Annotated in this window: 105 protein-coding genes (1 of these 105 cut by a window edge); 53 read left to right on the top strand and 52 right to left on the bottom strand. The window is 66.4% G+C overall.

The window, feature by feature from the left end; all coding sequences use genetic code 11:
* Positions 1-1,175: the final stretch of a TIR domain-containing protein gene (locus tag AU192_RS17460; RefSeq protein WP_064398401.1), read on the top strand. It extends 1,627 nt beyond the left edge of the window; the window shows 1,175 of its 2,802 coding nt (coding positions 1,628-2,802); its start codon lies beyond the left edge, outside the window; it ends in the stop codon at positions 1,173-1,175.
* Between the two features lie 55 nt (positions 1,176-1,230).
* Here the strand turns inward: AU192_RS17460 and nrdE are convergent, their stop codons facing one another.
* The 4 genes from nrdE to AU192_RS17440 form a co-directional block, all read right to left on the bottom strand.
* Positions 1,231-3,348 carry a class 1b ribonucleoside-diphosphate reductase subunit alpha gene (nrdE, locus tag AU192_RS17455; protein ID WP_174523481.1) on the bottom strand — a complete coding sequence of 706 codons (2,118 nt, stop codon included), beginning with the start codon at positions 3,346-3,348 and terminating at the stop codon, positions 1,231-1,233.
* A 17-nt stretch (positions 3,349-3,365) separates the two neighbouring features.
* Positions 3,366-3,809, bottom strand: a complete 444-nt coding sequence (nrdI, locus tag AU192_RS17450; RefSeq protein WP_064398397.1) for a class Ib ribonucleoside-diphosphate reductase assembly flavoprotein NrdI — start codon at positions 3,807-3,809, stop codon at positions 3,366-3,368.
* Positions 3,810-3,859: 50 nt separating this feature from the next.
* Positions 3,860-4,108, bottom strand: a complete 249-nt coding sequence (locus AU192_RS17445) for a redoxin NrdH (protein WP_064348903.1) — start codon at positions 4,106-4,108, stop codon at positions 3,860-3,862.
* 495 nt (positions 4,109-4,603) lie between these two features.
* Positions 4,604-5,167, bottom strand: a complete 564-nt coding sequence (locus tag AU192_RS17440) for an NAD(P)H-dependent oxidoreductase (RefSeq protein WP_064398395.1) — start codon at positions 5,165-5,167, stop codon at positions 4,604-4,606.
* Positions 5,168-5,257: 90 nt separating this feature from the next.
* On the opposite strand from AU192_RS17440, the gene AU192_RS17435 reads away from it, so the two are divergent.
* The 3 genes from AU192_RS17435 to AU192_RS17425 are packed head-to-tail and all read left to right on the top strand — an operon-like array spanning position 5,258 to position 8,157.
* Positions 5,258-5,866, top strand: coding sequence for a TetR/AcrR family transcriptional regulator (locus tag AU192_RS17435; RefSeq protein ID WP_064398393.1), 609 nt, complete (start codon positions 5,258-5,260; stop codon positions 5,864-5,866).
* 28 nt (positions 5,867-5,894) lie between these two features.
* Positions 5,895-6,965, top strand: coding sequence for a DNA polymerase IV (locus tag AU192_RS17430; RefSeq protein WP_064398822.1), 1,071 nt, complete (start codon positions 5,895-5,897; stop codon positions 6,963-6,965).
* Position 6,966: 1 nt separating this feature from the next.
* Entirely contained in the window at positions 6,967-8,157 is a 1,191-nt protein-coding gene (locus AU192_RS17425) for an AAA family ATPase (protein WP_064398391.1), read from the top strand.
* On the opposite strand, the gene AU192_RS17420 is transcribed toward AU192_RS17425, so the two are convergent.
* Both AU192_RS17420 and AU192_RS17415 read right to left on the bottom strand, forming a co-directional pair.
* Positions 8,154-9,014: an SDR family oxidoreductase gene (locus AU192_RS17420; protein ID WP_064398389.1), complete on the bottom strand. Its 861-nt coding sequence runs from the start codon at positions 9,012-9,014 to the stop codon at positions 8,154-8,156. The genes AU192_RS17425 and AU192_RS17420 overlap by 4 nt on opposite strands.
* 26 nt (positions 9,015-9,040) lie before the next feature.
* Positions 9,041-9,676 (bottom strand): TetR/AcrR family transcriptional regulator, encoded by a 636-nt coding sequence (locus tag AU192_RS17415; protein ID WP_064398386.1) that lies wholly within the window; start codon positions 9,674-9,676, stop codon positions 9,041-9,043.
* Positions 9,677-9,794: 118 nt separating this feature from the next.
* Between AU192_RS17415 and AU192_RS17410 the strand changes: the two genes are divergently transcribed.
* Positions 9,795-11,279: a cytochrome P450 gene (locus AU192_RS17410; RefSeq protein ID WP_064398383.1), complete on the top strand. Its 1,485-nt coding sequence runs from the start codon at positions 9,795-9,797 to the stop codon at positions 11,277-11,279.
* Between the two features lie 92 nt (positions 11,280-11,371).
* Here the strand turns inward: AU192_RS17410 and AU192_RS17405 are convergent, their stop codons facing one another.
* Positions 11,372-11,863: a hypothetical protein gene (locus AU192_RS17405; RefSeq protein ID WP_064398382.1), complete on the bottom strand. Its 492-nt coding sequence runs from the start codon at positions 11,861-11,863 to the stop codon at positions 11,372-11,374.
* A 289-nt stretch (positions 11,864-12,152) separates the two neighbouring features.
* On the opposite strand from AU192_RS17405, the gene AU192_RS17400 reads away from it, so the two are divergent.
* Positions 12,153-12,818: a PAS and ANTAR domain-containing protein gene (locus AU192_RS17400; RefSeq protein WP_064398379.1), complete on the top strand. Its 666-nt coding sequence runs from the start codon at positions 12,153-12,155 to the stop codon at positions 12,816-12,818.
* Positions 12,819-12,895: 77 nt separating this feature from the next.
* Complete coding sequence (locus tag AU192_RS17395; RefSeq protein WP_064398377.1) at positions 12,896-13,645, top strand: sulfite exporter TauE/SafE family protein; 750 nt, start codon at positions 12,896-12,898, stop codon at positions 13,643-13,645.
* Here AU192_RS17395 and AU192_RS17390 read toward each other — a convergent pair.
* Positions 13,642-14,706 (bottom strand): phosphotransferase family protein, encoded by a 1,065-nt coding sequence (locus AU192_RS17390; protein ID WP_064398374.1) that lies wholly within the window; start codon positions 14,704-14,706, stop codon positions 13,642-13,644. The two genes, AU192_RS17395 and AU192_RS17390, sit on opposite strands and share 4 nt — an antisense overlap.
* 117 nt (positions 14,707-14,823) lie before the next feature.
* Positions 14,824-15,591 carry an SDR family NAD(P)-dependent oxidoreductase gene (locus AU192_RS17385; RefSeq protein WP_064398373.1) on the bottom strand — a complete coding sequence of 256 codons (768 nt, stop codon included), beginning with the start codon at positions 15,589-15,591 and terminating at the stop codon, positions 14,824-14,826.
* A 103-nt stretch (positions 15,592-15,694) separates the two neighbouring features.
* Here AU192_RS17385 and AU192_RS17380 point away from each other — a divergent pair, with 103 nt between their 5' ends.
* The 4 genes from AU192_RS17380 (at position 15,695) to AU192_RS25155 (ending at position 21,451) form a co-directional block, all read left to right on the top strand.
* On the top strand, positions 15,695-17,236 hold the full coding sequence (locus AU192_RS17380) for a molybdopterin-dependent oxidoreductase (RefSeq protein WP_064398371.1): 1,542 nt from the start codon (positions 15,695-15,697) through the stop codon (positions 17,234-17,236).
* Between the two features lie 149 nt (positions 17,237-17,385).
* Positions 17,386-18,960, top strand: a complete 1,575-nt coding sequence (locus AU192_RS17375; RefSeq protein ID WP_064398369.1) for an ATP-dependent DNA ligase — start codon at positions 17,386-17,388, stop codon at positions 18,958-18,960.
* Positions 18,961-19,010: 50 nt separating this feature from the next.
* Positions 19,011-21,305 (top strand): carbon starvation CstA family protein, encoded by a 2,295-nt coding sequence (locus AU192_RS17370; RefSeq protein WP_064398367.1) that lies wholly within the window; start codon positions 19,011-19,013, stop codon positions 21,303-21,305.
* Entirely contained in the window at positions 21,248-21,451 is a 204-nt protein-coding gene (locus AU192_RS25155) for a YbdD/YjiX family protein (RefSeq protein WP_082693702.1), read from the top strand. Before AU192_RS17370 ends, AU192_RS25155 begins: the two co-directional genes overlap by 58 nt.
* Before the next feature lie 21 nt (positions 21,452-21,472).
* Here the strand turns inward: AU192_RS25155 and AU192_RS17365 are convergent, their stop codons facing one another.
* From AU192_RS17365 to AU192_RS17355, 3 genes are all read right to left on the bottom strand, one after another.
* On the bottom strand, positions 21,473-22,054 hold the full coding sequence (locus AU192_RS17365; RefSeq protein ID WP_064398366.1) for a carboxymuconolactone decarboxylase family protein: 582 nt from the start codon (positions 22,052-22,054) through the stop codon (positions 21,473-21,475).
* Between the two features lie 116 nt (positions 22,055-22,170).
* Positions 22,171-23,394, bottom strand: coding sequence for a cytochrome P450 (locus AU192_RS17360; RefSeq protein ID WP_064398363.1), 1,224 nt, complete (start codon positions 23,392-23,394; stop codon positions 22,171-22,173).
* 36 nt (positions 23,395-23,430) lie between these two features.
* On the bottom strand, positions 23,431-24,459 hold the full coding sequence (locus tag AU192_RS17355) for an LLM class F420-dependent oxidoreductase (protein ID WP_064398362.1): 1,029 nt from the start codon (positions 24,457-24,459) through the stop codon (positions 23,431-23,433).
* Positions 24,460-24,545: 86 nt separating this feature from the next.
* Here AU192_RS17355 and AU192_RS17350 point away from each other — a divergent pair, with 86 nt between their 5' ends.
* Positions 24,546-26,042 carry an acyl-CoA carboxylase subunit beta gene (locus tag AU192_RS17350; protein WP_064398359.1) on the top strand — a complete coding sequence of 499 codons (1,497 nt, stop codon included), beginning with the start codon at positions 24,546-24,548 and terminating at the stop codon, positions 26,040-26,042.
* Between the two features lie 172 nt (positions 26,043-26,214).
* Here the strand turns inward: AU192_RS17350 and AU192_RS17345 are convergent, their stop codons facing one another.
* Genes AU192_RS17345 through AU192_RS17325 form a run of 5 tightly spaced genes read right to left on the bottom strand, consistent with a single transcriptional unit; the run spans position 26,215 to position 31,469 of the window.
* Complete coding sequence (locus AU192_RS17345; protein WP_064398358.1) at positions 26,215-27,261, bottom strand: TIGR03857 family LLM class F420-dependent oxidoreductase; 1,047 nt, start codon at positions 27,259-27,261, stop codon at positions 26,215-26,217.
* A gap of 38 nt (positions 27,262-27,299) precedes the next feature.
* Positions 27,300-27,677 carry a nuclear transport factor 2 family protein gene (locus AU192_RS17340; protein WP_064398356.1) on the bottom strand — a complete coding sequence of 126 codons (378 nt, stop codon included), beginning with the start codon at positions 27,675-27,677 and terminating at the stop codon, positions 27,300-27,302.
* The gene (locus AU192_RS17335) at positions 27,674-28,741 is read right to left on the bottom strand and encodes a phosphotransferase (RefSeq protein ID WP_064398820.1); all 1,068 of its coding nucleotides are present in this window, start codon (positions 28,739-28,741) and stop codon (positions 27,674-27,676) included. Before AU192_RS17335 ends, AU192_RS17340 begins: the two co-directional genes overlap by 4 nt.
* Positions 28,741-29,847: a hypothetical protein gene (locus AU192_RS17330; RefSeq protein WP_064398354.1), complete on the bottom strand. Its 1,107-nt coding sequence runs from the start codon at positions 29,845-29,847 to the stop codon at positions 28,741-28,743. The genes AU192_RS17335 and AU192_RS17330 overlap by 1 nt, the downstream gene beginning before the upstream one ends.
* Positions 29,844-31,469: a flavin-containing monooxygenase gene (locus AU192_RS17325; RefSeq protein ID WP_064398352.1), complete on the bottom strand. Its 1,626-nt coding sequence runs from the start codon at positions 31,467-31,469 to the stop codon at positions 29,844-29,846. Before AU192_RS17325 ends, AU192_RS17330 begins: the two co-directional genes overlap by 4 nt.
* Before the next feature lie 159 nt (positions 31,470-31,628).
* Here AU192_RS17325 and AU192_RS17320 point away from each other — a divergent pair, with 159 nt between their 5' ends.
* The 3 genes from AU192_RS17320 to AU192_RS17310 are packed head-to-tail and all read left to right on the top strand — an operon-like array spanning position 31,629 to position 34,938.
* On the top strand, positions 31,629-32,627 hold the full coding sequence (locus AU192_RS17320; protein WP_064398349.1) for an aromatic ring-hydroxylating oxygenase subunit alpha: 999 nt from the start codon (positions 31,629-31,631) through the stop codon (positions 32,625-32,627).
* A 19-nt stretch (positions 32,628-32,646) separates the two neighbouring features.
* A complete protein-coding gene (locus AU192_RS17315) occupies positions 32,647-33,261 on the top strand; it encodes a PaaI family thioesterase (RefSeq protein WP_064398347.1) in 615 nt (204 codons plus the stop codon).
* A gap of 21 nt (positions 33,262-33,282) precedes the next feature.
* Complete coding sequence (locus AU192_RS17310) at positions 33,283-34,938, top strand: acyl-CoA synthetase (protein ID WP_064398345.1); 1,656 nt, start codon at positions 33,283-33,285, stop codon at positions 34,936-34,938.
* On the opposite strand, the gene AU192_RS17305 is transcribed toward AU192_RS17310, so the two are convergent.
* Entirely contained in the window at positions 34,922-36,415 is a 1,494-nt protein-coding gene (locus AU192_RS17305) for a coniferyl aldehyde dehydrogenase (RefSeq protein ID WP_082695045.1), read from the bottom strand. The genes AU192_RS17310 and AU192_RS17305 overlap by 17 nt on opposite strands.
* Before the next feature lie 116 nt (positions 36,416-36,531).
* Here AU192_RS17305 and AU192_RS17300 point away from each other — a divergent pair, with 116 nt between their 5' ends.
* From AU192_RS17300 to AU192_RS17290, 3 genes are all read left to right on the top strand, one after another.
* The gene (locus AU192_RS17300) at positions 36,532-37,338 is read left to right on the top strand and encodes a coniferyl-alcohol dehydrogenase (RefSeq protein ID WP_064398815.1); all 807 of its coding nucleotides are present in this window, start codon (positions 36,532-36,534) and stop codon (positions 37,336-37,338) included.
* A gap of 67 nt (positions 37,339-37,405) precedes the next feature.
* On the top strand, positions 37,406-38,614 hold the full coding sequence (locus AU192_RS17295) for a cytochrome P450 (protein WP_064398343.1): 1,209 nt from the start codon (positions 37,406-37,408) through the stop codon (positions 38,612-38,614).
* 3 nt (positions 38,615-38,617) lie between these two features.
* Positions 38,618-39,259, top strand: a complete 642-nt coding sequence (locus AU192_RS17290) for a TetR/AcrR family transcriptional regulator (RefSeq protein ID WP_064398342.1) — start codon at positions 38,618-38,620, stop codon at positions 39,257-39,259.
* Here the strand turns inward: AU192_RS17290 and AU192_RS17285 are convergent.
* Positions 39,243-40,721 (bottom strand): aldehyde dehydrogenase family protein, encoded by a 1,479-nt coding sequence (locus tag AU192_RS17285; protein ID WP_235630336.1) that lies wholly within the window; start codon positions 40,719-40,721, stop codon positions 39,243-39,245. The genes AU192_RS17290 and AU192_RS17285 overlap by 17 nt on opposite strands.
* Positions 40,722-40,913: 192 nt before the next feature.
* Between AU192_RS17285 and AU192_RS17280 the strand changes: the two genes are divergently transcribed.
* Complete coding sequence (locus tag AU192_RS17280) at positions 40,914-42,128, top strand: CaiB/BaiF CoA transferase family protein (protein ID WP_064398338.1); 1,215 nt, start codon at positions 40,914-40,916, stop codon at positions 42,126-42,128.
* A gap of 137 nt (positions 42,129-42,265) precedes the next feature.
* On the opposite strand, the gene AU192_RS17275 is transcribed toward AU192_RS17280, so the two are convergent.
* Positions 42,266-44,452, bottom strand: a complete 2,187-nt coding sequence (locus tag AU192_RS17275; protein WP_082695044.1) for a molybdopterin-containing oxidoreductase family protein — start codon at positions 44,450-44,452, stop codon at positions 42,266-42,268.
* 66 nt (positions 44,453-44,518) lie between these two features.
* On the opposite strand from AU192_RS17275, the gene AU192_RS17270 reads away from it, so the two are divergent.
* The 3 genes from AU192_RS17270 (at position 44,519) to AU192_RS17260 (ending at position 47,862) form a co-directional block, all read left to right on the top strand.
* Positions 44,519-45,664 carry a thiolase family protein gene (locus AU192_RS17270; RefSeq protein ID WP_064398335.1) on the top strand — a complete coding sequence of 382 codons (1,146 nt, stop codon included), beginning with the start codon at positions 44,519-44,521 and terminating at the stop codon, positions 45,662-45,664.
* Between the two features lie 2 nt (positions 45,665-45,666).
* Entirely contained in the window at positions 45,667-46,896 is a 1,230-nt protein-coding gene (locus tag AU192_RS17265; RefSeq protein WP_064398334.1) for an amidohydrolase family protein, read from the top strand.
* 141 nt (positions 46,897-47,037) lie between these two features.
* A complete protein-coding gene (locus tag AU192_RS17260) occupies positions 47,038-47,862 on the top strand; it encodes an alpha/beta fold hydrolase (protein WP_064398332.1) in 825 nt (274 codons plus the stop codon).
* 11 nt (positions 47,863-47,873) lie between these two features.
* On the opposite strand, the gene AU192_RS17255 is transcribed toward AU192_RS17260, so the two are convergent.
* The 10 genes from AU192_RS17255 to AU192_RS17210 form a co-directional block, all read right to left on the bottom strand.
* Positions 47,874-48,362, bottom strand: a complete 489-nt coding sequence (locus AU192_RS17255) for a nuclear transport factor 2 family protein (protein WP_064398330.1) — start codon at positions 48,360-48,362, stop codon at positions 47,874-47,876.
* Positions 48,363-48,369: 7 nt separating this feature from the next.
* Positions 48,370-49,404 carry an NAD-dependent epimerase/dehydratase family protein gene (locus AU192_RS17250; protein ID WP_064398329.1) on the bottom strand — a complete coding sequence of 345 codons (1,035 nt, stop codon included), beginning with the start codon at positions 49,402-49,404 and terminating at the stop codon, positions 48,370-48,372.
* An 82-nt stretch (positions 49,405-49,486) separates the two neighbouring features.
* The gene (locus AU192_RS17245) at positions 49,487-50,680 is read right to left on the bottom strand and encodes an acyl-CoA dehydrogenase family protein (RefSeq protein WP_064398326.1); all 1,194 of its coding nucleotides are present in this window, start codon (positions 50,678-50,680) and stop codon (positions 49,487-49,489) included.
* Entirely contained in the window at positions 50,680-51,726 is a 1,047-nt protein-coding gene (locus tag AU192_RS17240) for an acyl-CoA dehydrogenase family protein (RefSeq protein ID WP_064398323.1), read from the bottom strand. The genes AU192_RS17245 and AU192_RS17240 overlap by 1 nt, the downstream gene beginning before the upstream one ends.
* Positions 51,726-52,562 (bottom strand): amidohydrolase family protein, encoded by an 837-nt coding sequence (locus AU192_RS17235; RefSeq protein WP_064398321.1) that lies wholly within the window; start codon positions 52,560-52,562, stop codon positions 51,726-51,728. The genes AU192_RS17240 and AU192_RS17235 overlap by 1 nt, the downstream gene beginning before the upstream one ends.
* Complete coding sequence (locus AU192_RS17230) at positions 52,559-54,172, bottom strand: acyl-CoA synthetase (protein ID WP_064398319.1); 1,614 nt, start codon at positions 54,170-54,172, stop codon at positions 52,559-52,561. The genes AU192_RS17235 and AU192_RS17230 overlap by 4 nt, the downstream gene beginning before the upstream one ends.
* A 103-nt stretch (positions 54,173-54,275) precedes the next feature.
* On the bottom strand, positions 54,276-55,466 hold the full coding sequence (locus tag AU192_RS17225; RefSeq protein WP_064398810.1) for an amidohydrolase family protein: 1,191 nt from the start codon (positions 55,464-55,466) through the stop codon (positions 54,276-54,278).
* A 23-nt stretch (positions 55,467-55,489) separates the two neighbouring features.
* The gene (locus AU192_RS17220; protein WP_064398317.1) at positions 55,490-56,356 is read right to left on the bottom strand and encodes an enoyl-CoA hydratase; all 867 of its coding nucleotides are present in this window, start codon (positions 56,354-56,356) and stop codon (positions 55,490-55,492) included.
* An 85-nt stretch (positions 56,357-56,441) separates the two neighbouring features.
* Complete coding sequence (locus AU192_RS17215) at positions 56,442-57,449, bottom strand: dihydrodipicolinate synthase family protein (RefSeq protein ID WP_064398315.1); 1,008 nt, start codon at positions 57,447-57,449, stop codon at positions 56,442-56,444.
* Positions 57,450-57,491: 42 nt separating this feature from the next.
* The gene (locus AU192_RS17210) at positions 57,492-58,289 is read right to left on the bottom strand and encodes an SDR family NAD(P)-dependent oxidoreductase (protein WP_064398313.1); all 798 of its coding nucleotides are present in this window, start codon (positions 58,287-58,289) and stop codon (positions 57,492-57,494) included.
* A 230-nt stretch (positions 58,290-58,519) separates the two neighbouring features.
* Between AU192_RS17210 and AU192_RS17205 the strand changes: the two genes are divergently transcribed.
* A complete protein-coding gene (locus tag AU192_RS17205) occupies positions 58,520-59,257 on the top strand; it encodes a TetR/AcrR family transcriptional regulator (protein ID WP_064398311.1) in 738 nt (245 codons plus the stop codon).
* A 55-nt stretch (positions 59,258-59,312) separates the two neighbouring features.
* Here AU192_RS17205 and AU192_RS17200 read toward each other — a convergent pair whose 3' ends face one another.
* The 4 genes from AU192_RS17200 to AU192_RS17185 form a co-directional block, all read right to left on the bottom strand.
* Complete coding sequence (locus AU192_RS17200; RefSeq protein WP_064398309.1) at positions 59,313-60,488, bottom strand: thiolase family protein; 1,176 nt, start codon at positions 60,486-60,488, stop codon at positions 59,313-59,315.
* A gap of 64 nt (positions 60,489-60,552) precedes the next feature.
* A complete protein-coding gene (locus AU192_RS17195; RefSeq protein WP_064398306.1) occupies positions 60,553-61,425 on the bottom strand; it encodes an enoyl-CoA hydratase/isomerase family protein in 873 nt (290 codons plus the stop codon).
* 9 nt (positions 61,426-61,434) lie between these two features.
* Positions 61,435-62,208: a FadR/GntR family transcriptional regulator gene (locus AU192_RS17190; protein ID WP_064398305.1), complete on the bottom strand. Its 774-nt coding sequence runs from the start codon at positions 62,206-62,208 to the stop codon at positions 61,435-61,437.
* Entirely contained in the window at positions 62,205-62,855 is a 651-nt protein-coding gene (locus tag AU192_RS17185; RefSeq protein ID WP_064398302.1) for a hotdog family protein, read from the bottom strand. The genes AU192_RS17190 and AU192_RS17185 overlap by 4 nt, the downstream gene beginning before the upstream one ends.
* 110 nt (positions 62,856-62,965) lie before the next feature.
* Here AU192_RS17185 and AU192_RS17180 point away from each other — a divergent pair, with 110 nt between their 5' ends.
* Genes AU192_RS17180 through AU192_RS17155 form a run of 6 tightly spaced genes read left to right on the top strand, consistent with a single transcriptional unit; the run spans position 62,966 to position 69,842 of the window.
* The gene (locus tag AU192_RS17180; protein ID WP_064398300.1) at positions 62,966-63,772 is read left to right on the top strand and encodes an enoyl-CoA hydratase/isomerase family protein; all 807 of its coding nucleotides are present in this window, start codon (positions 62,966-62,968) and stop codon (positions 63,770-63,772) included.
* Between the two features lie 14 nt (positions 63,773-63,786).
* Positions 63,787-64,596 (top strand): enoyl-CoA hydratase/isomerase family protein, encoded by an 810-nt coding sequence (locus AU192_RS17175; protein WP_064398297.1) that lies wholly within the window; start codon positions 63,787-63,789, stop codon positions 64,594-64,596.
* Position 64,597: 1 nt separating this feature from the next.
* Complete coding sequence (locus AU192_RS17170; protein ID WP_064398295.1) at positions 64,598-65,389, top strand: enoyl-CoA hydratase/isomerase family protein; 792 nt, start codon at positions 64,598-64,600, stop codon at positions 65,387-65,389.
* The gene (locus tag AU192_RS17165) at positions 65,389-66,855 is read left to right on the top strand and encodes a class I adenylate-forming enzyme family protein (protein ID WP_064398293.1); all 1,467 of its coding nucleotides are present in this window, start codon (positions 65,389-65,391) and stop codon (positions 66,853-66,855) included. Before AU192_RS17170 ends, AU192_RS17165 begins: the two co-directional genes overlap by 1 nt.
* The gene (locus AU192_RS17160) at positions 66,848-68,359 is read left to right on the top strand and encodes a class I adenylate-forming enzyme family protein (protein WP_064398290.1); all 1,512 of its coding nucleotides are present in this window, start codon (positions 66,848-66,850) and stop codon (positions 68,357-68,359) included. Before AU192_RS17165 ends, AU192_RS17160 begins: the two co-directional genes overlap by 8 nt.
* Positions 68,352-69,842, top strand: coding sequence for a class I adenylate-forming enzyme family protein (locus AU192_RS17155; RefSeq protein ID WP_064398288.1), 1,491 nt, complete (start codon positions 68,352-68,354; stop codon positions 69,840-69,842). Before AU192_RS17160 ends, AU192_RS17155 begins: the two co-directional genes overlap by 8 nt.
* On the opposite strand, the gene AU192_RS17150 is transcribed toward AU192_RS17155, so the two are convergent.
* From AU192_RS17150 to fabG, 4 genes are read right to left on the bottom strand one after another with little or no spacing between them, the layout of a single operon-like run.
* Positions 69,835-70,503, bottom strand: a complete 669-nt coding sequence (locus AU192_RS17150) for a GntR family transcriptional regulator (protein WP_064398808.1) — start codon at positions 70,501-70,503, stop codon at positions 69,835-69,837. The genes AU192_RS17155 and AU192_RS17150 overlap by 8 nt on opposite strands.
* Positions 70,504-70,505: 2 nt before the next feature.
* Entirely contained in the window at positions 70,506-71,699 is a 1,194-nt protein-coding gene (locus AU192_RS17145) for an acyl-CoA dehydrogenase family protein (RefSeq protein ID WP_064398286.1), read from the bottom strand.
* On the bottom strand, positions 71,696-72,916 hold the full coding sequence (locus tag AU192_RS17140; RefSeq protein WP_064398284.1) for an acetyl-CoA C-acetyltransferase: 1,221 nt from the start codon (positions 72,914-72,916) through the stop codon (positions 71,696-71,698). Before AU192_RS17140 ends, AU192_RS17145 begins: the two co-directional genes overlap by 4 nt.
* On the bottom strand, positions 72,913-73,653 hold the full coding sequence (gene fabG / locus AU192_RS17135) for a 3-oxoacyl-ACP reductase FabG (protein ID WP_064398806.1): 741 nt from the start codon (positions 73,651-73,653) through the stop codon (positions 72,913-72,915). Before fabG ends, AU192_RS17140 begins: the two co-directional genes overlap by 4 nt.
* 167 nt (positions 73,654-73,820) lie before the next feature.
* Here fabG and AU192_RS17130 point away from each other — a divergent pair, with 167 nt between their 5' ends.
* Positions 73,821-74,993 carry an acyl-CoA dehydrogenase family protein gene (locus AU192_RS17130; RefSeq protein ID WP_064398282.1) on the top strand — a complete coding sequence of 391 codons (1,173 nt, stop codon included), beginning with the start codon at positions 73,821-73,823 and terminating at the stop codon, positions 74,991-74,993.
* A complete protein-coding gene (locus tag AU192_RS17125) occupies positions 74,990-75,808 on the top strand; it encodes a mycofactocin-coupled SDR family oxidoreductase (protein WP_064398280.1) in 819 nt (272 codons plus the stop codon). The genes AU192_RS17130 and AU192_RS17125 overlap by 4 nt, the downstream gene beginning before the upstream one ends.
* Before the next feature lies 1 nt (position 75,809).
* On the opposite strand, the gene AU192_RS17120 is transcribed toward AU192_RS17125, so the two are convergent.
* Together AU192_RS17120 and purU are read right to left on the bottom strand one after the other, a co-directional pair.
* Positions 75,810-76,262: a MaoC family dehydratase gene (locus AU192_RS17120; RefSeq protein WP_064398279.1), complete on the bottom strand. Its 453-nt coding sequence runs from the start codon at positions 76,260-76,262 to the stop codon at positions 75,810-75,812.
* Between the two features lie 32 nt (positions 76,263-76,294).
* Positions 76,295-77,200: a formyltetrahydrofolate deformylase gene (purU, locus tag AU192_RS17115; RefSeq protein WP_233151394.1), complete on the bottom strand. Its 906-nt coding sequence runs from the start codon at positions 77,198-77,200 to the stop codon at positions 76,295-76,297.
* Positions 77,201-77,492: 292 nt separating this feature from the next.
* On the opposite strand from purU, the gene AU192_RS17110 reads away from it, so the two are divergent.
* From AU192_RS17110 to AU192_RS17100, 3 genes are read left to right on the top strand one after another with little or no spacing between them, the layout of a single operon-like run.
* On the top strand, positions 77,493-78,242 hold the full coding sequence (locus AU192_RS17110) for a hypothetical protein (protein WP_064398275.1): 750 nt from the start codon (positions 77,493-77,495) through the stop codon (positions 78,240-78,242).
* Positions 78,239-80,374: an Rv1355c family protein gene (locus tag AU192_RS17105; RefSeq protein ID WP_064398273.1), complete on the top strand. Its 2,136-nt coding sequence runs from the start codon at positions 78,239-78,241 to the stop codon at positions 80,372-80,374. Before AU192_RS17110 ends, AU192_RS17105 begins: the two co-directional genes overlap by 4 nt.
* A gap of 47 nt (positions 80,375-80,421) precedes the next feature.
* A complete protein-coding gene (locus tag AU192_RS17100; RefSeq protein WP_064398804.1) occupies positions 80,422-82,221 on the top strand; it encodes a putative bifunctional diguanylate cyclase/phosphodiesterase in 1,800 nt (599 codons plus the stop codon).
* On the opposite strand, the gene AU192_RS17095 is transcribed toward AU192_RS17100, so the two are convergent.
* Positions 82,168-83,049 carry a hypothetical protein gene (locus tag AU192_RS17095; protein ID WP_064398272.1) on the bottom strand — a complete coding sequence of 294 codons (882 nt, stop codon included), beginning with the start codon at positions 83,047-83,049 and terminating at the stop codon, positions 82,168-82,170. The genes AU192_RS17100 and AU192_RS17095 overlap by 54 nt on opposite strands.
* A 590-nt stretch (positions 83,050-83,639) precedes the next feature.
* Here AU192_RS17095 and AU192_RS17090 point away from each other — a divergent pair.
* Together AU192_RS17090 and AU192_RS17085 are read left to right on the top strand one after the other, a co-directional pair.
* A complete protein-coding gene (locus AU192_RS17090) occupies positions 83,640-84,263 on the top strand; it encodes a TetR/AcrR family transcriptional regulator (RefSeq protein WP_231984637.1) in 624 nt (207 codons plus the stop codon).
* A complete protein-coding gene (locus AU192_RS17085) occupies positions 84,260-84,982 on the top strand; it encodes a ScbR family autoregulator-binding transcription factor (RefSeq protein WP_341271756.1) in 723 nt (240 codons plus the stop codon). Before AU192_RS17090 ends, AU192_RS17085 begins: the two co-directional genes overlap by 4 nt.
* Here AU192_RS17085 and AU192_RS17080 read toward each other — a convergent pair.
* Positions 84,979-85,380 (bottom strand): PAS domain S-box protein, encoded by a 402-nt coding sequence (locus tag AU192_RS17080; RefSeq protein WP_064398269.1) that lies wholly within the window; start codon positions 85,378-85,380, stop codon positions 84,979-84,981. The genes AU192_RS17085 and AU192_RS17080 overlap by 4 nt on opposite strands.
* 133 nt (positions 85,381-85,513) lie before the next feature.
* On the opposite strand from AU192_RS17080, the gene AU192_RS17075 reads away from it, so the two are divergent.
* The 3 genes from AU192_RS17075 (at position 85,514) to AU192_RS17065 (ending at position 88,861) form a co-directional block, all read left to right on the top strand.
* Entirely contained in the window at positions 85,514-86,752 is a 1,239-nt protein-coding gene (locus tag AU192_RS17075; protein WP_064398267.1) for an acyl-CoA dehydrogenase family protein, read from the top strand.
* A gap of 10 nt (positions 86,753-86,762) precedes the next feature.
* Positions 86,763-87,887, top strand: a complete 1,125-nt coding sequence (locus tag AU192_RS17070) for an acyl-CoA dehydrogenase family protein (protein ID WP_064398265.1) — start codon at positions 86,763-86,765, stop codon at positions 87,885-87,887.
* Positions 87,888-87,985: 98 nt separating this feature from the next.
* The gene (locus tag AU192_RS17065) at positions 87,986-88,861 is read left to right on the top strand and encodes a universal stress protein (RefSeq protein ID WP_064398798.1); all 876 of its coding nucleotides are present in this window, start codon (positions 87,986-87,988) and stop codon (positions 88,859-88,861) included.
* Positions 88,862-88,863: 2 nt separating this feature from the next.
* Here AU192_RS17065 and AU192_RS17060 read toward each other — a convergent pair whose 3' ends face one another.
* The 3 genes from AU192_RS17060 to AU192_RS17050 are packed head-to-tail and all read right to left on the bottom strand — an operon-like array spanning position 88,864 to position 91,652.
* Positions 88,864-89,511, bottom strand: a complete 648-nt coding sequence (locus AU192_RS17060; RefSeq protein ID WP_064398263.1) for a TetR/AcrR family transcriptional regulator — start codon at positions 89,509-89,511, stop codon at positions 88,864-88,866.
* A gap of 3 nt (positions 89,512-89,514) precedes the next feature.
* Complete coding sequence (locus AU192_RS17055; protein ID WP_064398261.1) at positions 89,515-90,606, bottom strand: NAD(P)H-dependent amine dehydrogenase family protein; 1,092 nt, start codon at positions 90,604-90,606, stop codon at positions 89,515-89,517.
* Positions 90,603-91,652, bottom strand: coding sequence for a Rieske 2Fe-2S domain-containing protein (locus AU192_RS17050; protein ID WP_064398796.1), 1,050 nt, complete (start codon positions 91,650-91,652; stop codon positions 90,603-90,605). The genes AU192_RS17055 and AU192_RS17050 overlap by 4 nt, the downstream gene beginning before the upstream one ends.
* Before the next feature lie 116 nt (positions 91,653-91,768).
* Here AU192_RS17050 and AU192_RS17045 point away from each other — a divergent pair, with 116 nt between their 5' ends.
* Positions 91,769-92,683: an NAD(P)H-dependent flavin oxidoreductase gene (locus AU192_RS17045; protein ID WP_064398794.1), complete on the top strand. Its 915-nt coding sequence runs from the start codon at positions 91,769-91,771 to the stop codon at positions 92,681-92,683.
* An 11-nt stretch (positions 92,684-92,694) separates the two neighbouring features.
* Here AU192_RS17045 and AU192_RS17040 read toward each other — a convergent pair whose 3' ends face one another.
* A complete protein-coding gene (locus AU192_RS17040; RefSeq protein ID WP_064398259.1) occupies positions 92,695-94,131 on the bottom strand; it encodes a hypothetical protein in 1,437 nt (478 codons plus the stop codon).
* A gap of 549 nt (positions 94,132-94,680) precedes the next feature.
* On the opposite strand from AU192_RS17040, the gene AU192_RS17035 reads away from it, so the two are divergent.
* The 5 genes from AU192_RS17035 to AU192_RS17015 all read left to right on the top strand — a co-directional run bounded on the left by AU192_RS17035 (position 94,681) and on the right by AU192_RS17015 (position 101,413).
* Positions 94,681-95,922, top strand: coding sequence for a cytochrome P450 (locus tag AU192_RS17035; protein ID WP_064398257.1), 1,242 nt, complete (start codon positions 94,681-94,683; stop codon positions 95,920-95,922).
* Between the two features lie 124 nt (positions 95,923-96,046).
* Positions 96,047-97,018 carry an enoyl-CoA hydratase/isomerase family protein gene (locus AU192_RS17030; RefSeq protein WP_064398255.1) on the top strand — a complete coding sequence of 324 codons (972 nt, stop codon included), beginning with the start codon at positions 96,047-96,049 and terminating at the stop codon, positions 97,016-97,018.
* A gap of 5 nt (positions 97,019-97,023) precedes the next feature.
* A complete protein-coding gene (locus AU192_RS17025) occupies positions 97,024-99,381 on the top strand; it encodes a CaiB/BaiF CoA transferase family protein (RefSeq protein WP_064398253.1) in 2,358 nt (785 codons plus the stop codon).
* Positions 99,378-100,139 carry an SDR family NAD(P)-dependent oxidoreductase gene (locus tag AU192_RS17020; RefSeq protein WP_064398251.1) on the top strand — a complete coding sequence of 254 codons (762 nt, stop codon included), beginning with the start codon at positions 99,378-99,380 and terminating at the stop codon, positions 100,137-100,139. The genes AU192_RS17025 and AU192_RS17020 overlap by 4 nt, the downstream gene beginning before the upstream one ends.
* Complete coding sequence (locus AU192_RS17015) at positions 100,133-101,413, top strand: hypothetical protein (RefSeq protein WP_064398249.1); 1,281 nt, start codon at positions 100,133-100,135, stop codon at positions 101,411-101,413. Before AU192_RS17020 ends, AU192_RS17015 begins: the two co-directional genes overlap by 7 nt.
* Here the strand turns inward: AU192_RS17015 and AU192_RS17010 are convergent.
* Genes AU192_RS17010 through AU192_RS17000 form a run of 3 tightly spaced genes read right to left on the bottom strand, consistent with a single transcriptional unit; the run spans position 101,410 to position 103,963 of the window.
* On the bottom strand, positions 101,410-102,321 hold the full coding sequence (locus tag AU192_RS17010; protein ID WP_064398247.1) for a DUF7065 domain-containing protein: 912 nt from the start codon (positions 102,319-102,321) through the stop codon (positions 101,410-101,412). The genes AU192_RS17015 and AU192_RS17010 overlap by 4 nt on opposite strands.
* A 5-nt stretch (positions 102,322-102,326) precedes the next feature.
* Complete coding sequence (locus tag AU192_RS17005) at positions 102,327-103,271, bottom strand: SDR family oxidoreductase (protein WP_064398245.1); 945 nt, start codon at positions 103,269-103,271, stop codon at positions 102,327-102,329.
* Entirely contained in the window at positions 103,268-103,963 is a 696-nt protein-coding gene (locus AU192_RS17000; protein WP_094287877.1) for a TetR/AcrR family transcriptional regulator, read from the bottom strand. Before AU192_RS17000 ends, AU192_RS17005 begins: the two co-directional genes overlap by 4 nt.
* 168 nt (positions 103,964-104,131) lie before the next feature.
* On the opposite strand from AU192_RS17000, the gene AU192_RS16995 reads away from it, so the two are divergent.
* Positions 104,132-105,337: an NAD(P)/FAD-dependent oxidoreductase gene (locus AU192_RS16995; RefSeq protein WP_064398242.1), complete on the top strand. Its 1,206-nt coding sequence runs from the start codon at positions 104,132-104,134 to the stop codon at positions 105,335-105,337.
* On the opposite strand, the gene AU192_RS16990 is transcribed toward AU192_RS16995, so the two are convergent.
* Positions 105,338-105,604, bottom strand: a complete 267-nt coding sequence (locus AU192_RS16990; RefSeq protein WP_064398241.1) for a YdeI/OmpD-associated family protein — start codon at positions 105,602-105,604, stop codon at positions 105,338-105,340.
* Between the two features lie 37 nt (positions 105,605-105,641).
* On the opposite strand from AU192_RS16990, the gene AU192_RS16985 reads away from it, so the two are divergent.
* Complete coding sequence (locus AU192_RS16985; protein ID WP_064398239.1) at positions 105,642-106,460, top strand: MerR family transcriptional regulator; 819 nt, start codon at positions 105,642-105,644, stop codon at positions 106,458-106,460.
* A gap of 8 nt (positions 106,461-106,468) precedes the next feature.
* Here the strand turns inward: AU192_RS16985 and AU192_RS16980 are convergent, their stop codons facing one another.
* Together AU192_RS16980 and AU192_RS16975 are read right to left on the bottom strand one after the other, a co-directional pair.
* A complete protein-coding gene (locus AU192_RS16980) occupies positions 106,469-107,314 on the bottom strand; it encodes an SDR family NAD(P)-dependent oxidoreductase (protein WP_064398236.1) in 846 nt (281 codons plus the stop codon).
* Positions 107,311-107,670 carry a hypothetical protein gene (locus tag AU192_RS16975; RefSeq protein ID WP_064398234.1) on the bottom strand — a complete coding sequence of 120 codons (360 nt, stop codon included), beginning with the start codon at positions 107,668-107,670 and terminating at the stop codon, positions 107,311-107,313. Before AU192_RS16975 ends, AU192_RS16980 begins: the two co-directional genes overlap by 4 nt.
* 151 nt (positions 107,671-107,821) lie before the next feature.
* Between AU192_RS16975 and AU192_RS16970 the strand changes: the two genes are divergently transcribed.
* The 6 genes from AU192_RS16970 (at position 107,822) to AU192_RS25825 (ending at position 113,935) form a co-directional block, all read left to right on the top strand.
* On the top strand, positions 107,822-109,633 hold the full coding sequence (locus AU192_RS16970) for an AMP-dependent synthetase/ligase (protein ID WP_064398232.1): 1,812 nt from the start codon (positions 107,822-107,824) through the stop codon (positions 109,631-109,633).
* 627 nt (positions 109,634-110,260) lie between these two features.
* Positions 110,261-111,976, top strand: a complete 1,716-nt coding sequence (gene ctaD / locus AU192_RS16965; protein WP_064398230.1) for an aa3-type cytochrome oxidase subunit I — start codon at positions 110,261-110,263, stop codon at positions 111,974-111,976.
* A gap of 166 nt (positions 111,977-112,142) precedes the next feature.
* Positions 112,143-112,490, top strand: a complete 348-nt coding sequence (fdxA, locus tag AU192_RS16960; protein ID WP_064398228.1) for a ferredoxin — start codon at positions 112,143-112,145, stop codon at positions 112,488-112,490.
* Complete coding sequence (locus AU192_RS16955) at positions 112,487-113,128, top strand: helix-turn-helix transcriptional regulator (protein ID WP_064398227.1); 642 nt, start codon at positions 112,487-112,489, stop codon at positions 113,126-113,128. The genes fdxA and AU192_RS16955 overlap by 4 nt, the downstream gene beginning before the upstream one ends.
* An 82-nt stretch (positions 113,129-113,210) precedes the next feature.
* Positions 113,211-113,594, top strand: a complete 384-nt coding sequence (locus AU192_RS16950) for a cupin domain-containing protein (RefSeq protein WP_064398224.1) — start codon at positions 113,211-113,213, stop codon at positions 113,592-113,594.
* Positions 113,591-113,935 carry a hypothetical protein gene (locus AU192_RS25825; RefSeq protein ID WP_174522716.1) on the top strand — a complete coding sequence of 115 codons (345 nt, stop codon included), beginning with the start codon at positions 113,591-113,593 and terminating at the stop codon, positions 113,933-113,935. The genes AU192_RS16950 and AU192_RS25825 overlap by 4 nt, the downstream gene beginning before the upstream one ends.
* The last annotated feature ends 474 nt before the right edge of the window (positions 113,936-114,409 follow it).

Below are 114,409 nucleotides of genomic sequence, written 5' to 3'. Positions count from 1 at the left end.
AGCAGGCCGCGACCTCGGTCGCGTGGGATCCCGCCAACCCGAGCCACGGCGTCACGGGCGGCCAAGCTGGGGGCGCCTTGCTGTTGGACTACGGTGAGGATCAACGTCGTCCGCTCGCCCGCACGCCGAAAGATTTGGGCGATGTGGCGTCTGTGGCGATCTCAGCATCAGGTGACCGGCTGGCCTTGACCCGTGTCAAGGACTGGCGGGAAGGCCGCGAGGGCAGTATCGAAGTCGTCAGCGAACTGTTTATGACCGACCCTGACGAGGTGGCCGCCACCGGCCCGTCGGCGGTGATCGATGCCGACGTCAACAAGCTCGTCTTCACTCCGGACGGCTCGAGGTTGCTGGCCGCCACCGATGACGGCAGCGTGGCGGTGTGGGATGGCAGCGTCCCTGAGGTGACCCTGACCGCCGTAGCCGAAGATCAAGCCGTGAACCGGCTCGCCGTTTCCTCCGATGGCGCCACCGTCGCCACCGGCGCGCTCGACCTGAACACCGAATCGCTCGACTCGGCAACTGTGCGAACCTGGCGGTTGGACGGCAGCAAGCTCGTCGAGAAGGACCGTATCGACAACATGCCGTATGGCTATGGGCTGGCATTCACACCGGACGGCTCGCGCCTGATCGTCGGCGGCGCCAACAAATTGGTAGTCGTCCCCCTGGATGGCGGGGACACGGTCACGGCCGAGTTCCCGGACGACTCAACACGTTCGCTGGCCGTCTCCCCTGACGGCGCGACGGTCGCAGTTGGCCTGTTCAGCGGACCCGTACGGTTGGTCGACACGCAGACCGGCAAGGTCACCGGGGACGATCTACGGGTGGCAAGTCGGGTGAGCGACATGGCTTTTGATCAAGACGGCAAGAATCTCGTCACGGTCTCCGAAGACGGCAGCCTGATCATCTGGGATGTGGCCAGCCGGTCCAGGTTGGCCGACCGGCCCCTAATAGCGGTTGAGCGTAGCGCCGCAGGAGCCGGACGGTTGGCGACAAGCCTCGGAGTTGCTCGAGACGTCGCCGTCACTGCGTCAAACGCGGACGGGCGACTGGCGATCTGGTCGTTGAACCCCGATGATTGGATCGCCGAGGGGTGCGAGGTGCATCGACGGGACCTGTCCGAAGCCGAAAAGGACCGCTTCGACCTCGAAGGCGCCGACCCTGTGTGCGTCGGTTAGGGGCTTGGGAGCCGGGGGCAGACCGCGGGTGTAACCCTCGTTCCTCACGCCGGCTCTACAACATGCAGGACACGCAGCCCTCCACCTCAGTGCCTTCCAAAGCCATTTGGCGCAGCCGGATGTAGTACAGCGTCTTGATGCCCTTACGCCAGGCGTAGATCTGCGCCTTGTTGACGTCGCGCGTGGTGGCCGTGTCCTTGAAGAACAGCGTCAGGCTCAAACCCTGGTCCACATGTTGGGTGGCCGCGGCGTAGGTGTCGATGACCTTCTCGTACCCGATCTCGTACGCGTCCTGGAAGTACTCCAGGTTGTCGTTGGTCATGTACGGCGCCGGGTAGTAGACGCGGCCGATCTTGCCTTCCTTGCGGATCTCGACCTTGCTGGCGATCGGGTGGATCGAGCTGGTCGAGTGATTGATGTAGGAGATCGACCCCGTCGGCGGCACGGCCTGCAGGTTCTGGTTGTAGATGCCGTGCTGCTGCACCGACTCCTTCAGCCGATTCCAGTCCTCCTGGTCGGGGATCCGGATGCCGGCATCGGCGAAGAGCTGACGAACCTTGTCGGTCTTGGGCTCCCACACCTGCTCGGTGTACTTGTCGAAGAACTCCCCCGACTTGTACTTCGACTTCTCGAACCCCTTGAACGCGCTACCCCGTTCGATCGCAATGCGATTCGACGCCCGCAGCGCGTGATACAGCACGGTGTAGAAGTAGATGTTCGTGAAATCCACACCCTCTTCGGATCCGTAGAAGATCCGCTCGCGGGCCAGGTACCCGTGAAGGTTCATCTGGCCGAGGCCGATGGCGTGAGAGTCGTTGTTGCCCTGTTCGATCGACGGCACGGACGTGATGTGCGTCTGATCGCTCACCGCGGTCAGCGCACGGATGGCCACCTCGATGGTCTGTGCGAAGTCAGGCGAGTCCATCGCCTTGGCGATGTTCAACGAGCCCAAATTGCACGAGATGTCCTTGCCGATCTTCTTGTAGGACAAGTCCTCGTTGAACTCCGAGGGAGTCGACACCTGCAGGATCTCTGAGCACAGGTTCGAGTGGGTGATCTTGCCGTCGATCGGGTTCGACCGGTTCACCGTGTCCTCGAACATGATGTACGGGTAGCCCGACTCGAACTGCAGCTCGGCCAGGGTCTGGAAGAACTCTCGCGCCTTGATCTTCGTCTTGCGGATCCGGCTGTCGTCGACCATCTCGTAGTACTTCTCGGTGACCGAGATGTCGGCGAACGGCAAACCGTAGACCCGTTCGACGTCATACGGCGAGAACAGGTACATGTCCTCGTTCTTCTTGGCCAGCTCGAACGTGATGTCGGGGATCACCACGCCCAGACTCAGCGTCTTGATCCGGATCTTCTCGTCGGCGTTCTCGCGCTTGGTGTCGAGGAACCGGTAGATATCGGGATGGTGGGCGTGCAGATAGACCGCACCAGCGCCCTGGCGTGCGCCGAGCTGATTGGCGTAGGAGAACGAGTCCTCGAGCAGCTTCATGATCGGGATGACGCCCGAGCTCTGGTTCTCGATGTTCTTGATCGGTGCGCCGTGTTCCCGAATGTTGGTCAGCAGCAACGCGACTCCGCCGCCGCGCTTGGACAGCTGCAGCGCCGAGTTGATGGAGCGTCCGATCGACTCCATGTTGTCCTCGATGCGCAGCAGGAAGCACGACACCGGCTCGCCGCGCTGCTTCTTGCCCGAGTTGAGGAACGTCGGCGTGGCCGGCTGGAAGCGGCCGTCGATGATCTCGTCGACGAGCTTCTCGGCCAGCGTGGTGTCACCGGCGGCCAGGGTGAGCGCCACCATGACTACGCGGTCCTCGAAGCGCTCGAGGTACCGCTTTCCGTCAAAGGTCTTCAGCGTGTAGGAGGTGTAGTACTTGAACGCACCGAGGAACGTCGGGAACCGAAACTTCTTGGCGTACGCCCGATCCAGCAGCGTCTTGACGAAGTTACGCGAGTACTGGTCGAGTACCTCACGCTCGTAGTACTCCTTCTGGATCAGGTAGTCGAGTTTCTCGTCCTGGTTGTGGAAGAAGACCGTGTTCTGGTTGACGTGCTGCAGGAAGTACTCGCGCGCGGCCAGCACATCCTTGTCGAACTGAATCCTGCCGTCGGCGTCGTACAGATTCAGCATCGCATTGAGCGCGTGGTAGTCCGTCTCGCCCGGCAGCGTTGCCGGCGCGGACGTTACAGGCTCTGCAGCTGTGACGGTTGGTGACACGTCTGGTCCTTCCAAAAGTCTTCCAAACCCGAACGGACGGCGGCGACGTCGTCCGGGGTTCCCATCAGTTCGAAGCGGTACAGGTACGGAACGCCGCACTTGCGGGACACGACATTGCCCGCGTAGGCGAACTCGGCGCCGAAGTTGTTGTTGCCCGCGGCGATGACGCCGCGGATCAACGACCGGTTGTGTTCATTGTTGAGGAACGCGATGACCTGTTTGGGCACATAGCCACCGTCGTTGATGTCCGGCGTGGCCCGCCCACCGCCGTAGGTGGGCAGAACCAACACGTAGGGTTCGTCGACCTCGATGCGCCCATGCAGCGGGATCCGGATCGCGGGCAGGCCCAGCTTCTGGACGAAGCGATGGGTGTTCTCCGAGACACTGGAGAAGTACACGAGGTTGCTCATCACGCACCCCCCTTTCTGCCCGTCGAGTACCCGTAGGCCGGCTGAGCCGCTTAAGCCGTTGCCGCGACCGCTCCGAGTGCCTTGATGCGGTCGGGCCGGAAGCCCGACCAGTGCTCGTTGCCGGCCACGACGACCGGGGCCTGCAGGTAGCCCAGGGCCATCACGTAGTCGCGGGCTTCGCTGTCGAGGCTGATGTCGACGGTCTCGTAGGCGATGCCCTGCTTGTCCAACGCCTTGTAGGTGGCGTTGCACTGCACGCATGCGGGCTTCGTGTACACGGTGATCGAGTGCTGAGTCATCTGCGGTTCGGCTCCTCTACAACTGGCCCTGCACGCTGGCTGGCAACTGGTCGGACACTTCTTGTTGCCGAGATTCATGGAATTTCAGCAACCCGCAGACCCGGAAAATTCCTGCCGTCCGAGGCCGCCGCCGCCGTGTCTGGGAAACCCATACAACCGGGGTCGGGGGCTCCGGCCGACCCTCGGAAAGCTTGGGAATCGTGGGGCCTGTCGGTGCTTCGAAACACTACACCTAGTGTCCGACATTGCGAAGGAATACCAGATGTTCTGAATAACAATTCTGGAATTCCCAGGTCGTAAGCTCTTTGTAGCGGCGCGCCTCGGCGTGTCGCACGTCACACCGAGGGCGTGTCGCACCCTCCGCGCTAGATGTGGCCAGCGATGCGCCAGATATAGCAGCCGGTACCGACATAGCTGCCGAACGTGGAATCCCGCCAGCAAAGCCGCCGTGAGCTTCTCAGACCCCGAGCCGACGGCCCTGTCCGCGCCAAACGGTCAGCCGATTTCCGCGACCAGTTTCCCGATGACGTCGCGCAGGTTCGCCGCCACCTCGGCGTTCTCCCGCGGATGCCTCCCGCCGAAGGACTTGCTCGGCACCGACAGCTTGAGATCCTCGATGACCCGCGGTCCGGCGATGGCGAAGCTCTTACGGGTCTCGTCATGCGCCCACTGGCCGCCGTACTGCCCGAGGGCCGCGCCGACGACCGCGAGCGGCTTGTCCTTGAGCGCGCTGTTGCCGTACGGCCGCGACAACCAGTCGATCGCGTTCTTGAGCACGCCCGGGATGCTGCCGTTGTACTCGGGGGTCACGACCAACGCGGCGTCGGCATCGGCGGCAGCTTGGCGCAGCGCCGCCACGGGGTCGGCCGCTCCCCCGCGTTGGGTGTCGTTGTCGATGTCCTCGTTGTAGAACGGCAACTCGCCCAGCCTGTCGAAAAAGTCCAGACGAACACCGTCGGGAGCGGCTTCCAGTGCGAGTTCGACCAACTGCCGGTTGATCGACGCCGCTCGCAGGCTGCCCAGCAACACCAGCACGTTCGCCTTCGCAGTGTCCGACATCTTTCCAGTCCCTTCAATCGCCGATGAAAACATTCGCACAAGAGAACCGGACTGCGGTCCGAATAATTCCGTCTGAACTAAACTGCTGACATGGCCGCCCCTCGTCCGCTCAACGAGCTGCCGGTCACCGACCAGAGTCCCCAGGAACGCGGTGACGCTGCGCGCAACCGCACCTTACTTCTGGACGCCGCGCGCCGTCTCATCGCCGATCGGGGTGCGGACTCGGTCACCACCGACGACATCGCCACCGCGGCAGGCGTCGGCAAGGGCACCTTGTTCCGCCGATTCGGCAGCCGCGCCGGGTTGATGATCGTGCTGCTCGATGAGGACGAGAAGGCGCACCAGGAAGCGTTCCTGTTCGGTCCGCCGCCTCTGGGTCCCGGCGCGCCGCCGCTGGAGCGGCTGCTGGCCTACGGGCGGGATCGGTTGACGTTCGTACACAAGCATCACGCGCTGCTCTCCGACGCCAACCGGGACCCCCAAATGCGGTTCACCACCCCCGCGACGCTGCACCATCGCCACGTTCGGGTCTTGCTGGAGTCCGCGGGCACGACCGGCGACCTCGATGCACAGGCCGCCGCGCTGGTGGCATTGCTCGACGCGGACTATGTGCAGCATCAGCTCCAGGAGCGCGGCGCGACGATCGAGTCGCTCGGTGACGCGTGGGAGTCGGTGGCGCGCAAGCTGTGCGGCCGATGAGTGCGTGCGCGACGAGCAGAAGGCCCCGATGAGACGCTGGGTCCTGCATGTCGATCTCGACCAGTTCCAGGCCGCCGTCGAGATCCGCCGCAAGCCGCAACTGGCCGGGCTGCCGATCATCGTCGGCGGCAACGGCGACCCGGACGAGCCCCGCAAGGTCGTCACGTGCGCGTCGTATCCGGCCAGGACATACGGCGTGCGGGCGGGCATGCCGTTGCGCAGCGCCGCCCGCAAGTGCCCGGATGCGACGTTTCTTCCGTTTGACACCGATGCCTACGACGAGGCCTCCGAGGAGGTCATGGGCTTGCTGCGCGACTTCGGCCATCCCGTGGAGGTGTGGGGTTGGGACGAGGCCTACGTCGGCATCGAGCTGGATGACTCGCAGAGCCCGTTCGAGTTCGCCGAGCGGATCCGCGAGGTGATCGCCGCCGAAACGGGTCTGTCGTGCTCGGTGGGGATCAGCGACAACAAGCAGCGCGCCAAGGTCGCGACCGGCTTCGGCAAGCCGAGACGGGAGCCCGGTGAGTCGGCGGGGGTGTACCAACTCACCGACGAGAACTGGATGGCCGTGATGGGCGACCGTGAAGTCGACGCGCTCTGGGGAATCGGCCCGAAGACGGCGAAAAAGCTTGCGACGATGGGCATCAGCACCGTCGCCGACCTCGCTGGCACCGACGCTACGGTGCTCACTGAGGCTTTCGGCCCGACCACCGGGCTGTGGATCCTGCTGCTGGCCAAGGGCGGCGGCGACACCGTCGTCAGCGCCGCACCATGGGTGCCGCGGTCGCGCAGCCACGTCATCACCTTCCCTCGCGACTTGACCGAGCGCGACGAGATGAACACCGCGGTCGTCGATTTGGCGCGGCAGACGCTGAACGAGATCGTCGAGCACAATCGGGTCGTCACCCGGGTGGCGGTGACGGTGCGAACCAAGACCTTCTACACCAGGACCAAGATCCGCAAGCTCCCCGAACCCACAGTGGACGAAACGCAGATCACGCGAACGGCGCTCGACATACTCGCCCAGTTCGAACTCGACCGGCCTGTCCGGTTGTTGGGCGTGCGACTCGAACTGGCGCCGCCGGAAGGCGGGTACTGAGGTGCTCACCACGGTCGCCATCCGCGGATACCGCTCGCTGCGCGAGATCGTGCTGCCGCTCGCGCAGCTGACCGTCGTCACCGGCGCCAACGGGACGGGGAAGTCGTCGCTGTATCGGGCGTTGCGCCTGCTCGCCGACTGCGGCCGCGGTGAGGTGATCGGATCGCTGGCCCGCGAGGGTGGGCTGCAGTCGGTGCTGTGGGCGGGTCCCGAAGAACTCGGCGGAGCGCGCCGCACCGGACAGGTGCAAGGCACGACGCGCACGGGTCCGGTGTCACTCGAACTGGGTTTCGCCACAGATGACTTCGGATACCTCGTCGACCTCGGTCTTCCTCAGATGGCGGGCCATGAATCGCTGTTCTCACTCGATCCGGAGATCAAGCGCGAGGCGGTGTTCGCGGGCCCCGTCATGCGCAACAGTTCGACCCTGGTGCGCCGGACTCGTGACTACGTCGAGGCGCGCGCCGAAAACGGGCGCGGATTCGACAAAGTGACGCAAGCACTTCCGGCCTACCGCAGTGCGCTCTCCGAATACGCCCATCCGGGTGCGCATCCAGAGCTTGCCGCGGTGCGGGACCGGTTGCGCAACTGGCGGTTCTACGACGGCTTTCGCGTCGACCCCGCGGCGCCCTCGCGGCAACGCACGGTCGGGACCCGCACACCCGTGCTCTCCGACGACGGCAGCGACCTGGCCGCCGCGATCCAGACCGTCATCGAGGCCGGCCACGACGACCTCCAACGGGCCATTGCCGAGGCCTTCGACGGCGCGACGGTAACCATATCCGGGCACGACGGGCTGTTCGATCTGCAGCTGCATCAGCCGGGTATGCTGCGACCGCTGCGGGCTGCCGAATTGTCCGATGGCACACTGCGATTCCTTCTATGGGCCGCTGCGCTGCTGAGCCCGCGACCACCGTCGCTGATGGTGCTCAACGAACCGGAGACGTCCTTGCACCCCGACCTGGTGGGCCCGCTGGCGTCGTTGATCCGCGCTGCGGCTGACACCACGCAGGTCGTCGTCGTCACCCATTCCAAGGCCCTGCTGGAGCACCTCGACACCGTGCCCGTCGGCAAGGACCCCGAGAGGGCGGCGGTCGCGGTGGAGATCCCGTTGTACAAGGACCTAGGCGAGACACGGGTCGAGGGCCTCGGCATGCTGACCATGCCCCCATGGGACTGGGGTAAGCGCTAACCCCGTTGCGCCGACGGTCGCAGCGCCTTGGTGAATAACACGTTCGCCCCGCGCATCGCGACGCTGTACGGCCACCACAACGTGCGCTTGAACAGATAGAGCGCCCTGATGTCGGCCGAGGTGTAGATCAGAAACCGGTTGCGCCGCACGCCTTTGAGGATGCACTCGGCGGCACGCTCGGGCGAGACCGCGTGCCCGCTGAAGCGATCGGTCCACTTCTTGACCCGTGGGTCTTCGCGGTCGACGCCGGCGATCTGAACCGTCTGCACCAGAGGCGTTTTCACCGCCCCCGGAACCACCACCGACACGCCGATGCGGTGGCGGGCCAGATCGAAGCGCAGTACCTCGGACATGCCGCGCAGCCCGAACTTGCTCGCGCTGTAGGCCGCATGCCAGGGCAGCGCGACCAGCCCGGCCGCCGAGGACACGTTGACGATGTGGCCGCCCGTGCCTGCCGCGACCATCCGCGGCACGAACGCCTCGATGACGTGGATCGGTCCCATCAGGTTGATGTCGACCATGGACTTCCAGTGTTGGTGCGTCAGCGTCGAGACGGTGCCCCACGCCGATACCCCCGCGATGTTCATCACGATGTCCATCGCGGGGTGACGCGAATGAATGTCGTCGGCGAACGCGACCACCGCGTCGTAGTCGGAGATATCAAGAGCGCGGTACTCGGCCACTTCGGCACCCAGGGCGCGCGCGTCGGCGACGGTCTTTTCCAGACCTTCGGCGTCGCGGTCGGTCAGATAGAGCTCGGCGCCCTCGGCGGCCAGCTTCAATGCGGTCGCGCGGCCGATGCCGCTGGCGGCCCCGGTCAAAAAACAACGCTTGTTCGCATACCCGGTGTGCGCCATGGCGGTGAGGATACTGACCCTCGGCCTTACCGCTGGCCGGACGGCTGCATGTGCCCCCAGAACGCCGCCACCCACAGCCGCTCGAGGGTGTCCACGGCCCGGCGGGGGTCGATCCCGCGGCCGACGAACGTACTGTCGTGCGTCAGCGTCATCGTCGTGGTCGCGGCCAGTGTCCGGACGAGCGCGGGGAGGTCACCGGAGATCGGGCGCGCGTCGGCGTCGTTCTCCAGCAGCGCGATCAGCTTGTCGATGATGCCGTCGTAGAAGTCGTCCATCATCTCGCGGATCTTGGCGTCGGTGTTGCGCGCCACCGCACACGCGGTCAGCACCGGGTCGTCGTTGGCGTATACCGCTGCCGCGCTGCCCACCATCCGTTTCGCGAACGCCTCCGGCGTCTCCCCCGGCTCGCGGGGTGCGAAGTGGTGGGTGAGGCTGTCGAGCATCTCGCCGGCGCCGGCCAGGATCTCGGCGAGCACCGCGTACTTGGAGTCGAAGTAGAAGTAGAACCCGGAGCGGGCGACGCCGGCGTGTTCGCTGATGGCGCTGACCGACAGATCCGCGAACGGCTGTTCCTGAACCAGGTCGCGCACGGCGCTGAGGATCGCGTCACGCTGCCGGTCACCGCGGCTGCGACGCGTTTGCGATGCTGGTTGGGCGCTCATCGCCCTAGACCTTTGCACCGCGCCGCGCCAGAACAAAACTTGACATGCGTCAAGTCTGCCATCCAGGATGGTGATGAGAGTGACAACGGCCACATTCCTTTGCATCAGGAGCTCGTGAATGACCGCGACGATCAGCACGACGGACTATCTGCTCGACCAGGCCAAGCGCCGGTTGACCCCGTCGTTCAACAACTTCCCCGGCATGGGAATCGTTGAGCGCAAGCTGCTCAACACGGATTTCCCACAGAAGCCGATGGCCGAGCCGCCCCCGGGCAGCGATCTCAAGCCGGTGATCGGCGACGCCGGTCTGCCGATCCTCGGACACATGATCGAGATGTTCCGTGGCGGACCGGACTATCTGCTGCACGTCTACCGCAAGTACGGCCCGCTGTACTACGCCGACTCGCCTGCGCTGCCCGCCGTCGCGGCGCTGGGCCCCGACGCCGCTCAGGCCGTCTACTCCAACCGAAACAAGGATTTCTCCCAGCAGGGCTGGGTTCCGGTGATCGGGCCGTTCTTCCATCGCGGCCTGATGCTCCTGGACTTCGAGGAGCACATGTTCCACCGGCGCATCATGCAGGAGGCGTTCGTACGCACCCGCCTGGTCGGCTACCAGGAGCAGGTGGACAAAGTGGTTTCGCAGGTGATCGCCAACGACTGGGTCGTCAACGACGGGCGTTTCCTGATGTACCCGGCGATGAAGGAGTTGACCCTCGACATCGCCTCGATGGTGTTCATGGGCCACGAGCCCGGCTCTGACAAGGAACTGGTGACCAAGGTCAACCAGGCGTTCACCACCACGACCCGCGCCGGCAACGCCATCATCCGCAAACCCGTGCGCCCGTTCACCTGGTGGCGCGGCATGCAGGCCCGCAAGCTGCTCGAGGACTACTTCGAGGAGCGGGTCAAGGAACGCCGGGGCAAGGACGGCTCGGATCTGTTGACGGTGCTGTGCCACACCGAGGACGAGGACGGCAACAAGTTCTCCGACGAGGACATCGTCAACCACATGATCTTCCTGATGATGGCCGCGCACGACACCTCGACCTCCACCGCGACCACGATGATCTACCACCTGGCCAAGCACCCCGAGTGGCAGGAACGCTGCCGCGAGGAGTCCGACCGCCTCGGCGACGGGCCGGCCGATATCGAGTCCCTCGAAAAGCTCGAGTCGCTGGATCTGGTCATGAACGAGTCGATCCGTCTGGTCACCCCGGTGCAGTGGGCCATGCGTCAAACCGTGCGCGACACCGAGCTGCTCGGCTACTACCTGCCCAAGGGCACCAACGTCATCGCCTACCCGGGGATGAACCACCGTCTCGAGGAGTTCTACCCCGACCCGATGAAGTTCGACCCGTTGCGGTTCACCGAGCCGCGCAACGAGCACAAGCAGCACCGCTACGCGTTCAGCCCCTTCGGCGGCGGGGCGCACAAGTGCATCGGCATGACGTTCGGCCAGCTAGAGGTCAAGACAATCCTGCACCGGCTGCTGCGCAAGTACCGGCTCGAACTGCCCCGCCCGGACTACACGACCGAGTGGGATTACGGCGGCATGCCGGTGCCCAAGGACGGCATGCACATCGTGCTGCGTCCGCTGCACTGACCCGTCGTTGCCGCGAAATGGCATTCCAGCAGCGATTGTTCGAGTGACGGCCTGCCGGAATGCAATTTCGCGGCGCTCAGGCGGCGGGTCAATCAGGACGCCACCAGCAGGCGATTGGCACACGCGATGACGGCGCTCAACGCCGACTGCGTGGCGTCCTCGGATAGCCCCATCGCCCACTCCGAATTCAGCCCGTCGGAGCCGCGGATGAAGGTGGCGGTGCGCTCACCGGCGCGCACCTGGTGAAAGGCGGTCATCTCCACCGAGATCCCGCGGTCGTAGAGCATCGAGGTCAGTGCGGCGACGGGACCGGGCGCGGCCGCTGTCGTCGTGCAGATGCGGTCCCCGATGGCCAGCGTCGCCTGATAATTGCGCGGGCCCAGCCGGTGAGCGGGGCGACTGCCGTCGGCGCAGCTCCAGTTGCCCAGCCTCACCGGTCCCGACGTGGGCGCGTACTCGGCGAGAAAGGTGTCGAAAGACATCGCGTCGGCCTCCTCGCGCAGACCGCGGGGCGGCGGGGCGTCGAGACAGGCCGCGAACGCCGACGGTGCGCTGGTAGCGGATTGTGTTGCAAACGAGGTCATGTGCCGGTCTTTTCTTCCAAGAGAAGTGACCGACTACGTAGCGACGACCCACAGCGAGGGGTCGGTCAGATCAGACCCCGCTGCGGGTTGCTACTACGAGTCGCCTCGGCACGCGTTCGATCGTAGACAACCACCGACCGGGCCGCAAAGAAAAAACCGTTCGCAAACTGACCGTGGGTCCTTCGCCTTCCGACTGTCTTTCTGCCGGGCGCTTTGAAAAAGTGTGATCTTGCTTCTGGTGTCGCGATGAGCTGGGGGACGAGTGCGAAACGAAGGTGCAGGCAACCGCATGACGACGGCGGGGGGCAACACGCAGGCGTCCGCCGGCGAACGCGTGGGCTCATTTCGCTACTTCCGCGCCGAAGACCGCTGGGAGTGGTCCGACGCTGTCGCCCGGATGCACGGCTATCCGCCCGGCACGGTCGCGCCCAGCACCTCGCTGGTGCTGTCGCACAAGCACCCCGACGATGCGGCCAGCGTCGCGTTGCTGATCGAGACGGTGACCGGCTTGGGCCGACCCTTCAGCAGCCGTCACCGCATCATCGACACGCAAGGCCAGGTTCATCCCGTGCTCGTCATCGGGGAACGCATGCGCGACGTCAACAACGAGGTCGTCGGTACCCAGGGGCTGTACGTGGATCTGAGCAACGTCGACGAGACGGGAACGGTCGATGCCGCCATCGCCGACTTCACCGAGCACCGGGCGGTCATCGAACAGGCCAAAGGTGTGGTGATGATGACGTATGGCATCACCGCCGAGCGGGCCTTCGACATCCTCGTGTGGCGGTCACAGGAGACGAACACCAAACTGCGCACTCTGGCCTCCCAGATCGTCGACGACTTCACCGGTGAGCTGAAAGTGCCCGACGGGGTCCGACAGCGAGCCGACCACCTGCTGCTCACCTCGCACCGGCGGATCCGCGGCCAGGGCGGCGAGCGCAGCAACGCCTGCTGACTGACGGCGGCCGAGCGAGGCAGATCACAGCGCCTTGAATCTTCGGACGCCACGTGCTGGCCGTAGCGTGACCTTCGATGACGTGGGCCCTGCTGTTCGCCGCCGGCGTTCTCGGCGGGCTCACCGGCAGCATCGCCGGGTTGGCTTCGGTGGCCACCTATCCCGCGCTGCTGCTCTTCGGGTTGCCCCCGGTCACCGCCAATGTGACGAACACCGTGGCGCTGGTGTTCAACGGCATCGGCTCGGTGCTCGGGTCGCGTCCAGAACTCAAGGGGCAGGGCAGGTGGATCCTGCGCACCGCACCGATCGCGGTGTTCGGTGGTGTGGCCGGCGCCGCACTGCTGCTCACCACGCCCGCCGAGGGCTTCGAGAGATCGGTGCCGATTCTGCTCGCTGTCGCCTCGGTCGCGATCCTGCTGCCCCGCCGGGCTCCCGGTGACGAGCCGAGCACGGGGCGTCGCCGTGCAGCGGTGGTCATCGAGGCGAGCGCGGTGTTCCTGATCTGTATCTACGGCGGCTATTTCGGTGCGGCCGCGGGTGTGCTGCTGCTGGCGCTCCTCTTGCGCACCGGCCACGCGTCGCTTGCGGAGGCCAACGCGGGCAAGAACGTGATCCTGGGTGTGGCGAACCTCGTGGCGGCCGTGGTGTTCGCGATGCTGGCGCCGGTGCAGTGGGGTGCGATGTTGGTGCTGGGCCTGGGCTGTCTGATCGGCTCCCGGCTCGGGCCGGTCGTCGTGCGGCACGCACCCGCCGGGCCGTTGCGTGTGATGATCGGCGCGGCCGGCGTGGCGCTGGCCGTCCAGCTGGCGATCGACACCTACGCCTAGAGCTCGAAGGGGCTGGCGCCCTTGATCACCCGCTTGCCGAGGTCGATGAGGTTCTGGGCGTTGGCATGCAACCGCTCCCCCGCGTCCCGGCTCGCCTGACCGATCAGGAACCGCGACCAGGTGCCCTCGATGACGATCCCCAGCTTGAAGCACGCCATCGCGACATACCAATCGAGGCTTGATGTTTCGCGGCCGCCGGCTTCGAGGTAGGCGTCGAGGAGTTCGCGACGGGTGGCCAGTCCGCCGAGCGCGGCGAGCTCTGCGCCCGCGGTGATCGTGTTGGTCTCCAACGGCCAGCAGATCAGCATCCAGCCCAGATCGAGCAGCGGATCGCCGATCGTGCACATCTCCCAGTCGACGAACGCCGCCACCTCTGGCCTGTCGCGACGCAGCAGCACATTGCTCAGGTGCGGGTCACCGTGCAGGACACCCGGCCGACCCTCCGGCGGCAGGTTCGACGCCAGCCACTCGGCGAGTTCGGTCACGGCCAGCGACTCGGGGTCGTATCGGTCGTGGCGGTAGCTCTCGAGCAAGCGGAGGAACTGCGGAACCTGGCGCTCCAGAAAGGATCCCGGCCGTTTGAGCTCGGCGAGCGGACTGCCCTCCCACTCGACCTGCCCGAGCGCGGCCAGGCTCGCCGCGTACGACAGCCCCACTTGATGGCGCATAGCCGGATCGCGCACGTAGGCCTCGGACATGTCATCGCCGGGGTTGAAGCCGTCGACCACTTCCATCAGGTAGAAGACCACGCCGAGGACGCTGAGATCCTCACAGCCGGCGACGAATCCGGGATGCGGCACCGGTGTCCCCGCCAGCGTCCGCAACGCCGCGACCTCGCGCAGCATCGTCTTGTCGCTCGTCGGCCGCGGATGTGCCGGCGGTCGACGAAGCACCATGGGCCGGTCGTCGATCAGCAAGCGCACCACGATGTTCTGCGTACCGCCGGTCAGTGGCTCGACGTCGCTGACCGTCGTCCCCAGACCCTGCGCGCGCACCCACTGCTGCAGCGCGGCCTGGTCGTCGTGGCTCAGTGTCGGAAGTTGATGCGCGTCGTCGGGCATGCAGCCATCGTGTCAGGTCGGTCGCGGAAGCCGCACGGGAGTCGGCCGCTCACCCTATCGGCGATTTCGGTGTAGTTGGTGGCGGTGAGCGCAACCAACTACACCGAAATCCCGCTTCTACTTGGGGGCGAAGCGCTGGCCCGCATCCAGGCGCAGGCACTGGCCGTTGAGCATCGGGTTCTCGACGATCGCGGCCACCAGCTTGGCGTACTCCTCGGGCTTGCCGAGCCGCTTCGGGAACGCCGCGTCCTTGGTCAGTGCCTTGGCGAACTCGTCGGGAATGCCCTCGGTCAGCCCCGTGGCGAACAGACTCGGCGCGATTGCCAGCGCCCGGATGCCCAGGCTGCCCATGTCGCGGGCCATCGTCAGGCACATCCCGGCGATTGCGGCCTTGGACGCGGTGTAGGCGACCTGCCCGATCTGGCCCTCGAACGCCGCGATCGAGGCGGTGTTGATGATGACGCCGCGCTCTTCCTGCTCGTCGTCGACGAGGTCCTGCTGGCTCATCTGCCAGCCGGCCAGCCTGCTGATGTTGAACGTGCCGATGAGGTTGAGGTCCACGCACTTACGGAACGTGTCGAGGCTGTGCGGACCGTCCTTCTTGACCGTGCGCTCGGCGGCGCCGCCGCCGGCCGTCGTCACGATGATGTGCAGCGCGCCGAGCTTGTCGATCGCCTGCTGCAGCACCTTCTCGGTGCCCTCGAAGTCGGTGACGTCCACCTCGAAGAAGGAGGCGCCGATCGCGTCGGCAACTTCCTTGCCCTTCGACTGCGGGCGGTCCAGAATCGCCACGTCCGCGCCGCGTTGAGCCAGCAACTCGGCCGTCGCCTTGCCGAAGCCGGACGCTCCGCCGACGACGATGGCCTTCTTGCCAGAAATCTCCACCTGGGTCTCCCCTTTCCAAAAAGAGCTCGATTCGTAAAGCAACCTAGCTGACGTCACCATTCGGTAAGCCCGTCGGGTCGCCAACGTGAGTACTTTGAGCGGCATGACGTCGCGCAGCACCAAGGCGATGGGCGGCATCGCAGCGGCCGCCGTCGCGCTGGGCGTGACCCAATTGCTGGCGGTCTTCGTCGGGCCGCGGGCCGACTCGCGTACCGCCGTCGGGTCGGCGGTGATCGACCTGACGCCCGCCCCGGTCAAAGAGTGGGCGATCCAGACCTTCGGGATGGCCGACAAACTCGTCCTGTCGATGCTCGTGCTCGCGGTGATCGCCGTCGTGGCCGCCGCCACCGCGGCGCTGGAGACCCGGCGCTTCCCGATCGGCAGCGTCGCGATCGTCGCAGCCGGCGTCGCCGGGTGCGCAGCGGTGCTCTCGCGCGCGGGGGCGACGCTGTTGGACACCCTGCCCACGGTGGTCGGCGCCGCGTGCGGCGTCGCGGTGCTGCGACTGCTGACGTCGGGGCGGTTCACCGACGACGGGCAGGCCGCCACCGACGAGGGACCCGATCCCGGCCGACGGCTGTCGTTGCTCACGCTGGGCTTCCTCGGGGCGGGCGCGCTGACCGGAGTGGGTGGCGTTGTGCTGTCGCGCCTCACGACCTCGGTCTCCGGTGACCGCACGGCATTCGCGCTGCCGCCGGTCGACGTCGCCGCTCCCCCGATCCCCGCGACGGTGCAGCCGAAAGGTGTTGGGCTGCCGTCATTCGTCACCAACAACGCTGACTTCTACCGGATCGACACCGCGCTGAGCGTGCCGCAGTTGAGTCGCGAGAGCTGGCAGCTGCGGATCCACGGCATGGTCGATCGCGAAATCACTTTGCGCTTCGACGATCTCGACCGATTCGACGTGGTCGAGAAAGTGGTGACGCTCACGTGTGTATCGAACCCGGTCGGCGGTGACCTGATCGGCAACGCCACGTGGACGGGATACCGCGTGTCAGACCTGTTGGCCGAAGCCGGGATTCACCGTGACGCGGACATGGTGCTGTCGATGTCGATCGACGGGTTCACCGCAGGCACTCCGGTCGAGGCGCTCACCGACGACCGAGGCTCGCTGCTGGCGGTCGGCATGAACGGCGAACCGCTGCCGACCGAGCACGGCTATCCCGCCCGCCTGGTGGTTCCCGGGTTGTACGGGTATGTCTCGGCGACGAAGTGGGTGGTCGACCTCGAGGTGACGCGGTTCGACCGCGCCCAGGCCTACTGGACCCGTCTGGGGTGGTCACCGCGCGGGCCGATCAAGACCGAGTCGCGGATCGACGTGCCGCGCAGTGGTCAAGACGTGCCCCGCGGGGCGGTGACATTCGGTGGCGTGGCGTGGGCGCAGAACCGCGGGGTGCGCAACGTCGAGGTGCGCGTCGACGGACCCGCCGGACAGGGCGATTGGCAACCGGCCGAACTCGGCGCCGCCTACTCCAACGAGACCTGGCGGCTGTGGAGTTTCCCGTGGCAGGCCGCTCAGCCCGGACCGCACACCATCACGGTGCGGGCCACCGACAACACCGGCGCGACACAGACCGCCGCCATCGCCCAACCGATCCCCGACGGCGCCACCGGCTGGCACAGCGTCGACTTCGAAGTCACCTAGTTCTCTGCTGCGAGCGACCGTTCAGTCCCTCGACACGCCGCTAATAGGCGTGCAATTGCGGTCGTCCCCTACTGGCGTGTGGGCCCACGCGCCCGACGGATGGCCTCTCGCGGCTCAACAATGTCGGATCGGCGTGACAGGCTGAACCCGTGCAGTTACTCGACGTCGCCACGGCGTCCGCCGAGGTCGGTGCGTCCTCGTCGCGGCTGGCCAAGACGGCCAGAATCGCCGACCTGCTGGGCCGCGCCGGCGACGAGGACGACGCCGACCAGGTCGCGGTCGTGGTGTCGTGGCTCTCCGGTGAGCTGCCGCAACGGCAGATCGGTGTCGGGTGGGCCTCGCTGCGCTCGCTTCCGCCCCCGGCGGAGCTCGCATCGTTGACGGTGTCCGATGTCCACGCGCGGTTCACCGAGATCGGGCAGGTCGCGGGCAAGGGCTCGCAGGCACGGCGCGCCGGGCTGCTCACCGGACTGTTCGGCGCCGCGACCGCAGAGGAGCAGACGTTCCTGCGTCGGCTGCTGGGCGGCGAGCTGCGCCAGGGCGCACTCGTCGGCGTGATGGCCGATGCAGTCGCCAAGGCCGCCGGCCTCCCGGCCGCCGCGGTGCGCCGTGCCGCGATGCTTGGCGGCGACCTGCCCGCCGTCGCGGCCGCCGCCCTGACCATCGGTGAAGCCGCGCTAGAGCGGTTCACGCTGACGGTCGGCCGTCCGGTGGGCCCGATGCTGGCGCAGACGGCAGCCGGCGTGGCCGAGGCACTCGAACGTCTCGGCGGCACAGCAGTTTTCGAAGCGAAGCTGGACGGCGCCCGGGTACAGGTGCATCGGCGAGGCGATGAGGTGTCGATATACACCCGAAGCCTCGACGACGTGACGGCGCGCCTCCCGGAGGTCGTAGACGCCGCGCTGGCGTTGCCGGTCACGACCGTGATCGCCGATGCCGAGGCGATCGCACTCAAACCCGACGGACGCCCGCACCGCTTCCAGGTGACGGCATCGCGGTTCGGTCGCTCCGCCGACATCGCCGCCGCCGCGGCGGCCCAGCCGCTGTCGGTCTTCGTGTTCGACCTGCTGCACGTCGACGGCGTCGACCTGCTCGACAAAACGGCCTCCGAGCGCATCGAGGTGCTCGACGCGCTCGTCCCGAAGCTGCACCGCGTCGACCGCCTCGTCACCGACGACGTCGAACAGGCGCGCGAGTTCCTGGAGGTGACGCTGGCCGCCGGCCACGAGGGCGTGATGGCCAAGTCGTTGACCGCGCCGTACGAGGCGGGCCGACGCGGGGCCGGCTGGCTCAAGGTCAAACCCGTGCACACCCTCGACCTGGTGGTGCTCGCGGTCGAGTGGGGTTCGGGCCGTCGCACCGGTAAATTGTCCAACATCCATCTCGGCGCGCGGGATCCGCAGACGGGCGAATTCGTCATGCTCGGAAAGACTTTCAAGGGTATGACCGACGCCATGCTCGAATGGCAGACCACCCGGTTCCTCGAGTTGGCCGACGGGCCGACCGATGGCTCCGGCTCGATGGCCGGCTCGGCCGGCCGTGTGGTGCGGGTCAGACCCGAGCAGGTCGTCGAGATCGCGTTCGACGGCGTGCAGACGTCGACGCGCTACCCCGGCGGGATGGCATTGCGGTTCGCCAGGGTGCTGCGCTACCGCGACGACAAGAGCCCCGTCGAAGCCGACACCATCGACACGGTGCGCGCGTTCTACCAGCGCGGAAGCTGAAGCCCGCGGTTTTGACACGTCGCCGGCGCCGCCGATGAAAGGATCGCCACATGGCATCTCCGACCGCTCCCGCAGAGCGCACAGAGGAAACCCAAGGCGACGTCACCTATATCCGCACCGTCAAGGACCTGCCGCCGGTCGCGATCATCGACCGGTCACCGATTACGGTTCGGCACCGGATCATCTTCGGCGTCATCGCCCTGCTCGGCGCGGTCGCGTGGGCGGTGATCGCGTTCTTCCGCGGGGAGACCGTCAACGCCGTGTGGTTCGTCATCGCCGCGATCTGCACCTACGTGATCGGCTTCCGGTTCTACGCCCGGCTCATCGAGATGAAGATCGTGCGTCCGCGCGACGACCATGCCACTCCCGCCGAGCTTTTCGAGAACGGCACGGACTACATGCCCACCGACCGGCGGGTGTTGTTCGGACACCACTTCGCCGCGATCGCCGGCGCGGGCCCGCTCGTCGGACCCGTCCTGGCTATGCAGATGGGTTACCTGCCGGGAACCATCTGGATCATCATCGGCGCGGTCGTCGCGGGCTGCGTCCAGGACTATCTCGTGTTGGCGATCTCGACGCGCCGGCGGGGCCGCTCGCTGGGACAGATGGCCCGTGACGAACTCGGGACGATCGGCGGTGTGGCCGCCATCGTCGGCGTGCTCGTCATCATGGTGATCCTGCTGGCGGTGCTGGCCCTGGTGGTCGTGGGTGCGCTCGCCGAGAGCCCGTGGGGCGTCTTCTCGATCGCCATGACGATCCCGATCGCGATCTTCATGGGCCTGTACCTGAGGTTCCTGCGGCCGGGCCGGGTGTCGGAGGTGTCGCTCATCGGCGTTGCGCTGCTGCTGCTCGCGGTCGCCTCCGGCGGGTGGGTCGCCGAAACCGCCTGGGGCACGGAATGGTTCACGCTGTCGAAGGTGAGCCTGTCGTGGGCCCTCATCATCTACGGATTCGCCGCGTCGGTGCTGCCGGTGTGGTTCCTGCTCGCGCCGCGCGACTACCTGTCGACCTTCATGAAGGTCGGCACCATCGCCCTGCTTGCAGTCGGCATCGTGCTCGCCCGCCCAATCATGGAGGCCCCGGCGATCTCGGCGTTCGCGGCTGAGGGCACCGGTCCGGTGTTCGCGGGATCGCTGTTCCCCTTCTTGTTCATCACGATCGCGTGTGGTGCGCTGTCGGGCTTTCATGCGCTGATCTCGTCGGGCACCACCCCGAAACTGCTCGAAAAAGAAGGCCAGATGCGCCTGATCGGCTACGGCGGCATGATCACCGAGTCGTTCGTCGCGATCATGGCGTTGATCACCGCGGCCATCCTCAATCAGCACCTGTACTTCGCGATCAACGCGCCCGCGGCCTCGACCGGTTCCACCGCCGAGACCGCCGCGGCCTACGTCAACAGCCTGCCGATCGACAGTCCGCCGATCACCGCCGAGCAGATCACTCAAGCCGCCGAGAGCGTCGGTGAAGAGTCCATCGTGTCGAGGACCGGCGGTGCTCCCACACTGGCGTTCGGCATGTCCGAGGTGCTGAGCAAAGTGTTCGGCGGTGACGCCCTCAAGGCGTTCTGGTATCACTTCGCGATCATGTTCGAAGCGCTGTTCATCCTCACCACCGTGGACGCGGGCACCCGGGTCGCGCGGTTCATGCTCTCCGACGGTCTGAGCAACCTCGGAGGTCCGCTGCGCAAGCTGAAGGACCCGAGTTGGCGTGTGGGAGCGTGGGTCTGCAGTCTGCTCGTGGTGGCGGGCTGGGGCAGCATCCTGCTGATGGGCGTCACCGACCCGCTCGGCGGCATCAACACGCTGTTCCCGCTGTTCGGTATCGCCAACCAGTTGCTGGCCGCGATCGCCTTGACGGTCGTGACCGTGGTGGTGGTGAAGAAGGGCCTACTGAAATGGGCTTGGATACCGGCGATCCCGTTGCTGTGGGATCTGATCGTGACGATGACGGCGTCGTGGCAGAAGATCTTCTCCGGCGATCCGAAGGTCGGCTACTGGACTCAGCATTTCCAGTACCGCAACGCGAAGGACGCCGGTGAGACGGCATTCGGCGCGGCCAAGGACGCCGGCGAGCTCGACGCGGTCATCCGCAACACGTTCATCCAGGGCACACTGTCGATCGTGTTCGCGCTGCTCGTGCTGATCGTGTTCATCACCGGGGTGATCATGGTGATCCGGACGCTTCGCGGCACCGCACCGCCGACGACCGAGGACGAACCGGTGCCGTCCCGGATCTTCGCGCCCTCGGACCTGCTCATGACCAAGCCGGAGAAGGAGGTGGCCAAGCAGTGGGACGCGTTACCAAAAGCGCACGCAAAATCGGCTCGTACTGGCGCACCTTCGTAGGCGACCTGATGGGCGACACCCACTACCGGCGGTATGTCGAGCACCGGTTGCGGACCCATCCGGGTGAACCGGTGCTCTCCGAACGGGACTACTGGCGGATGCGGCACGCCGCAGCCGAGGCCAATCCGGGTGCGCGCTGCTGTTAACCCGGCCGTCGGCCTCGCCGGCTAGCCCGAGGCGACGACCCCCTCGGAAATCCAGGGTGCCGCAGTCGTTTTGGCGCTCCGGAACGCGCTGGGGACGTCGTCGGTGACGGCCCACGTCGCGGCCAATCGGCCCATGCCTACCGCGTACGCACAATGCACGCCGAGTTCGACGAGTTCCTCTTCGGTGAAGTGGCGCCGAAGGTCGTCGTACACGGCATCGTCGATCGCGAGGTGGTCGGTGGCGAACAAGTCGGCGAACCGCAGCGCGCTGCGCTCGGCGTCTGACAGGTCGTCGGCCTCCTCGGGACGTTCCAGTGAACAGACCGCTTCCTCGGTGAGCCCGGCATCGACCGCACTCTGGTAGCGCACCGACATGCAACTGCGGCACTGGTTGTGGAACGCGATGCGCAGTCGCACGAGCTCGACGAGCCTCGGCGACAAGGTGCCGCTGGACTGCAGCGCGGCCCGAAGCGAGCCCAGCGCGGCAGCGACGTCGGGCCGATGGCCGAGTATCGAGGCCACGCCGAGGTTGATCCGATCACCTTGGCCCAGATCGTCGGTCGGAATCGCAGCAAAGGCCGTCGACGGCACAACTCGGGACATGGCCACCTCACATCGCAGCGGTTCTCGGGTGGGGCCACGATATCTCGCGCGGTCGCAACCGTGGGTCAAACCAAGCGCGGGACAACAACCGATTCGGCGAGTATCCGGGCTTCCGCTCAGGCCGTCAGTGAATACCGGATCGGCAGGTGTTTGAGCCCGCCGACGAAGGTCGTCGCCACATACTCGGGGCGGCCCGCCAACTCGACACCCTTCAGGCGGGGCAGCAGCTCGCTGAAGAAGCTGTTGACCTCCATGCGTGCCAACGCCGCCCCCAGGCAGAAGTGCACGCCGTACCCGAAGGCGACGTGCTTGTTCGGGTCGCGGGCGATGTCGAAGCGGAAGGGATCGTCGAACACGTCCTCGTCACGGTTGCCTGAGACATAGGACAGCAGAACCGATTCGCCTGCCGCGATCGGAACGCCCCGCACGGTGGTGTCCTCGGCGGCCGTCCGCATGAAGGCCTTTACCGGCGTCACCCAGCGGATCATCTCCTCGACCGCCAGCGGCATCTTGACGAGGTCGCGGCTCAGCTTGTGGCGTTGTTCGGGACTCTCGATGAGCGCCAGCATCCCGCCGGAGATGGTCGCGCTCGTGGTGTCGTGCCCCGCTGCGGCGATGATCGCGTAGTAGGAGATCGTGTCGATGTCCGACAGCGGTTCGCCGTTGATGGTCGCGTTGGCGATCGCTGATGCGAGGTCAGCGGTCGGGCTCTCGCGGCGCGAGGCGGTCAACGCGGTGAAGTACTCGAACATCTCGACCAGCGCCGACATCTGGTCGGCCTGGTCCGCACTCCGCTTGAATTCGTCGTCGTCACTGCCGAACAACTCCTGGGTGAGCTTGAGCATCAGCGGGAAGTCCGACTCCGGGATGCCCAGCAACGACATGATGACGTAGAGCGGGAAGTTCACCGCGACCTGTTGGACGAAGTCGCACTCGGTGCCGATGTCCAACATTTTGTCGACGTACACCTTGGCGAGTTCGTCGACGCGGATCTTCAACGCGCGCATCGCCTTCGGCCGAAACCAGTCGGCCCCGATGGCACGCACCACGCGATGCTGCGGATCGTCCATGTGGATCAGGGTGCGTACGCCGATCGCCGCCTGCTGCTCGTCGCCCTCCTCGGTGACCAATACCGGCCGCGGATGATTGGTGAACAGCGTGTTGGCCCGCTCGATGTCCATGATGTCGGCGTGCTTGGTGATCGCCCAGAACGGGCGGTAGTTCGGCACGTCGACCCACGAGACGGGCGCGTTGGCGCGCAGATGCGTCAGCGCCGAATGCAGTTTGGTTTCATCGGTGTAGGCCTGCGGGGTGGCAAACACCCTGGCCGCCTCGTCCATAATCGGTGTGCTCACAAGAACTCCTCTGCCGAACCGTCACCTGCCGCGCACTTCCTCCAGCACGGCAACTATCGTCGTTTCCTCGATCGAGCGCGGAAATCCGATCATCACCCGGTCGATCACGCCGTCGCACCGGTCTGCGATCTTGGCCGCCAACTTGTCGATCGGGGCGACCACCGCGAATGCCTCCAGAATCTGGTCGTCGATCAGCGTGCCCATCGCGTCCCACTCGCCGGCGAGGCTGAGCCGGTGCAGTTCGTCGTGCAGATCGGACCACCCGTGCAGCGCAAGCACTTTGCGATAGGCCGGGGTCGACCCGTAGAAGGCGATCTGCTTGCGGGTGGCGACGGCGGCGTCGGTGACCTGGCGCTCGTCGGCGCCGGTCACTACGAAAATGGGACACGACACCTGAAAGTCGCTGCGCCGCCTGCCCGATCGGGCCATACCGCGTTCGAGCGCCGGGATGGTGACCTCTTGAAAGTAGCGTTTGGTCGTGAACGCGTGGGCCAGAACGCCGTCGGCGACCTCGCCGGCCATCTCGGTCATCGCCTCACCCACCGCGGCGATGAACACCTTCGGGAACCCGTAGTCATGCGGTTCGGGAGTGAACATCGGCGTCATCAGCTTGTGCGTGTAGAAGTCGCCCTCGAACCGCAGCCGCGAACCGTCGCGCCAGCATGTCCAGATTTCGCGCATCGCGTGCACGAATTCGCCCATGCGGCGCACGGGCTGGCTCCACGGCATGCTGAACCGCTTCTCGATGTGCGGCCGGATCTGCGAACCCAGCCCCACGATGAGCCGGCCCCGCGAATAGTCCTGCAGATCCCAGCCGATGTTGGCCACGGTCATGGGGTTTCGGGCGAACGCCACCGCGATGCTGGTGCCGAGATCGAGGGTTTGGGTGTGCTCGGCGGCGAGCGTCAGCGGCAGGAACGGGTCGTGGGCGACCTCGGCCGTCCAGCACCCGTCATACCCGCGCCGCTGCAGCGTGCCCGCCGTTTCGGCCACGTCGGCGAGCCGACTGGAGACCGCCCCGTCGACCTTCAGGCCGGCGCCGCTAAGCATGGTCGTAGACGCTACAGTAAGCGATTCAGTATGGTCAACGAGGTCATGCCGGTGCGACGATCGCCTATCCATGGACAGGAGTTGTGATGACCAAGGCCGAGGATTGGCATGCCACGCTCGACGAGCTGTCGCGGCGACGTCAGACCGCCTACGACATGGGCGGCGCCGAACGGGTCGCCAAGCACCGCCACAAAGGCAAGCTCGACGCCCGCGCGCGCATCGAGTACCTGCTCGACAAGGGCACGTTCCGCGAGTTCGGCACCCTGGTCGGCGGTGACATCGCCGCCGACGGCATCGTCGCCGGCTCCGGCTATCTCGACGGCAAGCCGGTGATGGTCGGCGCCGAGGATTTCACGACACTGGCGGGCAGCATCGGCCCCGGCGGAAACGCCAAGCGGTACCGATTGGCGGAGCTGGCCGTGCGCGACAAGGTGCCGCTGGTGATGCTGCTCGAGGGCGCGGGCTTTCGCCCCAGCGGCGAGCACTACGGCCGCACCCCGACCGACCTTCTCGCGCAAGCCCAGTGTTCGGGCAAGGTGCCGATGGTCGCCGGTTTGCTCGGGCCGTCGGCCGGGCACGGCGCGCTGGTCGCTCCGGTCTGCGACTGGACGATCATGAGCCGCCAGGGCGCCATCTTCACCGCGGGCCCTCCCGTGGTGAAAGAGTCGACGGGCGAGGACATCTCGAAGGAGGACCTCGGCGGTCCGACGGTGGCCCTCGCCAGCGGCGTGATCCACAACCTCGCCGAGGACGACGAAGCGGTGCTCGACGACATCCGCCGCTACCTGTCGTACTTTCCGGCCAGCGCGTGGTCGTATCCGGATTCGCTTCCCGCCGATGAGGCGGCCGCCCCGCGGAACACCCCGGAGCTGCTCGAGCTTGTGCCCCGCGGCAATCGGCGCGTCTACGACATGCGGCGCGTGCTCGACGTCGTCTTCGACCGCCCCGACTGGTTCGAGGTCCAGCCGAAGTTCGGGCCGGCGATCATCTGCGCGCTGGCCCATCTCGGCGGCCACCCCGTCGCGGTGGTGGCCAACCAACCGCAGGTCATCGCCGGTTCCATCGACGCCGACGCCGCGGACAAAGCGGCACACTTCATCACCGTCGCCGACTCGTTCCACCTGCCGATCGTGTTCCTCGCCGACAACCCGGGGATGCTGCCCGGGAGCCGCTCGGAGAAAGCCGGTGTGCTGCGCAGCGGTGCGCGGATGTTCGCCGCGCAGACCGCCGCGACGACGATCAAGCTGCACGTCACACTGCGCAAGGCGTACGGTTTCGGCTCGATGGTGATGTCGCTGTTGGGGTTTGACAACCAGAGCGCGACGTTCGCCTACCCGGGCGCCACGATGGGCGCGATGAGCGCGGCCGCACTCAGCAAGGCCTCACACGCCGCCGAGGATGTCGAGGCGCGGCTTCGCCAGATGGAGGTCGAGGCGTCGTTCCGGTCGGCGGGTCACCTCGGTTTCGACGACCTGATCCATCCCGAGGAGACCCGCAACGCACTGCTGTGGGGGCTGCAGCGAGCGGTCTACAGCCGCCAGGCTGCCCCCGAACCGGTCGCCCGCACGGTCATCACGCCCTGAACCCAGTCCGCGCTAACCCCAGTCCGCTCGAGCGAGCGTGTCTGCACACGACGCGCCGCCCTTTTTTCCGCGAACGCGCACGCTCGCGCAGCGGTGAGCGTGCAAATCGCGCGCACTTTTCGCGGCGTGGCGTGAACAGACACGCACGCTCGCCACAAGAAGCGCTGTGGGGTTACTCAGAGGCGCGGTAGGCGGCGACGATCGGTTCCAGTTCGTCGGGCGTCGCGCCGTGCATGATCAGCGCGTCGGCGCCGTAGTCGAACTCCTTGCGGATGCGCTCGACGCACTGCCGGGCCGATCCGGTGGCCGACGGCTCCAACCATTCGTCGGGGATCAGGGTCGCGATGTGTTCGATCTGCTCGGCCGACGCCTTGTGGTCGATACCGCCGGGGATCGACTGGACGACCTTGTCGTCGCGGAAGCGTTGCAGCACAGCAGGATCCCAGCCGTTGGTGCTGACCAGGAGATCACCGTAGCCCTGCAGGTACGTGGCCAGCCGGGCCACCGTCTTTTTCAACCGCAGCTCTTCGGGCAGATGGTCGCCGACCGTGGCAAAGCATGACCACACCCGCACGCTCGACGGATCGCGGCCCGCCTTCTCGGCGGCGTCCTTGACCGTCTTCACGGCCCGCTGCAGCGTCTCGGGAGTGAAGTAGGTGTGCAGGACGACGTCGTCGAACGCCCGCCCGCCCAGCGCCAGCGTCTGCGGGCCGAACGCCACGATCGCCAGCCGGATGTCTTCGCGGAAGTCCGGGTCGAGGAACAGCACCTGATACTTGCCGATCGGTCCGTCGTGGTTGAAGATCACCTCGCCGTTCCACAGCCGACGCACGACCTGGGCGAAATCCTCCATCTGCGCGGTCGTGACCGACGGGATGCCGAACGCCGCGTACATCGCCGCGACCCCCCGCCCGATGCCCAAGGTGAAGCGGCCGCCCGAGAGGCGGTGCATCGTCGTGGCCCACGATCCGGTGATGAGCGGATGACGTGTGTTGTGATTCGTTGCCGCCGTGGCGATCTGCATGCGCGACGTCACCGCGCACGCCGCACCCACCAGCGACGACGCTTCCTTGACGTTCCAGCGTTCGGAGATGAACGCGGTGCCGAACCCGAGCTCCTCGCCGCGGCGAGCCTCGTCCATCAGCGTGGCCGGGCCCTCACCCCCGGCGCCCGCCAACAGGTAGTAGCCCAGCTCGTCGAGCACTTGTTCGCCGCTCATTTCCCCACGTCGCTTCGCTCCCCAGCCCGCCGGATCCGTCACGCCCACACTCCTTGCTTGTAGCCGCAGTTCCACACCTCGACGATTCTGCCGTCGACCACCCGGAAGACTTCCATACTGCCGATCGTGGTCTGCGTCCCGTCCTTCATCGTGATCGGTGACTGGTAGACGATCGCGACGTGCTCACCGTCGTCACCGGCGACCACGAGGTTCAGGTCGAAGCGGATGCTCTCCGACACCTGCCACATATCGACCACCCGTCGCACCGCCTGCTCGTGCGTCAGAACATGCGCCGGCTCCCCCACTTCGTGGCGAATCACCGTCTCGCCCAACAGTTCCTCGGCCAGTGCAAAGTCCGCCTTGTTCCACGCCACCAGGTTGTACAACTCCACCACCTCGCGTGCGGACCGGCTCATGAGAACACCTCCAGGGCGTCGATGGCATCGATCGCGGCCACGGCGCGGTCGGTGAGCGTCAGGCACAGTCGCCGGGACCGTTCCGGCAACGCGTCCCACCCGTTGAGCGTGATGACCGGCAGCACCATCAGATAGACCGCGGCGAAGCGGTAGTGCCGCCACGCCTCCTCGAAGTCGTATGCAGATCCGTGCGCGGCGACGTGGTCGAGGTACTCACGCAGCAGCGCCTCGTCGTGGCCTTCCCGGACGTCGGTCGGCAGGCCCTGGGTGACGAGGTACGCGATGTCGGCCGCACCCGCGCCGCGGGCGGTGAACTGGAAGTCGACCACCTTCATCCGGTCGCCGGAGAAGAAGAGGTTGTCGGCCCGGATATCGCCGTGCAGCACCATGTCCCGTTCGGCAAGCACGGGCAGCGCCGCGACCGCGCGTTCGGCGAAGCGTTCCGCGAACGCCGCCACACCGGGCGGGACTCGCACCGCGGTCTGCGCACGGTAGATCTGCCATCCCGGCCCGAACGCCGGAAGCAGCAGGTCCCGTGCGATCGGGGTGTCGATGCTCGGAAACTGCTCGAGCACAGCCGGTTCGCCCGACCACGCATGCAGGCCGGCCAGTTCTCCGATGCAGGTGCGGGCCCGGTCCATCGTCAGCCCCGCCAGGTGATCGGCGTTGTCCCACTCCGAGAGGTCCTCGAGCAGCAGCACGAAATCGACGCCGTCATCAGCCATCCGGGCGGTGTAGACCCGCGGTGTGTCCATCGGCGCCCGCCCGGCGACGTCACGGTAGAAGGACACCTCGCGCCGGTAGCCACCCAGCAGCTCCATCGCGCCGCGCGCCTCCGACACCGCGGGAAGTTTGGCGATCAGCGTGGACGGCACCGCCGCGCCGGTCAGGTGCAGCCGGTACAGCAGCGACGAGAAACCGCTGTCCATCGCGATCTGCTCGGCGCGGACGTCGTCGACTGTCGCGCCGTGGAGCCCCGCGTCGGTGCGGAGCGCCTCGGTCAACCACGCGGCGTCGATCTCGTCGATTCCGCCGGGCACCGCGGCGGCCGTACTCGCCGTCATCACGCCCCGCTCCCGCTGACCGCCCTGAGGAAGCGTTCCGACGCCCGCTGCACACCGCCCGCGAACAGGTGGCCGACGTGGCTGCCGCAGTGCCAGTACAGTTCGCCGCCCCACCGTTCGTGCAGTCGCTCGGCCGGCTCGCGACGCGCCATCTGGTCGTGCCACGCCCCGACGATGAGCCGACGCTCGGGCGGAGCCGTGGGCTCGACGGACTGGTAGTCCACGACCGACATCACGCGTTCGACGGGTTCTGACCGCAACAGGTCGACCGTCTCGCGCACCGACGGTCCCCACCGCCCGAGGTGTGCGGCGATCATCGCGTTGAGCCCGAAGATCGGGGTGTAGACCGCGACGGCGTCGACCGCTTCGAGGTGCGAGACCAGACCCGCCACCGGGCTGCCCATCGAAACCCCTGATACGGCAATCGCACTCGCCTGCGGCCGAAGCCAACGGAGCACCGCCCGCACCTCGGACACCACCCGGATCATGCCCGCCAGGTTGTTCAGCGGATCCATGTTCGGATATGTCGGCCACCGGTCGCGCCGCACCCCGCATCCGGGTTGCACCGGCAGCGCAATGTTGTACCCGAGCTGTTCCTGCAGCCGCCGCGCCCGCGAGAACACCAGGTCGATCGGCAGCCCCTGACCGGCGCCGTGCACCCACACCAGCCACGGCCGCGCCTCGTCACCGCTTCGGCACAGATGGACCACCGCCGTGGCGGGACCGCCGAATCCCTGCAGCGACGACGGCAGGTGGGGGTCGTGCTCGAAGCTCAATTGTTCGTATCGGGATCGGCCGAACCGGCGGTGCCGGATCATTCTGGGCCGCAGCGCATCCGGCTCGACGTGCACACCCCCCATGCCCAAGCCCTCTAGCTCCTCAGCGGCGGCGGCGCAGGACTCGACCGTGCGCTCCAGCCGCGGTGGAGGTGCGGTCAGCGTCATTCCCGTCAGCGCCAGTTCGTCGAGCACGACCTCACCGAGTTGGCGGGCACCGCTGCGCGACAGCGGCTTCCAGTCGCCGGGTCCGGCCACCGCGGCGTGTGCTCTGGGCACCACGCCCGCGAAGTCGCGCCCGACGCGGTACGCGCGTTCGGCGGGTCTCATGCCAGCTTGAACCCGGCGTAGCCGGCGTCGGCGACCTCGTCGCAGCGGCGCCGGTACTCGGGAATGCCCGCGGTGTAGCCCATGTACATCCGCTTCTTGCCCGGTACGTTGCCGCCGTTGTACCAGGAGTTGCACGACGGATGGTCGAGCACCGTCGGCGCCACCAACGACGTCGCGTGTTCGATCCACTCGCGTTGCGCGTCGGGCAACGCTTCGATGCTGCGATACCCCTTGTCCTTCAGGTACCCGATGCAGTCGCCGATCCACTCGACGTGCTGTTCGAGCGCGGTCACGAAATTGCTTGCCGGGGCCGGGCTTCCGGGCGCCTGGATGATGAACAGGTTCGGGAAGCCCGCCACCGCGATCCCCAGGTATGCGTACGGCCCCTCGGTCGTCCAAAAGTCGCCCAGGGACAGCTCGTCGCGCCCGGTCACCGCGATCCTCGTCATCGCCCCGGTCATCGCGTCGAAGCCGGTGGCGTAGATGATCACGTCGAGCTCGTGGTCGCCCTGTTCCGTGCGGATGCCCGTCGAGGTGACCTCCACGATCGGACCCTTGCGCAGGTCAACCAGCGTCACGTTGGCGCGGTTGAATGTCTCGTAGTAACCCTGGTCGATGATCGGACGCTTACATCCGAACGGGTGCGTCGGGGTCAGCGCCGCCGCGGTCTCGGGGTTCTTGACGATGCGCGCCACCGCCTCGCCGTAGAGTTTGGCCGCCATCTGGTTGGCCTCGATGTCGAAGAACACGTCGCCCCAGCTGAGCGCGCCGATGATGCCGCCCTCCTCGACGGCGCGCAGTTGCTCCTCGCGAGAAGCCGACTTCAGCGGCGGTTTGGTCATCATCTCGAACATCACCGAGAACGCGCTCAGCCGGGCCGCGCCCACCGCGTGTTCGCGTTGCGCGGCGCGGATCTGGGCGTAGTTCGCCTTCAACTCGTCGAGTTCGCCGTCGTCGAAGGGGCGAACCTCCCACGGCAGCGTATAGGCCGGCGAGCGCTGAAAGACGGTGAGGTGGCCGGCCTGTTGAGCCACGACCGGGATCAGTTGTACGCCAGTCGAACCCGTCCCGATCACGCCGACCCGCTTGCCAGCCAAGTCCACGTCGTGCTGCGGCCACCGACTGGTGAACAGCGAGACACCCTCGAAGGCACCCATGCCGGGGATCTCCGGCTCCTTCGGGACCGACAGGATCCCCGTCGCCGCCACGACGAACGGTGCGACGAACACCTTCCCGTCCGCGGCCCGCACCTCCCACTCGGAGGCGGTCTCGTCGAAGGTCATCGCGGTGACCTCGGTGTGGAACCGGATGTCGCGGCGGAGATCGAGTCGGTCGGCAACGAAGTTCAGGTACGCCTCGATCTCGGGCTGGCGCGGCATCGTCTCGGTCCACACCCACTCCTGCTCGATCTCCTCGGAGAAGCTGTAGGAGTACTCGATGCTCTCGATGTCACAGCGGGCACCGGGATACCGGTTGAACAGCCATGTGCCCCCGACGTTCTCGGCCTTCTCCAGGACGATGGTGCGCAGCCCCTGCTCACGCAGTCGATGCAGCGCGTACAGCCCGGAGAACCCGGCCCCGACGATGATCGCGTCGAAGCGGGTGGAATCGGATGTCGTCACAGGTGGGCCCTCACGTCCAGGAAGTGGAGATACTGTAACTATTACAGTATTGCGCCGGACCGCAGGCGGATTTCGGTGAACACGACCGGATCGTCGCTGTTCCTGAAACCACTACTGTAAGCTCTTCCATTACTACGCGGATATGGGAGGCGGCGCGGCATGAAAGTACCGTTCACCTGGAAGGTCACCGGTTGGTTCATGATCGGCTGGTCCGCGGAATTCCCCGCGGGCGAGACGCGGCCGCTGCGGTACTTCGGCGAAGACCTGGTCGCCTACCGCGACGAGGCCGGCGAGCTGCACATGCTTTCTGCGCACTGTCGGCATCTCGGCGCGCACATCGGCCACGGCGGCAAGGTCGTCGGCGAATGCGTCGAATGTCCCTTCCACGGTTGGCGGTGGGGCCCGGACGGCACCAACCGCTACATCCCCTACCAGCCCGACCGGCCCAACAAGGCGCTGCGTCTTCGCGTCTTCCCGGTGCGCGAGCAGTACGGCTGCGTGTTCGCCTGGCATCACCCCGAAGGCGAGCCGCCGCGGTGGGAACTGCCGGACTTGTTCCACAAATTTCCGCAGTTCCCGACCGCAGAAGACGCGTATTATCGCCCGTACCCAGAGTTTTCGAGCCGCGCAGAACGCGAGCCGGTGCATCCGCAGATCGTCGCGGAGAACGGCCCCGACAGCGCGCACTTCCACTACGTGCATCACGCGACCGTCACCCCGAAGTGCCTCAACTGGGAGATAGTCGATGAGGAGTGGCGGTTCCTGACCGGGTGGCCCGACGCCTCCAGCGACGATCCGGACAAGATGGCGCTCTACATCCACAGCCACCTGTCCGGTCTCGGGTTCGCGATCAGCGCGTTCGAGGGCTCGTCGAACCACCGGCTGATCTTCGCGTGCACTCCGGTCGAGGACGGCTACTCGGACATGTTCTATTCGATCTGGTGGCCGCGCCTGCCCGGTGACACCTCCGACGTCCCGCCCGAGGAGGTGCGCCGCAAGGTCGAGCGCCAATTCATGGGTACGGTGTGGGACGACCTCAACATCTGGCGCTACCAGGAATACATCGAGAACCCCGCGTTGTCCCGCACGGACGCGAAACCGTATATGGCGCTGCGGAAGTGGGCGAAACAGTTTTACGACCTCCCCGCAACGGTATGAAGCCCGCGGTAGCCGCGCAGTGACCGACACCGAGGACCACATCCGCGAATTCGCCAGGGTCAAACCGACTCTGGGTTCTCCGGAGATGGGTCGGTTCATCTCCGCGCTGCGGAGACTGCAGAACATCACGGTCTCCACCGATCCGGACGCCGTGCTGTGGAACGACTCGGCCGCACTGCTCGAGGACATGTGCGAACGCCTGGAAGCACATAAGGCTCCCGCGGGCGTCGCCCCCGCCGGCCGGGCTGCCAATCTGCCCGGCAACGGACACCCCCTGATGCCGCCGTGGCAGGTCGTGACGTCCGGACCGGACGAGGTCACGATGCGCGGGCATTTCGGCCGCTTCCACGTCGGAGGCAACGACGCCGTGCACGGCGGGGTGATCCCGCTGTTCTACGACTGGCACTTCGGCATGGTGGTCTCGGCGGCCGGCCGCCCAGACAGCCGCACCGCCTACCTGCACGTGGACTACCGGCGAGTGACGCCGATCGAGGTACCGCTCGAGGCTCGGGCGTGGATCGATTCGGTCGAGGGGCGGAAACTGTTCGTGAGGGCGGCGATGACGGACGCGGACGGCAACGTACTATCCGAGGCCAACGGTCTGATGATCAAACTGCTTGCCCACCAGCCGTGAAAGGCACCCCGGAAAGAAGCAATGTCTGTGACCACACAGTTCACCGTCCCGGCCGCCGCCGACACCGTCGCCGCCGTGATCGGCGACCGAGAGTTCATCGTCCAAGGCGATCGCCGATACACCTACGCCCAGGTTGTCGAGCGGGCCAACCGCCTGGCCGCGTTTCTGCACAGCCGCGGGCTCGGCTGCCACGTCGAGCGCTCCGAGCTCGCCGGGCACGAGGTGGGCCAGGACCTGTTGGGCATCTACGCCTACAACGGCCCCGAGTACATCGAAGGCATGCTCGGCTCGTGGCGGGCCCGCGTCGCGCCGTTCAACGTCAACTACCGCTACGTCAAGAACGAATTGCAGTATCTGCTCAACGATTCCGGGGCCGGTGCGCTGCTGTACCACGCGACGTTTGCACCCCGTGTCGCCGAGGTGCTACCGGGTCTGCCCGACCTTCGCGTGCTGATCCAGATCGCCGACGACTCGGGCAACGACCTGCTCGACGGCGCCGTCGACTACGAATCGATCGTCGGCGACGGCACCGCGGTGCTGCCGCCGATCGAGCCATCCCCCGATGACCTCTACGTGCTGTACACCGGCGGCACGACCGGCATGCCGAAGGGCGTGCTGTGGCGCCAGCACGACATCTTCATGACCTCGTTCGGCGGACGCAACATGGCCACCGGCGAGCTCATCACCTCACTCGAGGACATTGCCAAGCGGGTCACCGAAGGCCCCGGCACCAAGATCCTCACCCTGCCGCCACTCATGCACGGCGCCGCCCAGTGGGCGGCGATGACCGCGATGACGACGGGCCAGACCATCGTGTTCACCGCGAATCCCGCCAGCCTCGACGTCGACGAGGTGGTGCAGACGATCGAGCGGGAGAAAGTCCTCGTGGTGCAGGTGGTCGGCGACGCGGTGGCACGTCCGCTCGCCGACGCGATCGAGCGCAGTTCGGCCGACCTGTCGTCGCTCGCTGTGGTGGCCAACGGCGGAGCGCTGCTCACCCCGACCGCCAAACAACGGCTCATCGACGTCAAACCCGGCCTGATCGTCATGGACGGCGTGGGGTCCTCGGAGACCGGCATCCAGATGAACCACATGTCGGCCCCCGGTGCGGTGTCGACCGGCCAGTTCAACGCGGGTCCCGATACCTTCGTCGCGTCCGAGGACTTCACCGCGATCCTCGAACCCGGCCACGACGGCATCGGATGGTTGGCGCAGCGGGGTTACGTGCCGCTGGGCTATAAGGGCGATGCGGACAAGACCGCCAAGACCTTCCCGGTGATCGACGGGGTGCGGTACTCGATCCCGGGCGACCGCGCCCGCCACCAGGCCGACGGATCCATCGAGTTGCTGGGCCGCGATTCGGTGACCATCAACTCCGGCGGCGAGAAGATCTTCGCCGAGGAGGTCGAGACGGCGCTGCTGTCGCATCCGGCCGTCGCGGACGTCGTGGTGTCGGGGCGGCCCAGCGAGCGGTGGGGGCAGGAGGTCGTCGCGGTCGTCGCCCTCACCGAGGGCGCCAGCGCCGACGCCCAGGAACTCATTGACCATGCCGCGAATTCCATTGCGCGCTACAAACTTCCGAAAGCCGTGGTGTTCCGGCCGGTGATCGAACGCAGTCCCGCGGGCAAGGCCGACTACCGGTGGGCCCGGGAGCAGGCGATCAGCGCGAACGCCTGAGCCGACGCCTGGTCCGGTTGCGCGCCAGACGCAGCCCGAGCGCGGTCGTCGCCCGCATCGACGCGGTGAACGGCGGCGCCGCGCGTCCGGTGATGGTGAACGGCAGGTCGGTCCCGACGACGGTGCGGTGGTGGCTGAACGCGTAGAACCCCGCCTTGCCGTGGTAGGCGCCCATCCCGCTGCGGCCCACTCCGCCGAACGGTGCCGCCGACGGAATCATCTGCGCGGCGAAGTCGTTGCGTGCCACGCCGCCGCTGCGGGTGTCGCGCACGAAGCGCCGAAACTCGCTGTTGTCAGGTCCGTACCAGTACGCGACCAGTGGTGACGGGCGCCGATTGATGTAGTCGATCGCCTCGTCGAGGCGCTGGTAGGCCCGCACCCCGAGCACCGGGCCGAAGACCTCTTCGGCGGCGATCGCCATCCGGTCGTCGATGCCGCGCACGAGGGTGGGGGCGATCTTTCGCGACTCGCGGTCGGGCAGAACCTCGCCGTCCGGTGCGACCGCCTCCACGCGCGCGCCCTTAGCTCGTGCGTCGTCGATAAGAGCGACGACACGGTCGAAATTCGCCTTGTTCACCGACGAGCAGTACTCGTCATTGTCGACAATGCTCGGAAACATCTGTCGCCAAGTCTGTTTCACGATCGCAACGAACGCGTCGATTCGGTCGTCAGGTACGAAGACGTAGTCGGGGCAGACGCAGACCTGACCTCCGTTGATCATCCGTGAACGCGCGATGCGGGCTGCGGACCGGCGCAGGTCCGCGTCCCGCGCGACGACGACCGGGTTCTTGCCCCCGAGTTCGAGCGTCACGGGCACCAGGTTCTCGGCGGCCGCCCGCTGGACCAAAGCGCCAACGGAGGGCGAGCCGGTGAAGAACAGGTGGTCGAACGGCAGTGACGAGAACTCGGCTGCGACATCAGGTCCGCCGGTCACCACATCGAGTTCGGTGGGATCGAAGTACTTCGGCGCCGTCGACTTCATCAGGGCCGCGGTGTGCGGCGTTATCTCCGACATCTTGATCATCACCCGGTTGCCCGCCGCGAAAGCCGCTGCAGCGGGCAGCACCACCAGGTTCAGCGGGAAGTTCCACGGCCCGATGATGCCGACCACGCCCAGCGGTGACGGCTCGACCTCGGCCCGAAGCCCGAACAACCGGCCGGCCCGCATCAACGGCGTCGCCCGCATCCACTGCGCCACATGGGATCTGGTGTGCTCGATGACCGAGATCATGCCGAGTATCTCGGTGAACAGCGAGCCCGCCCTCGGCCGGGTCCCGTAGTCGGCGGCCATGGCGTCGACGAACGAGTCGGCGTTGTCCAGCACCAGCGACAGCAATCGGTCGATGCGATGGCGCCGCTCGGCAGCACTCGGCGGGCCGTCTGCCAGGAACGCGCTCCGTTGGCGCTCGAGCGCGGTCATCATCGCGTCGCGCGCGCTGCCCTCGGCGGTGCCCACCTGAATTGTGCTCTCGCTCATCACACCACCATCGCCAGAAGAGATTGTCTGCCGGACCCGAATTGTTTACTGTCGTGCTTACAGTCGGCCGTTCGAATGGTACGCCGACCCGGTCTGCCGCGAAGGGAATGCACGAGATGACCGAAAAGCGCAAAGTCGTCGTGATCGGCGCGGGGTCGGGTATCGGGGCGGCGGTCGCGACGCATTTCCACGACCGCGGCGATCACGTCCTCGCGGTCGACGTCCGCGACCACCGAACGCCGGCCTCCGAATCCGCGCGCTGCGATCTGCGCGATCCGGCCGCCATTCGCGGCCTGCTCGACTCGATCGGGTCGGACTGGGACATGGTGGCGCACGTCGCCGGCGTCCCCGGTACGGCGCCGCCCGCTGACGTGCTCAAGGTCAATTACCTCGGCATGCGACTGGTCGTCGAGGGCATGCTCCCCCGAATGCGCCGAGGCGGATCGATCGTCGCGGTCGCCTCGACCGCCGCGCTCGGATGGGACCAACGCGTCGAGACCCTGACCGGACTCCTCGAACTCACCGACGCCGACGCCGTCGAGCGCTGGCAGGCCGAGCAGGATCCGGACTATCCCGTGTACAGCACCTCCAAGCAGGCGGTGATCCTGTACGCCAAACGGCTCGCGGGTCCGGCGTGGACCACCTACGGCGTGCGGATCAACACGGTCAGCCCCGGACCGGTCGAGACGCCGATCCTCACCGACTTCGAGCAGACCATGGGCAAGGAGGTCTTGGACATGTGCAAGGCCACCGTCGGGCGGCACGCCTCGGTCGACGACATCGTCCCGGTGATCTCGTTCCTCGGGTCCCCGGAGGCGCGGTGGATCACCGGCCAAGACCTCCAGGTCGATGCCGGCTTCGTCAACTCGATGCTCGCGGGCGCACCGGTGCAACTTCCCCAGCCAGCACCTATCGTCACGTAGCCCTATACTGTAAGCTTTACAGTACCCATGCTCGTTACCTGTCCGGACCAGACGAGGGAGATCAATCGTGGATAGCCCCGTACAGGACGCCACGGTCGACGAAACCTTCGACCTGCTGCGAGACCCCTACCCGATGTTCGCGCAGAAGCGGCGGGAAACCAGCGGTGTCTTTCGCGGCAGCGTCATGGACTGGTCCCAGGCGCCGGAGGCGATGCCGGAAAACCTCTATGCGGCCGTGTCTTTCGATGCAGTCAACCGGGTCTTCCGCGACGGCAAGGTGTTCAACTCACACATCTACGACAACACCATCGGCCTGTTCATCGGGCCGACCATCCTGGCGATGGAGGGTAAGAAACACTGGGACCACCGCAACCTGGTGTCCTCGGCGTTTAAGTCGAAGTCGTTGGCGCGCTGGGAACCCGAGGTCGTGCGCCCGGTGGTCACCGCGCTGATCGATGAGTTCATCGACAACGGGAGCGCAGACCTGGTTCGGGAATTCACATTCGAGTTCCCGACCCGCGTCATCTCCAAGCTGCTTGGCCTGCCCGAGGAGGACCTGCCGTGGTTCCGTAAGCGGGCCGTCGAATTGATCAGCTACCACGTCCGGTACAAGCGCGCATTCGAGGCGTCCGCCGCGCTGAAGGATTACTTCCTGGCGCAGATCGACAAGCGCAGGTCCAAGCCGACCGAGGACATCATCGGCGATCTGGTCACCGCCGAGATCGACGGCGAGAAACTCAGCGACGAGTCCATCTACTCGTTCCTGCGGCTGCTGCTGCCCGCGGGGCTGGAGACAACGTACCGGTCGTCGGGAAACCTGCTGTACCTGTTGCTCACCCACCCTGAGCAGTTCGCAGCGGTACAGGCCGACCGGGAGCTCATCTCGCCGGCCATCGAAGAAGGCCTACGGTTTGAGACGCCGTTGACCACCGTGCAGCGCTACGCGACCGAGGAAACCGAGCTCGGAGGTGTCACCATCCCCGAGGGTTCGGTGATCGACGTATGCATCGGATCGGCCAACCGCGACGAAAACCGGTGGGAACGCTCCGAGGAGTTCGACATCTTCCGCAAGCGCACACCGCACATCTCCTTCGCGGCGGGCGAGCACACCTGTATGGGACTGCATCTAGCGCGCATGGAGACCCGGGTCGCGATGGAATCCCTACTGGACCGGCTGACCAACATCGAACTCGTCACCGACGACAACCCCCACATCGCCGGCCAACCCTTCCGCTCACCCACGGCGTTGCCCGTGACGTTCGATCCGGCCGGTTGATCCATGGCCAAAGCCGCGGGCGGCCGTACCCGCCGGCGCCGTGACCGCGGCTCCATCAATGCCGATGAGATCCTCGAGGGCGCACTGCAGGTCGCGCAGGAGGTGTCGATCGAGAACCTGAGCATGCCGCAACTCGCCAAACACCTCGGCGTCGGCGTCACCAGCATCTACTGGTACTTCCGCCGCAAGGACGATCTTCTCGACGCGATGACCGACCGGGCGCTGGAGCGGTTCGAGTTCACGGTACCGACCATCTCGGCGTCGAATTGGCGAGAGTCGTTGCGCGACCACGCCTTGACCATGCGTAAGCGGTTCCGTGCGGACCCCATCCTCTGCGATCTGGTGCTGATCCGCGGGCAGTTCGGACACCGTGCGATGCACGGTGCGCTGCAGAAACTGGGGCAGCCGATCGGGGCGCTGGTCGAAGCGGGGCTCACGGTCGACCAGGCCGCCGAGACGTATGGCGCGATTTCGGTGCACATCCGGGGTTCGGTGGTTCTCGAGCGACTCCAGGAGCGTACCGAGGGCTTCCCCTCTCAGCGCGACGACGGCGGCCGCTACATCGGGTTCGCCGACGACATCGACTTCGGCTACATCCTCGACAGCATCCTCGACCACGCCGAAGCGATCATCGCGGCGGCGTAGCGCTGTTCTTCGGTGCGCGGTAGGCCACCGTTTTCGACTCGAGGTACTGTTCGAAACCTTCGACGCCGCACTGTCTTCCGACACCGCTGCTTTTGAATCCGCCGAACGGCGCATCGGCCCCGTAGAACATGCCCCCGTTCACGCCGAACGAACCGGTGCGGATGCGACGGGCGATCCCCATCCCGCGCTCCAGTGAGCGCGACGAAACCGCACCCGCCAATCCGTATGCGCTGTCGTTGGCGATCCGCACCGCCTCGTCGTCGTCATCGAACGACATCACCACCAGCACCGGGCCGAATACTTCCTGCTGCGCGATCGCCGCATCGTTGCCGACGCCGACGATCACCGTCGGCGCCACGTAATGCCCGTCCGCCAGATGGTCGGGAAGGTTTGCGACGGGCCCGCCGCCCGCGGCGATCTCGGCACCGTCCGCGCGGGCCTGCTCGATCGCGTCGAGGACCCGCTTCTTCTGCGCGGCGCTGATCACCGGCCCCACCAACGTGTCGGGCTGGACCGGATCGCCGACCGGCACACCCTGATAGGCGGCGGTGACCGTGGCGACGGCCTCGTCGTAGCGCGACCGGTGCACCAGCATGCGCGTCGTGGCCGCACAGGCCTGACCCGCGTGCACGCACACTCCCACCGCCGACCCGACGATCGCCGCGGGCGGGGCGTCGTCGAGCACGATCGACACTGACTTGCCGCCCAGTTCCAGAAACATCCGCTTCATCGTGTCGGCGCCCTGCCGCATCAACCGCTTGCCGACGTCTGTCGAGCCGGTGAACGAGACCATGTCGACGCGGGGGTCGGTGCCGAGCAGCCCGGCGACGTCGTTGGACGGTGTGGGCACCACGTTGACGACGCCGGGAGGGATGTCGGTGTGCTCGGCGATGAGCCGGCCGAGCCGAGTGGCGTTCCACGGCGTGTTCGGATCCGGCTTGAGCACCAGAGTGTTTCCGGTCGCGAGCGCGGGCCCGAGCTTGTTGAGGATCACCTCGATCGGGAAGTTGGACGGGGTGATCGCGGCGACGACGCCGACCGGCTCCTTGATCACCGTGCGCACGTTGCGCTCGCCGAACAGCCCGCCTCCGTCGAGCGTTCGCTCCCATCCGAAATCGAGCATCAGCCGGGCGGGGTACCGCAGGCCGTCTGCCAACGGCCAATCCAGTTGTGCGGACCGGGTTGTCATCACCGGAGCGCCGACCTCGGCGATCAGCTCTTCACGCAGCTCCTCCTGCTCGGCCTCGATCGCGAACTGCAGCTGATCCAGGCAGCGCGCGCGCAGGTGTCGATTGGTGGCCCAGTCGGTCTCGTCGAAAGCGCGACGGGCGGCGGCGATCGCGCGATCCATATCCTCGGCCTCAGCGGCGGCCGTGCTGCCCAACAGTCGGCCGGTGGCCGGGCTCAGGTTGTCGAATTGCGCGCCGGAGGCCGACGACACGAGCTCCCCGTCGATGAGCATCCGCGATTCGGCGCGTCCCGCGGCTCGCTGGCCGACGTCGATGCTGGTCTCGGTCGGTTCCTCTGGATTCCTGGCGGAGCTCAAGCGGCTACCTCGTAGACTCTCATAGCGGGACGACTAACTGTAATGCTTACAGTAAGTTTATACAACAGCCGGAGCGCCGGGTATGAGGAGCCGATTTTGGTCAAGGTCATGGAGGGCGTGCGCGTCCTCGAGGTCGCACAGTTCACCTTCGTTCCGGCAGCGGGAGCGATCCTCGCCGACTGGGGCGCCGACGTCATCAAGGTCGAACACCCAGTGCGCGGCGACACCCAACGGGGGTTCATCAACATGGGCGGATTCCAACTCGACCCCAACCGCCATCCACTGATCGAACACCCCAACCGCGGTAAGCGCAGTGTCGGCATCGACGTGTCGACGCCCGAGGGTCAGGAGGTGCTCTACGAGATCGCCAAGACCTCGGATGTCTTCCTCACCAATTACCTTCCCGCGCAACGACAGAAGAACAAGTTCGACGTCGAGCACATTCGCGCCGCGAACCCCGACATCATCTACGCGCGCGGCAGCGCATACGGCGACAAGGGGCCCGAGCGCGACACCGGCGGATTCGACGGCACCGCCTTCTGGACCCGCAGCGGGGTCGGGCACGCCTTGACCCCCGAGGAAATCGGCGGGGCGCTGTCACAGGGCATCCCGGCGTTCGGCGACTCGATCGGCGGGATGAACATCGCGGGTGGTATCTCGGCCGCACTTTTTCACCGGATGCGTACCGGTGAGGCGGTCGAACTCGACGTCTCGCTGCTGAGCACGGCATGGTGGGCCGGCGGGGCCAGCGTGACACAGGGCATGGAGACCGGCGAGACCATGCGCTCGCTGATGCCGGATGCCGCGGGCCCGAGCGTGAATCCGTTCATGGCAAACTATCTGACCTCCGACGGCGGCACGATCAACTTGTGCATCGTCAGCCCGACCGGTTACATCCGCGACGCGTTCGAGCATCTAGAACTGCCAGAACTCGCCGACGATCCGCGTTTCGGCGACGTGATGCCGCTGATCGAGAACGCTGCCGCGGCAGTCGAATTGATTCGCGAGAAGATCCGCAGCAAGCCTTTCGAGTACTGGCGTCAACGGCTGAAGACCATGAAGGGCCAGTGGGCGCCGTTCCAGAGCTTCCTCGATCTGACCACCGACGAGCAGGCGCTCGCCAACGACATGGTCGTCGAGGTCGAGGCGGCCGACGGGGGCGAGCCCTTCAAGGTCGTTCGCGGCCCGGTGCAGTTCAACCACGAGCCGCTGGAGACGACGCGCGCACCGCAGGCCAGCGAGCACACCGAGCTGGTGCTGATGGATATCGGCATGGACTGGGACCGCATCGAGGCGCTGAAGGAAAAGGGCGCGATCGCCTGAGCTTCCTTGTTGCGCGAGCGCGTGTCTGCACACGAAACACCGCGCTACAACAGCACTTTGCGCACGCCGGGCGCCCCGTGAGCGTGCGCGAAATGGCGAGGATGTGGCCTGTCGGCAGCAGACGCATGCTCGCGGAGTTACGGAACGCGCTCGACCCGTATGGGCACGCCCGTCAGCCACGCCATCCCGGACAGCGCCTCGACGTCGGCCGGGTCGCTGGATGTCAGCTGGTTGACGTTCGCGCCGCCGGCCCGGTTGGCCAGCCGCCAGCTCCCGGTTCCCTTGTGCCCCCAGCCGTGTGGCACCGCGACGACCCCGGGCAGGAGGTCCTTCGTCGTCGACACCGGCACGGTGATCGCGCCGTACGGTGAGGCGATCCGCACCTCGTCGCCGTCGACGATGTGCTGCTCAGCCGCGTCGTCGACATGCATCAGCGCATGCTGGCGACGGTCACCCCGCATCAACAACGGCGAGTTGTGCATCCACGAGTTCTCCGAGCGCGGCTCGCGCAACCCGATCATCCGCAGCGGGTAGCCGTCGGGCAGCGCCCGCCGCGACAACTTGTCGGTCTCGGTGGCAATCCCCTGATGCGCCAGCCGAACCCGGCGCGACAGATAACCGACCGCCTCGCGCAACACGCCCGTGCGGATGTGCGGTGCGACCACGACGCCGTGCGGATGCTGCTCGGTCAGCCGTCGCAGCGTCAGCCCGCCGCGGCGCAGACCGAACCTGTCGCCGCCCTCCGACATCCGGATCAGGGCGTCGATCATGGCCCGCGGCGATGCCTCGGATCCCAGCAACTGCACGAGCTTTCGCATTCCGGAGAACACCGCGAACGCAGGCACTCGACGGGCCAGCCGTCGAGCCAGCTCCTCGACAATGTCCCACTCTCCGCGGGCGTCGCCCACCGGGGCCAGCACGGCCTCGGTCGCTTGGCGAAACGGCGTGGCCTGAAACCCTTGGAACGTATACGGGAAGTCGTCGCGCTCGTACATTGTCGTCACCGGCAGGATGTAGTCGCACTGCGCGCTCGTCTCGGTGACGTAGAAGTCGAGCGCGACCGACAGCTCCAGCTCACCGAACGCCGCCTCGAGTTCCTCACCGTTGGGCACCGACAGCACAGGATTGCCTGCCGAAACGAACATCGCCCGGATCTGGCGCTCGCCCGGTGTTGTGATCTCCTTGGCCATCAGCGCCGCAGGCTCCGAACCGATCGCGCTCGGGATCGCGCCGACCCGCGAGCGCTTCCGCCGGTAGGACCGGCGCATCACGGCACCCATCGCGACGTTCTGCCACTTCTGGCCGACGGTGTGCATAGAGCTGAACACCGAACCGCCGGGCACGTCGAGATTGCCTGCCACCAGGTTCACCGCGTCGATCAGGTACGTGGTCAGCGTGCCATGGCTGCCGACACAGGTGCCGAGCCTGCCATAGATAGCCGCGCGCGGTGTGCTCACCAGGTCACGCGCCAAGCCCCGCACGCTGTCCGCGTCGATCCCGGTTCGCGCTGACGTCGACTCCGGGGTGAAGGGCCTGCACAGGTCGCGCAGCCAGTCCACGCCGTCGGCCTTGCGTTTCACCGCGGCCACGTCGACCAGGCCGTCGGCGAACATCACGTGCAGCAACGAGAGCAGCAGCAGCGAGTCGGTGTCCGGCGCGATACCGAGCCACTCGAACGCCACAGCGGTCTCGCTGCGCCGCGGGTCGACGATCACCACGCGTCCACCACGCTTCACGATGTGGTGCATGCGGTCCTTGATCCGCGGCGCGGTCAAGAAGCTGCCGTGTGACACAACCGGATTCGCGCCCATCATCACCAGGAGGTCGGTTCGCGTCAGATCTGGAATCGGCACCGACGTGGGAACCCCGTAGAGCAACTGGCTCGCGATGAGCCTGCTGTTGGTGTCTTGTGACGACGCGGTGAAGTAGTGCCCGTGGCGGCCGAGACCCTTCATGAACAACAACGCCGCGAAAGTGTGCGCGTAGCTGAAGGCCCCCGGATTGCCCATGTACCAGCCCACCGCGCCGGAGCCGCGGCGACGCAAGATTCGCGACAGGCGGTCGGCGATGTCGGCCATCGCCTCATCCCACGTCACCTCTTCGAAGCCGGACGGCCCGCGACGCAGCGGCCGCGTCACCCGGTCCGGATCGTTGACGACCTCGGTGAACGCGATGCCCTTCTGGCACGCGAAGCCGGCCGACAGCGGATGTTCCTTGTCCGGTCGCAGCGCCACCAGGCGACCGTCCTCGACCGTCGCGATCATTCCGCACAACGGCTCGCAGATCCGGCAGAAGGTCGGCTTGTTCTCGATGACCGGCGCCACGCCGATTACGATACTGTAAGAGTTACAGTTACACGTCGGATCGGCGTTGACCAGAGAGGATCAGGCATGCACGACGTGGCGATCATCGGTGTCGGACTGCATCCCTTCGGGCGTTTCGAGGGCAAATCCGCGATGGAGATGGGGGTTGACGCGATTTTCGCCGCCGTCGCCGACGCCGGTGTCGAGTGGAAGGACGTGCAGTTCGCCACCGGAGGCAGCTGGACCGTGGCCAACCCCGACGCGATCGTCGGCATGGTGGGGCTGTCGGGAATCCCGTTCACCAACGTGTTCAACGCCTGCGCGACGGCGGCCAGCGCAGCCAAGGCGTGCGCCGACGGAATCCGGTTGGGCGACTACGACATCGGCATCGCGATCGGGCTGGACAAACATCCGCGCGGCGCGTTCACCGAAGATCCCGCCCTGGTCGGCATGCCGCGCTGGTACGCCGAGAACGGTCAGTACCTCACCACCCAGTTCTTCGGGATGAAAGCCAACCGCTACCTGCACGAGCACGGCATTTCCCAGCAAACGCTGGCCAAGGTGGCGGCCAAGAACTTCCGCAACGGCGCGCTAAACCCCAACGCGTTCCGCCGCAAACCCATCCCCGAAGACCAGATCCTCAACTCGACGATGCTGAACTATCCGCTCACCCAGTACATGTTCTGCGCACCCGACGAGGGAGCGGCCGCGGTCGTGATGTGTCGCGCCGACATCGCCGAGCGCTACACCACCAAACCCGTGTACCTGCGCGCGGTCGAGGTCCGGACCCGCAAATACGGTGCGTACGAGGTGAACACGACGTTCGCCCCCGTCGAGGAGGACGTCGCGCCCACCGTCTACGCAGCAAAAGCCGCCTTCGAAAAGGCCGGTGTGGCGCCGCAGGACGTCGACGTCGTCCAGTTGCAGGACACCGACGCCGGTGCCGAGATCATCCACATGGCCGAATGCGGCTTCTGCGCCGACGGCGACCAGGAGAAGCTGTTGGCCGACGGGGCCACCGAGATCACCGGTCCGCTGCCGATCAACACCGACGGCGGGCTGATCGCCAACGGTGAGCCGATCGGTGCATCGGGCCTGCGTCAGATCCACGAGTTGGTCCGCCAATTGCGCGGCGAAGCCGGCGACCGCCAGGTGCCCGGCGAGCCGAAGGTCGGCTTCGCGCAGCTTTACGGCGCACCCGGAACCGCCGCCGCGACGATCCTGACGAGGTGACCATGACCCAGTTCACCGATGCGCCGATCTTCGACGCGGACCAGCACATGTACGAGACCGCCGACGCGCTGGTCAAGTATCTACCCGACAAGTACTCGCGGGCCGTGCAATTCGCCCAGATCGGTCGGCACACACGAATCGTCATCAACAACCGCGTCAACGACTTCATCCCCAACCCGACATCCGAACGGGTGGCCGCGCCCGGTGCCCACGAAAAGTTCTTCGCCGGTGAGAACACCGACGGGCTGACACTGCGCGAAATGCAAGGCCCGGCGATCGAGGCACCGGCCGCGACCCGTAATCCGGTGGACCGCATCGCCGAACTCGACCGGCAGGGCGTCGTCGAGGCGCTGAACTACCCAACGTTGGCCAGCCTGATCGAACACGCCACCGCCGACGATCCCCAACTGAGCCTCGCGGTCATCCATGCGCTCAACCAGTGGATGGCCGAGCACTGGAGCTTCAACTACGACGACCGGATCTTCTCCACTCCGATCATCAACCTCTCCGAGGTCGACGGCGCACAGCGCGAACTGGAGTACATCCTCGACAACGGCGCCAAGGTCGCGCTGATCAAACCGGGACCGGTTCGGGGGCTGCACGGTTGGCGCTCACCGGCGCTGCCCGAGTTCGACCCGTTCTGGCGCGACGTCGAAGCGGCCGGGTTACCCATCGTGTTGCACGCCAGCTATCCGCCGCTCGACGACTACGTCGGGCAGTGGGAACCGCCCTATACCCAGAACTTCATGGCGCAGAGCGCGTTTCGGTGGATGGTGCTGGGACACCGCGAGATCGCCGACATGATCACCGCCCTGATCTGCCACGGCACGCTGACGCGCTTCCCAAAGCTGCGCATCGCCAGCGTCGAGAACGGCAGCTCGTGGATCGAGCCGCTGTTCAAGGACTTCGGTGATCTTTACCGCAAGATGCCGCAGAACTTCGGTGAACATCCGCACGACGTGTTCCGGCGCAACATCTGGGTGAGCCCGTTCTGGGAGGGCTGCGTGTCCGACGTCGTCGACACCGTGGGCTGGGACAAGGTGCTGTTCGGTTCGGACTACCCGCACCCGGAGGGGCTCGCGGAACCGAAGGGGTTCTGGAAGTACGCCGAGGGCATGGACGTGCGTCGCACCTATGACTTCATGGGCGACAACGCACGCCGGTTCATGGGCCTGCCGATCGCGAACCCGGACCCGGACGCGGTCAGACCGCCCGCGCTGTCGAACGCCTGACCGCGGGAGACGCACAGTCACCGCGGGGTGAGCGTGCGTGCAGTGTCGCTCGTGACCGGCGTGTCCTGTGCAGACTCGCACGCTCGCGCGGGAGGACATGGCGTGGCAGAGTGCGCGTAGCCTCCCGGGAAGGAGCCACCAATGCCCACGATCACCACGAACGACGGCGTCGAGATCTTCTTCAAGGATTGGGGGTCGGGTCAGCCGATCGTGTTCAGCCACGGTTGGCCGCTGTCGGCCGACGACTGGGACACGCAGATGGTGTTCTTCCTACAACACGGATACCGTGTGATCGCCCACGACCGCCGTGGGCATGGCCGCTCCGCTCAGGTCGCCGACGGCCACGACATGGACCACTACGCCGACGATCTCGCGGCCGTCGTCGAGCACCTCGATCTGCACGACGCGGTCCACATCGGCCACTCCACCGGCGGTGGCGAGGTGGCGCACTATCTGGCTCGGCACGGGCAGTCGCGTGCGGCCAAGGCGGTGCTGATCAGTTCCGTACCGCCGCTGATGGTCAAGACGGACGCCAATCCCGGCGGCCTGCCCAAGGACGTGTTCGACGATCTGCAGGCGCAGTTGGCGGCGAACCGCTCGGAGTTCTATCGCTCTCTGGCCGCCGGCCCGTTCTACGGGTTCAACCGCCCGGGCGTGGAACCGTCGGAAGCGATCATCGAGAACTGGTGGCGCCAAGGCATGATGGGTGGTGCCAAGGCGCATTACGACGGCATCGTCGCCTTCTCGCAGACCGACTTCACCGAGGACCTGAAGAAGATCACCATTCCGGTCCTGGTGATGCACGGCGACGACGACCAGATCGTGCCTTACGAGAACTCCGGTCCGCTGTCGGCGAAGCTACTGCCGAACGGAACCTTGAAGACCTACCCCGGCTTTCCGCACGGCGCGTTCGTCACCCACCACGACGTCATCAACCCCGACCTGCTTGAGTTCATCCGGTCCTGACCGCGGGCGGCTCACTTCATCGCGCGGCGGGAGGCCGCCATGATGAGCTTGCGCACGCGGGCGGAGATGTACACGGCGACAATGCCGTTGAAGACGTCTTCGCGCAGGCGCGTCAAGGTCGAACTGGTGAAGCGCCACTGGCCGTCGATCTTCTCGTAGGTCTCGTGATAGTGGCCGTAGCCGCGCAGGTTGACGCCGGGGCCGAAGCGCACGACGTCTTCAAGAGCCCATACGCCGCGTGCCGTCGTCGGTGAGGTCAGCTCGATCTCAGGGGCGTGCACCTGATGGACGGTGACCTGACTGCGCAGGCTCTTACGGGTGAACGCGACGAAGTCGTCGGCGCCACGGATCACCTTCCCACCGGCAGGGGAAGTGTCGCTGAGGAAGTCGTCGGCGAACAGTCCCCGCCACGCCACCCAGTCCTTGGTGTCGAGGAGACGACAGTAGCGGGCCTTCAGTTGTTTGATCGCCTCGATCTCGACGAGGTCGGCTTCGGTCATCTCGTGGTCATCTTGCGGTCGTCCTCTTCGCCTGTTCGACGTAGAAATGCGCGGCCCGCTCGAGCGACTCGGCGGTGGGCCGCGGGTGCCAGCCGAGTTCTCGGGTCGCCTTACCGTGGTCTGCAGGCGCCATGATGTGCAAGAGCCGAATACCGGTTGTGTTGATCGGGAGTTCTCGCCGCAACAGTCGGGCCAGCGCGCCTGCGACCCGCACCGCCGCGTAAACCACGGGAAGCGGGACTCCGAATCGCGGTCCTTTGGCCCCGACCGCCCTGGCCGCCGTCGTGAGCATATCGCGCATCGGCATGTAGCTCTCGGAGATGATGTAGCGCTCGCCGACCGCGCCGCGCTCGCCGGCGAGCAGGAACGCCTCGGCGACGTCTTCGATACCGACGACCTCGGTGGACACGCCTTTGATGTAGGCCGGGATCTTGCCGAGCGCCGCGTACTGCACCATCAGCCCCTGGTGCGGTTGCCAGTCGCGGGGCCCGTACGGGTTGGACACGTTCATCACCACGGCGGGAAGGCCACGGTCGCGGGCGTAGGACAGGACCAGTTCCTCGGCCTGGCGGCGCGATTCGATGTACGCACCGCCCTTGTCTCCCCAGTCGAAGGGCATGTCCTCGGTCACCGGGCGGCTCCCGTCGCCGAGCGCGATCGTGCCGATGGTGCTGCAGAAGACGAACCGGTGCAGCCCGGCCTTCGCCGCGACGTCGAGCACGCGGCGCAGGCAGTTGACGTTTGTCTCGAACAGCGGGGCCGGGTCGCTCAGATGGAATCGGGTGTCGACGACGCAGTAGTAGACGACGTCACGGTCGGCCATCGCCGCGCGCAGCGCTTCCTCGTCGTAGAGATCGCCGTAACAGCGTTCGACGTCGAGGTCATCGATCGCCACCGTCGAGCTCGTCTGACGCAGATACACCCGGACGTCGTCGCCGCGTTCGGCGAGTTTGCGTGTGACGTGCGAACCGACGAAACCGCTCGGGCCCATCACCAGCGCGCGGCGGGCGGGCGGTGTAGCTGTCGGGGGCGTTTCTGTCATTCTCTCTACCTCGCGAGCGACCGGAAATTGTCACCTTGTCGCGGCGTGTCGTGTGCAAACGCGGACGCTCGCGGAATCAAGGTCAAGAGGCTTTCTTGGCCGGCGGGGCGTATGCGGGCTTGCCGAGGCCGAGCACGTACTGGGCGATCATGTTGCGGAACACCTCCAGCGTGCCGCCGTAGATCCCGACCAGCGGCGCGAAGCGGTACACGTATTCGGCCGCGCCGTCGTCGGCGGCACCGTCGGTGCCCAGCGGCAGCGAGGCCGCAGTACCGAGCAGATCCATCAGATCGGGTGAGATGTCGCGCATCGTCTGCGCCAAGGCCACCCGACCGAAGATGCTGGTGGCCGAGAACGACGCCTCCATGCGGGCGACGCTGCGGCCCAAGCGGTATGCGACCGACCCATCGTCGATCAGCCTGCGGCCGTTGGGATCCGGTTCCGTGACCTTGGCTGCGGCCTTGTCGACAGCGGCGGCCATGGTGTTGGCCTGGTGCATCATGATCGAGACGTCCTGCAGGCCGTCGGCGGCCGCCTCGACGGCGCCGTGTTCGACGTTGAGCGGTTCGCGCACCACGGTCCAGCCGTCGTTGACCTCACCGAGACGGTACTTGTCGTCGACGCGTACGTCGCTGTAGTAGACGATGTTCGTCCGGTCGCCGTCGACGGTGCGGATGCCCTGGATCTCGATGCCGGGCGAATCCAATGGAACCAGAAACATGGTGAGGCTCTTGTGTTTCGGTGCGTCGGGGTCGGTGTTGGTGATCAGGAAGACGTACTGGCAGTTGTGCGCGCCGGTGGTGAACATCTTGGAGCCGTTGATAACCCACCCGTCGCCGTCGCGCACGGCCCTGGTCTTGCACGTGGCCACGTCGGATCCGCCCTCGGGTTCGGTGTAGCCCAGGCAGAGCCGGACCTCGCCGGTGTACACCCGCGGCATGACCTCGGCCTTGAGTTCGGGTGAGCCGAACTTGTCGACCGACCGGGCGATCATGGCCGTGGTGCCGAACGTCACCCATGGCACGTGGGCGCGGCGCTTCTCCAGCTCCCAGATGCGCCGCCGAACCCGGTTGAACCCGCCCTCGGACTCGGGCTTCCATTCGCGGGCAAGGTAACCGGCCTTGCCCAGCGCCAAATGCACGCCCTCGTCGAAGTTGTCGCCGGTCTCACGGTCGCGCCGGATGACGTCGTCGGTGACGATCTCGCGCAGGAAGGCGCGCGACTCCTCGAGGAACGCCTGGTCCTCTTCGGAGAGTTCGACCCGTGAGAAATCCATTACTTGCCCTCTCCACTCTCGCGAGCCGCGACGATCCCGGCGATGTACTTGGCGGCGGCGGCCGGATCTCCCCCGGCGAGCGCCCACCCGCGGGCACGCAGGAGGTACGCACTGGCGGCGGCCTCCGCCGACACCCCGAGCCCGCCTTGAACCTGCACCGCCATCGTGGCGGCCTTGGACGCCTCTTCGGCCATGAACACGAACGCCGACGGCGCCAGTTCGGGCCGCTCGTCGGGTTCGTTGTCGAGGAACCATGCGGCGCGCCGGGCCAGGTTGCGCCCGCCCTGCACCGTGATGGCGATGTTGGCCAGTGGATGCGAGATCGCCTGCAGTGTCGAGATGGGCACTCCGAGGGTGTAACGCGACTTGGCGAACTCCGCGGCGATCGTCATCGTCTCCTCGACCAGACCGACGAGCGCCGCTCCGGTCAGCACCCGCCATTCGTCAAGTGCCCGTTGATACTCCGCGAGCGCGTCGGTCCCGCTGGTCAGGACGGTGCGGGTGTCTGCGGCGGCCGGGTCGATCCACGCCATGGGCAGTCGGCCGATGTTGTCGACCTTGGTGGGTCGGGTGGCGAACGTCAGCTTGACGATGTCGTCACCGTCGCGCAGCACGATGTGGTCGGCAACCGATCCGCTCGGCAGCAGGCGCACACCAGAAGCGCTGTCCTGCTGCGGGTCCAGCCCCACGACCTGCGTACCACTCACGATGTCAGGGGCGGTCGCGCCGAGTCGGCCGAGCAGGCGCGCCGCGCTCACGTGGTCGATCCACGGCACCGGCGCCAGCGAGCGGCCGATCTCCTCGGCCACCAAGGTCAGATCGACCAGCGTCGCTCCGTCGCCGCCCACGTCCTCGGGCAGGGCCATCGTGGTCGCGCCCATCGTACACAGCCGCTCCCAGAGGCTCTTGTCGAAGCCGGATGCCTCTGCGGCGCGGACGGTCTCGATCGAACAGTGCGTCTTGAAGAAGTCCTTGTACGCCGCCTGCAGCGCCTGGTGATCATCCGACAGGCTGTAGTCGAGCCTGCGCAGTTCGTAGCGGTCCATCACTGCTCCTCGTCGGCGCCGAAGAAGAACTCCTGCGCGTTGTTGTACAGGTAGTTGTCCAGCACCTCGGCCGGCAGGTCAAGAGCGAGCGCCTCGGGCACGATCCGACGCATCTTGAGCACCGGCCAGTCCGACGCGTAGATCACCTTGTTCGGACCACGGGTGCGCATGTAGTGCAGCAGGCTGTCAGGCAGCCGCTTCGGCGACCACGCCGACGTCATCAGGCGAAGGTTCTGGTATTTGATCAGCAGGCGGATCGCGACGTCCCACCACGGGTCGGCGCCGTGGATCATGCACAGTTTGAGTTCGGGGAATCGCACGCAGACGCGGTCGAGGTGGATCGGGTTCTGCACCTCGCCGGGGATCGGCGGGCCGGGTATCCCGGTGTTGACGCACAGCGGCAGCCCGAGTTCGGCGCACTTGGTGTAGAGCGGGTAGTACACGGCGTCGCTGGGCGGGTATTGCCCGTCGCCCCAAAAGCTCGGTCCCACCGCCGCATACGCCACCGGCAAGTCGTTGACGACGGACGCCAACTCGCGCAGCGACGGGATCGGGCGCAGCAGGTTGACCCCGCCGATCGCCAGCGCGAACCTGTCGGGTCTGGCGTCGACGAACTTGCGCGCCGTGGTCGAGGGTTTGGCGATACTGTCCATCAGGATCGCCTTCTGGACCCCCTGCTCGTCCATCTCCTCGAGCAGTTCGCCGAGGTCGACGGGGGCGAACATCGACTGTGGGCCCTTGAAGTAGTCGTCGCGGACCTTGAGCATCCATGTCGGCTGTTGTTCGGTCTCGCCGAAGTGGACGTTGACCAGACAATCAATGGCCCGTGTGCTCATGCGCTCACCTGTTGTGTCGCAGCGGCTTTGGCCCAGCGGTAGTCGGGCTTGCCGTTTCCAAGCCGACGCACCTGGTCGACGAAGATGAACTCCTTGGGCGCCTTGAACCGGGCCAGGCTCGACGTGCAGTGCGCGTGCAACGGCTCGTGAGCGGTTTGAGCGCCGTCGCGCAGCGAAACGAGCGCCACGATCTCCTCACCCCACCGCTCGCTCGGCCGCCCCACCACCAGGGCATCCGATATCGCCGGATGCGCGCGCAGCACCTCTTCGACCTCCTCGACGAACACCTTCTCGCCTCCCGTGTTGACGACCAACGAATCGCGTCCGAACAACCGCAGCGTGCCGTCGGCGGCCAGCGATCCGCGGTCACCCGAGATGACCACGCGCTGACCGTCGACCACCGGGAAGGTCCGGCGCGTCGCCGCCTCGTCGTCGAAGTAGCCGAGCGGGATTCGGCCGCCGCGGGCGACGAAGCCGATCTCGTCCTCGCCGGGCTCGAGGAAGCGGCGGTAGTCCTCGGACAGCACCAGCGCGCCCTCGCGCAGCTCGAAGGTCTCCTTCTGCTCGCCGCGCTGGCTGCGACCGAATCCGACGTTGCCGGTCTCGGAGGACCCGTATCCGTTGATGAGGGTGATCTGAGGAAGCAACTCCAGCAGGGCGCGTTGATGTTTCGGATTGGTGGCCGCCCCGCCGGTCCCGATCGCGAACAAGGACGACAGGTCATAGGAGCCGCGACGCAGCTCCTCGACCAACGGTGCCGCGTAGGCGTCGCCGACCATCGTCATCAGCCCGACCTTCTCCCGCTGGGCGGTTTCCAGCACCGCCCGCGCGTCGAATCGCGTTCGGTCGTAGAGGATCACGGGCAAGCCGTTGAGCAGGGCGGCGAACGCCGTCCACATCCCCGCCGCATGCATCAGCGGCGAGACCGCGAACCAGGCCTGACCGCCGTGCGCGACCTTGGCGTGGATCTCGTCGACCGACTCGTGGTCGGCCCCGTTCATCGAGATGACGTAGGTGTCGCTCTGGCGCCACATCACGCCCTTGGGCCTGCCGGTTGTCCCGCCCGTGCACACCATCATGACGTCATCGGGCGAGGCGGTGATGTCGACGTCGCTATCGCCTTGCGCGAGAACATCATCGAGTGTGATGGCGTCGGCGAGCTGTCGTACGTAAGCGTCGTCGTCGATCTCGATCAACAGGTCCGCCGAAGCGGGCGGCAGCACGTCGGCGAACTTCGGGCCGAACGACCGGTGGTAGATCACCGCGCGCGGACGCAGGTAGTCGAGGAGCTCGGCGACCTCGCGCGGGGTGTAGTTGTAGTTGACGTTGACCGGAACCGTCCGGGCCTTCAGACATCCGATCACCATGTCCGGGTACAGGTCGTTGTGCATGAGCAGCGCGACCCGGTCCTGTCCGCACTCCCAGTTCTGCAGATCCGCGCGTTCCCGGTGCGCGCCGAACCCCTGACCGGCCAGGAAGTTCGCTAGCCGGCGGGTGCGCTCTGCGGACTCGCCGAACGTGCTGCGCCGGTCACCGCAGACCGTCATCAACCGGTCCGGCGCGGCCTGCGCGATTGCGTCGAGGACCGCCCCGATCGTCCACTCGCTCATCTGCCAGCGCCCCCGAGGTTCCCGTTGTGCGGTTTCATCCGCGACACGCGGCCATGTCCGGATGAAACCGCACAGTGGCGCCTGATTCCGAATCCGGTCGGCATCACTTGGCCGTCACGGTCACGCCCAGCAGTTCGAGAGCGTTGTCGCGCATCACCTTTCGAGTGTCCTCGTGGCTGAACTCCGGGAACTGCGGGATATCGGCGGTGAACGAGGTGGGATCCGCCAGCCCCTCACCGTGCGGCCAGTCCGACCCGAACAGGATCTTGTCGACGCCGATGGTGTCGGCGAGCAGCTTCACGTCGTCCTCGTAGTACGGCGCGATCCACACGTTGTTGCGCAGCTGCTCGACCGGATCCTCCTTGTAGTGGTACGGCGCGTTGTTGGCGGACTTCTTGAGCCGCTTGATGAGCCGGTAGACGAAGTAGGAGCCGTTCTCGATGCTCACCACCTTGAGCTTGGGGTGGCGGGTGAACACCTGATGGACGATCATCGAGGCGATGCTGTCGTGGATGGCGCGGTCGTCCATGATCACCATGTCGAGCGGATCGCGCCTACCGAAGCCCTTGAACACACCGCTGCCACCCCACAGCGCCGGGATCGCCATGTAGCCCGAATCCGACAGATGGAAGACCACGGGGACACCGGCTTCGGCCAGGCGCGCCCACACCGGGTCGTGCAGCGGATCGCCGAGTGAGCGCGGCCTTACTTCACCCGGCACCGGCGCCGGCCGCACGCACACCAGCTTCGCATCCCGGCTCAGCACGAACTCGACCTCCTCGACGGCCTTCACGGGGTCGGCCAGCGAGATGATCGGCGCGGCGATGATGCGGTGATCGGGCCGGTCGAAGCCCCAGTCCTCGTCGAGCCAAAGGTTGAAAGCATGGACTGTCGCCATGGTGGCCGGGATGTCGTGTTTGAGGCCCTCCTCGACGCCGCACGCGAAAGTCGGCAGCATGAACACGGTTTCGAGGTTCTGCTTGTCGAGAATCTTCACGCGTGCGTCGCGGTTCTGGTACTCGGGATGATCGGCCAGGCGGTCGACCTTCATCAGCGACGCCGGATCCACACCTTCGGGTATCTCGCCGCGGAACAGGAGGTCCAGGCAGCCGGGTTCAATGATCGGGTCGAACGTCGGGTTGGGGATGAAATGGTTGATCACACCGCCGAACACCGCGTAGGTGCGTTTTCCGTCGCTCAGCATCTGCACGCCGCGGCTGCGGAATTCTTTGGGCAGGTGCCGGGTGCACGCGTCCAGCGGTTCGTAGTAGTGGTTGTCCACGTCGATCGCCATGTAGTCCAAGGGCTGTGGTGCGCTCACGACGCATCCTCCTTCTCAGGTTTCAGGGGCGGAAAGTTCGGCGGGCGCTTCTCGAAGAAACTCGTGATGCCCTCGAGGAAGTCGGGTCGGGTCATCGACTCGTGCATCAGCTTCTCGGCGTGGTCGCTGGCGTCGAAGACATCGCGCATGCTGTCTGCGTACACCTGTTGTTTGATCACCGCCAGTGAACTGGGCGCGCAGTTGGCGGCCATGTCCTCGGCGTAGCCGATCGCGCGGGCCAGCAACTCGTCCGGTGCCACCACCTCGTTGACCACGCCCAGCCGGGCGGCCTCGTCGGCGAAGAACACCCGCCCCGACAGCAGCAGGTCCATGGCCACCCCGGTGCCGACGATGCGCGGCAGGATCCACGAGATGCCGTATTCGGCGATCAACCCGCGCCGGGCGAACGACGTGGTGAACTTGGCGTTCTCGGCCGCGAACCGCACGTCGCACGCCAGGGCCAGCGTCAGCCCCATGCCCGCGCAGGCGCCGTTGATCGCGGCGATAACGGGCTTGCGCATGCCCATCACAAAATGCGGATGCCGGGCGCCGACCAGCTTGCCGACGTCGGTGTCGGCGGTGGCATCCACCGTCGCGGCGCTGATCGTCGTCAGGTCCCCCATGTCGGCCCCGGCGCAGAACGCGCGGCCGCTGCCGGTGACCACGATCACGCGCACCTCGGGGTCGGCCTCGGCGTCGTCCATGCGTTCGTAGAACGTGCAGGCGAGCCCTCCGCCCCACCCGTTCATCCGGTCGGGCCGGTTGAAGGTGAGCAGCGCGACCCCGGTGTCGAACACCTCGTAGCGGACCGGCGCGGCCTCGGAGTCGGAGTGGGCGTCGGCGACTTGGTCAGGAGCGCTCACCCAGCAGTCCCCTTCCAGCGGCGCAAGCTCTGTGAATGCTCATACTGTACACCTATCGGTAGCGCCTTCCGCAACCGTCGCTCAGCTAGTTGTCGACCAGCCCGAGCCGCCGATAAGCGGTGTCGATCTGGGCTTTCGCCTCGGCGGGTAGGTGGGCCTGCGGCGGCCGGGAGTGCGGATACGCCCCGATCGGCAGGCCGAGCACCGACGCCGCGTACTTGAACGCCCCTCCCCAGTGGGTGAAGTAGTCGGGCCGCCCGGGATAGCAGGTGAACCACGAACCCATGTCGAGGTCGAACTGGTCGAGCCCGGACTCGCGCGCGTGGTCCATCGCCTCGACCAGTTTGTCGTTGACAATCAGCTCCCAGTACTCGCTGAACACGCGTCGCTCCGGGGTCTCGAACAGGTAGCCGGCGGTGCCGAGCTGCGCGGGGCAGACGATGCCGTCGCGCAGCCAGCCCGCGCGGTAGACGGTCTTGTCGCACTCCCACACCGCGAGATCCGGCGCCAACTCGTGCAGCATCCGGCTGGCCATCGGGCGGAACGCCCCTTCCTTCGTCGCGCAGACCGCCGGAATCTGGTCGTAGATGGCGGCGCTTTCGGCCGGCGTCAGGACATAGCCCGACGACGGCGAATTGAACATGCCCAACGCGATGTCGGTGCGGTCGGCGATGTAGCGGAAGAAGTTCAGCACCCCCTGCCCGCCGTGCGCCTCCATCATCGGTGTCTGGATGTAGACGATGTCGGCGCCGGCCTCTTGCGCGTGACGCGTGAGCTCGAGGCAGTCCTTGGCAGCCGTCGCCGCCGTGCACGCCTGCACGACGACGTCGGGGTTGGCGGCGCGGCCCTCCTCGATCGCGATCTCCAGCAACCGCTTTCGCTCGTCGATGGTCAGCGCCCAGAACTCGGCGATACCGCTCGTGCACCACAACAGCGGATGGTTCAACGCACCGACGCAGTGCCGCACCAGCGTCCGGTAGGCGTCCCAGTCGATGTCGTCACCGTCGACACCGCGAAACGGCGTGTACAGCGAATCACCGATCCCGCGCAGATGATTTCGAGCCCACTCCCGGGCGTCCTTCGCCGAAGCCACGATGACCTCCTCAGCCGATTCCGATGAACCCCACGCTAAAGCTCAGGTGAAATCTGAGCCCCCGTCGACATTGACGTTGGCACCGGTCATGTACGAATTGCGGCGGGACGCGAGAAACGCGACCACGGGCGCGATTTCGCCGGGCAAACCCGCGCGCGGGAGATGCGCCGGATGGCCGAAGTGCTCGCCGATGGCCGACATCAACGCGTACGGATCGTTGCCGTCGACGCCCACCGACTCGGCCCAGCCGATCAGCGCCTCGGAGGCGATGCTGCCCGGAGAGACCACGTTGACCATGATCTCGTCGGGGGCCAGCAGCAGCGACAGGTTCTTCGAGATGCTCGTCAGCGCCGCTTTGGCGGCGGTGTAGGCGGGCAGGATCACGCTCTGCCGTTGCGTCGAATGGGCGGAGAAGTTGACCACGCGCGCCCATTCGGCCGCGCGCAACAGCGGTAGCGCCGAGCGCACGCAATGCACCATGCCCATCACGCCGCTGTCGAACGCGACGCGCCACTGTTCGTCGGTCAGGTCCTCGAAGGTGCCGACGGCGTCGGGGCCGACGGCGTTGATCAGGATGTTGAGTCGCCCGTCCCAGCGCTGCGCGACTTCGTCGAAGGCTCGCTGCACCTGATCGGCTTCGGTGGTGTCGGCGCTCAGCGCGAGCGTGTCCGGGCTGCCGATTTCGGCAAGGGCCGTCGCCGCATCTTCGAGGACATCCGGCGTCCGCCCCACAACCGCGATCCTGGCCCCGTCCTCGGCCAGGCAGCGCGCCGTCGCAAAGCCCATTCCGCGCCCGCCGCCGACGACGACAGCGGTGGCGTCCTTCAGCCCGAGGTCCATGCGGCCTTTCGCTCACCCGATTGCGTAGAAAAGCTTACTATAGGACTTACAGTAGAACAGCGGAATCCATGTGGAGGCCGGTGACGGAACGGCTCCCGGTATGGTTGACGGCAACGGCGCAGCCGCGACACACCTGCATTGGCGCAGATCAGGGGCGGCTGACGGTACATTCAGGTCCACCAACCCGCTTTACGGGGGGTGCGCGCGGCTTATCGATGGAGGTGCCCTAGGTGGCAAGGCAGGCGACCGCGGAGAAGCGTCAACGACGCGAGCGCGGATCGATCAATCCCGACGACATCATCAAGGGCGCCTTCGAACTCGCCGAAGAGGTGGGCATCGACAACCTGTCCATGCCGTTGCTCGGCAAGCATCTCGGCGTCGGCGTCACCAGCATCTACTGGTACTTCCGCAAGAAGGACGATCTCCTCAACGCGATGACCGACCGCGCGCTGCGCCAGTACGTGTTCGCCACGCCATATGTCGAAGCCAAGGACTGGCGTGAGACGCTGCGCAACCATGCCCACACCATGCGAAAGACGTTCATGGGCAACCCGATTCTTTGCGACCTGATCCTCATCCGGTCGGCGCTGAGCCCCCGGGTGGCCAAGCTCGGCGTGCAGGAGGTGGAGAAAGCGATCGCCGGCCTGGTCGAGGCAGGCCTGTCGGCCGAGGACGCGTTCGACACCTACTCGGCGGTCTCGGTGCACGTTCGCGGATCCGTTGTGCTGTACCGCCTTCGGGAGAAGAATCGGGCCGCCAACGAGGGCCCCAGCGATCTCGAGGACACCATGAGCATCGACGCCGACAGCACACCGCTGCTGGCGTTGGTCACCGAGAAGGGCCACCACATCGGGGCGGCCGACGACAAGAACTTCGAGTTCGGTCTCGAGTGCATCCTGGACCGGGCGGAACGCCTGATCGATGACGCCGGCGCGAAGTCGGCGAAGAAGGCCGCCCGCAAGCGCTAGATGCGGGTTCGGTGTAGTTGGTCGCGCTCACCGCAACCAACTACACCCAAGCCTGCTAGACCTCGACGACGACCGCGCCGCCCTGGCCGCCGCCGGCACACATGGCCGCGACGCCGATTCCGCCGCCGCGCCGCTGCAATTCGTAGACCAGCGTGGTGACCATCCGCGCACCCGATGCCGCGATGGGATGGCCGAGACTGCAGCCGCTTCCGGAGAAGTTCACCAGCTCCTCGTCGATGCCGTACTCGCGGCACGCCGCGATCGGCACCGACGCGAACGCCTCGTTGATCTCCCACAGCGTGACGTCGGACGGCTTGAGTCCGGCGCGGTCGAGCACCTTGCCGATCACCTTCACCGCGCCGAGCCCGCAGTCGCGCGGGGGCACACCCGCCGCGGCCCAGGCCTTCACGGTGGCCAGCGTGGTCAGGTTGTTGGCGGCGGCGTAGTCGCTGTCGACGAGCGCCACCGCGGCGGCCGCGTCGTTGGTGCCGCTGCTGTTGCCCGCGGTGATCGAGAAGCCCTCGATCTCGGGGTGCAGGGGCTTGAGGCCGGCCAGCTTCTCGGCCGTGGTGTCGCGGCGCGGGTGCTCGTCGACGCTGAACTCGGTGACCGAGCCATCGAACTGCTGCACCTTCAGCGGCACGATCTCGTCGACGAACCTGCCCGCGTCGATCGCGGCGATCGCGCGCTGGTGTGAGCGCGCCGCCCAGGCGTCCATCTCCTCACGCGTGATGCCGACCGACTGCGCGGTGTTCCATCCGACGGTGATCGACATGTCGCGCGTCGGCGCGTCCGGCGTCTCGACGTGGGTGGGCGGCATCCACTTCTCTTCGAACTTCAGCTCAGGGCCCGGGATACGCCAGTTGACCAGCGGCGTCATCGACAGCGACTGCACACCGCCGGCGATCAGCGCACGTTCCATACCGGAGCCGATCTGCGCCGCGGCGTTGCCGATCGCGGTGAGGCTGCCCGCACAGTGCCGGTTCACCGACTGGCCCGGGACATCCGGCAGCCCGGCCGCGTCGGCCGCATAGCGAGCCAAATCGCCTCCGCCATAATGGGATTCGGCGAAGATCAGATCGTCGATGTCGTTGGGGTCGATACCCGAGCGACGGATCACTTCCGGCAGGACGGCGGTGATCAGCGTCTCCGGCGGAGTGTTGACCAGTGTCCCCTTGAAGGATCGACCGATCGCGGTCCTGGCGGCACCGACGATGACGGGTGTTCCCATGTTTCTACCTCGGGTTTCGACGTTAACGACGTTACAAAACTAGCAGCTAGTGTAGCGGACTCCGCTACTCGGGCTCGGGTACGTGGAAATGCTCGTCACGCAGCCGGAAGGCCTCCTTGGTGCCGTGCTGCGCGCGGGTCTTGACGAAGTTGAACTCACCCTCGGCGAACTGCAGGTTCGTCCCGTACGCGTGGAACAGGTAGCTCGCCACTTCCTCGCCCTGGTAGGCCTGACTCTGCTCGACGAGGCGGAACGCCTCCTTGGCGATCACGATCCCGTCGGCGGGCATCTTGGCGGCCTTCTCCGCCCAGTACCGGGCCCGCTTGGTCACCTGGTCGGCCTCGCAGGTCTCGGTGAAGACGCCGAGATGTTCGATCGAGCCCGCCTCGATGATGTCGCCGGTCAGCAGCAGCCGACGGGCCAACACCGGGCCCAGCCGGTGGAAGAACATGTGCAGGCTTCCCAGTGCGGGGCCGAGGAACCGGGTGGCGGGCATGCCGATCTTGGTGGTGCGGGCGATGACGGAGATGTCGGTCATCAACGCCATCTCGAAGCCGCCGCCCAGCGCATAGCCGCTGACCTCCCCCACCGTGACTTTCGGAAAGCCCATGAAGTTGTGGTAGAAGCCGAAGGTCTTGCGGTCCACCGTGAGCCGGCGCCGTTGACTCGGGCGCCGCTTGGCCTGCGGCGAGTCCTTCTCGCCATACCAGCCGTACGCGTTGTTCATGTCCGCGCCCGTGCTGAACACCCCTTCGGTGCCGCGCAGCAACACGACGGTGATGTCGTCGTCCTCGGCGACCTGGTCGAGGTGGCGGCCGACGGTCTCGCGCATCGCCGCGTCGTAGGAGTTGCGCTGGGCGGGGTTGTTCAGCGTGATGGTCGCGATCCGCTTGTCGCGGTCGACGTCGAACAGCACGCGGTCATCGGCGGTGGTCATGGGGTGTCCTCACTGAACGTCGGAAATGAGCCTGGCCTCTATGGTTTTGTCCGTTCCGGCCGCGAGCGTGTTGCGCCGTGCGACCGCAAGGTGGTCGGCGGCCAGTCGCGCCGCGCGGGCCTGGTTGCCGTCGCGGATCGCGTCGAGCAGGCGTTGGTGATCGCGCAGCGCGGCCCGCATCGTCTTGTCGTTCATCGGATCGGCGCCCGTCTCATCGCCCCACACCGACGACTCGTGCGCCGACCAGATCAGCTCCAGCGAGCCGATCAACAGGATCATTGGCTCGTTGCCGCAGCGGGAGACGATCGTCTCGTGAAACCGCCGGGCATTGGGGACATACCGCGACGGGTCGTCGAAATCGTCGATCTGTCTCTGTATCTCGTCCTCGAGGTGGGGCACGACCTCGGTCATGCGGTCGGACCTGGCCGCGCACATGCTCGCGCAGATCGGTTCGAGGTGCAGCAGTGCGCCGCTGACATCCGCGGGAGTCGCCGACCGGGCCTGCAGCACCATGCTGATCATGTGGGCGGTGCGGTCCGCCGACGGCTGATGCACGACCGCACCCCCCATGTTGCCGCGCCGTACCGAGATCAGGCCCTCCGTCTCGAGGATGTGGATGGCCTCGCGCAACGCCGGTGGGCTGACGCCGAACTCGGCGAGCAGGCCGTCCTGCGATGGCAGCACGTCGCCCTCTTTGAGCCGCCCGGACAGGATGTCGTCGCGCAGCCGCGCAGCGATGATCTCGGCCACTCGGGGCTGACGGATCCTGTGCGCGCTGGTCATCTCGGCCGGCGCTTCCCGAATTGGAACACCGACAGCCGCTCGGGTGAGGACGCCGACGTGTTGAACTCACCGATGCACAACACCTCCTCGCCCAGCAGCAACCGGGCCATCGATGTCACGCGGCCGTCGGCCTCCACGCGACTCACGTCGAATTCCAGCTCCGTGAGGATCGGCGTCGGCCTGCGGAAGGTGACCGTCAGCGAGCGGGTCTTGCCCGTTCGGCCCATGGCGCAGCTGTGATGCTGGGTCACGCAGTCGAAGAACACGGCGAGAAACCCACCGTTGACCAATCCTGGTGGACCTTCGAAGACGACCGGGAACGTGACCCTGCCCGACGAGGAGTCGGCGTCCAATGCGTCGATGGTGTATTCGGGAAACGCCGGGTTGTACGCGCCGACGTCGAAGGCGTGGTCGAGGTATACCCGCTGCGTCTCCGCGGCGTCGGGGCCGATGCGCGGCGTCATATCGGTCGGTGCGGCGGCGGCCAATTCGCGTTCCCAATCACCGAGCTGGCGCAGCATCACGTCGACGGTGGGATGGTCGTGTTCCAGCGACAGCAGCAGGCCGCTGAGCCGGCGCAGGGCACCCGCGGCCGCGACGGTCTGCCCCAGCGGTTGCTCGCCGTAGCTCGGCGTGTCCTGTGCCATCGATGGCCTCTCGTCGGCGCGACGTCTTTTCGACCGCTGTCCTTGCTAACTTGTACAAGATAGCAATACTGTATGTCTAACCGTATAGCTCGAGATTGGCGGATTCAACGGTGACCGATGCGGCTGACGACGGCGTGGTCGAAACCTCGCGCGACGGCGCGATCCTGCGTATCACGCTGAATCGCCCTTCGCGGCGTAACGCGTTGAGCCGCAGCATGACCGACACGCTCGTGGCGACATTGACCGCAGCCGCCACCGACGATTCCCTACGCGCCGTCCACATCCGTGGCGAGGGGTCGGATTTCTGCGCCGGGGTGGACTGGGTAGCGTCCAACGCCGGTGAGCGGCGTCCCCGCACCGGAGATATCCTCCGGCGCCAACCCCACACCGCGCACCGAGTGGTCGAACTGGTCCACACGCTTCATCTACCGGTGGTGTGCACGGTTCGCGGCTGGGCCGCCGCGCTCGGTTGTAACCTGGCGCTGGCAGCCGACTTCACCGTGGCCGCGAAGGACGCCGTGTTCTGGGAGCCGTTCCTCGGGCGCGGTTTCAGTCCCGACTCGGGTTCGACCTGGCTGCTGCCCCGCCTCGTCGGGCTGGCGCGCGCCAAGCGGATGCTGCTGCTGGGCGAGAGGGTCAGCGGCGCCGACGCGGCGCAGTGGGGTCTGATCCACGCCGCGGTGCCGGAAAACGAATTATCCGCGGTGAGCGACGAACTCGTCGAGCGGTTGGCATCCGGGCCGACCGTCGCGATGGGCCTGGCCAAACAATCCATGCACTACGGCCAGCACGCGTCGCTTTCCGACACCATGATCAGGGAGCTCTACAACGTCGAGTTGTCCTGCCGGACCACCGATTTCAAAGAAGGGCTGGCGGCGTTCCGCGACAAGCGGCCGCCGGAATTCCAAGGGCGCTGACGAATAGGAAGACGATGTCCCCCACTTTCGAGAACATCACCTACGAGGTCGACGGGCACAAGGCCACGATCACCTTGAACCGGCCCAATGCGCTCAACGCGCTGAGCCCGCACATGGTCTCAGAACTTCGCAACGCCTACGACGAAGCCGAGAACGACGACGACATCTGGATCCTGATCGTGACCGGCACGGGCCGTGCGTTCTGCACCGGCGCCGATGTCGGAGAGATCCCCGAGGACGGCAGGGTCATCTACGAGCGGCCGTACCTGTCCACCTACGAACAGTGGGAGGCGCCACAGGAGGGCACTCCCCCGTTCCGGCGGATGGCCAAGCCGGTCCTCACTGCCGTGAACGGGTTGTGTTGTGGGGCAGGACTGGACTGGATCACCACCGGCGACATCGCGATCGCCTCCGACAAGGCCACATTCTTCGATCCACACGTGAGCATCGGTCTGGTGGCCGGCCGCGAGATGGTCCGGCTGGCCAGGATCCTGCCGCGCAACATCGCGCTACGCATGGCGCTGATGGGCAAGCACGAGCGGATGAGCGCCGAACGGGCATACGAGCTGGGCATGATCAGCGAGGTGGTGGAGCACGACCGACTGTTGGAGCGCGCGCACGAGATCGCCGACATCGTCAACTCGAATGCCCCGCTCGCGGTCCGGGGTACCCGGCTGGCCATCCACAAGACGCTCGACCTGCCGCTGCACGAGGCGGAGATCCTCGCCGAGACGTTCCGTGAGCGGGTGGTGCGCACCGACGACGCCGCCGAGGGCCCCAAGGCGTTCATGGAGAAGCGCACCCCGAACTGGCAGTGTCGATAACATGTCGGAGCCGTCGTTCGAGACCATCCTCGTCGATGTGGACGCCACCGACCACGTCGCGACCATCACGCTGAACCGACCGGAATCGCTGAACGCCTTCAACCGCACGATGTGTGAGGAGATGTCGCAGGCGTGGCAGCTCGTCAAGACCGACAACGCGGTCAACGCGGTGGTGCTTCGCGCGGTGGGCGACCGCGCGTTCAGCGCGGGCCTGGATATCAAGGAGTCCTACGGCCAGCCTCAAAACGTGTGGAACCATGAGGATCCCGGCGAGCACCTCAGCCCGAAGTGGCAGAAGATGTGGAAGCCGGTCGTCTGCGCGGTCCAGGGCATGTGCACAGCGGGGGCGTTCTATTTCCTCAACGAGGCCGACGTGGTCATCTGTTCGCAGGATGCCACCTTCTTCGACTCCCACGTGAGCGCAGGCCTGGTGTGCGCACTGGAACCGATCGGGCTGATGCGACGGGTCGGCCTCGCCCAGTCGCTGCGGATCGCGTTGATGGGCAACGACGAACGCGTCAGCGCCACCACGGCTCTGCAGATGGGCTTGGTGACGGAGGTGGTTCCCACCGACCGCCTGTGGGCGCGCGCACACGAGATCGCCGCCGGCATCGCCGCAAAACCGCCCTCAGCGACACAAGGCACCGTCAAGGCGATCTGGGAGTCGCTGGAGAAGCCCTATCGCGCAGCGATGGAACAGAACTTGATCTACACCCGGCTGGGCAATCCGCTCGGCCAGGCCGAGTTGGCCCAAGCGCCAACGCCCACGCGATCCGAACCGAGGATCCGCTGATGGGTGAGCACCCGCTCAGCAGACGCATTCGGGATGTCCTCGCGCTCGACGCGGACGCGCCCGCCATCGAATACGAAGGGCAATGGGTCACCTGGGGTCAGTTGCACGGATTGGCCTCGCAGGTCCACGAGGCCGGGGTGGTGGGGCGCCAGGTCGGAATGCTGCTGCGCAATACGCCCGCCCATGTCGCGAGCTTCCTCGGTGTCCTGCTCGGTGGGGGCACCGTGGTGGTCGTCAACCCGTCGCGCGGCGACGATCGCATCAGGGCCGACCTCGACGCGCTGGCGCTGCCGGTGGTGATCGGCGAACAGGACGACCTGACACGGCTGGTGCGCACCCCGGGCACCGACATGGTGGCGATCTCGACGGTTCGCGACCCCATCCGTTTGACCGCGGCCCGCGCCCTGGTGCCCGAGGAGAACCGCATCGGCGTCGCGGTGCGGATGCTGACCAGCGGCACGACCGGTCCGCCCAAGCGGATCGATCTGACCTACGACATGTTGGCCCACAGCGTGATCGGCGAAGGCTTCGACGAAGCGCCGTCGCCGAAGCGACTGCGTCGCGGGGTGGCCATCGTCAACGCCCCGCTGGTGCACATCGGCGGGGTGTTCCGGGTGCTGCAGTGCGTCTGCGAGGGGCGCTCGTTCGTACTGCTCGACCGCTTCGAGCTGAACCGCTGGGTCGACGCGGTGCGGCGTCACCGTCCGCGCGCGGTGTCCCTCGTGCCCGCGGCGCTGCGCACGGTGCTGCACTCGGACCTGACCCGCGACGATCTGGCCGGCATCCAGGCGGTCACCTCCGGCACCGCACCACTGTCCGCCGAGGACGCCGACGCGTTCACCGAGAAGTTCGGCATACCGGTGTTGACGTCGTATGCCGCAACCGAGTTCGGCGGCGGGGTCGCCGGCTGGACGCTGACCGATTACCAGCAGCACTGGCAGACCAAGCGGGGCAGTGTGGGAAGGGCCAGCCTCGGCGCACAACTGCGCGTCGTCGACGACGACGGTCACCCCCTCGGCGTCGATCAACCCGGCCTGCTCGAGGTCAAGCCCGGCCAACTGGGTCCCGCAGCGGACTGGATGCGCACCACCGACATGGCGCGCATCGATGCCGACGGGTTCGTGTGGATCCTCGGACGTGCGGACCAGGCGATCATCCGCGGCGGTTTCAAGGTCATGCCCGACGATGTGCGCAGAGCGCTGGAGAGCCACCCCGCGGTGCACAGTGCCGCCGTCGTGGGTAGACCCGACGAACGACTCGGGGAGACGCCGGTGGCGATGGTGCAGCCGCGCGAGCCCGTCGATGCCGCGACGCTCGAGGAGTTCCTGCGAAACCGCCTGGCACGCTATGAGGTTCCCACCGCGATCGCGATCGTCGAGCAGATGCCGTGCACGCCCTCGGGTAAACCCGACCTGAGCGCGGTCCGGCAACACTTCGAGACCGGAGCCACCGCCGGCCATGGCTGACCGCACCGTCGGGTCGGTGCTGCGCGCGCAGGCCGCTGCGCGGGGCGATCAGCCGCTGCTGATCTGCGATGCGGACCGGGTGAGCTATACCGACGCCGAACGCCGGTCGGCCCGGCTGGCTCGCGGGCTGATCTGTCTCGGCGCGGGCAAGGGCACGCACGTCGGCGTGTTGTATCCGAACGGGTCGGCGTTCGTCGTGGCGATGCTGGCCGCCGCGCGGATCGGCGCCGTGGTGATCCCGGTCTCGACGCTGGCGACCGCACGGGAGATGCGCGAACAACTCGCCCACTCCGACGTCGAGATCCTCCTGGCCACAGGGGCATACCGATCTCATGACTACCGGCAACGGCTCGCCGACGTCGAGGGCATTCCGCTGCTCCGTCACGTTCTCGTCGACACCGAGCCGACGGAGTTGGCCGACACCGACCTGCTGGCCGCGCTCGAAGACGATGTCGAACCGTGCGACGAATTGGCGATCATCTACACGTCGGGGTCGACCAGCGCACCCAAGGGTGTCGTGCACACGCACGCCGGACTGCTCGACCACCAGATGGTGCTCAACGAGATCCGCGGGCTGACCGCCGAGGAGAAGCTGTTCAGCAATTCGCCGTTCTTCTGGATCGGCGGCTTCGCCTACTCGGTGCTGGCCACCTTGCTGGCCGGCGCAACATTACTGTGCTCCAACGCCGTCGATGCCGGCGAAACCCTCGATCTGTTGGAGGCCGAGAAGCCGACGATGACCAACGGTTTCGTGGCCGGCATCGCGCACCTGGCCCGGCACCCCAGCCTGCCGAGCCGTGATCTGTCGTCGATCAGGCGAGGCAACCTGTACCCGATCATGGCGCCCGACGTCCGGCCCGCCGATTTCGAACTGCGCCACACCATGCTCGGCATGACCGAGTCCGGCAGCGTCATCCTCGCCTGCGCCGACGAATCCGATCAGCCCGAGCACCGGCGCGGATCGTTCGGCAAGCCGGTTCCCGGATTCGACGTCAAGGTCGTCGATCCCGATACCGGAGCGCCCGTGCGCGCCGGCTCCGTCGGTGAGCTGTGCGCCCGTGGGCCGTTCATGATGCAGCGGTATTACAAGCGCAGCCGGGAGGAGTGCTTCGACGCCGAGGGCTGGTTCCACACCGGCGACCTCGTTCGCACGGACGCCGACGGCTTCTTCTACTTCGTCGGCCGCCGCGGCTCGATGATCAAGACCGCGGGCGCTAATGTCGCACCCGCGGAAGTGGAACGGGCGATCGCGAAGGTGACCGGCGGCCTCGTCGCACACGTGATCGGCCTCCCCGACGCCGAACGCGGCCAGCTGGTCGCCGCGGTCATCGCGCTGCACGACGGTGCGTCATTCGACGAGGCCGGATGTCGCCAGCGGCTCAAGACCGAGTTGTCTGCCTACAAGATCCCCCGGCGGTTCGCCGCCGTGCCCGCTACCCGCATCCCGGTGTTGTCGAGCGGAAAGGTCGACTTGTCTCGATTGGCAGAGGTTTTCGATGTCTGACACGATCGACGCACTGGTCCGACTGCGAGCCTCCGAACATGGCGACAAGCCGGCGGTGATCGACCCGTCGGCCAGGATCACCTATTCCGATCTCGACGCCGACACGCGCGAGCTGGCCGCCGCCGTCGTGGCCGCAGGGGTGGGCAAAGGCAGTCGGGTCGCGTTGATCATGCCCAACAGCGTCGAATGGGTGCGGATCGCGATCGCGCTGACCCGCGCCGGCGCGGTGCTGGTGCCGTTGAGCACGCTGTTGCAGCCACCCGAACTCGCTGCCCAGCTCCGCGTGGCCGCTGTGCAGTTCGTGGTGTCCGTCGAAGAGTTCCGCGGCCACCACTATCTCGACGACATCCGGGCCGAACGCGCCAACCTTCCCGCCCTGCGCGAGGTTTGGCACGCGGACCGGCTGCCGTCGGGCGGCGCGGCGCCCGTCGACGAGATCGCGGCCGCGGTCACCCCGAGCGACACGCTGGCGATCATGTTCACCTCCGGTAGCAGCGGCCCACCCAAGGGTGTGATCCACTCGCACGGCAACGCCTTGGGCGCGGTGCGATCCGGTTTGGCGGCGCGGTGCATCTCCGCCGACACCCGGTTGTATCTGCCGATGCCGTTCTTCTGGGTGGGCGGGCTGGCCGGCGGCCTGCTGTCCGCGTTGCTGACCGGTGCGACGCTGGTGACCGAGGAGATGCCCCGCCCGGAGACGACGCTGCGCCTGATCGAACGCGAGCGCGTGACGCTGTTTCGCGGCTGGCCAGATCAGGCGGCGGCGCTGGCACGCGCGAACGCCGCTGTGGGAGCTGATCTCTCGCAACTGCGGGTCGGCAGCATGGAGGCGTTGCTGCCAGCCGAGCAGCGCGCGGTCCGCGGCGCCCGGGCCAATCTGTTCGGTATGACCGAGTCGTTCGGACCGTACTGCGGCTACCCCGCCGACACCGACATGCCGCGCTCAGCATGGGGCAGTTGCGGAAAACCCTTCGACGGCATGGAGGTTCGTATCGTCGACCCCGACAGCGGCGAGCCGGTGCCCACCGGGACCATCGGGGTGATCCAGATCCGCGGGCCACACGTCATGCGGGGTATCTGCCGCCGGAGCCGGGAGGACGTGTTCACTCCGGACGGCTTCTACCCCACCGGTGACCTCGGACATCTCGACGACGACGGCTTCATGTTCTACCACGGCCGCAGCGACGACATGTTCAAGGTCAGCGGCGCGACGGTGTACCCCAGCGAGGTGGAGCGCGCGTTGCGGACCATCGACGGGGTGCTGAACGCGATCGTTACCGACGTGGCAGGTGCCGTCGGTGCCGTCGTGGTGTCGGAACGCCCTGTGGACGAGCTGCGCGCCGAGGCCCGAAACCGGTTGAGCGCCTTCAAGGTCCCGACGGTGTGGCTCGTGACCGGCAAGGACGACGACATCCCCCGCAAGGCGTCGGGCAAAGTCGACGTCCGAGCGCTGCGCGAAATCCTGCGCGAGCAGGTCAGGTGACCACGCCTCGCTCTGTGAGGTGCTCGATCAACGGCTTCGCGCCTGCGGCGAGGTGTTCAGACATCTCGGCGCGGGCGAGGCTCTCGTCGTGCTGTTCCAGCGCGGCCAGCAGCCTGCGGTGATGATCGTTCGACTTCTCCGGCCAGCCCGCGATGACCGGGAAGACCGACTCGGGGGCGTACCGGGTGATCTGTGACATCAGCTGGGCCAGCTTGGGTGAGTCCGCGGCGACGTTGATGGCACGGTGGAATTCGTGGTTGAGCCGTACCGCCCGCTCGTCGTCGGCGGCGGCGTACGCCGCTTCCAGGTCGGACTGGATCTGCTTAAGGTCGCGCAGCTGATCGTCGGTGATGTTGGCCGCGGCACGCGCCGCGAGCTCACCACCGATGTGAGCCTGCACATTTGACACGTCGGTGAGGTCGCGGCCGGTCACCGGCAGTACGACGAAACCGCGCCGCGGCTGTTGGGCCAGTAGCCCTTCGGCCTTCAACTCGAACAGCGCCTCGCGGACCGGGGTGACGCTGATGCCGAGCTCGGCGGCCAGTTGCTCCAGCCGCACGTACTCGCCGGCGCCGTAGGTACCGTCGAAGATACGTTTGCGCACGAAACGTGCGACGTCCTCGGCGAGTTGAGGCCGGAAGGCGAATTCGGGCGCTGTCACCGTCACACCTGATAGTCGGCGAGCAATCGCTTGCTGATGATGTTCTTCTGGATCTCGCTGGTGCCCTCGCCGATCAACAGGAACGGCGCGTCGCGCATCAGCCGCTCGATTTCGTATTCCTTCGAATAGCCGTAACCGCCGTGGATTCGGAAACTCTGCTGGGTGACCTCCGAGCAGAATTCGCTCGCGAGGTACTTCGCCATTCCGGCCGCGACGTCGTTGCGTTCCCCGGAGTCCTTCAGCCGGGCGGCGTTGACCATCATCAGATGGGCCGCCTCTACTTTGGTTGCCATCTCGGCCAATTGGAAGGCGATGGCCTGGTGCTCGGAGATCGGCTTGCCGAACGTCTGGCGCTGCTGGGCGTAGCGGACCGCCAGTTCGAACGCGCGGATGCCGACACCGCACGCCCGCGCCGAGACGTTGACCCGGCCGACCTCGATTCCGTCCATCATCTGGAAGAATCCCTGCCCCGGCGCCTCGCCGAGGATGTCGTCGGCCTTGGCCACGTAGCCGTCGAAGATCAACTCGGTGGTGTCGATGCCCTTGTAACCGAGCTTGTCGAGCTTGCCCGGAATGGTCAGGCCCGGCGCGACTTCCCCGTAACCGACCGGCTTTTCGACCAGGAATGCGGTCAGGTTGCGATGCGGTTTGTCGGCTCCCTCGTCGGTGCGGACCAACACCGCGACCAGGGTGGACGTGCCCCCGTTGGTCAACCACATCTTCTGACCGTCGATCCGGTAGGTGCCGTCGTCGTTGCGGGTGGCCCGCGTCCGGATCGCGGCGACGTCGGAACCGAGTTCGGGTTCCGACATCGAGAACGCGCCGCGCGTCTCCCCCGTCGCCATCCTCGGCAGGTAGTGCTGCTTCTGCGCGTCGGTGCCGTGCTGGCGCAACATGTAGGCGACGATGAAGTGGGTGTTGAGCACACCGGAGATGCTCATCCAGCCGCGCGCCAACTCCTCGACGCACAGCGCGTACGTCAGCAGCGATTCGCCGAGGCCCCCGTACTCCTCGGGGATCATCAACCCGAACAGCCCCATCTCCTTCATCGCATCGACGATGGCCTGTGGGTAGGTGTCGGTCTTCTCGAACTCCGGCGCGTTCGGGATGATTTCCTTCTCGACGAATTGCCGTACGGTGGAGAGGATTTCGGCTTGCACATCGGTCAATCCCACCGTCTGCGCGAGTTTGGTCATGCGTCGACCCTCTCGAACACCGCGGCCAGCCCCTGCCCCCCGCCGATGCACATGGTCTCCAAGCCGTAGCGGGAGCCGCGCCTCGTCAGTTCGCGCGCCAGCGTCGCCAACATTCGACCGCCCGTCGCGCCGACGGGATGCCCGAGCGAGATTCCCGAGCCGTGCACGTTTGTGCGTTCGGTGTCCGCCGCGCCGAAACTCCACTCCCGCATTACAGCAAGGGCCTGAGCGGCGAACGCCTCATTCAGCTCGATCAGGTCGATGTCGGCCAACGACAGTCCCGCCTTGGCCAGCGCCACCTCGGTGGCGGGCACGGGCCCGATCCCCATGACGTTGGGCGCCACGCCCGCCGAACCCCACGACACCAGCCGCACCAGCGGCGTCAGCCCCAGCTCTTCGGCTTTGTCGCGCGTGGTCACCACGCACATCGATGCGGCGTCGTTCTGGCCGCTCGCGTTGCCCGCGGTGACGGTCGCGTCCGGATCCTGCTTGCCGAGAACAGGTCTCAGCTTCGCCAGTGATTCGAGCGAGGTGTCGGGTCTCGGGTGCTCGTCGGTGTCGATCACCTCTTCGCCTTGCCGGGTGCGCACCGTGACGGGGATGATCTCCTCGGCCAGGATGCCGTCTTTCTGGGCGGCCACCGCGCGACGATGAGACGTCACGGCGAGCTCGTCCTGCTCTTTCCGCGAGATGTCGTACTGCCTGCGCAGGTTCTCGGCGGTCTCGAGCATCCCGCCGGGCACCGGATAGTGCTTGCCACCGGCGGTGGTGCGCCCGCGGGCCAACGAGTCGTGCAGCATGACGCCGCCGGGCGCAGGGCCCCACCGGACGTCGGTCGAGTAGAACGTCACGTTGCTCATGCTCTCCGCGCCACCCGCGACCACGACGTCGTTGTCGCCGTTGGCGACCTGCAGACACGCCTGGATAACGGCCTGCAGACCCGAACCGCACCGCCGGTCGACCTGCATGCCGGGCACGGTCACCGGCAGCCCGGAGTCCAGCGCCACGACGCGGCCGATGGCGGGCGCCTCGGCGCTCGGATAGCAGTGACCCAGGATCACGTCCTCGACTGCTTCCGGCTCGATTCCGGTGCGCTCCAGCAGACCCTTGAGTGCGGTGACGCCGAGGTCGACGGCCGTGAGCGACTTGAACATTCCGCCGTAACGGCCGATCGGTGTGCGCACCGGTTCGCAGATGACGGCCTCGCGGGTGCTCATAGGTGTCGTCCCCCGGTGATCTCGAGAACGGTCCCGGTCATGTACGAGGACAGATCACTGGCCAGGAACAGGGCGACCTTGGCCACCTCCTCCGGCTCACCGGCGCGGCCCATCGGCACCTCGGCCAGCTTCTGGTCCCACGCCTTCTGCGGCATGGCCTCCGTCATCGCCGAGCGGATCAGTCCCGGCTGAATCGCATTGACCCGCACCCCGAGATGGGCGAGTTCCTTGGCCGCGGCCTTGGTCATACCGACGATGCCTGCCTTGGCGGCCGAGTAGTTGGTCTGGCCGATCATGCCGACCTTGCCCGAGATCGACGACATGTTGACGATCGAGCCGCGCTTGTTCTCACGCATGATCGGCGCCGCCGCCTTCAGCCCGTTCCATGTGCCTTTCAGGTGCACGGCGATGACCTGATCGAACTGCTCCTCGGTCATCTTGCGAAGCGTCGCGTCACGGGTGATCCCGGCGTTGTTGACCATGATGTCCAGCCCACCGAACCGCTCGACGGCGGCGCCGACCAACGCCTCGACGTCGGCGCCCTTGGTGACGTCACAGCGCACCGCCAGCGCGAGGTCCCCGCCGCCGAGTTTTTCGGCCGCCGCTTCGGTGGCGGCGAGATCCACGTCGCCCAGAACCACCCGCGCGCCTTCGGCGATAAACCGTTCGGCGATCGCGTATCCCAGACCCTGTGCACCTCCGGTCACGACCGCCGTCTGTCCGGTCAACAGCGACACCTGATCACCCCTTCCGCTGGTCAAGGCCCACCCGGGGCCGCGTCAATCGAACATCATATTTCATATATGATCGCCCCCATTCGATGGGCCGACCGGTCACACCGCGCGCGTGCTCGCCGTGACTTGCAGCGACGCTCGCGCGAGCAGATGAGGACAAGGAGCAGAGGATGGCGACATCCGAAGTCAGCGACGAGGACTTCCGGGAGATCCTGGCGCAGACCCGTCACTTCGTCCGCACCGCGGTGATCCCTCGTGAGCAGGAGATTTTGGCCGGGGACCGGGTCCCCGACGACCTTCGCGAGCAGGCCAAGAAGATGGGACTCTTCGGTTATGCCATTCCCCAGGAGTGGGGCGGGCTGGGGCTGGACCTCTCGCAGGACGTCGAGCTGGCAATGGAGCTGGGTTACACCTCGTTGGCCCTGCGCTCGATGTTCGGGACGAACAACGGCATCGCGGGACAGGTCCTTGTCGGATTCGGCACCGATCAGCAGAAGGCGCGCTGGCTCGAGCCGATGGCCACCGGCGACGTCGTCGCATCGTTCGCACTCACCGAGCCCGGCGCGGGCTCCAATCCGTCGGGACTTCGCACCAAAGCCGTTCGGCAAGATGACGGTTGGGTGATCACGGGCCAGAAGCGGTTCATCACCAACGCCCCGACCGCCGACCTTTTCGTCGTGTTCGCCCGCAGCCGCCCCGCCGATGCGGACGGCGCGGGCATCGCTGTGTTCCTGGTACCCGCCGACGCCGCCGGTGTCCAGGTCGGCGCCAAGGACGCGAAGATGGGCCAGGAGGGCGCGTGGACGGCGGACGTCAGCTTCGACGACGTGCGCGTGCCCGCCGAAGCGCTCGTCGGCGGCAGCGAGGACATCGGCTATCGCGCCGCGATGATCTCGTTGGCGCGCGGACGCGTACACATCGCCGCATTGGCGGTCGGGGCCGCGCAACGCGCGCTCGACGAGTCGGTCGCCTACGCCGCCACCGCGACCCAGGGAGATACACCGATCGGTAACTTCCAGTTGGTGCAGGCGATGCTCGCCGATCAGCAGACCGGCGTGATGGCCGGCCGTGCACTGGTCCGCGACGCTGCGCGCCAATGGGTCACCGGCGAGGACCGCAGGGTGGCACCGTCGGCGGCCAAGCTGTTCTGCACCGAGATGGCAGGTGATGTCGCCGATATCGCGGTCCAGATCCACGGCGGCAGCGGCTACATGCGCGAGGTTCCCGTCGAACGCATCTATCGCGATGTCCGGCTGCTGCGACTTTACGAGGGCACCAGCGAGATACAGCGTCTCATCATCGGGTCCAACCTCGTCAAGACCGCACAGAAGGAGCGCTCGTGAACAGGCTCACCGACAAGGTCGCGTTCATCACCGGCGCCGCACGGGGTCAGGGTCGCGCACACGCCGTCCGGATGGCCACCGAGGGCGCCGACATCATCGCCGTCGACATCGCCGGAAAGCTTCCGGACTGTGTGCCTTACGACCATGCAACACCTGAGGAACTTGCCGAGACGGCCCGGCTGGTCGAGGCCACCGGTCGCCGCATCCTCACCGCGCAGGCCGACACCCGTGACGCCGAGACCCTCAACGAGGTTGTCGCCGAAGGGGTTGCCGCACTCGGCCGGCTCGACGTGATCGTTGCCAACGCGGGTATCTCGCCACCGCAGCTGTGGGACGAGATCACGCCGGAGGACTTCCGCGACGTGATGGACATCAACGTGGCAGGAACCTTCAACGCCGTTCGGGCCGGCGCGCAGCACATCATCGACGGTGGCCGGGGCGGGTCCATCATCCTGATCAGCTCGGCTGCCGGAATCAAGTTGCAGCCGTTCATGGTTCACTACACCGCGAGCAAGCACGCCGTCACCGGCATGGCCCGCGCCCTGGCCGCCGAACTCGGAAAGCACTCGATCCGCGTCAACAGCGTGCACCCCGGCCCGGTCAACACCCCGATGGGTTCGGGCGACATGATCACCGCGATCGCCAAGGTGATGGAGACCAATCCGTCGCTGCAGCACATGATGACGCCGTTTCTGCCGACGTGGGTCCTGCAACCCGAAGACGTCGCCGAGGTGGTGTGCTGGTTGGCCGGCGACGAGTCGAAACACATGACGGCGACGGCCATTCCGGTGGATCAGGGCTCCACCCAGTACTGAATCAGCGGATGAAGCGCACGATCGACTCCGCAACGGCGGCAGGCTTTTCCGAGCCCTCGATCTCGATCGTCGTGGTCATCGTCGACTGCACGGCACCGTCGAGCTGGTCGATCTTCGTCAGTTCGCCCGTGGCGCGGATCTTGGCACCGACCTTGACCGGTGTGATGAAGCGAACCTTGTTGTAGCCGTAGTTGATCGCCATCGCGATGTTGCCGACCGTGTACAGCTGATGAGAGAAGTACGGGAGCAGCGACAGCGTCAGCAAGCCGTGGGCGATCGTCGCCCCGAACGGCCCGTTGGCCGCCTTCTCGGGGTCGACGTGGATCCACTGGTGGTCCTCGGTCGCGTCGGCGAACAGGTTGACGCGGTCCTGGGTGACTTCGAGCCATTCGGTGGGGCCGAGCTGGCTGCCCTCGGCCGCGATGAACTCGTCGAGGTCGCTGAACTTCTTCACTACTTCTCCTTCGTACCGGCGACAGAATTCGGCTAGAAGACGACGGTCTGGTTGCCGAATCGAATGATGCGGTCCTCACAGTGCCACAGCACCGCTCGGGACAAAACAACGCGTTCGACGTCCGATCCGAGGCGGACCAGATCTTCCACGCCGTGCCGATGGTCGACCCGCACCACGTCCTGCTCGATGATCGGGCCCTCGTCGAGGTCCTCGGTCACGTAGTGCGCGGTGGCGCCGACGAGCTTGACCCCTCGCTCCTTGGCCCGCCGATACGGCGCGGCGCCTATGAACGCTGGCAGGAACGAGTGGTGGATGTTGATGAGCGGGCACCCGACCTCGGTGATGAAGGCCGGCGTGAGGATCTGCATGTATCGCGCCAGGACCACCAGGTCGACGTTGCCGCGCAGCAACTCGAGCTGGCGACGTTCGGCATCCTCGCGGACTTCCCTACTGGCCGGTACGTGGATGAACGGAACCGAGAAGGGCCGGACCTGATCCGCGAGGTCGGGATGGTTCGAGATCACCATGGCCACGGACATGTCGAGCTCGCCACGCCGGTTGCGCCACAGCAGATCGAGTAGGCAGTGGTCTTCTTTGGAGGCCATGATCGCCACCCGTTTAGGTTTCGCGGCTTCGGTGAGCCGAAAGTCCATACCGAATGGTACGGCGACCTGTGCGGCGAATTCGCGTTCGAGCTCATCGCGTGCGGCGGTCAGGCCGGGAAGGTGAAAAATGGTGCGCTGCATGAACGTGCCGCCCGACTGTTCGGTCGCGTGCTGATCCAGCGACACGATGTTCGCGCCGGCGGCGGCCAGAAATGCGCTGACGGCCGCCACCAATCCCGGCCGGTCCACACAGCGAAGCAGCAACCTGCCCACATCCTTAACGGGCAGGTTCCCTGAACCCGGACTCGGATATCCCCCGGTCACCTCTCCCAGCGTGGCACTAGGCCGTCACAAGCGCAGGTGAACCACCACATCACGGGTTTGCGAACCCTAATCCGCGGGTGGGTCCCAGCCATTCCGCACCGGGTCTGCACTAATTAGCTGCATGCGATCCACCGCACGATACCGGACATCTTTTTCGCGCCGACAACACGCTTTTTCACAACAAGATCACTGCGCTTCCTGGTAATAAAACCGCACTCGGCGAGATACTCATATGGATGTGGGAAATCCACACGTAATCAGCAGCGACCTGACATGGGAACTGCCCGATGATCGGACGATTATGACCATTGCACAAATCCAGCCCGCCACCGATGTCGCCACCAGTTTGCGACAGACTCCCAGTTTCTGGGATTCGGAGACCGACTGCACGATCACCTTTGCACACCCCGCGGTCGAGCCCGAGCTCTGGCGGGATTTCGTGCACGGGGCGACGCGCAGTTACACCAAGCACGGTGTCGCAAAAGCACTCGACATGGAGGCGTTGCACACCGGCTCGGACACGATCCTGTTCGCCGCCTGTGTCGACCGATCGGGAAAGGTGGTCGGTGGCCTCCGGGCGAAAGGGCCTTATCAGTCGGCCGACGAGGCCCATGCACTGCTGGAGTGGAAGGGCCAGCCGGGCTTCGACGCGGTGCGGAAGATGATCAGCGACCGGCTACCATTCGGCGTCGTGGAGATGAAAACCGCATGGGTGACTGACGATCCCGATCGCAACCGTCAGCTCACCTACGCCATCTCCCGAACACCGCTGCATGCGATGGGGCTTCTCGACATTCAGTTCATCGTCGCGACGGCGGCCTCGTATGTGCTCAAGCGATGGCTCTCGTCCGGCGGCATTCTCGCAACGAAGATTCCTCCGACGCCGTATCCCGACGAGCGTTATGAGACCCGACTGGCCTGGTGGGATCGTGCGACGTTCGCCAAACATGCCGACCCCAAACAGCTTTCGTTGTATTTTGCCGAACAGCAGATGCTGGCTCCTGTTCACAAGGCGGTCGGGTTATCGGCCGCCACCGGGACCGAGCGGTGATCGGTGGGGACGGCGATCCGAGTTGGTGCACCGCAGTAGTTCTGCGCGCCGACGATCCCGTCCTCGCCCAGCTGCAGTCGGAGCCGAGCATCGCAATCGCCGACGGTGCAGCACACCAACAGCAGGTGCTGCGCGAAATGCGGCCATCACCGCCGGAAGACGTTCTCGCTGAACCGATCCGATGGGTCTACTATCCGTGGCGGCGGGCCGCGGCCAGCATCCTCGGCCCAAGAGGTTTTCGCCGTGTGCGTCTGGATCGCAATCGCAACCTGATCACGGCCGCCGAACAGAAGAAGCTCGGCGGCCTCACGGTCGGCGTCGTCGGTTTGAGTGTCGGTCATACGATCGCTTACGCGCTCGCGGCTCAAGGGCTGTGCGGCGGCTTGCGGTTGAGCGACTTCGACGACATGGATCTGACGAACCTGAACCGGGTTCCCGCCTCGGTGCTCGACATCGGAGTGAACAAGGCGGTCGTGTGCGCCAGAAGGATCGCCGAACTCGATCCGTATCTGCCGGTGCGCGTCGACGTCGCCGGTGTCAACGAGCGAACCGTCCACGAGTTCCTCGACGGCCTGGACCTCGTCATCGAGGAATGCGACTCCCTGGACGCCAAGCTGCTGGTCCGCGAGGCCGCACGCGAGCGCGGGATCCCGGTGCTGATGACGACCAGCGATCGCGCGCTGCTCGACGTCGAGCGGTTCGATCTCGATCCGGCACGCCCGATCCTGCACGGCCTCGTCGGAGACATGGACGCGGCCGGCCTGGCGAATCTCAGCAGCACCGACAAGCTGCCCTACTCGCTTCGACTGGCCGAGGCCAGCCAGGTTTCGGCCCGGATGGCGGCCTCGCTGATCGAGGTGGGACAGACCCTCTCGACGTGGCCGCAGTTGACCTCCGAGGTGGCGTTGAACACCAGCCTGGTCGCCGAAGCGGTCCGGCGGATCGGCCTCGGCGAGCACCTCCCCTCCGGACGGGCGCGGATGGACATCGCCGAAGTTTTCGACCGCCTCGACACCCCGGTCGTGCCCCTCGGCGACCACCCGGTCGACGACCCTGGCGAGGACCAGCCGAACCGGGCGACCGACGCGATCGCTGCCGCCGCGCAGCGCGCGCCCTCGGGCGGCAATGCGCAGCCCTGGCGGATCGAGGTGACCGCTGGATCGGTGACCGTCGCGTTGGACGCGCGGTTCACCACGACGATGGACGTCGGTCTGCGCGCCAGCGCCCTCGCGGTCGGCGCCGCGACCTTCAACACCCGCGTCGCGGCCGCCGCCCACCAGATGACCGCACAGGTGCACTACGGCGCCGGTGACGAGGCTTCACCGTTGGTCGCGACGGTGCGTCTCGCGCCGGGCGACGACCCCGAACTCGCATCGCTCTACGAGCCGATGCTGGCCCGGGAGACCAATCGGCGTCTCGGCAACGCCGCGCCGATCCCTGCCGACACGATCGCGACCCTGATCGCCGCCGCGGAGGCCGAAGGCGCCCGGTTGAGGGTCCTGACCGACCGGCCCGACCTCGAATCGGCCGCAGCGATTCTGGCCGCCGCCGATCGCATCCGATATCTGACTCCGCGCCTGCACGCCGAGATGTTCGCCGAACTGCGGTGGCCCGACTCGGCCTCGCTGGAGTCCGGCATCGACGTACGCACGCTCGAGCTCGCTCCCGCGGACCTGGTGATGCTCGACGTCCTGCGCCGGCCGGAGGTGATGGGCCACGTGAGAGAGTGGGACGGCGGGCGGGCCCTCGGCGACGACACCGCGCGTCGTGTGCGGGACTGCGCCGGTCTGGCGGTCGTCTCGGTAAGCGGGCACCGCCTGGCCGACTACGCACGCGCGGGGGCGGCCGTCGAGTCGGTGTGGATCCGGGCCCAGCAGCACGGGCTTGCCGTACAACCGGTTTCACCGCCGTTTCTGTATGCGCTCGACGAGCAGGACCGCCGCCGGGTCTCGCCCGCTTTCGCCGACGACCTCGCCAGGCTGCAATATGATTTTCGGCAACTCGCGGGAACCGGTATGGATGAGTCACAGGCGTTGACCCTCAGGTTCACCTACGCAGCCCGCCCGTCGGTCAGAAGCCGGCGCCGCAGTCACTACCGTCGCGACAACGCCGACGGCGTTAGGGAGGGTTAGTGCCCAGCAGTCTCGAGAACCTCGTCACGTCGGTCGCCACGCACCTGATGGGTGTGAACGTCGCGACGCAGGTGGAGGTGAGCCAGCGTGTGCTGGCCGACCTCGTCGAGTACCTCGGCGTCGACGTCAGCTTCCTGCGCCACAACGATCACCGGATCCGCGCGTCCGTGCTGGTCGCGGAGTGGCCGGTCCGCCCGGGGATTCCGGATCCCGACCCGTTGGGTGTGGTGTATTTCGCCGACGCCGACCCGGTGTTCGCCCGGTGCGAGCATCAGAAGGAACCGATCGTGTTCCGCCCGGAGCCCTCGACCGAGGAGTACCAGCAGACCATCGCCGAGGGCAGACAGGTTCCGTCGACGTCGATGGCCTGCGTCCCGATGTTGTCGGGTGAGATCACCTCCGGAGTGCTCGGATTTGTCAAGTTCGGCGACAGGGACTGGACGTCCGAGGAACTCAACGCGCTCAACGCGATCGCGTCGCTGTTCGCTCAGGTTCAAGCGCGGGTCGAAGCCGAGGATCGCCTGCGCTACCTGGCCGAACACGACGACCTGACGGGACTGTGCAATCGGCGGGCGCTGCTGGCGCACCTGGACGCCCGTCTGCGGCAGGGACAACCGGGGCCGGTCTCGGTGCTGTTCTTCGATCTGGACCGGTTGAAGGCCATCAACGACTACCTCGGCCACACCGCCGGTGACTGGTTCATTCGCGTCCTGGCCGAACGGCTGCGCCAAAGTGCCGACGACGGCACGTTCCTCGCCCGACTCGGTGGCGACGAGTTCGTGGTCGTGCCTGCCGGGCTGACGGACGTCGACACCGCAAGGGAGTTGGCCACTCGGCTGCAATCGACGCTCAACGAGCGGGTGGCGGTCGACGGCGAGACGCTCACCCGCACCGTCAGCATCGGTGTGGCGCTGGGCGAGCCGGGCCGCGACAACACCTCAGACCTCCTGCGGCGCGCCGACCAAGCGGTGTTGACCGCCAAGGCATCCGGCGGCAACGAGGTCGCGGTCTTCACCGATCAGATGTCGATGGAGTCCGACTTCCGCAACGACATCGAGCTTCACCTGCACAACGTCATCGAAACGGGCGCCCTTCTGCTGCATTATCAGCCCGAGGTCAACATGCGCACCGGCGAGATTCTCGCCACCGAGGCGCTGGTCCGCTGGGAGCATCCGACGCGCGGCCTGCTCGCACCCGGCTCCTTCATCGGGGTGGCCGAATCGATCAACCTGGCGGGCGAACTGGGTCGCTGGGTGATGCGGACGGCGTGCCGCGAGTTCGCCCAGTGGCGCGCCAACGGTGTCGGCTGCGACGCGGTATTGCGGGTCAATGTCTCGCCGGTCCAACTGGTGAGCGACGGATTCGTGGAATCGGTCGCGGCGACGATCGACGAGTTCGGCCTCGACGGCGGATCGGTGTGCCTGGAGATCACCGAGAGCGTCGTGGTGCAGGACATCGAGACCACCCGCAAAACGCTGGCCGGCCTCAAACAGGTCGGCGTGCAGGTCGCCATCGACGACTTCGGCACCGGCTACAGCGTGCTGTCACATCTGAAGTCGCTGCCCGTCGACACCCTGAAGATCGACAAGGGCTTCGTCCGCGAGTTGGGCCACAATCCCGGCGATCTCGCAATTGTGCGCGCCATCATCGCGCTGGCCGAGGCGTTCGGCCTGCAGCTCGTCGCCGAGGGTGTGGAGACCGAGGAGGCCGCGCGCACCCTGCTCGAACATGGATGCCACCGGGCGCAGGGATTTCTGTTGTCGCGTCCGTTGCCGGGCGCCGAGATGCAGTCGCTACTCGCCCAGGGACGGGTACCCGTGGACTTTGCCGCATCGCCACGACCCTGAGTGGCGGTATGTCTCACGGAGATTGGCCGGTAGCCGGCGACCGCGCGCATGGCACGCGACGCCGGACACTGCCGGCGGTTCGGAGGTGAGCACCTCGACGCGGCCGAACCTGCTGGCACGCTGTCCGACGAGGCAGACACGCAGGATGTCGCCGGACACCGACCGCGGATCGATTTCGGGGAGTTGCACGGCTCCGCTCGTGACCGTGACACCGTGCCGAGCCCGGACCGCCATCGGCCCGTCGGGAGTCGCGAACACCGCGCCCACCGCGAGGCCCTCCTCGAAAACCAGGCGTTGCAACGCATGGTCGGAATGCACCTCGATGTCACGGTCGGCCACACCCGTGGTGAGCAGATCGAGTATGGAGCCGGCGAGCTCACCGGAATCGGCGGAGAGCGCACCGATCTCGAGGACCTCGAGGATTTGGCCATCAGACGCCTGCACGGTCGTCGCGCTCCAATCCGGAAGCCGGGTCGAGAGGTAACCGAACGGCGTCGCCAGACATTGGGCCGCCCATTCCCGCAGGCGGGCCCCGACGAACGGCGCCACTGTGCGGCCGCTATCGGCGGGCACATGCGAGGGCACGGCGCGGATCGGCACGCCGACATCGTGGGACTGACCGTGCAGCGGCCCCAGGTCCGACGTCATCTCGGCGAAGAAGTGGCGGGTGCACTCATCGGTCGCATTCGTACCGAGCCAGTTGTGCTCGGCGACTCCCCAGTCCGCGATGAACACCTCACCACCGAGTTCGTCGAGCGCGATGGCGTGTGCGAGTCCAGCCGCGCCGGCACCGGCGCACACCACGTCGACTTCGTCGTCCCACTGCACCGTTAACTTCTCCAAGGTCGCTGTGATTTACAGTCCGGCCGCATATCGATGCGGGATTCTGCGCATCACACGATGATTCAGGCCGTTTTCGAAAAGCTGCCATTGCCCGTATGGCTTTCTCGAGGGGTTCGCCGATACAGGCAATGGCAACGCGATAGGAAACAACGTGCGCGACGCCGAACATGTCCGGTCGCGGTGAGCACCGAACGCCTGCGACGCAGTGCGACCGACGGCCGGCAATCCGCATCGCCGCGAACCGAAAGTCATCACGGGAGGTACTTTACATACTTTTCGGATGTTATGGGCGTCTAATTATGACTTAGAGTTTGACGTGTCGGACACAACAATTCGACATACGGGATTCTGGAAAAGTCAGACGAAAAGATTGCGGAGGAATCGGAAGCGGCGGAAGAGCGTGGGCCATCCGGGTTGTCGCACACAGCTAACTGGAGAGAATTCATCGAACCGGGGAAGTGGATGGAAGAATTGCAGGGTTGGTTAATTTCAGGCAAACGAGGCCCCCACTGAACGCCGTTCCCCCACCGGCCGACCAGGTCGATCGACGGTCGGACTCGACGCGGCTCCAGATCTTGCGTGCGGCGTCTCGTCTGTTCGCCCGCAGCTCCTACAGCCGGGTCAACCTCGACGACATTCTCACCGATGCGGCGGTCACCAAGGGCGCGATGTACTTCCACTTCCGCTCCAAACACGCGCTGGCATCGGCGATCGTCGAGCTCCGTATGGAGGAAGCGCGAGCCTCGGTCGACGAGGTGCTGGGACGGAGGTTGTCCGGCCTGGAGACGCTCATCGATCTGTCGTTCCGGCTCGCGGTCGACGACATCGGCAGCGAAGTCGCCAGGGCGGGACTGAATCTCCTGGAATCCATCGGACGTACCGACGGCTTGCAGCCCGACATCCTGCGCCGGTGGGTCGAGGGTTACGCGAAGGTCATCGACAGGGCGGTCGCCGAAGGCGACATCCGCGACCAAGATGACGCCGAAGCGATCGGCCGCCTCCTGGTTTCGGTGTACATGGGCTTACGGCAGACCAGCGATCTCGACAACCCCGAGCGCTTCATGCGCGACCTGCAGTCCGCCTGGATGTTGCTCCTGCCCGGCCTTACCGCCCCGGACCGCATCGCCTATCTCACCGAGTTCGTCAAGCGACGGACCGCGGTCGCCATCAAGACGGCGGCTCCATTGAATGATCTATGATCCCCGACCAGGCCATCTCCAACCGGATGAGGCCGTCGGAGCATCCGGAGGTACCGGCGATGGTGCGCCAAGCGCGATCTGAAGCCACCCGGCGGCGGATCGTCGATGCCGCGGTGGAGCTGTTCAACGAGATCGGTTATCCCGCGACCAGCCTGGGCGACATCATCGATCGCGCCGAGATGACAAAGGGCGCTCTGTACTACCACTTCGATTCCAAAGACGCGCTCGCGGCCGCGATCATCGACGAGGGCAGCACGATCCTGTTCGAGGCATTCGAGAAGATCAGCGAGTCCTCGGCGCCCGCGCTCGAACGCATCATCCACTCGTGTTTCGTTGTCGCGGACCTGCTCGCCACGGACATGGTCGCCCGAAGCGCCACCCAGTTGCGGCGCGCATTCGGGGGGTTCAGCCAGGCCAACGCACGCATCTTCGGCCGCTGGCTCGATGAGATAGCGTCGAGCACGGCGCTGGCCATCGAGGACGGCGACGTACGTCCTGACCTCGATCCCGTCGCGGTCGCCGAGACGGTTGTGGGATCGATGACCGGGGCCGAACTTCTCTCCAGTTCGACCTCGTCCGGCGCCGACGTGATGGAACGCCTGGGGCGAATCTGGGAGATCCTGCTGCCGGCGATCGCGACCGAGGAATCACTGAGTTACTTCCAGCAGTACCTGGCGCGAGAAGCCTTACGCCACGGCGCCCGCCCGGCTGAGGCTTAAAGTTCGTCGAGCCAGAGTCGTTCGGTCAGATCCTGGAAAGTGGCCAGGGCGACCGGGTCACTACCGCGCCGCAGGGCCGACTTGCTCATCCTGGCCCGCACGATCGAACCGTCGCGGTGAAGGAGTTCGACCACCAACTCCTCGTGCGCCCGCATCACCGACACCGCCGACTCGTCGGCGGGCAAGGTGTGAAAGATCTGATGAAAGTGCAGCTCGCGCAGCGCGTCAGCGCTGTATCCGACCATGTCGGCGAACGTCTCGTTGGCAAACACGATCGCACCGTCTTCAGCGATCGCCAACACCGGTACCGGCAGGCGGTCGAGCACCACCAACGCGGGCAACTCCCCGAGGACAGCCGTCGGCGATTTCGCAACCTGACCGTCTCGTCGTCGCTCCACGGATTCAATTATGCAGTCGCCGCAACGTCCTCGTTCCACAAATATGTAGGAGTGCCGATCAAGAGCGCCCCCGAACTGGCCACATAGTCAACTAGGTTTACTGTGTAGAGCGTCAAGAGACAGGGGATCGACGATGGACCTGAAGTGGTCGCCGGCAGACGCGGCGTTTCGTGACGAGGTGCGCAGCTTCCTCGACGAGAAGCTGACACCGGAACTGCGTCGCGCCGGCCGCCTGATGACCAGCGTCTACGCCGACCACGACGCGAGCATGGAATGGCAGCAGATTCTGCACGAGCGGGGCTGGGCCGCGCCGGCCTGGCCGGTCGAGTACGGCGGCTGCGACTGGAGCCTGACCCAGCACTACATATTCAGCCGCGAGTCCACGCTGGCGGGCGCTCCGTCGCTGTCCCCGATGGGGATCCGCATGGTCGCCCACGCCCTGATCAAGTTCGGGACCGACGCACAGAAGGACTTCTTTCTGCCGCGCATCCTCACCGGCCAGGTCTTCTTCTGCCAGGGTTACTCCGAACCCGAGGCGGGGTCGGATCTGGCCGCGCTGTCGATGGCGGCGGTCCTCGATGAATCGGCAGGCGACCTCATCTGCACCGGCAGCAAGATCTGGACGACGCACGCCCGCGAGGCGAACTGGATGTTCGCGCTGGTGCGCACGTCCAGAGGCCAGAAGAAACAGCAGGGCATCACGTTCGCGCTCATCGACATGTCCTCACCCGGCATCGAGATCAGGCCGCTGGTGATGACATCCGGAGAAGAAGTACAGAACCAGGTCTTCTTCGACGAGGTGCGGGTCCCCACGACGAACGTCCTCGGCAAAATCGACGACGGGTGGACCGTCGCCAAGTACCTGCTGGAGTTCGAACGCGGTGGCGGGGCGTCGTCCCCGGCGCTGCAGGTGATGGCCCAGGACATCGCCACCGTCGCGGCCACTGAACCGGGTCCCGGCGGGGGCCGACTGATCGACGACCCCGCGTTCGCCCGCAAGCTGGCCGACGCGCGGATCCGCACCGAGGTGCTCGAGATCCTCGAGTACCGGGTGCTGGCAACCGTGGCCGAGGGTAAGAACCCCGGCGCCGCGTCGTCGATGCTCAAAGTGCTCGCGACCGAGTTGAGTCAGGCGATCACCGAGCTCGCCATGGAAGCGGCCGGACCGCGGGGCCGCGTCTACCAGCCGCACGCCACCTGCCCCGGCGGGCCGATCGCCGAGTTCGAACCGCCGCCGGACGGATATCTCAGCGGAGAACCCTGGCAGGCGGTCGCACCATTGCGCTACTTCAACGACCGGGCCGGCTCGATCTACGCCGGCAGCAACGAGATTCAGCGCAACATCCTGGCCAAAGCGGCGCTGGGACTCTGAGGGGCTTGATATGGACTTCAACCTGAGCAAGGAACAAGAACTGCTGCGCGACGGCTTGAACAAGTTCTTGTCGAGCCGATACGAGCTCGAGAGCAGCCGCGCGGCGGCGAAGACGGGTTCCGGCTGGCAGCCCGACATCTGGTCCGGGTTCGCCAACGAGCTCGGGATCCTCGGTGCCGCCTTGCCCGAGGACCTCGGCGGAATCGGCGGCGGGCCGGTGGAAGTGATGGTCATCGCCGAGGCACTCGGGCAAGCGTTGGTGGTCGAACCGTACGTGGACACCGTCGTCGTGTCGGGTGGCCTGCTGCAGCGTGCCGGCGGCGAGCCGGCCTCGGCGTTGCTCGAGCGGATCGTCGAGGGAAGGGCCATCGTGGCGCTCGCGGCGAACGAATCCGAGTCCGGCCACAATTGGGCCGACGTGACGACCAGCGCTGAGCGCGACGGCGACGAATGGGTGCTGCGGGGGTCCAAGATCGTCGTCGCGAGCGCACCTCTGGCCACCCACCTTCTGGTCACCGCGCGCACCGCCAGCGGAATCTCGCTGTTCCTCGTCGATTTCGAGTCGGCGGGAGACGCTGTCGCGGCCCACCACTACCGCACCATCGACGACCGCAGGGCATCCGACCTGACGTTCGACGGGCTGCGGCTTCCGGCCGACGCGCTGCTCGGCGAAGAGGGCGCGGCATGGCCGTCGCTGGCTCAGGCACGCGACGAAGGTGCGGCCGCGGTCTGCGCGGAAGCGGTCGGGTGCATGCGGAAGGTCCTGGCGGACACCGTCGAATACGCCAAACAACGTCAGCAGTTCGGGCAGCCGATCGGCAGCTTCCAGGTGCTGCAGCACCGCATGGTCGACATGTACATGGAAGTCGAGCAGTCGGTGTCCGCCACGTACCTGGCGGTCCTCAACCTCGAGGCCGAGCCGGATGTGCGGGCGCGCGCGGTGTCGGCGGCCAAGGCCACCGTGGGCCGGGCCGCGCGGTTCATCGGACAGCAGTCGGTGCAACTGCACGGCGGGATGGGGATGACCGAGGAACTCGCGATCGGCCACTATTTCAAGCGGCTGACCGCGCTTCAGTACGAGTTCGGCACCACCGACTTCCACGTCACCCGATACGCGGAGCTGACCAAGGCCTGACCGTCGCGGCGGCATGAGGGACCAAAGGCCCTGTCCACATGGTCGGTTGAGGACGTAACGTCGAAATCAACAACCGCCATGTGGTGAAGGGAGAAATCATGGCTGCCGGTCCGAGCGGAATTCTTGTTGGCGTCGACGGATCACCGGACTCGGAGGCCGCCATTCGTTGGGCGACTCACGAAGCCCTGTTGCGGGACCAACCGGTCAGGTTGCTCCATGCGATCACCCCTGTCGTCGTGACATGGCCGGTCGCGTATCTGGAAGCCAGTTACATCGAGTCGATGGAATCCAACGGCCGCGACATCCTCGACTCGGCGCAGAAAACCGTGCAGGCCGCTGCGGGCGACAAGGCGCCACCGGCCATCGAAACGCAGATCATGAACGCCGCGGCGCCCGCCGCGCTCGTCACCGCCTCGCGCGACGCATACATGACCGTGTCCGGGTCGCGGGGCCTCGGTGTTCTCGGCCGAGCCTTTCTCGGTTCGGTCAGCAGTGGCCTGCTGCACCACGGGAAAGGTCCCATTGCGATCGTGCGCACCGACGACGCGGCCGCAGTCGACACCAGTGCCCCCGTCCTGGTCGGCATCGACGGCTCGCCTGCCTCCGAAGACGCCACGGAATTGGCGTTCGACGAGGCCTCCAGGCGGAATGTGGCGCTTATCGCACTGCACGCGTGGAGCGATGCCTCATTTCCCTCCATCGGCAACGACTGGGAACGCTACGAGGACGGCGGGCACCGGGTCTTGTCCGAACGCCTCGCCGGCTGGCAGGAACGGTATCCGGATGTGGAGGTGCAGCGTCGGATCGTCAGCGATGACCCCGCACGACGGCTCGTCGAAGCGTCGGGTGAGGCCGCGCTCGTCGTCGTCGGCAGCCGGGGCCGCGGCGGATTCTCCAGCCTCGTTCTCGGCTCCGTTGCGTCGAAGGTGGCTCAGTCGGCCAAGGCGCCGGTGATCGTCGTGCGGCCGCGGTAGAGCTATCGCGCGGCCGCCGCGTCGTCGAGCTGAAGCTCGACGTAGGCCGTGACGACGTCGGTCAACGCGCGAAGCTCGCGACCGACGTCGACCGGTTCCTCGACGGCCATCTTGGCCACCATCGCGCCCATCAGCGTGGTCCAGATCAGGTTGCCCACCGCGTCGGCGTGTTTCTGGTCGAGACCCTCGGCCACGAAGCGGCCGAGCCGGGTCAGTGTGGAGAACAGCTCGGCCAGGTGACGTTGCTGAGCATCGGCGCGTCCGGTTCGGGTCGCAATCAAGATCTCCAACGCGGCAATGGATGTCGGACTCAGGAACGCGTCGGCGACCGCGTTGATCACCAGCTCGGTGCGCGCACGTCCGTGGTGCTCCCCCAGTGCGGCCTGAACATCGTGCAGGCAGGCCACTAGTTGTCCGAAGCCCTCGTCGACGACGGCCATCAACAACCCGTCCCTGTCACCGAAGTGGTACTGGATCACCCCCCAGGTCACACCCGCGCGTTCGGTGATGTGCTTGGCGCTCGCCGCGGCGAATCCCTCTTCCAGGACGCAGCACACCGTTTCCTCGATGACGAGCGCGCGGGTCCGATCCGCTCGGAGCTGCTTACCGTTCGGCGGGCGGCGCGGCGCGACGTTGGCGGCCTGCGGCATTCCCTACCTCTTGAAGCGGCCGGCGAACCCGCGCAACGGCAGGTCGGCACTGGTGATCAGCCCCGGCGGTGCGGCCACGACCGACCGGATGGCATGCAGCGCAGGCATTCCCGTGACCGTCATTCCGATCGAGGCGAAGGCCTCGGGGTTGGACAGGTCCACCCCGGGCTTCGGGAAGATCATGTGCTTGTTGTACACGCACGGGTCGCCCTTGATCTGGGTGATATAGCACCCCTTGATATCCCAATGCGGGTCGGTGTGCGGTGTCATCTGCCATTCCAGATGCGTCTCCACCCGCGGCACCCCGTCGACCATGCCCTGGTACTTGATGTAGTTCCCACCCAGTGAGCCCTTCGGCAGCTGATACCAACCGAGGTCCACATCCTTTGTGCAGGCGCCTAATTCGTAGCTGAACTTGACCTCGTCGAGTTTCAGATCGAAGCAGTCGGCCATCATCAGCACGCTGTCGGCGAAGACCCGGGTGTACTTCTCCAGCTTGCCCGGGATATCGGGATCGTCGACGGGCTGGCCGTACCCGACCTCGATCCAGGTGTCTTTGGAGTGATGGCACGACACGTCGACCGACTCGATCGTGGTGACGTTCTCGATCTCGGCGACGTCGGCCGAACACACCACGCCCAGAATCTGGTTGAGCCCGGGGTTCATGCCGGTGCCGTAGAACGTGGAACTGCCCTTGCGGCAGGCGTCCTCGAGGAGTTGGGACACGGGCTTGCCCGAGGGATGCGGATGGTTGGTGTCGCGGTGCCAGCCGGTGATCCAGTCGGCCGTGGTGACGATGTTGATGCCCGCCTCGAGGACTCTGATGTAGAGGTCCTCGTCGGGGAACACACCGTGGAACGTCAGGACGTCGGGTTGGGCGGCGATGATCTCCTCGATCGTGCCGGTGGCGCGCACCCCGACCGGTCCGATGCCGACGATCTCACCGGCATCCCTTCCGACCTTTTCGGGGGTGTAGCAGTGCAATCCGACGAGTTCGAGATCCGGATGCTCCCCGATCCGCTTGATCATCTCGGTCCCGAGGTTGCCTGTGGCCACCTGGAACACACGCGTCGGGCGGGCGAATTGTGCGGTCATCGGGTCGAACCTTTCTCGGACGACGTTGCGGCACCGGATGTTTGAAGGTCCGCGGCATTGCCGCCGCGGCCGTCGGGATAGAACTGGGTCGCCCACTTGCGTAGCGCGGTGAAACCCTCGTACTCGGCGGTCGCCAGCGCGGGCGGGTCGGAATAGCGCTGGTGCGACCAGATGTGCACGTCCTGAGTGAACTGGCGGATGACTTCGGCGCCGAACTCACCTGCCTTCTCCTCGGCCCGTTGGTCGTCGCGGCCGGGGGTGCGGCCGATGTAGACCATGAACCGGACATCCGACGTTCGGTCGTCCACGGGGGTGATCGCCGAGATCGTCCGGTTGTCAACCATGCCCCAACTCTTGGTCACCGCGATGCCGAGGCCGCCGTTGATGGCTTCCACACCGCTTCGCACGTCGTCGATCGACTGGGATTCGTCGCCTTCGAAGGTGATGGTGAAGTCGACATACGACCAAGGCTCGGCGAAGTCGTGACGAGTGAAGACGGGGATGATCGGTGTTTTGTGCACGAACTTGAAGTGCGCGAAGTCGACGCCGTTCTCGAGCACGTACTGAGGATGCAGTTCGAGTCCCTCGCGGAAGAGGGTCATCGGCGGGTAGTAGTCGGCGGCGGTGCTGGTGTCGCCGAAGCTGCCGAAGATGTCCGGCGCGTCGAAATATGGTGCCCGTCCGTCGATGTCGTGCCAGATGTAGATCGAGTCGTTGCGTTCGGCGACGGGGTAGCTGCGGATCCGCCTGCCGCGGTTCGGGCGGTCCTGGTACGGGATACAGACATTGCGGCCTTCGGTGTTCCACTGCCAGCCGTGAAACGGGCACTCGATGACTTCGCCCTCGACGTGGCCGCCGTATCCGAGGTGCGCTCCAAGGTGCTCGCAGTAGGCGTCCATCACCACCGCTTGGCCCGAAGACGTTCGCCACGCGATCATCTCACGGTCGAAGTACTTCATCCGCCGGACATCGCCGGGGTCGAGCTCTGCCGACCACGCGACCTGGAACCATCCGGTCGGCTTCATCGACAGGGGTGGCTTGGCCATCGACGTCCTCTCGGGCTGCGCTGCCACTGGGTCTCGGTCCGACAAATGATAGAGGACTCAATGTAAATTTGGCCAGGGTGATTTCGTTGCCGGCGGCCCTCACGCAGAATGACCTGGTGACCAACCGAATCCAGGAGCTCCTCGGCATCGACTTCCCCGTCGTGCAAGCGCCCATGACCTACATCGCGCGCGCCGAGCTCGCCGCGGCCGTCAGCGAGGCCGGCGGCCTTGGCATGATCGAGACGCTGACCGAAGACGGCCGCGCCGATCTGTACCGAGTGCGTGACCTCACCGACAAGCAGGTCGCCGCCAACCTGATGATCCAAGGCTGGAAGGCCGACCCGTCCATCGTCGACACCCTGGCCGCGGCCGGGGTGAACCACGTCTTCACCTCGGCAGGCGATCCCGCGTTGTTCACCGCACGCCTGCACGACGCCGGCATGACGGTCGTGCACGTCGTCGGATCCCTCAAGGGTGCGCGCAAGGCGGCCGATGCCGGCGTCGATGCGTTGGTGGTCGAGGGCGTCGAAGGCGGCGGGTTCAAGTCGCTGCTGGGCGCATCGACGATGGTGCTGCTTCCGTTGGTCGCCGAGAACGTCGACCTGCCGATCATCGCAGCGGGCGGCATGTGCGACGCACGGTCGGCGGCGGCGGCGCTGGTACTCGGCGCCGAGGGCGTCCAGATGGGGACCCGGATGCTGGCCAGCGTCGAGGCGGCCGTGCACGCGAATTTCAAGGATGCGATCGTGACGGCCGACGACTCCGGCACCGTGCTTCTGGCCATCCCCGGCAACCCGACGATGCGCGTCCTGCGCACCGGGCTGGCCGCGCGCGTCGCGGCTCACGAACCGGGCGCACGCTTGCTGGGCAAGATCACGGAGCTGTACTTCGACGGCGATATGAACGCCAGTGTGGCCAACACCGGTCAGGTCTCGTCCCGGATCCAGGAGCTTCTGCCGGTCGCGGACATCGTGCGGCGCACGTGGACCGAGATCGATGCGGCATTGACCGACGCCAAATCGAGGATGTAGCAGCCGGCGGGCTAGGCGACGCGCTCGTGGCTGCGCGCCACGCGTTCGGCTTCCGGACACACCGCGCGTTTGGTGCGCGGCCCACGGGCGCGCTGACGGAGCGCGACCATGGAGCCCGAGCGGACGACCCCCAGCGGCCCCGGGCCGGCGAACCGCGCGATACCGGAGACCCGCAGAGCGACAGCGGCCTTCGCCTGCCGGTAGCCGACACGGATGCCCGCCGCGGCGACGATGAGCAAGGCGGCGACACCCGGCAACGCCACGGCAGCCAGCGCCGTCAGCGATGCCGGAACCAGGACCGCCTCGATGACGTGCTCGAAGATCGACTTCGCACTCGCGGGCGCGGCGGCGGTGGTAAGCGGAACCGTTCCCGACACCGAGAGCGGCTGGACGGTGTCAGTGGTGGCCACCTTGCCCTGCACCGGGCGCGGGGCCATGGTGCCGAACAGCGATCCGCTGCCCGCGGGGGCCACGGGCCGCGTGGCTTCGCCCGGATGCGGTCCGACCAGGTTTCCTCCGGTCGGGGCGTTCACCTTCCTGGCATCCAGCGTGCCACTACCACCGATCAACGATTGGGGCGGACCGGACGAAGCGGGGATGCCCAGCATCGCGTAGAAATCCGAAGGTACCCGCGTGACTGCGCCCGTCACCGTGGTCAGCATGGTCTGCAGCGAGGTGATCGCATCTCGGATCGGCGTCTTCGATGTCTGCAGCGCGGCGAGCGACTCCGACCACGTCACCATCGCGCCGTTGATGGTGACGAACGCGTTGGTCAGCGGATCGGCCGTCTTGGCTTCCGGCGTCACCGGGGTGTCGACCTGAACGGCGGGCGTCGTGTCGGTCTGCGGGGCGGGCAACGCTGCGGCGTCGTCCGCGGCGGAGTTGGAGTCGGGTTGAGTGGCCGAACCGTCCGCGGGCACCGTCGGAACCGGAGCCTCGGCAGCGGGTTCGGTCTCCGTCGTCAGTTCCTGGGTCTCGGGGACGATTCCGCTTTCGGTCGTCTGCGGCCCGACGCCGAGTTCGTTCCCCTGTGGCTCGGCGGCGGTTGTGGTCTTGGCTTCCTCGGCGGGCGCGGTCTCGGAGTCGTCCGCGGTCACGTCGGCGTCCTCCGCCTTGGTCCCCGTGGTCACGGTCCTGTCGACGCCGCCCCGCACGATGGTCGTGGGGCGGGTGAACCCGTCCTGCCGCGACTGTGACTGCCGTGAGAAATCGGGAAGGCGGAGCCGGAAGCGCCGGTCGATCTTGGGCGTGGACTTGGTCGCCGTCCCGGCGGTGGCGCCCGAAGTCTCCGAGCCGTCGGTGCCGGTGGTGGAACCCTGGCTGGACCCGGTCGAGCCGCTCGTTCCCGCGCCACCGGTGCTTCCTGAGTCGTCAGCACTGGCGACAGCACCGGCGCCGCCGAACAGCAATCCGGCAGCGAGGACACAGACACCCGCCGTGACGCGCAAAGGTGACGTGGGAATGATCGCCTCCGTCCGAAAAGAGAACCCTCGTTCAGAGAGGGTTTGATAGACGATTGTTACACAGAATTAGCCCCGCAATACAGAGCTATTGGTGACGATTGCGGGCGGCCCGGTGCAAATCTTTGCCGACCGAAGAACCGTCGCGAATGGCGACTCAAGATCAACGCCGCCGCGACCGGTTCCGAACTCCAGGTCTCGAATGGCGACGACTGATTCGCTCCGCGGACAGCGGATCGGCTTGCGACGTGATCGGGGCAGGTCGGCGGTGGTGACCGCGCGGCCGTGACATTGCGACGTCCGTGCCGGAGACCCTCTCAGCGGTGCTCCCACTCCGACCGCGAGACTGATCCGGCCGCCAATTGATCTAGATGGTCTTTTGGTAGCCAAGAAAACGGTCCGCTGATCCAAAGACGCGTCGTTTTAAGCGGACAGTCTAAACAGCCCCGGCGCGGACGAGCGCTGACAAACTGTCCACGAACCGGTGGCGTGTGACGGCACCGCTCCGGTGAGGTCCGGTGGGAAGGCGGAACGCAGATGACGGTGAGCGCTGAAGGTGTGCGAGACAGCCGGGACAGCGACACCGAGAAGGAAGGGGTCCACTACGACCCCTACGACGCCGACCTCAACCGCGACCCCTATCCGATGTTCTCGCGGATCCGTGAGCACGCGCCGCTCTACTACAACGCCGAGCACGACTTCTATGCGCTGAGCCGCTACGCCGACGTCGACGCGGCACTGCTCGACCACGAGACGTTCAGCTCGGCGCGCGGGGCGGTGCTGGAGATCATCAAGGCCGGCCTGGACATCCCGCCCGGCACGCTGATCTTCGAGGACCCGCCGATCCACAACATCCACCGCAAGCTGTTGTCGCGGATCTTCACGCCCAGAAAGGTGAACGCGCTCGAACCCAAGATCCGTCAGTTCACCGCCCGCTGCCTGGACCCTATGGTCGGCGCGGGCCGCTTCGACTTCGTCAAGGACCTCGGTGCTGAGATGCCCATGCGGGTGATCGGCATGCTGCTCGGCATTCCGGAGGCCGACCAGGAGCACGTGATCGAACACGGCGAGTCGACGATCCGCACCGAACGGGGCGGCAAAATGACCGACAACCCCGACGGCCCCATCGCCACGGGTCAGGTATTCGCCGACTACATCGACTGGCGGGCACAGCATCCCAGCGACGACATCATGACCGAACTGCTCAACGCCGAGTTCACCGACGAGGCCGGGACGCTGCGGCGACTGGGCCGCGAGGAACTTCTGCTCTACCTGCAGGTGATCGCGACGGCCGGCAGCGAGACCACCACCCGGCTGATCGGCTGGGCCGGCAAGCTGCTCTCCGATCACCCGGACCAGCGGCGCGCGTTGGTCGCCGACCGGTCACTACTGCCTGGGGCCATCGAGGAGGTCGTGCGTTTCGAACCGCCCGCCCCGCACGTCTGCCGATATGTCACCCGCGACGTGACCTACTACGGCGATACGGTGCCCGGGGGCAACGCGATGATGTTGATCGTCGGCGCGGCCAATCGTGACCCGCGACGCTTCGGCGCTGACAGCGAGCGGTTCAATATCAATCGGCCGCCGCGTCAGCACCTCGGCTTCGGGGTCGGCACGCACTTCTGCCTCGGCAACGCGCTCGCACGATTGGAAGGACGCATCGCGCTGGACGAGATTCTCCAACGATTCCCGGACTGGCACGTCGACCTCACCGATGCCGAGCTCAGCCCGACGTCCACCGTCCGTGGATGGGAGTCGATGCCTGCCGTGGTGGTTTGACGGAAAGCGATACGCACGAAGATCAGTGTCTTCGCCCCTGACGAATTCGATTGCGTCGGCGGCGTTCAGCTGCCCGGCTACACGGGCCGCCTACCGGAGATAACACAAAGTGGAGGTAGCGAACATGCCAGAGTACGACTACGAAGAGATGAAACGGGAAGCCGAGCAACACATCCGGTTCGAGAAGGACCGCAAGAACCGGATCGCCTACATCACGTTCAACCGGCCCGAGGCGCAGAACTCGACGACGATGGGCATGCGCCAGCTCTACGCCGACATGATCCACAAGTGCAACGTCGACGACGACGTCAAGGTCGTCGTGATCCGCGGCGAGGGCGATGACTTCGGCAGCGGTGGCGACCTTCCCGAACAGCGGGGCATGCTGGAGAACCCTGGCATGCCGCTGCTGCACGAACTCGCGATCAACGACGACGACGTCAAGTACCCGCCCGGCGGTTCGTATCGCTACCTGTCGACGGTGACCGACTTCTACGCCAAGGCGCGTGCAGGCAATCGGCCCCTGCAGGAACTTCGCAAGGTCAGCATCATCGAAGCGAAGGGGTATTGCTACGGCTGGCATTTCTATCAGGCCGGCGACGCCGATCTGGTGGTCTCCTCCGACGACGCGCTGTTCGGCCATCCGGCGTTCCGTTATGTCGGGTGGGGGCCGCGATTGTGGTGGTGGGCCGAGACGATGGGCTTGCGCAAGTTCTCCGAAATGCTGTTCACCGGTAGACCGTTCAGCGCAAAGGAGATGTACGAGTGCGGCTTCCTCAACAGCGTCGTGCCCAGGGACCAACTCGAGGCCGAGACCGAGAAGTACGCCCTCGCCTGCTCGAAGTCGCGTCCGACCGACACGGTCGCGGTGCAGAAGACCTTCCTCGAGCTGTATAAGCAGCACAAGGGCGAGTACTTCGGCAGCCTGTTGACCGGCATGGTCGAGGGAATGCTGCCGATGATCCAGAACGACCAGCGCAACGATGTCGATCTCACCGAGGGCACCTTCGAAAAAGGGCTCAACAACGTGGTCAAGGACAACGACATGAACTTCCCGCCGGAGTGGCGGCTGAGCCGGTCGGGACGTAACAAGCCCTGACCGGCATGTCGGCGCTGACCGGCTTCCGGATCGTCGAGGTGGCAGAGCGGGTCGCCGGCGAATACTGCGGCAAGCTGCTGGCCGATCTGGGTGCCGATGTCGTCAAAGTCGAACGGCCCGGGCGGGGCAGTCCCACCCGGGCCATGGCGCCGTTAGTCGGTGGCGAGGACGGTCCCGAACGCAGCGCGCTGTTCGCCTACCTCAACACCAACAAGCGATCGGTCGAATTCGACACTGCCGCAACACATGAGCTGATCGCGACCGCCGACGCGGTGATCGACGACCACAGCGCGACCTGGGCCGCCGAGCACGGATTGTCGGCCGCGGAGGTCGCCCGCCGCCATCCCCACGTGGTGTTCTGCGCCGTCACGCCGTTCGGCCTCACCGCACCGGCGGCGCTCGACAACGCTGTGAGCCTGAACGTCTTCCACGCCAGCGGGTGGGGGTACCACACCCCCAGCCACGCCGATCCCGACCGGCCGCCGTTGAAGGGACCCGGCCGGTTCCTCGCCGACTACGAGGGCGCGCTCGACGCCGCCCTCTGTGTGATGTCGGCGCTGTTCGAGCGGATGCACACCGGCCGCGGCGAATACATCGACGTATCACAGCAGGCCGTCCTGGTGTCGCGTGCGGATTGCATCCTGGGCCGGTTCGTCACCGGGGAGATCGCGCCACAGAACCGCCGCGACGACTACGACCAGGCGGGACCCGCGACGTTCTTCGCCTCGCGCGACGGCTTTGTCTACCTCTACATGACCAACAGCACGCACTGGCTGGGCCTCAAAACGCTGATGGGGGCGCCGGCGTGGTTCGACGAATTCGACGACGACTGGCTGGAATTCGGCGTCACACCGGGGCGGGTCGCCGACTTCCGCAGCGGCTTCGTCGACTGGATGCGCGAGCGGCCCGGCGAGGACACCGCAGAAGAGGCGCAGCGACTCGGCGTACCCCTGGTGCCGGTCAACGGCGCGGCCGAACTCCTGCGCTCACCGCAGTACCGGCACCGTGAGTTCTTCTGCGAAGGTACCCATCCCGTGCTGGGCACGAGCGCCTACCCCACCGTGGGTTACCGGCTGAGCGCGACCCCGGCCCGGATCACTCGACCCGCACCGACGCTCGGCCAGCACACCGACGAGGTCCTGGCGGGACTCTCCCGCCCGCGCACCCCGCCCGCGGTGCGGAACCCGCAACTCAAGGCCCACGGTTCGCGGGGTGGACCGCTGCAGGGTGTGCGGGTCGTCGAGCTGACCAAGGTGTGGGCCGGGCCCTATGCCGGCAAGATGCTGGCCCTCCTCGGCGCCGAGGTGATCAAGGTCGAGTGCTCGGCCACTCCGGAGGAGATGCGCGCCTACGGCGGCACCGACATCAACCACGCGCCGTATTTCCTAAGCATCAACCCCGAGATCCTCAGCGTGGACCTCGACATCAAGACGCCCGGCGGCCGGAACGCGCTGTTGGCGTTGATTTCTCGCAGCGACATCGTGCTCAACAACCTGCGGCCAGGCGCAATGGAGCGGCAAGGCCTCGGATACCGGGATCTGACCGCGCTCAAATCCGACATCATCTCGGTGTCCGTCAAAATGTGGGGCAACGACGGGCCGCTGGGCCATCAGACCGGCTACGCGCCGTGTTTCGCCGCCCTGGCGGGCCTCGCCTCGCTGGTCGGTTATCCGGGCGGCCCTCCGCTCGGGGCGAGCATGCGTTACGGCGATTCCACCGTGGGTGCGGCCGCGGCGTTGGCCGCCGTGGCGGCGCTACTGCACCGGGAGCGCACGGGGCAGGGCCAATTCGTCGATGTCTCCGCCGTCGAAGTGCTCTCGTCGATGGTGGGTGACTGCCTTTTCGAGCAGAACCTGACGGGCCGGCTGTTGGGACCCGACGGCAACCGCCACCCCGACATGGCGCCGCACGGCTGCTACCCCTGCGCGGGCGCGGACTGGATCGCGGTCGCCGTCACGGACGACGATGCCTGGCACCGTCTCTGCGAGGGGCTCGGCGCCGATGAGCTCGCCGCCCGCTATCCGACAATCGCCGCGCGACGACGCGATGCCGAGGTTCTGGATGCGCAACTGAGCGCCTTGACCCGGGAACAGGAGGCGGGCGGTCTCGCCGAGCGGCTGCGCTGCGCCGGTGTGCCCGCGACCAAGAGCGCGACCGCCACCGAGGTGATCGGTGACGATTTGCTCTGGGACCGCGGCACGTATCGTTTCGTGTCCGACCGGGTCGAAGGCCAGCGGCCGGTGCTGGGGCCCTCATGGCTGATGACCCGTCCCGCACGCATCGAACGCGGCGCACCGAACCTGGGGGAACACAACGACTACGTGCTCGGCGACATCCTCGGGCAGGAAGTGAGGAAAACGTGACCGCGTTGGCCGGGACGGTGGCGCTGGTGACCGGGGCCAGCAGCGGGATCGGCGCGGCAACCGCCCGTGCGCTCGCCGCCGAGGGCGCCTCGATTGCACTGGTGGCGCGGCGGCGCGACCGGTTGAACGCGCTCGCCGATCAGATCGCGGCGGCAGGTGGCACAGCCCTGGCCGTGCCCGCCGATGTAACCGACGCCGATCAGGTGGCCGCCGCGGTGGCGATGACCGTCGACGAGTGGGGCCGCCTCGACACGTTGGTCAACAACGCCGGCTTGTTGCGCATGGGTGCCGCCGCGCACGCGCCGCTGGCCGATTGGGATGCCCTGGTCTCGGTCAACATTCGAGGCGTTTTGTACGCCACGCGAGCCTCGCTCCCCCATCTGATCGCGGCGGCCGCTGATTCGCCGCGGGGTGTCGCCGATATCGTCACGATCAGCTCGACGGGCGGGCGGGTGGCGCGGCCGGGAACCGCCGTCTATTCGCTGACCAAGTTCGGCGTCAACGCGTTCAGCGAGGGCATCCGCCAGGAACTCGTCGGCAACCGGGTCCGCGTGGGAATCGTCGAACCGGGAACGGTCGAAACCGAGATCTTCGATCACCTTGACCCGCAGGCTCTTACGGCTCAACGGGCCAGGACGTCCGGAATGGTCAAGCTGAGGCCCGAGGACATCGCCGACGCGGTGACGTACATGGTGACACGTGATAGGCGCGTCGCGGTCAACGAGATCCTCGTGCGAGCGGCGGAACAGACATGGTAAAGGTCGACTGGGTGCACGGTGACGCCACCGGCCTCGCGTTCCCCGCCCACCCCGAAGCGCTGCGCAAGGGCGGAACGGAGTTCCTCACCGAGGCGTTCCGCGCTTACGGTGTCTTGTCCGAAGACAACGAAGTGGTCGCGATCGAGCGCTTCGACCTGGTATCCGGCGGCAGCACCGGGCGCAAGGCCGTGCTGAAAGTGCGGTACGCGCGCGAGCATCCCGACGCGCGCACCGACCTGTTCGTGAAGTTCTCCCGCGACTTCGACGACGCCGTGCGTGATGTCGGGCGCACCCAGATGGAATCCGAGACCCGGTTCGCGGCGCTCACGCGCGCTGCGGCCTCTCCGATCGCGGTGCCTGCCACGGTGTTCGCCGACTTCCACCGTGAAACCGGCACGGGGTTGATGATCAGTGAGCGGATCGCGTTCGGCACCGGTGCGATCGAACCGCAGTACCACAAATGTCTCGACTACGAGATGCCCGAGCCGGCAACGCATTACCGGGCGTTGTTGACCGCGGTGGCGCGGCTGGCGGGAACCGAACGGTCGGGTCGGCTGCCCGCCGATCTGCTCGCGCAGTTCCCGGTGGACCTGCGGGCGGCGACCGTGGGCCAACCGCCGGTGTACACCGCCGATCAACTCGAGCGCCGACTGCGCCGGCTCGCCGAGTTCGTCGAACACCACGAGGGCCTGTTCGCACAGAACGTGCGCTCGTCGTCGTTCCTGTCTCAGATGACCGCGGATGCACCGGAGTTGATGAGGCGCGAAGCAGACGTGTGGCAGCAGCTGAGCGGAGATACCGACTACCTCGCGCTGTGCCACTGGAACGCCAACGTGGACAACGCCTGGTTCTGGCGCGACGACGACGGCGAGTTGCACTGCGGGCTGATGGACTGGGGCTGCGTCAGCCGGATGCACGTGTCGATGGCGGTATGGGGATCCCTGTCGGGAGCCGAGACATCGCTGTGGGACGACCATCTCGACGAGCTGCTCGAGATGCTCTGCAAGGAGGTGCTCGCAAGCGGTGGGCCGGTCCTCGACCCCGCCACGGTGGAGCGTCATCTGGTGTTGTACGCAACGCTGATGGGCGTCACGTGGCTGCTCGACGTGCCTGCGTTGATCCGCAAGCGGCTTCCCGACGCGGGCCCGCATACCACACGCACCGACCCGCGCATCCGGTCCGACGAGAGCGTGCGCGCGCCGTTGCAGATGCTGATCAATGTGCTGAACCTGTGGCAGACCCGCGGCCGGGCAGCGAAACTGGCTGGGCCTTAACGCATCAGCGCACGCACCTGTTCGCGAGCGAAGAACTCCTGGTCCTCACCCCACCCCCGTCGGCCGTCCCACCGCCAGTCGGTCAACGTCCAGAACGTCATCCGTCCGGGCCAGCCGAGCCAGCGCAACGCGGTACGCACGTCGCCTTCGGCGTGCAGGGCCCGGCCGTGGTCGTCTTCGGCGTCGAGCACCACCCGTGCGGGGGCGCCCGCGCGGCGGTCGAGCACGCGGCGCGCGCCGGTGACGAGTTCGCCCACCGTTCCGTCGCGCAGCAGGTATCCGCCGATCACACGGTCGACTCCAGAGCGGGTCGCCATCGTGATGGCGTGCCAACTCGATTCGGTGTCGGCGATGGCCCACAGGTAGTCACCGGACCGGCGGGCACCCGGGCGGTGCGGACCCCAGGTGCGGTCGCGCATCGAGAAGCAGTCGATGTCGAAGCGCTCGCCGTTCAGCGTCGCGGTGCCCCGCATGCGGCCCGGTTGGTCGAAGTGGCAGTGCTGCGGGGATGCCTCGCCGAGGACGTGCGGCGCCATCAGCGACGTCCACTCCAGATCCAGGTCGAGCCCCAGCTCCGAGTAGGACAGCCGGTAGCGGTGCATCGGGTCTTCGACGACGTGACGCAGCGAGTTCGGGAGCTGGAAGTCGGTGAAATCCAGTGCCCCCGTGGGGGGTTGGATCCAGCGCCAGTCGTAGAACAGGCAGTCGTAGGTCTGTTCGCCACTGGGGTCCCACATCGCGGGCCCGCCGCCGCTGGTCCCGGTGCGGACATCGTGGAAGTAGTACACGAACCCGTTGATGTCTCGTTCGGGGATCGCGAAGTTGAACCACCCGCTCTCGTTCCAGTTCGGGTCATCAGTGGCGGGGTGGAAGACCTCGTCGGCTGCGGTGATCGCGGCAGTTGTCATGGCGCTCAATCCTGGTAGGTCACGGCGGTCAGCTTCTCGGACAACTGCCACAGCGCCTGGCGGTCCTCGGCTCGGTGCACCGCTCCCGGTACCTTCGCGTAACCCACACCGCCGCCCGCGGTCTCGTAGAAGCCGCGTGGACCGTAGTAAGCACCACCTTCGGCGTCGGGTGATGTCGCGGCGTAGAGCGTCGGTTTGATCCCCTCTTCGACGTCGAGCCACATGAACGGCAGCAGGCGCCATGTGGCCCTGGTGAGCCGGGCGTTCAGAGTGGGTTTGTCCCGACCGTAGGAAGCGCCGCTGAGCAGGTTCGTCTTGCTCAAGCCGGGGTGCGCGGCGTTCGACATGACGCCCCATCCGTGTGCGCGGCTGCGTTGATCGAGCTCCTTGGCGAACATCAGCTGAGCCAGCTTGGCCATCCCGTACGAGCGCATGGGCCGGTATCCGTGTTCCGCGTTGGGGTCGTCGAATGTCAATCCGCGCTGCGTGGCGGCGATGCTGCTGACGGTGACCACGCGCGCGGATTCGGCGGCCCGCAGCAGCGGCAGCAGGTGTCCGGTCAGGGCGAAGTGGCCGAGATGGTTCGCGCCGAACTGTAATTCGAAGTTGTCATCGGTCGTCTGCCGCTGCGACGGTGTCATCACGCCGGCGTTGTTGATGAGGATGTCGGTCGGACGACCTTCGGAGGCGAGCCGTTCACCCAGGGCGGCAACGCTTTCCAGCGACGCCAGATCCAGCTGTGCTATGCGTGTGCTGGCCTGCGGGACGGCCTGGCGGATCTGTGCGATCGCGGCCTCCCCTTTGGCGTGGTTGCGGACCGCCAGGATCACGTCGGCGCCGGCCGCCGACAGCTGGCGCGCCAGCCCGAATCCGAGACCACTGTTGGCGCCGGTGACCACGGCAAGGCGACCCGACAGATCGGGCACGTGCAGATCGAGCCCGCGGCTCATTGCGAGTTCCTCGAGACGGTCCGGCGGACAGGCGCCTGCCACAGGCCGGTGATCGCGTCGATGAGCCCTTCGGCGGCCCGCGGCCAGGGCGACCTCGCGAGCGGACCGTGTTGCGCCAGCGCGCCTTCGTGTTCGGCGCAGGTGTGCATGAGCAGGTTGCGCGCCATCACGATCCGTTCGAAGCGGACCCGCTTGGGCAGTTCGGCGAGGCATCCCGTGATGCCGTCGATCACCTGCACCAGATGCGGGGAGGACAGGGCGTCCTTGGTGACGACCTCGCGGTAACTCGGGTCGGCCATGGCTTGTGCGGCGAAGCGCGCGTACCAACTCGGATTGCCGAGTTGGTCGAGGTGTTCGGTCAGCGGACGCACCAGGCAATCGACCCAGTCCCGCAGGCCAGCGGACGTGCCGAGCTCGGCCAGCATCCTGGCGCGCAACTGTTCGATCGGCACCCGATGCTTGCTCTCGATCGCGCGCAAAAGGTCGGTGCGGGTGCCGAAGTGGTAGCAGACCGCGGCGTTGTTGCCCTGCGAAGCCGCCTCGCTGATCTGGCGGTTGGACACGGCGTGCATACCCCGTTCGGCGAAGAGGCGCTCGGCGGCGGCGAGCAGTACTTCGCGCGTTCCTTCCGATCGATGTCCACTCAAGGGCCGGGCTGCGGTCACCGACCCAGTAGACACGGGCCTCACCATTAAATCAAGCGATTGATTTAGCGCCTCGGCGGCGGTGTGAAGCTCGGTGTGAAGCTCGCGAGACGTACCGGAGGGTCGCGGGATGCCGGGCTACCACGACCCTGGCGTACAGTTCGCGAGTTCGTCAGGCTGCTTGCCCCGGCCCCGTCGGCACACGACGATGAGACGATGCCGGCGTCAGCGCGCGTTCTCGTGGCCGGGTCCGGGTTCGCCGGACTGTGGGCCGCCCTCGGCGCGGCACGCCGCCTCGACGAACTCGGCGTGCGCACGGTGGACGTCACCGTCGTCAGCCCGAAGCCGTATCACGACATCCGGGTGCGCAACTACGAAGCAGACCTCACGCCGTGCCGAATTGCGCTGTCGCAGTTGCTCGATCCCGTCGGCGCCGGGCACGTGTGCGCGGAGGTGACCGCGATCGACCCGGCGGCCGCGACGCTGGGCACCGCCGACGGAGCGACGTTGAGTTATGACCGCCTCGTGCTGGCGGTGGGCAGTCGCGTCGTCAAACCCGACATTTCGGGGCTGGCCGAGTTCGGGTTCGACGTCGACACCTACGACGCCGCGCAAGAACTGCACAGGCACCTTCGCACGCTGCGGGCCGACGACCCGGCGTCGGGGACGGCCGTCGTCGTCGGTGCGGGCCTCACCGGCGTCGAAACGGCCAACGAGCTACCCGCGATGCTGGCTGACGCCCTCGGTCCGGAGTCGTCACCGCGGGTGGTGCTCGTCGACCGCAATGCCCGCGTCGGGTCGGACATGGGCGAGTCGGCGCGCCCGGTCATCGAGAAAGCGTTGCGCGACAACGGTGTCGAGGCCATCACCGGAGCGGGCGTCACCGCGGTCGGCGAGCGCAGCGTCACCCTGTCGACGGGTGAGGTGATCGAGACGGCCACCGTCGTCTGGTGTGCCGGTATGCGCGCCCATCCGCTGACCCGTCAGCTGGGTGTGCCGCTGGACCGGCTCGGCCGCATCCGGGTCGACGACTATCTCCGGGCCGAAGGCGTGAATGGCGTGTTCGCCGCGGGTGACGTGGCCGCCGCGCGGATGGACGACGAGCACATGTCGGTGATGTCGTGTCAACACGGCAGGCCGATGGGTCGGTATGCCGGCTACAACGTGATCGGCGACCTGCTCGGCCTGCCCATGCGGACGCTTCGGATTCCGTGGTACGTCACCGTCCTCGACCTCGGTCCGGCCGGTGCGGTGTACACCGAGGGCTGGGACCGCCGCGTCGTGAGCACCGGCGCGACGGCCAAGGCGACGAAGCGGATCATCAACGGCGAGCGGATCTATCCCCCGCTGACCGGTGACCGTGCGGCGCTGCTGGCCGCGGCGGAACCGGAACTGCAGACGGCGCCCGCGTACGAGCAGTGACTACTTGCCGTTTCGCTCACGGTGCTTGCAGCCCGGCCAGCAGCACGGGCGACGCTTGCCTTCCTCGAGCTCTTCCTGGGTGCGGCGGATTCGGCGTTCGCGGGTCTTCTCCTGCTTGGCGTCCTCGACCCAGCAGATGAACTCGTTGCGCGCCAGCGGCGTGATGTCGTTCCAGGCCTCGAGCGCGGTGTCGTTGGCGAGCAATGCCTTACGCAGATCGGTCGGCAGCTTGTGCACCACGCCGCCGGACACTCGCGAGCTTCCCATGGGCGCAGGATAGACGGCGGGAAGGCAGACTGGCCGCATGCGGTCGGGTTTGACCATCGGAGAGTTCGCCACGGTGACGCATCTGAGCGTGCGGACGCTGCGCCGCTACCACGAAGCCAAACTGCTCGAGCCCGCCTTCGTCGACCCGTATACCGGGTACCGCTTCTACTCCGCCGAACAGATACCGACCGCCCAGGTGATCCACCGGCTCCGCCAGCTCGACGTGCCGCTCGCCGACGTCCGGGCCATCCTCGACACCGAGGATCCGCAGCGGCGTGCCGAGGTGATCGCCGGTCATGTGCGTCGACTGGAAGCCGAGCTGGACCGGACGCGCGCCGCAGTCGTTTCCCTACGCCGGTTGTTGAACCCGGAGCCTGCCGACCTCGAGGTCGAGCTGCGGTCACTTCCCGCTCGGCGGGTCGCCGCGATCACCGGGCTCGTCCGGCTCGACGATTCGCTTGCGTGGTACGACGCGGCGATGGCGGAGCTGGATGCCGCGTTTCCCGATGCCGAGCGCACCGGACCGCCCGGCGGGCGGTACGCCAACGAACTGTTCACCCAGTCCGTCGGGGCGATGACGGTCTTCCGGCCAGTGCGCTCCCCGCGAGCGTCCGGCCGCATCGAGGTCGTGCAGCTTCCGCCCGTCGATCTCGTCGTCGCCATCCACGAAGGTCCGCACGACGATCTCGACGTCACCTACGGCCGTCTCGGAGCCTGGGCGGTGCACAATGCGCTCGCGGTCGACGGACCGATCCACGAAACCTACGTGGTGGGCCCTCGCGACACGAGCGACCCGGCCCGGTGGCGAACCGAGATCGGCTGGCCAGTGTTTCGGGTCGCCCCAGATCTCACTTGATTTCCGCGTCAGCTTTCAGGTGGGAAATCCGCTCCTCGGGATAGCTTTTCGTGTGCTCGGACCTCGGCGAGGGCTTCTTCGAGTGTGCCCACGACGGTGTCGTAGCCACCGCTACCGAGGATGAGCCGCCGCGGCGGCGGGTCTTCGGCCATGGCCGCGACGACGGCGCGCACCCCGCGTCGGGGGTCGCCCGGCTGAGCACCGTCCTGTTCGGCCATCGTGTCGCGCACCTGCTCGAGCAGAGTGCCGTACTCGGGAATGGACTCCTCGATCGGTTCGTGGCCGAAGCCGGCGTAGGCACGGGTCCGAAACGCTCCGGGTTCGACCGCCATGACGCGGATGCCCAGCGGTTCGACCTCGTCGCGGAGAACCTCGGTGATCGCCTCGATCGCGGCTTTCGTTGCGCTGTAGTGACCGAAGCCGGTGACGCCGCGCAATCCGGTGACCGAGGACATGTTGACGACCCATCCGCTGCCCCTGGCACGCATACCGGGCAGCGCCGCGCGAATCACCGACAGCACCGCGAAGAAGTTGAGCTCGAACATCTTTCGGACCGCGGCGTCGGCCATACCCTCGATTGACCCGAACCAGCCGCGGCCGGCGTTGTTGACCAGGACGTCGATACCGCCGAAGTGGTCCTCGGTGGCGCGCACCGCCTCCCGCACCTGCTCGGTGTCGGTGACGTCGAGCGGCAGCACGAGGACGCGCTCGCCGTGCTGTTGCGCCCAGTCGGTCAGCTCGGCCGGGCGGCGCGCGGTCAGCGCGACCCGGTCGCCGATCTCGAGAGCGGCGTCGGCGAACGCCATCCCGAACCCGCCCGGGGTCCCTCCGGTGATGAACCACGTCCTCGTCATGGTTCGATCACCAAGCGGCTGATGAGTTCGCCGTCGAGAGTGAACCGGAAGTGCAGGACTGCCACGCCACCGGGAAAGTCGCCCTCGAGGTGCTGGAGGACATCGAGGTGTGCGCCGCCGAGGCGGGTCGCGCTGACGAGTTCGGTGCGGTAGGTGTATCCGCTGGCGGCGTTGCGCAGCCAGTCGGCGATCTCACCGTGGCCGCGGTAGGTGTGCCCTTCGTCGGTGACGGTGGCGTCGACGGTGAAGGCCGTCAGCGCGGTCGTGCCGTCGCGGTGGGCGGTGAGATAGGTCGCGACCGCCCAGGGCAGTTCGTCTCGTTGAATAGCGGTGCTCTCGCTCTGTTGCATTGCCATGCGCCCATCTTCGAGTCTCCCCCAGGGAGAGGGTCAAGACGATGCGGCACCGGGGGCTTACAGTCCCATCGCGTCATACCCGCCCGCATTGGGTACTAGAGGCGCGACACTAACGGCACCGGTGCCGTACGAAGATTCCAGGAGAACAGCGATGTCGACCGACACCAACCAGAAACCCACGACCGTATCGGCGGCCAACGTGGCCGCCATGTTCTTCGACCGCGTTGGGAAGTCCGCCGACCGGGAGGCGTTCCGCAGGCGTGATGGGGATCGGTGGGTTTCGCTTACCTGGCGGGAGGCCGCCGAACAGGTAGAGGCGGTGGCGGCCGGGCTACTGGCACTGGGCATCCAGCCCGAGGAACGTGTCGCGATCGCCTCGAGCACGCGTTACGAATGGATTCTCGCGGATCTCGCGGTCATGTGCGTCGGAGCGGCCACCACCACGGTGTACCCGACGACCAACGCCCCCGACACCGCCTACATACTGAGCGATTCGGAATCTCGCGTGGTGTTCGCCGAGGACGAGACGCAACTGGAGAAGCTCAAGGAGCGGCGCGACGACCTGCCGCGCCTCGAGAAGGTGGTGCTTTTCGACGGTGCGGGTGACGGGGACCAGGTCACCACCATCGCCGAGTTGATCGACGTCGGAACCAAGTACCTCGCCGATCACCCCGAGTGCGTGCGGACAACCGCGGACTCGATCAAGCCCGAAATGTTGGCGACACTGATCTACACGTCCGGGACGACCGGCAAGCCCAAAGGTGTGAGGCTGCCGCACCGGGCGTGGGTGTACGAGGGCAACACCATCGCCGACTTCGGCATCCTGGGCGAGGACGATCTGCAGCTGTTGTGGCTGCCGCTGGCCCACGCGTTCGGCAAGGTGTTGATCACGGCCCAGCTGGCATGCGGCTTCGCCAGCGCGATCGACGGCCGCGTCGACAAGATCGTTCCGAACATGGCCGAGGTGAAGCCGACGTTCATGGGCGCTGCGCCGCGCATCTTCGAGAAGGCCCACGCGAAGGTCACCTCCTCTCAGGAGGGTGTGAAGGAGAAGCTCTTCGAAGCCGCCTTCGCCGTGGGACGCAATGCCGACCGGCACCGGCTGAAGGGTGAGGACGTACCGCTTCCGCTGAAGATCGCGCACGCCGCGTTCGACCGCTTGGTCTTCAGCAAGGTGCGCGACGTGTTCGGCGGACGCATCAAGTTCTTCATCTCCGGCTCCGCTCCGCTGAACCGCGAGATCGCCGAATGGTTCCACGCCGCAGGCCTGTTGATCCTGGAGGGCTACGGCCTGACCGAAACCGCGGCCGGTGCGTTCATCAACCGGCCCGACAACTACAAGCTGGGCACCGTCGGGCAGGTGTTCGACGGCACGTCGGTGCGTCTCTCCGATGACGGCGAGGTGCAGGTGCAGGGCCCGTGTGTGATGGACGGGTACCACAACCTGCCCGACAAGACGGCCGAGACGTTCACCGACGACGGGTGGCTGCGCACCGGAGACCGGGGCAAATTGGACGAGGACGGCTTCCTGACGGTCACCGGCCGGATCAAGGAATTGTTCAAGACCTCGGGCGGAAAGTACGTCGCGCCGCCGGCCATCGAGGGCAAGTTCATGGCCCTGTGCCCGTATGCGGGCCACATGCTCGTCTTCGGCGAATCCCGTAACTTCTGCGTCGCGCTGATCACGCTGGATCCCGATGCACTGTCGGGGTGGGCCGAACAGAACGGCCTCGGCGGCAAGTCCTACTCGGAGCTGGTGAAGTCGGATGCCGTGCGGCGCATGGTCGGTGGCTACGTCGACGAACTCAACTCGCAGTTGAACCGATGGGAAACGATCAAGAAGTGGGAGCTGCTCGACCACGACCTGTCGATCGAAAACGGCGAGCTGACACCATCTCTGAAGGTCAAGCGGGGCGTCGTCGAAAAGAACCATCAGGAACTGCTTGACTCGTTCTACTCCTGAGCGGTGCATCGCCGTAGACGTATTGCCACTCCACACTGTCGGCGAAATCCGACACCGGCAATGTCGTTGGCTGCAGTGGTGTGGCGACTGCCAGCTGTCGCGGCCGGGTGGTCCGGCGGCGAAAGGCACGGCCCGTCGGCAAGCGCCGCCAGCCCTGGCCGGCGGCAGGACCCGATAGGGGCGGCCGCCGCGGGGTAGGGATTGTGGAGGGTTTCGTACCGGAGACGTCCGCGCTAGTATTTTACACAATCGTAGCTTGTAAAAAGTAGCGGGAGGTCCGGATGAATGGCCGACGTCGCCGCAGACACCAGGCCGGTCCACGACGCCGGCGGGGCAGGTCGCGATGCGCCGCTGACCAGGCGCGACGACACCTGCCGTCCCTGCAGGGTGTCGCGGTCGCGGGCGACGAAGCGCGGACTCCGGCGATGGTGCCGCTTCGGCCACAACGGGTTTCTACTCACGAAAGACGCTGTATTGCAGCAGCTTCCGTCACCAACATCCGAGCGCGCACGCGCGTGGCCGACATGCATCGCGCCTTCGCCCCTGAAGCGAACCGAAGTATGACCGACTGACCGCCCGGCCAGCCGGTCCACACCGTCACCACCGCGTGTGGACAGGAGGGAACCCATGACCGCCGAAGCACCTCCCGCGGTTTTGGAAGCTCGTCGCCCATTTCCAGCCCGCGTCGGCCTAAAGGGCACGCTGGTCTACAAGCTGCTGACGACCACCGATCACAAGCTCATCGGGATCATGTATGTCGTCACCTGTTTCGGGTTCTTCTTTGCGGGCGGCCTGATGGCGTTGTTGATCCGTACCGAGTTGGCGAGTCCTGGGCTGCAGTTCCTGTCCAACGAGCAGTACAACCAGCTGTTCACCATGCACGGCACAATCATGTTGCTGTTCTACGCCACTCCGATCGTGTTCGGCTTCGCCAACCTTGTTCTGCCACTGCAGATCGGCGCACCCGATGTCGCGTTTCCCCGACTGAATGCGTTGTCCTACTGGTTGTTTCTGTTCGGCGGTCTGATCGCCATGTCGGGGTTCATCACGCCGACCGGTGCCGCGGATTTCGGCTGGACCGCCTACACCCCACTCTCGGATGCGATTCACTCGCCCGGCGCCGGTGGCGATTTGTGGATATTGGGCCTAGCCGTAGGTGGTTTGGGCACGATTCTGGGCGCGGTAAACATGATCACAACCGTGGTATGCATGCGCGCGCCCGGCATGACGATGTTCCGGATGCCGATCTTCACCTGGAACATCCTCATCACATCCATTCTGGTGTTGATGGTGTTTCCGTTGCTGACCGCCGCGTTGATGGGGTTGGCGGCCGACCGGCACCTGGGCGCCCATGTCTACGACCCCGCCAACGGTGGCGCGATCCTGTGGCAGCACCTGTTCTGGTTCTTCGGCCACCCGGAGGTCTATGTGGTGGCGTTGCCGTTCTTCGGCATCGTCACCGAGATCGTCCCCGTCTTCGCGCGCAAACCCATGTTCGGCTACAACAACATGGTCTTCGCGACGATGGGCATCGCGGCCCTGTCGATGGCGGTGTGGGCCCATCACATGTTCGCCACCGGTGCGGTGTTGTTGCCGTTCTTCTCCTTCATGAGCTACATGATCGCAGTGCCGACAGGCATCAAGTTCTTCAACTGGATCGGCACGATGTGGAAGGGCCAGTTGACTTTTGAGACACCGATGCTGTTCTCGGTCGGGTTCATGGTGACCTTCCTGTTGGGTGGCCTGTCGGGAGTGATGCTGGCCAGTCCGCCGATCGACTTCCACGTCACCGACACCTACTTCCTGGTCGCGCACTTCCACTATGTGCTGTTTGGCACGATCGTGTTCGCCACCTTCGCGGGCATCTATTTCTGGTTCCCGAAGATGACCGGTCGACTGCTCGACGAGCGACTCGGCAAGCTGCACTTCTGGCTGACGCTGATCGGCTTCCACACCACATTTCTGGTGCAGCACTGGCTGGGCAATGAAGGTATGCCGCGCCGGTATGCCGACTACCTGGCGTCCGACGGCTTCACCACGTTGAACGTCGTCTCCTCCGTCGGGTCGTTCGTCCTCGGCGTATCGATGATCGTGTTCAGCTGGAACGTGGTGAGAAGCTGGCGCTTCGGCGAGCCGGTCACCATCGATGACCCCTGGGGCTTCGGCAACTCGCTGGAGTGGGCCACCAGTTGCCCGCCGCCGCGGCACAACTTCACCGAACTGCCGCGCATCCGCTCCGAACGCCCGGCGTTCGAACTGCACTACCCGTGGATGGTCGACCGCATGCGCGCTGAAGCTCACATCGGGCGCCGTCACGATACCGACGCAGTCGCTCACCGCTGATCCTCAGCGTAAACAGGCTCCGCAGGCCAGGCCTACGTCGAGGCATGCGCTGATAGCCGCTGCTGCGCAACGTGACCCGAATGAATACCTCTCGATCGAATTTAGCGTCCAATGTGATCGCACAACCTCTAGTTTTTACAACTGCTTATTGTGTAAACTCGAGAGCATGACCTACGTCATCGGCAAGAATTGTGTGGACGTCATGGATCGGGCGTGCGTCGAAGAGTGCCCGGTGGACTGCATCTACGAGGGCGGCAGGGCGCTGTACATCCATCCGGATGAGTGCGTGGATTGCGGCGCCTGCGAACCGGTGTGCCCTGTGGAGGCGATCTATTACGAAGACGACCTACCCGCCGACGAACACGGGCACCTCGCCGACAACGCCGCATTCTTCTTCGACACGTTGCCCGGACGCGAAGCGCCGTTGGGCTCCCCCGGTGGTGCGGCCAAGCTCGGCCCGGTGGCCGCCGATGCCCCGTTGGTGGCAGCGATGGTCCGACAGGACCAGCCATGAGCGGGCGACGCGAAGACGTGTTCGCGTTGCTGCGGACCGCAGATGCGGCGTTGAGCATCGCCGAGATCGCCGAGCGGTTGGATATTCACCCCAACACCGCGCGGTTTCACCTCGACGCATTGATGCAGTCCGGTCGGGTGCAAGCCGGGGAGGCCGACCGCACCAAGCCGGGACGGCCCCCGCTGATGTTTCGCGCGGTCGTAGGCATGGACCCCGGCGGCCCGCGTGACTATCGGACGCTGGCCGCCGTCCTCGCCGATGCGCTCGCGCGTCGGCCCCAGCCCGAGCGTCAGGCCGTCGCCGCTGGGCGCGCGTGGGCCCGCCATGTCGCCGAGCCCGGCAGAACACGCAGCCGCCGTCAGGCCGTCGACCAGCTTACAAATCTGCTATCCGATCTGGGGTTTGCCCCCGAGAAACGGTCCAGCACAACAGGTCTCGATGAGATCGGGTTGCGCAACTGCCCATTCCTGGAAGTGGCGGGCGAACGCCGCGATGTGGTCTGCCCAGTGCATCTCGGGCTTATGCAAGGCGCCCTAGAAGTCTGGGATGCGCCCTTCACCGTCGACGAGCTGACGCCGTTCGCCGAACCGGATCTGTGCGTGGCGCATCTCGCCTCGACAACCGCGGCCTCGTCATGAGGGCCACGCACACCGCCCAGCGCCTGGTGGTGGTGCCGCGCCGCCCTCCCGACGCACAAAAGAGGAAGCAGAGGTAGAGACCATGAGATCTGTTCCGTTGCAGGTTCTTGCCGACGAACAGCTCGGCCGGGCACGCCGGTTCGGGGGCCGGGCCGCCTATACCGTTCACGGCGGCCCCGATCACGGGCTACGCCAAACAGTGGTCGCGCTGACCAGAGGCCTCCGGTTACGCCAAGAAGCCGATCCGGCCGAGGCGACCCTTCAGGTGCTGCGGGGACGCGTGCGGCTGAGCACCGTCGACGACCGCTGGGATGGCGTCACCGGCGACCAGCTCACCTTGCCCACCCGACGTCACTACCTGGATGCGCTGCAGGACTCGGTCATCTTGCTCACCGTCCATGCCGACGAGCCGCACACCGCCGCATCACCGGATGCCGTACTGCACAAATCGAAGAGACCGGCATGACCGCGCGCCTGGAGCGCGCATTGCGGCCACGCGCGTCCGTTCACCTGCGCGGGCTGTGCGAGGTCGACCTCGACACCATCGCCTGGGAATTCCTCGGATCGGAGTTCACCGGTCTGACGTACGCTGACTGGCCGATCGAGCGCCGGGTGAATGCCTTTCTCGCGCACCGCGGCATGACAGACCTGCGCGACAACGGCGACGCCTGTGTCGCGGTCATGCAGCATCTGCTGGCCAATGTCGGAGCGGCGTTGCGCGACGGGACTTTACCCACCGCAACGTGGGAGACCTCACGTCGTGACCGCGCAACCAAGCCCACCGGCAGTCCACGACGCCAGACGTAGGAAGCCGCCCGCGAAGACAATGACCGCCATACGCATCCAGCGCACGACTTCCGGGGGACCGTGCATCTTCCGATCCGGTCTGTATCGCCGTGACACGCTGCACTCGCACCGGTACATCCTTGACCACACATCCGTGGCAGCAACACATTTCGCGCGGTATTTGCCTTCGCGTCAGCTAGTAGCGGCTCGCCGCCGCCTCAGTGAATGCTCTGCGCTGCGCCAACGTTCGACCCCATCCACTGACGCTTCAGCCCGCTCCTCTCCCCGGCCAGCACCAATCGGGTCTTCTCCTCGGCAGGAATATTTGTTCGACGTGATCTAGCCATCCCCCAGTCAACCTCCTCAACACCGGCCGCGTTGTGGATACGCAGGCCTGCCAGGAAGTTTGAGTCCAGGGTTTGTCAGTGGTCGAATGTATGTTCGAGGCATGTCGGGAAGCGACCTGCAGGACGCGATCACCGCGTTGCGTGCGGC

The organism is Mycobacterium lehmannii (assembly GCF_001499925.1).
Classification (GTDB): domain Bacteria; phylum Actinomycetota; class Actinomycetes; order Mycobacteriales; family Mycobacteriaceae; genus Mycobacterium; species Mycobacterium lehmannii.
This window is presented reverse-complemented; position numbering and strand designations above follow the sequence as displayed.

Bases quoted from the DNA above. Each gene is read 5' to 3' on its own strand.
- AU192_RS17260 (WP_064398332.1), top strand. From the start codon at position 47,038: ATGCCCACGATCACCACGAACGACGGCGTCGAGATCTTCTTCAAGGAT.
- AU192_RS17445 (WP_064348903.1), bottom strand. From the start codon at position 4,108: ATGACTCAGCACTCGATCACCGTGTACACGAAGCCCGCATGCGTGCAG.
- AU192_RS17405 (WP_064398382.1), bottom strand. From the start codon at position 11,863: ATGACCTCGTTTGCAACACAATCCGCTACCAGCGCACCGTCGGCGTTC.
- AU192_RS16980 (WP_064398236.1), bottom strand. From the start codon at position 107,314: ATGACGAGGACGTGGTTCATCACCGGAGGGACCCCGGGCGGGTTCGGG.
- AU192_RS17195 (WP_064398306.1), bottom strand. From the start codon at position 61,425: ATGACCACCGCCGATGACCGCGTGCTGTTCGACGTCGACCGCGACAAG.
- AU192_RS17225 (WP_064398810.1), bottom strand. From the start codon at position 55,466: ATGGCGATCGACGTGGACAACCACTACTACGAACCGCTGGACGCGTGC.
- AU192_RS17280 (WP_064398338.1), top strand. From the start codon at position 40,914: ATGGAGGGCGTGCGCGTCCTCGAGGTCGCACAGTTCACCTTCGTTCCG.
- AU192_RS17210 (WP_064398313.1), bottom strand. From the start codon at position 58,289: ATGGACCTCGGGCTGAAGGACGCCACCGCTGTCGTCGTCGGCGGCGGG.
- AU192_RS17240 (WP_064398323.1), bottom strand. From the start codon at position 51,726: ATGGACCGCTACGAACTGCGCAGGCTCGACTACAGCCTGTCGGATGAT.
- AU192_RS17350 (WP_064398359.1), top strand. From the start codon at position 24,546: ATGACCAAGGCCGAGGATTGGCATGCCACGCTCGACGAGCTGTCGCGG.
- AU192_RS17055 (WP_064398261.1), bottom strand. From the start codon at position 90,606: ATGACCGCACAATTCGCCCGCCCGACGCGTGTGTTCCAGGTGGCCACA.
- AU192_RS17140 (WP_064398284.1), bottom strand. From the start codon at position 72,916: ATGAGCACCCGCGAGGCCGTCATCTGCGAACCGGTGCGCACACCGATC.
- AU192_RS17050 (WP_064398796.1), bottom strand. From the start codon at position 91,652: ATGGCCAAGCCACCCCTGTCGATGAAGCCGACCGGATGGTTCCAGGTC.
- AU192_RS17265 (WP_064398334.1), top strand. From the start codon at position 45,667: ATGACCCAGTTCACCGATGCGCCGATCTTCGACGCGGACCAGCACATG.
- AU192_RS17130 (WP_064398282.1), top strand. From the start codon at position 73,821: ATGGCGACATCCGAAGTCAGCGACGAGGACTTCCGGGAGATCCTGGCG.
- AU192_RS17200 (WP_064398309.1), bottom strand. From the start codon at position 60,488: ATGGGAACACCCGTCATCGTCGGTGCCGCCAGGACCGCGATCGGTCGA.
- AU192_RS16950 (WP_064398224.1), top strand. From the start codon at position 113,211: ATGAGATCTGTTCCGTTGCAGGTTCTTGCCGACGAACAGCTCGGCCGG.
- AU192_RS17255 (WP_064398330.1), bottom strand. From the start codon at position 48,362: ATGACCGAAGCCGACCTCGTCGAGATCGAGGCGATCAAACAACTGAAG.
- AU192_RS17320 (WP_064398349.1), top strand. From the start codon at position 31,629: ATGAAAGTACCGTTCACCTGGAAGGTCACCGGTTGGTTCATGATCGGC.
- AU192_RS17065 (WP_064398798.1), top strand. From the start codon at position 87,986: ATGGCTGCCGGTCCGAGCGGAATTCTTGTTGGCGTCGACGGATCACCG.
- AU192_RS17335 (WP_064398820.1), bottom strand. From the start codon at position 28,741: ATGACGGCGAGTACGGCCGCCGCGGTGCCCGGCGGAATCGACGAGATC.
- fdxA (WP_064398228.1), top strand. From the start codon at position 112,143: ATGACCTACGTCATCGGCAAGAATTGTGTGGACGTCATGGATCGGGCG.
- AU192_RS17185 (WP_064398302.1), bottom strand. From the start codon at position 62,855: ATGGCACAGGACACGCCGAGCTACGGCGAGCAACCGCTGGGGCAGACC.
- AU192_RS17270 (WP_064398335.1), top strand. From the start codon at position 44,519: ATGCACGACGTGGCGATCATCGGTGTCGGACTGCATCCCTTCGGGCGT.
- AU192_RS17110 (WP_064398275.1), top strand. From the start codon at position 77,493: ATGACCATTGCACAAATCCAGCCCGCCACCGATGTCGCCACCAGTTTG.
- AU192_RS17395 (WP_064398377.1), top strand. From the start codon at position 12,896: ATGACGTGGGCCCTGCTGTTCGCCGCCGGCGTTCTCGGCGGGCTCACC.
- AU192_RS17155 (WP_064398288.1), top strand. From the start codon at position 68,352: ATGTCTGACACGATCGACGCACTGGTCCGACTGCGAGCCTCCGAACAT.
- AU192_RS16985 (WP_064398239.1), top strand. From the start codon at position 105,642: ATGCGGTCGGGTTTGACCATCGGAGAGTTCGCCACGGTGACGCATCTG.
- AU192_RS17165 (WP_064398293.1), top strand. From the start codon at position 65,389: ATGGGTGAGCACCCGCTCAGCAGACGCATTCGGGATGTCCTCGCGCTC.
- AU192_RS25825 (WP_174522716.1), top strand. From the start codon at position 113,591: ATGACCGCGCGCCTGGAGCGCGCATTGCGGCCACGCGCGTCCGTTCAC.
- AU192_RS17175 (WP_064398297.1), top strand. From the start codon at position 63,787: ATGTCCCCCACTTTCGAGAACATCACCTACGAGGTCGACGGGCACAAG.
- AU192_RS17370 (WP_064398367.1), top strand. From the start codon at position 19,011: ATGGCATCTCCGACCGCTCCCGCAGAGCGCACAGAGGAAACCCAAGGC.
- AU192_RS17250 (WP_064398329.1), bottom strand. From the start codon at position 49,404: ATGACAGAAACGCCCCCGACAGCTACACCGCCCGCCCGCCGCGCGCTG.
- AU192_RS17435 (WP_064398393.1), top strand. From the start codon at position 5,258: ATGGCCGCCCCTCGTCCGCTCAACGAGCTGCCGGTCACCGACCAGAGT.
- AU192_RS17300 (WP_064398815.1), top strand. From the start codon at position 36,532: ATGACCGAAAAGCGCAAAGTCGTCGTGATCGGCGCGGGGTCGGGTATC.
- AU192_RS17360 (WP_064398363.1), bottom strand. From the start codon at position 23,394: ATGGACGAGGCGGCCAGGGTGTTTGCCACCCCGCAGGCCTACACCGAT.
- AU192_RS17010 (WP_064398247.1), bottom strand. From the start codon at position 102,321: ATGACAACTGCCGCGATCACCGCAGCCGACGAGGTCTTCCACCCCGCC.
- AU192_RS17005 (WP_064398245.1), bottom strand. From the start codon at position 103,271: ATGAGCCGCGGGCTCGATCTGCACGTGCCCGATCTGTCGGGTCGCCTT.
- AU192_RS16990 (WP_064398241.1), bottom strand. From the start codon at position 105,604: ATGGGAAGCTCGCGAGTGTCCGGCGGCGTGGTGCACAAGCTGCCGACC.
- AU192_RS17345 (WP_064398358.1), bottom strand. From the start codon at position 27,261: ATGAGCGGCGAACAAGTGCTCGACGAGCTGGGCTACTACCTGTTGGCG.
- nrdI (WP_064398397.1), bottom strand. From the start codon at position 3,809: ATGAGCAACCTCGTGTACTTCTCCAGTGTCTCGGAGAACACCCATCGC.
- AU192_RS17340 (WP_064398356.1), bottom strand. From the start codon at position 27,677: ATGAGCCGGTCCGCACGCGAGGTGGTGGAGTTGTACAACCTGGTGGCG.
- AU192_RS17410 (WP_064398383.1), top strand. From the start codon at position 9,795: ATGACCGCGACGATCAGCACGACGGACTATCTGCTCGACCAGGCCAAG.
- AU192_RS17170 (WP_064398295.1), top strand. From the start codon at position 64,598: ATGTCGGAGCCGTCGTTCGAGACCATCCTCGTCGATGTGGACGCCACC.
- ctaD (WP_064398230.1), top strand. From the start codon at position 110,261: ATGACCGCCGAAGCACCTCCCGCGGTTTTGGAAGCTCGTCGCCCATTT.
- AU192_RS17075 (WP_064398267.1), top strand. From the start codon at position 85,514: ATGGACCTGAAGTGGTCGCCGGCAGACGCGGCGTTTCGTGACGAGGTG.
- AU192_RS17145 (WP_064398286.1), bottom strand. From the start codon at position 71,699: ATGACCAAACTCGCGCAGACGGTGGGATTGACCGATGTGCAAGCCGAA.
- AU192_RS17290 (WP_064398342.1), top strand. From the start codon at position 38,618: ATGGCCAAAGCCGCGGGCGGCCGTACCCGCCGGCGCCGTGACCGCGGC.
- AU192_RS17025 (WP_064398253.1), top strand. From the start codon at position 97,024: ATGTCGGCGCTGACCGGCTTCCGGATCGTCGAGGTGGCAGAGCGGGTC.
- AU192_RS17100 (WP_064398804.1), top strand. From the start codon at position 80,422: ATGGGTGTGAACGTCGCGACGCAGGTGGAGGTGAGCCAGCGTGTGCTG.
- AU192_RS17070 (WP_064398265.1), top strand. From the start codon at position 86,763: ATGGACTTCAACCTGAGCAAGGAACAAGAACTGCTGCGCGACGGCTTG.
- AU192_RS17085 (WP_341271756.1), top strand. From the start codon at position 84,260: ATGATCCCCGACCAGGCCATCTCCAACCGGATGAGGCCGTCGGAGCAT.
- AU192_RS17310 (WP_064398345.1), top strand. From the start codon at position 33,283: ATGTCTGTGACCACACAGTTCACCGTCCCGGCCGCCGCCGACACCGTC.
- AU192_RS17160 (WP_064398290.1), top strand. From the start codon at position 66,848: ATGGCTGACCGCACCGTCGGGTCGGTGCTGCGCGCGCAGGCCGCTGCG.
- AU192_RS17400 (WP_064398379.1), top strand. From the start codon at position 12,153: ATGACGACGGCGGGGGGCAACACGCAGGCGTCCGCCGGCGAACGCGTG.
- AU192_RS17035 (WP_064398257.1), top strand. From the start codon at position 94,681: ATGACGGTGAGCGCTGAAGGTGTGCGAGACAGCCGGGACAGCGACACC.
- AU192_RS17390 (WP_064398374.1), bottom strand. From the start codon at position 14,706: ATGCCCGACGACGCGCATCAACTTCCGACACTGAGCCACGACGACCAG.
- AU192_RS17245 (WP_064398326.1), bottom strand. From the start codon at position 50,680: ATGGATTTCTCACGGGTCGAACTCTCCGAAGAGGACCAGGCGTTCCTC.
- AU192_RS17380 (WP_064398371.1), top strand. From the start codon at position 15,695: ATGACGTCGCGCAGCACCAAGGCGATGGGCGGCATCGCAGCGGCCGCC.
- AU192_RS17355 (WP_064398362.1), bottom strand. From the start codon at position 24,459: ATGCTTAGCGGCGCCGGCCTGAAGGTCGACGGGGCGGTCTCCAGTCGG.
- AU192_RS17030 (WP_064398255.1), top strand. From the start codon at position 96,047: ATGCCAGAGTACGACTACGAAGAGATGAAACGGGAAGCCGAGCAACAC.
- AU192_RS16955 (WP_064398227.1), top strand. From the start codon at position 112,487: ATGAGCGGGCGACGCGAAGACGTGTTCGCGTTGCTGCGGACCGCAGAT.
- AU192_RS17365 (WP_064398366.1), bottom strand. From the start codon at position 22,054: ATGTCCCGAGTTGTGCCGTCGACGGCCTTTGCTGCGATTCCGACCGAC.
- AU192_RS16970 (WP_064398232.1), top strand. From the start codon at position 107,822: ATGTCGACCGACACCAACCAGAAACCCACGACCGTATCGGCGGCCAAC.
- AU192_RS16975 (WP_064398234.1), bottom strand. From the start codon at position 107,670: ATGGCAATGCAACAGAGCGAGAGCACCGCTATTCAACGAGACGAACTG.
- AU192_RS17190 (WP_064398305.1), bottom strand. From the start codon at position 62,208: ATGACCAGCGCGCACAGGATCCGTCAGCCCCGAGTGGCCGAGATCATC.
- AU192_RS17305 (WP_082695045.1), bottom strand. From the start codon at position 36,415: ATGAGCGAGAGCACAATTCAGGTGGGCACCGCCGAGGGCAGCGCGCGC.
- AU192_RS17015 (WP_064398249.1), top strand. From the start codon at position 100,133: ATGGTAAAGGTCGACTGGGTGCACGGTGACGCCACCGGCCTCGCGTTC.
- AU192_RS17230 (WP_064398319.1), bottom strand. From the start codon at position 54,172: ATGAGCGAGTGGACGATCGGGGCGGTCCTCGACGCAATCGCGCAGGCC.
- AU192_RS17000 (WP_094287877.1), bottom strand. From the start codon at position 103,963: ATGGTGAGGCCCGTGTCTACTGGGTCGGTGACCGCAGCCCGGCCCTTG.
- AU192_RS17440 (WP_064398395.1), bottom strand. From the start codon at position 5,167: ATGTCGGACACTGCGAAGGCGAACGTGCTGGTGTTGCTGGGCAGCCTG.
- AU192_RS17330 (WP_064398354.1), bottom strand. From the start codon at position 29,847: ATGAGACCCGCCGAACGCGCGTACCGCGTCGGGCGCGACTTCGCGGGC.
- AU192_RS17430 (WP_064398822.1), top strand. From the start codon at position 5,895: ATGAGACGCTGGGTCCTGCATGTCGATCTCGACCAGTTCCAGGCCGCC.
- AU192_RS17420 (WP_064398389.1), bottom strand. From the start codon at position 9,014: ATGGCGCACACCGGGTATGCGAACAAGCGTTGTTTTTTGACCGGGGCC.
- AU192_RS17235 (WP_064398321.1), bottom strand. From the start codon at position 52,562: ATGAGCACACGGGCCATTGATTGTCTGGTCAACGTCCACTTCGGCGAG.
- AU192_RS17060 (WP_064398263.1), bottom strand. From the start codon at position 89,511: ATGCCGCAGGCCGCCAACGTCGCGCCGCGCCGCCCGCCGAACGGTAAG.
- AU192_RS17285 (WP_235630336.1), bottom strand. From the start codon at position 40,721: ATGCTCATCGACGGGGAGCTCGTGTCGTCGGCCTCCGGCGCGCAATTC.
- AU192_RS17415 (WP_064398386.1), bottom strand. From the start codon at position 9,676: ATGAGCGCCCAACCAGCATCGCAAACGCGTCGCAGCCGCGGTGACCGG.
- AU192_RS16995 (WP_064398242.1), top strand. From the start codon at position 104,132: ATGCCGGCGTCAGCGCGCGTTCTCGTGGCCGGGTCCGGGTTCGCCGGA.